The organism is Mycolicibacterium sp. Y3 (genome assembly GCF_051188035.1).
Taxonomy (GTDB): domain Bacteria; phylum Actinomycetota; class Actinomycetes; order Mycobacteriales; family Mycobacteriaceae; genus Mycobacterium; species Mycobacterium fluoranthenivorans.
In genome coordinates this window covers 1-115,077 of record NZ_JAVQLT010000001.1, presented here as the reverse complement: position 1 = coordinate 115,077, position 115,077 = coordinate 1, and the positions used below count along the sequence as shown (strand labels likewise).

The following is a 115,077-nucleotide window of genomic DNA, read 5'->3' as shown; positions in this document are numbered from 1 at the left end:
GCCGTGGCGGCTGGTCGTGTGGCCGAACAAATCTTGGCCGAAGCCGAGCAGGTCGATGCCGCCGAAGACGAGCGCGGCGATAATGACCAGCTCAGGCGGATGCCGGCGGGATGGGCTGGCGGTCGGGATCGACGTTCGCGGATCCGGGCTGCTCTTGAGGAACTCCAATCGCAGAAGGCGCGGGATTTCGAGGCTCGGATGGCTGATCGTTCGCGCAAGGAAGCCGAGCTGGGCCGCTCGCTGACCGGGCCCAAACCCAGCGCTGAAGCGGCGCGGCGATCGCGCCCGCGGCGGGCGAACACGACTGATCCGGATTCGCGGATCATCCCGCACGCCTCCAGAGGCGTGCTGCAGGGCTATAACGCGCAAGCAGCTGCGACGACGGGACACATTGTGGTGGCCGCCGAGATCAGCAACACCACCAACGATCAGCCTCACTTCGTGCCGATGGCCACTGCGGCGATCGATAATCTCATCAAGGCCGGGCACCGCGATGGTGCGGGCACCATCGTGGCCGATGCGGGTTACTGGACCAGTGCCAACGGCACCACCGACGTCGGTGCCGACGTGCTGATCGCGACGCGAAAGCCCTCGTGGCGCAAGGCCGACAAACCCGGCGATGACAAGTTGGCGGTGCTGGCAAGGGTCAATCGCGGTGAGCTGTCTCAACGTCAGGCCGGTGCGATTCTCGGCGTCTCCTACACCTGGTTGCGGGACATGACCAAGCGCTACTTCGGCCGTGATGGACAGCGCATCACGCGCAGCGCCGAACCCGAACCCGCGCAGTGGATTCCGGTCATCGAACGCGTCGCAGCCGGCGAGATCTCGATGCGCGCCGCCCGTGACCAACTCGACGTCTCGGTCACGCGTGTCAAATCGATGCTCGCACATGTCCGAGGCGAAGGCATCGACCCAACGATTGCTCGAAACATGATGAACGACAAGCTATCCCATCCTGAGAACGCCGCGCTTTACCGCAGGCGCGGCGTCAGCATCGAACCCGTCTTCGGCAACATAAAAGCCAACCTCGGATTCCGCAGGTTCTCCCTCCGCGGACACGCCGGAGTGCACAGTGAGTGGCGCCTGATCTGCACGGTCCACAACATGCTCAAACTTCAGCGCGCAATCCCCGCCTGAGTACAAACCGCACAGCGGACCCGCAGCCGCACGCCACCACCGACTCACACCACCAATTCGTGCGACACCCTCTGCTGTGCCCGTTCCACCACCGGCTGCATCACCGCGGCGGCCTCACCCTCACCGGGCCCGCGGACCGGCTGGTCGCCACCGACACCGACGGCCGAAAACTCGACGGCGGAGCCCTGGCCCGCCCACCCACCACAGCACCACCGTCGGTCCCGCCCTACCCCGGACCGACCGGCGAACGCGCCCAATGGTGGTGGTACCAGCCCTTCGAGCCACCGCCGACGGTGAACTGAGCGCGGGTTCGGCCGACCCGGGCGGTTATCTGCCGGTGCTCGAACTCGCTGTCCACCGGATCCGCCGGATGGCGGTTCGCTGGCCGGCTCAGCTACACACTGCGCCGACGGCAGCGGAGCCGACCAGCTTGGTGTACTTGGCCAGCACGCCGGTCTTGTACACCGGGGGCAGCGGCTCGAAACCGACCTTGCGCGAATCGAATTCGGCCTCGTCGACGAGCAGGTCCAGCTTCCCGTTCGCGACGTCCAAGCGGATCTTGTCGCCGTCCTTGATGAACGCGATGGGTCCACCGTCGACGGCCTCGGGCGCGATATGCCCGACACACAGGCCCGTCGTACCGCCGGAGAACCGGCCGTCGGTCATCAGCAGCACATCCTTGCCCAGGCCCGCACCCTTGATGGCGCCGGTGATGGCGAGCATCTCGCGCATACCCGGACCGCCCTTGGGGCCCTCGTAGCGGATGACGACAACGTCGCCGTGGGTGATGGTGCCGTCTTCAAGAGCGTCGAGTGCTGCGCGCTCCCGTTCGAAAACCCTTGCGGTGCCTTCGAACACGTCGGAGTCGAAGCCCGCGGACTTCACCACCGCGCCCTCGGGTGCCAATGAGCCGTGCAGGATCGTGATCCCGCCGGTGGGGTGGATCGGGTTGTTCATCGCGCGCAGCACCTTGCCGTCGGGGTCCGGCGGCTCGATGTGGGCGAGGTTCTCGGCCATGGTCTGGCCGGTGATCGTGAGGCAGTCGCCGTGCAGCAGCCCGGCATCCAGCAGCGCCTTCATCACGACGGGGACACCGCCGATCTCGTCGACGTCCTTCATCACGTGGCGGCCGAAGGGCTTGACGTCGGCCAGGTGCGGCACCTTCTGTCCGACGCGGGTGAAGTCCGCGAGCGTCAACTCGACCTGCGCCTCCCAGGCGATGGCCAGCAGGTGCAGCACGGCGTTGGTGGAACCGCCGAATGCCATCACGACGGCGATGGCATTCTCGAAGGCCTCTTTGGTCAGGATGTCGCGGGCGGTGATCCCGCGGCGCAACAGCTCCACGACGGCCTCACCGGACCGGCGCGCGTACTCGTCGCGGCGCTTGTCGATGGCCACCGGAGAAGCGCTGCCGGGCAAGGACATACCGAGCGCCTCGGCGGCAGAGGCCATGGTGTTGGCGGTGTACATGCCGCCACAGGCACCCTCGCCCGGGCAGATCGCCCGTTCGATGATGTCCACATCCGCACGCGACATCAACCCGCGCGCACACGCCCCGACCGCCTCGAAGGCGTCGATGATGGTGACTTCCTTCTCGGTGCCGTCGGTCAGCTTGGCAACGCCCGGCATGATCGAGCCGTTGTACAAGAACACCGAGGCGAGATCGAGCCGGGCGGCGGCCATCAACATGCCGGGGATCGACTTGTCGCAGCCGGCCAGCAGCACGGTCCCGTCGAGGCGCTCGGCCTGCACGACGGTCTCGACGCTGTCGGCGATCACCTCACGGGACACCAGCGAGAAGTGCATCCCCTCGTGGCCCATCGAGATGCCGTCGGATACCGAGATGGTGCCGAACTCCAGCGGATAGCCACCGCCGGTGTGCACCCCACCCTTGACCGCCTGCGCCAGCCGCTGCAGCGACATGTTGCACGGCGTGATCTCGTTCCACGACGAACCCACGCCGATCTGCGGTTTCGCCCAGTCGTCATCGCCCATGCCCACCGCGCGGAGCATGCCGCGGGCGGCGGTCTTCTCGAGGCCGTCGGTGACGTCGCGGCTCCGGGGCTTGATGTCCGGCGTGGGGGAGTCTGAGGGCATCCCGTAAGTATGCATTCGGGGCGCCCACCGGCCCAAACCGTATTCAGATACCCCGCCGGGGTACCCGGTACAGTGGATGCGGTGCGCGCACTGTTCTCGATGGCCCTGGTGGCGGTGGCCGCGTCGGTCGGAGCCTGCTCCGGTGAAACGCCCGTCCAGACCAGTACGGCACCGGTGATCACCGAGGCGCCCGCGGGCAGCAATGCCGAGGACACCACCTTCGGCACAGATCTGATGCAGTTGCAGCAGCAGGCCATCCAGTTGGCGGGGCTCGCGCCGAGCCGTTCGTCGAACTCCGACCTGGTGGCGCTGGCCAACACCGTGGCGACCGGACAACAGAGCGAGAGCGACACCGTCAAGGTGCTGTTGGTGCAGTGGAACGACGGCGCGAGTCCATCCGCGGCGCCGGGCGCCGCGGCACCCGGCGCGCTCGCCCCCGCCACGGTCGGGCGGCTCGAGTCGCTGCACGGCCAGGAGTTCGACACACTGTGGTTGCAGTCGATGCTCGGCCTGCACCGCGCCGTGATCGATCTGGCCCAGACCGAGATCGCCGGTGGGCGCAACGTCGACGCCCAGACACTGGCGAAATCGATTCTGGCCACACGCCAGGCGCAGGTACAGCAGATGCAGCAGATGGTGGGGTGAGGAAATGACGGACGTGAACTCCGGTGACCACGGCTACTCGTCGCAGAAGGACAACTACGCCAAGCGGTTGCGCCGGATCGAGGGGCAGGTCCGCGGCATCGCCAAGATGATCGAGGACGACAAATACTGCATCGACATCCTCACCCAGATCAGTGCAGTCAACAGCGCACTGCAATCGGTGGCACTGGGCTTGCTGGATGAGCATCTGGGTCACTGCGTGACCCAGGCGGTGGCCGAGGGCGGCACCGAGGCGGATGCCAAGTTGGCCGAGGCGTCGGCGGCCATCGCACGGCTGGTCCGGTCCTGAATCCGCACGGCCACCGACCTGCGCAAACATCACACTTTGTAACGGCCCACGCCGGGCTGGCGATTAAACCCCAGGTCAGTGGCGTCGGCCGGGTGGAGATGAGGGGTCTGCCCGGCCTCGCCAGGGTTAATGGGGTCTTGGCGCTATGCCACACTGGTTTGCAGAAATGTACTGGAGGTAACGCATGTCGCAGCAGACGAGACGCAAGCTCGCCGGCGCGATCCTGGTGACCGGAGTGGTTGCAGGATTCTGTATGAGCAGCCCGTCTGCCTGGGCGGATCCCGAAGTCGCACCCGACCCCGGCGTCGTCGACGCCCCACCCGCGCCGGCACCGCCGGACCCGTTCGCGTTCCCGGCCAATCCTGTCCCGCCGGCCCCGGTCGATCCGCCCGCACCGCCGCCCGTCGATCCGCTGGCCCCGCCGCCGGCCGATCCGCTGGCCGCCCCCGTCGACCCGATGGCGCCCCCCGGGGTGATTCCCGCGGGCACCCCCGCCGGGCAGAACCCGACTCCGTACACCGGCCAGCCGGTGTTCGCGCCGCCGACGTTCAACCCCACCAACGGGGCGATCGCCGGAGCCGCCAAGCCGATCTACATCAACTTCGCGCGGCCGATCGCCGACCGGCAGATGGCCCAGGACGCGGTCCACATCTCATCGGTCCCGCCGGTGCCGGGCCGGTTCTACTGGACCACCGACACCCAGTTGCGCTGGCGGCCGCTGGCCTTCTGGCCGGCGGGCACCGTCGTCAACATCGATGCCGGGGGCACCAAGTCGAGCTTCCGGGTGCCCGAACAGCTCATCGCGACCGTCGACGACGCCACCCACACCATGACCGTCACCCGTAACGGCAAGGTGGAGAAGACGTTCCCGGTCTCGATGGGCCGGCCCGATGGCAAGCACGAGACCAAGAACGGCACCTATTACGTGCTGGAGAAGTTCCCGGACATCATCATGGACTCCTCCACCTACGGTGTGCCGGTGAACTCCGCGGAGGGCTACAAGCTGCACGTGCAGGACGCGGTCCGCATCGACAACAGCGGCATCTTCGTGCACAGCGCCCCGTGGTCGGTCGCCGATCAGGGCAAGCGCAATGTCAGCCACGGCTGCATCAACCTCAGTGCGGCCAACGCCCAGTGGTTCTACGACAACTTCGGCAGCGGTGACGCCGTCGTGGTGAAGAACTCGAAGGGCACCTACAACGCACCTGACGGTGCGTCCGACTGGCAGATGTTCTAACCGCGACCTAGTTCCAGATGCGCACGCGGGCGGCAGGTTCCAGGTACAGCTCGTCGGAGTCGGTCACCTCGAACGCATCGTAGAACGCGTCGATATTGCGGATGACGCCGTTGCAGCGGAACTCCGGCGGCGAGTGCGGATCGGTGGCCAGCCGGCGGATCGCCTCGGCGTCACGGGATTTCGTGCGCCAGACCTGTGCCCAGCCGAACAGCACCCGCTGCACGCCGGTCAAGCCGTCGATCACCGGAGCTTCTTTGCCGCCGAGGGACAGTTCGTAGGCCAGTAGGGCGATGGACAGACCGCCCAGGTCGCCGATGTTCTCCCCGACGGTGAACGCGCCGTTCACATGGTGGTCCGGGGCCAGCGCACGTGGCGTGAACTCCTCGTACTGCTCGATCAAAGCCTTTGTCCGCGCGCCGAATTCAGCGCGATCGCTATCGGTCCACCAGTCCACCAGGTTGCCGTCACCGTCGTACTTGGCGCCTTGGTCGTCGAAACCGTGCCCGATCTCATGCCCGATCACCGCGCCGATCCCGCCGTAGTTGGCGGCATCGTCGGCCTCGGCATCGAAGAACGGCGGCTGCAGAATGGCAGCCGGGAAGACGATCTCGTTCATCCCGGGGTTGTAGTAGGCGTTGACGGTCTGCGGCGTCATGAACCACTCGTCGCGATCCACCGGACCGCCCAGCTTGGCCAGCTCCCGGTCATACTCCACGGCGTAGCCGCGCTGATAGTTGCCGTACAGGTCGCCGCGGTCGATCACCAGCGCCGAATAGTCGCGCCACCGGGCCGGGTAGCCGATCTTCGGGGTGAACTTGTCCAGCTTGGCCAGGGCGCGCTCCCGGGTCTCCGGCGTCATCCAGTCCAGGTTGGAGATGCTGACCCGGTAGGCCTCCCGCAGGTTGGCGACCAGCTCGTCCATCCGCGCCTTCGCGGCGGGCGGGAAATGGCGCTCCACGTAGAGCTTTCCGACCGCATCGCCCATCAGGTTCTCGACCAGGGCCACCCCGCGCTTCCACCGGTCCCGGATGGCCTGGGTGCCCGACAGGGTACGACCGTAGAAGTCGAAGTTCTCCTCGACCAGCGCGTCGGGCAGAAGCGAGGCACGCGAACTGATGAGTCGCCAGCTCAGCCAGGCCTTCCAGTCGGCCAGCGGCTCGCTCGACCACAGCGCGGCGAACGCGGTCAGGAAGTCGGGCTGGCGCACCACCACCTGAGCAGGGTCGGCCCCCAGTGCGCCGACCCAGCCCGCCCAGTCGAATCCCGGTGCCTCGCTGGGCAGTTCGGCGAAGGTACGCAGGTTGTAGGTGAGGTCGGCGTCACGGCGCTTCACCACATCCCAGTGTGCGGCGGCCAGTTTGGTCTCCAACGCCACGATGCGCGCCGCGGTGTCGGCGTGATCCTTCTGATCCACCAGCTCGAGCATGCGGGCGATATGGGCGGGGTAGGCGTCCAGGATCGCGGCATGCTGCGGATCGCGGTAGTAGGACTCGTCGGGCAGGCCCAGCCCGGACTGGGACAGGTGCAGCAGGTAGCGCGTCGAGTCCTTGGAATCGGTGTCGACGTACACCCCGGTGCCACCGCTCACGCCGGTGCGCTGCAGGCCGGCCAGCACCGCGGCCAGTGCGTCGGCATCGGCGGCGGCGTCGATCAGGGCGAGTTCGTCACGCAACGGTGCCAGCCCGCGCCGGTCGACGGTATCGGTGTCCATGAAGCTGGCGTACAGATCGCCGATGCGGGACGCATCAGTTGGGCCTGAGATGCGGGACGCATCAGTTGGGCCTGAGATGCGGGACGCATCAGTTGGGCCTGAGATGCGGGACGCATCAGTTGGGCCTGAGCTCCGTTGCGCGTCCCCGGCCCCGCCGGACTGGGCGGCCTCGGTGATGAGGTCACGCACCTGCTCCTCGGCGCGGTCGGCCAGGGTACGGAAGGCGCCGTCGGTGGCCCGGTCGGCCGGAATCTCGTAGTCGGCCAGCCAGCGGCCGTTGACATGACCGAACAGGTCGTCCTGCGGGCGGACCCCGCGGTCGACGAAGCTGAGGTCGATACCGGATGGAATGGCTTCGGCGCAGGGCAGTGGCGGAGCGACCCGGGAAGTATCTGATGTCACTCTCGCATCCTGCCAGAAGATGACCCCAGCAACGGGGCAGGTAGCCTCACGGCCATGCCTGACCAGCTCACTGAAGAGCCGCCGGAGCCGACGCCGACCATCAGCCGCTACGGCGTCGCCTCCGCCGTGTTCGGTGTGATCGCGGTGGCGGCCGCCGTACTGGCCGCGATGATCTGGTCCGGGCACCACCGCGACGCCGAGGAACTGGCCTATCGCACCCGGGTACTGCAGACCGCGGCGGACTGGACCGGCGGGCTGGTCACCATGAACCCCGACACCGTGGCGGGCAACCTGCAGAAGCTGCGCGACGGCACCGTCGGCCAGCTCAACGTCGAGTTCGACCAGACCGTCGAGCCGTTCAAGGAGATCGTGGCCAAGCTGAAGTCGCAGACCGTCGGCCAGGTCGAGTCGGTGTCTATCGAGACGCTGCACCACCAGCCGGGCGAGGGTGACAAGCCCGCCGCCGACCAGCCGGAGCTCTCCGCGGTGGCGTCGCGCACCGACACCGTGCTGGTGGTGGCGACCTCGGTGAGCCAGAATGCCGGTGGCAAACCCCAGACGGTGCGGTGGAACCTGCGGCTCGGGGTCTCCGATGTGGACGGCCGGCTGCTGATCTCGCGGCTGGAGACCATTCGATGAGCAACCGGTTGCGCGTGCTGTTCTTCGATGTCCTCGCCCCGCTCGCGGCGATCGTCGCGCTGCTCTACGTCGGCGCCGCACTGGCCTGGCCCCTGTGGTGGGTGTCGGTGTGTTCGGTGCTGTGCCTGCTGATCGTCGAGGGCGTGGTGGTCAACGCCGTGCTGTTCCGGCGCGACGGGGTCACCCTCGGCACCGATGACGACGGCCCGGCGCTGCGGTTGGCGGTGGCGGCGGTCGCGGCCGTGACCTTGGCGGCCGCGGTATGCGTCGGATACGCGCGGTGGACGGTGCCCGACCGCAATCTGCACAACGACAGTGCCGAGGTGGTGGGGATCGCCAGCAGCGTGGCCGAGGCCTCGGCCACGTTCACCCCGAGCAGTCCCAACGCGTCGATCGACCGGGCCACCGCCTTGATGACACCCGACCGGGCGGAGTCCTATCGGGGCGAATTCTCGGCGGTCGTGAAAGACCTGACCAGTCGCAACGTCTCGGGCCAGGCGCAGACCGTCTCGGCGGGGGTGGAGGCGATCGGCCCGTCCGATGCGAGCGTGGCGGTGGTGATGCGAGGCACCCAGAACGCACCGGGTAAACCCACCGATATCGCGGTGCTGGCCCTGCGGGTGGTGCTGACCAAGCAGGGCGGCAAGTGGCTGGTCGCCGACGTGACGCCGATCAACGCGCACTGACGACGCAGGCGGTCGCTACTGCGCGTCGCGCTGAGCCCGGAGCTTGGCGAACCGATCCGAGAGCCGGCGCATCCGGACCATCATCGACGCCGCCGGGCTGGTGGTGCCGTCGAGAAATCGGGTGAACTCGTCGGCGGGCACGCCGATGCGGGACGCGAACTCGTGCGGCTTGAGCCCGGAGCGCTCCAACAGCAGCCGGACATGGTGGGTGACCTCGGCGCGCTCGGTGGCCTCCAGGTGGGCCCGCGCCTTGTCCAGGACCTCCGCCAGCGCCGCTGAAACACCATAGGGCTGTGCGGTTTCGAGCACCTCTTCGACCTGGCGCGCGGTCCGGCCGAACGGATCGCGTTTGATCGCGGTGGCGATGCGCTGCCACACCGACAGATCGTCGTTGTCCAGGGCCGCGCGGATCGCCGAGGTCGGCCAGAATTCCACCGGACGGTCCCCGGTGGGCACCGAGGTCTGCGCGGGCTTCGCGGCCACCGTCACCTCGTCTCCTCGAGCATCGCCACGGCGACGGACAGGCAAATCCGCCGGACCGTGGGCCAATCGGTATCGGCCGATGCGAACGCGTCGGCCGGGTCGTCCTCTGGGCGCGGGTCGGCCAGCCGCCTGATCAGCTGAGTGGCCACCCACTGCGACCGCGGGTGCTGTCCACAGTAGTACCGGTCCATCCCGGCCAGCACCGAAGCCGCTGTCTCGGTGTCCATCGATGTGGCCATACCGGCGAAATCCGCGTAGTCCTTGGCGCTGTTGCGGGCCATGATCAGGTAGCCCTTGAGACGCAGCGTCTCGGCGCCGGTCGGTATCAACAGGCGGTCCCCAGTGGGCAGCTGGACGTTGGTGGTCTCCATCGGCGCGAAGTCGTTGCGGGCGAGCCGCTCCGCGGGCGAGCGCTCGGCGCCCGAGGCGATCTCCAGCGCGTCCAGGGCCACCGCGAGCCGGCCGCGCCACATCGTGACCGGGTGCACCGGCTTGGTGACGGTCTGCGTCACACCGGTGGCGCCGCCGGCACGACCGGAACCGACGCCGGCGAACCGGCGTGCGCCCGCGAGCTGGGCCACCCGCGGCCGGCAACCATTGAACACCAACGGATCGGCGACGATGATCGACTGCGGCGCAAGGGTTTTGAGTCTGGCCGAGGATTTCATCACCACGCGTAGATCTCCGCCGGGGGCGACCAGGCCGGAGATGTCATCCGGGATGAGGACCAGATCGCCGATATCGATCTTGGGCAGCGGCTTCTCGAAGTCCACCGACGGCAGGATGCGGTCCAGCCAGGCCGGCAACCACCAGTTCCACTGATCGAACATCGCCATCAACGCGGGCACCAGCACCAACCGCACCACCGTGGCGTCCACCGCGATCGCCGTCGCGCACGCGACACCGAGTTGGGCGACCAGCGGCATGCCGGCGAACGCGAAACCGATGAACACCGCGATCATGATCAGCGCCGCGCTGGTGATGGTGCGCGCACTGGTGCTCACCCCATAGGCGACCGCGTCGCGGGTGTTGTTGGTCTGCAGGAACCGCTCCCGGATGCGGGTCAGCAGGAAGATCTCGTAGTCCATCGACAGGCCGAACGTCATCGCCAGCACCAGCGGCGGGATGGTGCTGTCCAGCGATGCCAGCGGTGCGAACCCGAGGTCCTCCAGCCAGCCCCATTCGAAGACCACCACCAGGCTGCCGTACGCCGCGGCCACCGACAGCACCGTCATCAGCACGCCCTTGAGGGCCAGGAACACCGACCGGATCGAGATGAGCAGCATCACGAACGCGATCACGCAGACGAACACGAAGACCCACGGCTGCATGGCCGAGACCTGATCGTCGAAGTCCTTGATCAACGCGGTGGGGCCGCCGACATCGACCCGCACACCGTCGGTCTGCAGCTTCGGCAGTTCGGCGCGCAGCCAGTCCACCGTCCTGCGTGCCCCGAGGTCCTCCGGGTCCACCGACAGCACCGCCGACATCAGGGCGTTGCGGTTGTCCTTGCCGAACACCGGCGGCGACACCGTCGCGACATCGGGTGCCTGGGTGATCCTGGTGTGGATGGCGTCCAGCACGGGCGCCGACTGGGGCGCGTCGGCATCGCCCGTCGGGAAGGTCACCAGGATCCGGATCGGCCCGAGTGCACCCGGCCCCAGCGCTTCGGCGGCCGCGTTGACGCCGCCGCGGATCTCGTGGCTGGGGTCGAACTGGCGCAGCATGCTGTTGCCCAGCGACATCGCGAAGGCCGGTGCGGCCATGGCGAGCAGCAGGATCGACGCCAGCAGCGCCGACAGCCAGGGCCGGTGCATGACCCAGCCGATCCACCGGGTCCAGAACCGGGACTGGGTGGTGTCGGCCCGGCGCGACCAGTGCAGCAGCGCCGATCGTTTGGCCGCGGCCCGGCCGAACGTGGCCAGCACCGCCGGGGTCAGGGTGGTCGAGGTGAGCACCGCGATGGCGACCGCGAGGATCGCGCCGGTGGCCATCGAGCGCAGCACCGGGGTCCCGATCAGATAGATACCGGTGACCGAGGCGATGACGGTGAGCCCGGACAGCACCACGGCCAGGCCGGAGGTGGCCATCGCGGCATCGGTGGCCTGGGCCGGGTCGCGGCCGGCGCGCAGCTCTTCCCGGAACCGCATCAGGATGAACAGGGAATAGTCGACCGCCAGCGCGATGCCGAACATGGACACCGTCGAGGTGACGAACACCGACATGGTCGACACCATCGACAGCAAGAAGACCACGCCCATCGTCACCACGACGGTGCACACCGCGAGCAACATCGGCATCGCTGCGGCGGCCAGCGAACCGAACACCGCCAGCAGCACGATCAGCACGACGGGCAGGTTCCACTGTTCGGCCTGGGCGATGTCGTGTTTGGTGGCGGTCTGGGCCGCCGCGCCGAGGGCGCCCTGGCCGATGACGTACAGCCGGACCTTGCCATCCTGGGTCTGCCCGGCCTGATCCCCGACGATGCCGACCTTGGTGCGCAGTTGCTTGGCGATGTCGACGGCGCCGCTGTTGTTGAAATCCAGCTGCAGGGTGACGACGTAGGGCCGGTCCGGGGCGGGTGGTGGCTGTTGCCGGCCGCCGGCCGCGGCAGCGGCGACAGGCGGGACGACCTTCACGCCGGGCACCTCGGCGGCGATGCGCTGCAGATCGGCCACGGCCGCGTTCATATCCTCGAACGACGCGTCCGCCCGCGGCACCGCGACCAGTGCCAACGGCGACGCGCCCTGTTCGGGGAACTGCGCTTCGAGCTGGCGCTGGACGTAGAGCGACTGCGATCCGGACACCTCGAAACCGCCGCCGGTGAGATTGTCCGACTGGCTCATCGCGAGATAGACCGAGGGCACGAGCAGCAGCAGCCATGCGACAAACACCGCCCAGCGATATCTGCGCAGGCCGCTACTCAAGCGCAACATGAACTGCTGGATGGCGAGCCTCCGCCTCTCTCCCCGCCGCTGGTAGCCCGGAGCCTACCGCAGCAGGCTGTGTCCTGACCTGCCCTGAACCCGCTCGTGACCCGCTGTGAACAGCGGGTGCGGCTGCGCACGGGCTCTGACGTGGGACTCGGGTGTCCGGTGTCCCCATGGTGTGGAGCGGGTCACGGTGCACCGGCCGGGCCGGTATGCGCCACCCTCAGCTGGAAGTTTGCTGCGCCGATTTCCCGCGGTCGGCGGGGAGTGGCATCATGGCGGAGGAGTTTCTGGGTCGGGGGCCCGAAAGTCTGCGGAAACCGCCGGTCATCACCGCTGCGCGACCGGCATCGCAGTCGTCACCGTGAAGGAGTGACCCATGACGATGACGTCCCGAGCCCCGCGCTCCCTACGTCGTGCCCTGTTCGGAGCGTTCGCTGTGAGTGCGCTCGGTGGTGGGGTGGCGGTGGGTTTGCTCACCCCGGCCGCCACCGCGGCACCCGATCCGTGCGCGGCCAGCCAGATCGCCAAGACCATCGGCTCGGTGGCGAACTCGACGGGGACCTACCTCGACGCTCACCCCGAGACCAATCAGGCGCTGACGACGATCGCACAACAGCCTGCCGGGCCCCAGTCGCTCGCCGCGACCAAGACGTACTTCGATGCCAACCCGCAGGCCGGCAAGGATATGCAGCAGTTGCAGCAGCCGTTGGTGTCGCTGTCCACCCAGTGCCGGCTGCCGATCACGATGCCGCAGCTGCTGGGTCTGATGCAGGCGGCCCAGAACGCCTCCCCGGTCACCCCGGGAGGTTTGCCGGCAACCCTGGCTCCGGCACAGTCGCTCGGTGCCGCAGGGACCCCGGTGGCCACCATGCCGGCCGCCACGGCGCCGTCGGCGGCGGGTGGATCGGGTTCCGGACCGCTGCCCGGGCCTGCCACCATCGCTTCCCGGTAGCCCGGGCGACCCGTGCGCACCCGCTGAGCCGGGGGTGCGACCTGGGAATTCGTGGTTTCTGACGATTCGTTGTCAGCAAGCCGCGAAACTCCCTCGGGATTCTGCTTAGCTTCTTGGTGTCGGTCACCGAACACGGTCACCGACGCAGGTGAACATGCAGAATTCGGTAAGGAGCTTGACCATGTTGCTCTCGGCTCGTGCTGCGCGGCGTGCGGTTGCTGGCGCGGTAGGCACCGGCGCACTCGCCGGTGCGATGTTGTTTGGTGTCATCCCGTCGGCCCTTGCTGACGATCCCGCCAACAATCCGCCCAACTGCACTGCCGGCGACCTGGCTCAGGTGGCCGCCGGAGTCTCCGCGGGGACCTCCGCGTACCTCTTCACCCACCCGGATGTGAACTGGTTCTTCACCAGCCTCGAAGGCCTGCCCCGCGACCAGGTCCGCGCCAAGGTGACCGAGTACCTGGACCAGAACCCGCAGACCAAGGCGGAGCTGACCGGTATCCGTCAGCCGCTGGTGGATCTCAAGAACCGCTGCGGCGCCGGACCGGCGCCTGCCATACCGTAGGTAGCGTGCCTGGCGCCCTCGACTCAGTCTCCTCGGAGAGCACCGGTCGAATGGTGCTCATGGTCGACGACGACCCGGACGTACGAACGTCGGTAGCTCGCGGGCTACGGCATTCGGGGTTCGACGTCCGGGTCGCGGCCAACGGCAAGGAGGCGCTGCGCCTGTTGTCCACCGAAGCGCATGACGCGCTCGTGCTGGACGTGCAGATGCCCGAACTCGACGGGGTCGCCGTGGTCACGGCGTTGCGCGCACTTGGTAACGACATACCGATCTGTGTGCTCTCGGCGCGGGACACCGTCAACGACCGGATCGCCGGCCTGGAGGCCGGCGCGGACGACTACCTGACCAAACCATTCGATCTGGGTGAGCTGGTGGCGCGGCTGCACGCGCTGTTGCGCCGGGCCGGTCATTCCGACCGGCCGTCGGACACCATGTCGGTGGGTCCACTGACCATAGACACCGCCCGGCGGTTGGTCTTCGTCGACGGCGATCGCGCGGACCTGACCAAGCGCGAATTCGATCTGCTCGCGGTTCTCGCCGAGAACGCGGGCGTGGTGCTCTCCCGGCAGCGGCTGCTGGAACTGGTGTGGGGATACGACTTCGACGTGGACACCAACGTCGCCGACGTGTTCGTGTCCTATCTTCGGCGCAAACTCGAGCGCGACGGCCATCCGCGGGTCATCCACACGGTCCGCGGGATCGGGTACGTCCTGCGGGAGGAGGCGTAGCGCGTGCGGCTGTCCCGTTTCGGTCGGTCCGCATCGCTGCGCACCCGGGTGGCGTTGGCCTCGGCGGTCGCCGCGGCCGCCGTCGTCGCCGGATTCACCATCCTCACCTCGGTGGTGCTGGCCAGCAATGACGATGCGCAGTTGGACCGGCGGCTGGATTCGATCGTCGAGGCGAGCATGTTTCCCGAGCAGCTGGCCGACCCCAAGCGTGGCGTGCTCACCACCGGCCGATCGATGTCCACCGGCCAGGTGGTCTTCCAACGCGGCTTCCAGTTACCGTCGTTGCCGCCCGGCACCGACACCGTCGTGGTCAACGGCGTGGACTACCGGGTGCGCACCATCAAGATGACCCAGCAGGCCGGAAATGTGCTGGTGTCCATCGGGATCCGGGCCGACAGCATCCTGCTGAACCGGGCCAGGATCCCGTTCTACACCGCGGTCGGGGTGTTCACCGTGATCGTCGCGGGCGGGCTGGGCTGGCTGCTGGCCGGCCCGGCGGTACGGCCGCTGCGCAAGCTCACCGAGCAGACCACGCGACTGGGTGGTGGCAGCGAACAGATGCCGGCGGTCACCGGCGCGCGGGAGGCCGAGGAACTCTCCGATGCGATGGCCGGGATGCTGCGCCGGCTGGCCGCCGCCCAACAGGCCACCACGAATTCCCTTCAGGCAGCCCAGGATTTCGCGGCCAACGCCGCCCACGAACTGCGCACCCCGCTGACGGCGATGCGCGCTGACCTGGACACGCTGCGCATCCACAACCTGCCCGACGAGGAGCGCGACGAGGTCGTCGCCGACCTGCTGCGGGCGCAGCTGCGCGTCGAGGCCACCATCACCGCGCTGGGACAACTGGCCTCCGGCCAACTCGCACAGGTCGAGGACCGGGAGCCGATCGATGTCACCGACCTGCTCGACCGGGTGGCGCGGGAGAACCGGCGCACCGGCAGCGCGGTCGAGATCACCGTGGAGGCGGATGACGACCTGGGCACCGTGTGGGGCTGGCCCGGCGGTCTGCGCCTGGCGGTGGACAACCTGGTGCGCAACGCGGCGACCCACGGTGGTGCCGAGCATGTCGTGCTGACCGGACATCGCCGGTCCCACACCATCGACATCATCGTCGACGACGACGGCGCAGGCGTGCCGGCCGACGAACGGGATATCGTGCTGGGCCGGTTCGCCCGCGGCAGTACGGCCGCGCCCGGCGGTTCCGGCCTGGGGCTGGCGTTGGTCACCCAGCAGGCCGATCTGCACGGGGGCGAACTCGATCTCGCCGACAGTCCGTTGGGCGGCCTGCGTGCGACGCTGACCATCGCCATCTCGGCTCCGGTGGACCCGGACGCCACCGTGCCGGTCAGGACCGGGACGCCACCTTGGCGGCGGCGCGCCAGCCGAGTAGCAGGATGGCGGTCGTCAGGGATGCAACCACCACAAAGCTGAACGCGGTACCGGCGGCGGTGGCCTTGCGCAACACCATGCCGATCGCCACGGTGCACACCCAGATGATCAGGCCCGTCGGGGTGATCGCGGTGGGGCGCTGCCAGCCCCGCGCCGCCAGCCAGCCGACGACGGTGCCGGTGAGGAACGGCCACGCCGTCTGGGCGACCCCGTCCAGCGTCACCCCCTCGGCGTGGCTGCGCCGGCCTATCGCGCAGAAGACGACGACGGCCACCACATCGGCGGTCACGGCGGCCAGGACGGTGCTGCGTTTACTCACCGGAGTAGTCCATCACATCGGAAACCAATGGGGTGACCTCGGATTCGTCACGGGCGTGCGAGCCGGGCCGCAACGGCGCCGGCTTGCCCGCGATCAGGGTGTCGAAGACGTCGATGCTCGCGGTCTGGGCGTCCAGCCGAAACGAGGTGAACACGAACGGCAGCCCGTCCGAACGCAGCGGATCGGGGGAGTCCATCACGTGGAAGTGCAGGTGTGGTGCATCCGAATTGCCGGTGTTGCCCAGGCTGCCGAGCACCTGTCCGCTTGTGAGCCGTTGTCCCGGTTGGACTTTCACGCTCCCGGTTTTCAGATGGGCATACAGCGCATAGTTGCCGTTGCCGAGATCCTGGACGACGTGGTTGCCGGCGTACTGATCCAGGGGCAGCCCGGTCGGTGTCTGCCCCGGCACTTGCTCGGGTAGGCCGTCGAGGACGGCGACCACGGGTCCGTCGGCAACGGCGTGGATATCGGTGCCGAAGTACGGGTAACTGGTCAGCTTGCCGGCGGGGCCGTTGAGCAGCCGGTAGCCGGGGTCGAGCTGGACGTAGTCGATGGCGAACCGCTCGGCGGCCCACAGCTGCCCGTCGAGCGGGTTGAGGGCCATCCGGTGCGGCGTCATCTCGCAACATCCGTTGGCGTCCAGCCATTTCGGTCCACGCAGCGGAGGCGCGATCTGCACCGGCTTGCGAGTCTGTACCGTCACCGGGGCCACCGTCTCGGTCATGATCGGGGGTAGCAACGGGGGAGCGGGCCGGCTCAGCGCCACGGTGATCGTGTGGTCGAGTCGGGTCGGGACATTTCCCGGGGCGACCGTGGCGTCGATCCACACGGCCGCGGTCTGCGCGGGGCCGATGGTGGTGGTGGGTTTCGCGGCGGCGCCCAGTATCCGGGTCCAATGTGCCAGCGCGTCACCGGAAAGGGACAGCAGTGATGCGCCGCCACCCTGCACCGTCACCGTCGAGACGGTGACGTCCTGATTGAGGACGTTGGTGAGCAGCAACTCGTAGGCCAGATGGGTCCGCCCGTCGGTGCCCGGCACCGGGATGGGGTCGGCGACGGGGCGGGCCAGCAGCGGGGTGGCGACCGGCTCACCGGCCGGGGCGGGGGAGGTGGAGCTGGTGGGCGTGGCCGAACGCGTGGTCTCGCCGGTGCTGCCGGTGCAGCCGGCCGTCACCATGACTGTGCTGAAAAGAACTGCGGCCCAACGTATCAGCGCTGTCATGAGTCGGGGTTGCGGGTGTTGTCGGGATCAGGGGTGAAGGTCATATCCTGGCTTTCGGTGGCGGTTTCGCGAGCGTCGTCCGGCTCGGGTTCCCGGTGCGGGTCGGCGTCTGGGTCCAGGTCCGCCTCGGTGCGGAACATGAAGAAGAAGATCACCCAGCCGATCGTGGAGATGAAGATCCAGCTGGCCAAGCGGTAGATCAGCATCGCCGAAATGGCTTGGGCCAGTGTCATTCCGCTGGACACCAGGCCGGGTACCAGGACTGCCTCGACCACCAGCAGGCCGCCGGGCATCAGCGGGATCGAGCCGACCGCACGGGCCGCGGCGTAGGCCACCGTCAGCCCGGCCAGCGACGGGTGTCCGCCCGCGGCGTACGCGGCGAACGCCAGGCAAGCGACATCGGCGATCCAGTTGAACATCGACCAACTGAACGCATTCGTCAATGCCCGCCGGCTGAGACTGACCGATTCCAGCTGTGTGAGCATCCTGCGCCAGCCGGCCAATCCGGTGTCGAGGGGTTTGCCCCGCACCGCGTTGAACCGGGACAACAGCCGGACGCCGATGCCGTCGATCTGTTGCGGATTGGCCGCGACGGTCTGCGCCAGCACCAGCAGCGCGACGAACCCGCCCAAGGTGAAGATCAGGGACAGCGGGTTCTTGCTGGCGCCGAGCAGGAAGGCCCCGCCCAGGCCGAGCAGTGCCAGGCCGACCACCTGAAGCACCCCGGACATCACCAGCTGCCACGAGGCCACCATCGGTGACGCGCCCCAGATCCGCTGCTGCCGGTAGACGAAGGTGGCCGACAGCACCGGGCCGCCGGGCAGGGTCGTGGACAGCGCGTTACCCGCATAGAACGCGGCCTCGGACCGCCACTGCCTGACCTCCACACCGGCCGAACGCAGCAGGGTGCGCTGGATCTGGGCGAAACTGTGCATCGAGGCCATCGCCGCGGCGACGGCAGCCAGCACCCACCACCCGTTCGCCGACAGCAGGCTCTTCCACGCCTTGGCCAGCTGGTCCCAGACCAGGACCAGTTCCACGGTCAGTACGACGACGGCGACTGCGAGGATGGCCCAGCGCACCCACCAGTACTTGCCGCGGCGACGGCCATCGGGCGGGGAGGCCTGGTGGTGGTCGCTGCTCATCGGCGCGTCGTCATGCGACACGCCTCCAGGGTAACGGCCGATGTCGTGCGGAAACGTGCGCCTGCGTGGCGCGCCGCGCCGTTACGCTACCGGGCATGACCCGCTCCCCTGGTGTATTCACTGCCGATCCGCTCGCCGACGAGTCGGTGAGCCCCGTGATCCGCAAGGCGGCTGCCTGGTCCTGGCGGTTGCTGGTCATCGGTGCGGCGGTGATGGCGGCGCTGTGGGTGATCACCCACCTCGAGCTCATCTTCGTGCCCGTGGCATTGGCGGCCATGATGGCCGCGCTGCTGATGCCTGCGGTCGACCTCCTGCACACGCGCCGGGTACCGCGCGGGGCGGCGGTGGCGGGGGTGATCCTCGGCGCGATCGCCGTCGTCGGCGGCATCCTGACCTTCGTGGTGAGTCAATTCATCAGTGGCGCACCGGATCTCGTCGAGCAGGTGACGCGCAGTATCGACGGTTTGCGGGTCTGGCTGGTGGAGGGGCCCGCGCATCTGAGCAAGAATCAGATCGACCACGCCGGCGACTCGGTCATCACCGCGCTGCGGGAGAACCAGGCCAAGCTGACCAGCGGGGCGCTGTCCACCGCGGGCACCATCACCGAGATCGTGACCGGTGCCCTGCTGGTGCTGTTCACCTTGATCTTCCTGCTCAACGGCGGTCGCGAGATCTTCGCCTTCATCACCAGGATCTTCCCGACGACGGTGCGCGACCGGGTCCGCGACGCCGGGCGGGCCGGGTTTCGTTCGCTGATCGGCTACGTGCGGGCGACCTGCCTGGTGGCCCTTGTCGATGCGATCGGTATCGGTACCGGCCTGGCGATCATGGGGGTGCCGCTGGCGCTACCGCTGGCCTCGCTGGTGTTCCTCGGTGCGTTCATCCCGCTCGTGGGTGCGGTGCTCACCGGCGGGATCGCCGTCGTCGTCGCACTCATCGCCAAGGGCTGGGTGTACGCCTTGATCACGCTGGGCCTCATCATCGCCGTACAGCAGCTGGAAGCCCATGTGCTGCAACCGATCGTGATGGGTCGCGCGGTGTCGTTGCATCCCCTGGCCGTGGTGCTGGCCATCGCCGGCGGCGGTGTGCTGGCCGGCATCGTCGGCGCCCTGCTCGCGGTGCCGGCGCTGGCGGTCACCAACAGCGCGGTGCGGGTGCTCCTGGCACCGGATCCCGACGCCGAGGAAGCCCTGCTGGCCGCCGAATCGGGTGCCGGGCCAGACCCCGACCCTGGGGCCGGGGACGAGTCCGGTTAGAGCCTGCCCTCGCGCCGCAGCAGGTCGGCGGCGCTGAGCCCGCCACTGCGACGGGTCGGTGCATCGTCGCCGGTTTCGGCTTTGTCGCGCACCTTGGAGGTGTCCAGCTTCTCGGTGGCCGGGTCGGCGTCACGCTGGGCGGGGATGGCGGTCGTCGGTGCGTTGCCACCCGGATCGCCCATCGCGACCGTCGGTTGTGCCGACGGGCGCGCCGGTGGCGGTGGCGGGGGTGAAGTATTCCCGCCGAGCTGTCTTCCCGGGTCGCTTCGCTCCTGCCCGCCGCTGCGAAGATCACCCAGCCAGGATTCGATCTCCCGCTTGTCACGCGGCTCACCCCGGCGGGCCCGATCGGCCGGCGCCTGGGTACCGGCGGAGTTGACCGCGTTACGTGCCGCGTCGATCGCCACGGTGGCGGGCGACTCGGGCTGCGCGGCGAACCGCGTCGTCGGCGGCTCGGGCGCGGCGGGGCCGGTGGTCGGAATCCGGGTGGTGCCCGCGGCCGACGGTCCGGCCGGGCGCACCGGAGGTCGTCCGCCCGCCGGTGGTGCGGGCGGTGCGGCCGGATGGGTGGGATCGTGTGCGGGCAGGGCCGGCAGCGGTGCGCCGACCCCGACCAGAGCGGCCGGGTCGGCTGCGGGCTCGCCGGAATCCCGGACCGTCGGGCGCTTGCGCTCGTCGGGCAGTTCGACCTCGCCGAGCCCGATCCGCTGCTGGACCCGCTTCATCCACTGCGGGGCCCACCAGCAGTCGTCGCCCAGCAGCTTCATGATCGCCGGCACCAGGAACATCCGGATGACGGTGGCGTCCAGCAGCAGCGCGATGAGCAGGCCGAAGGCCAGGTACTTCATCACCACCAGATCGGAGAACGCGAACGCGGCGACGACCACGGCCAACACCAGCGCGGCACCGGTGATGAGCCGGCCGGTGGTGGCGGTACCGATCCGAATGGCCTCCGCGGTGGACAGGCCGCGTTCGCGGGCCTCGACCATCCGGGACACCAGGAAGACCTCGTAGTCGGTGGACAGGCCCCAGATGACCGCGATGATCAGGCCGATCATCGGCGCCAGGAGAGGCTGTGGCGTGTAGTTGAACAAGCCCGAACCATGGCCGCCCTCGACGAACATCCAGGTCAGGATGCCCATCGTGGAGCCCAGGGTCAGCGCGCTCATCAATGCCGCCTTGATCGGCAGCACGATCGAACCGAATGCCAGGAACATCAGGATGGTCGTCGTGATCACCAGGATCACCGCGATCAGCGGCAGTTTGTCGAACAGGGTCGTGATGCTGTCCTGCGCCAGCGCGGACGTGCCGCCCACCAACACCGTGGTGCCGCGAGGTGGCGTCAGCGCCCGCAGTTCCTCGATCTTCTTGGGGGCGTCACCGCTGTTCACCAGACCGTTCTGCAGTACCCGCACCGACGGGTCCTTGGACCCGCCCTCCTGCACCGAGCGTTCCTGCCACATCTTCGACGGGTTGTCGGTGCCGGAGAAACCGGACACCGTCTGGGCCTCGGACCGCAGCGTGGCCAGTTGCTGATCGGTCACCGGTTCGCCGTTGTCGCTGCGGATCACCAGGGTCAGCGGTTCGGTACGGAAACCGGAGAACTCCTTGTCGAACTGTTCCTGGGCACTACGCACCGGGTTGTCCGGCGGCAGGTACTTCTCACTGAGGCCACCCAGCGCGAGCTGCCCGATGGGAATGACCAGCAGGATCATCAGGACGAGGATGGGTGCGGCGAACGCGATGGGCCGCTTCATCACCATATTGACCAGCCGGCCCCAGAAGCCCTTCTCGACCTCTTCGCGGGTCTTGGTTTTCTGGGTCTTCTCGATGAACCAGTCGATGATCTTGCGGGAGAACGGCCAGTTCGCCAGGAACGGCACCCGCAGCAGGGTGCGCACGCCGAGGGCGTCGACATTGGTCCCGAGGATGCCGAGTACGGCGGGCAGCACGCTGATCGACAGCAGCGCGGCCAGCAGCACCGACGCGATGACCGCGTACGTGATGGATTTGAGGAAGCCGAGCGGGATGAGCAGCAGCGGCAGGATGGAGGCGACGATGATCACCGCGGAGAACGCGACCGTGCGGCCCGAGGTCATCACCGATCTTCGTACCGCGGCCTCGACGTCATAGCCTTCGGCCAGTTCCTCCCGGAATCGGCTGACGATGAACAGGCCGTAGTCGATGGCGATGCCGAAGCCCATCATCGTCACCACGGGTTGCGCGAAATAGTGCACGGGCCCGAACTCGGCGGTGAACCGCAGGATGCCCAGCGCACCACCGATGGTCAGGCCGCCGATGATGGCGGGCAGGGCCGCGGCGACGGCGCCACCGAACACGAAGAACAGCACCACGGCCACCAGCGGGATGATGACGACCTCGGCTCGTTGCTGGTCGGTGCCGATGGTGCCGGTCAGTTCGCTGGCCAGCGGATTCAGGCCGGCGAGTTTGATATCGCCGCCGTTGATCTTCTCGAGGTCGGGCTGAACGGTCTGGTAGTTCTTCAGGATGGTGTCGTCGTCATCGCCCTTGAGCGGGATGCTGACGAAGGTGTGCCGCAGATCCTGCGTCTTCATCTGGCTGACGGTCGGATCGGTGGTGTCGGGGGCCTTCAGCCAGCCCACCCAACCGACGATCTGATCGGGATGGTCCTTGACCACCTGGTCCAGCTCACCGACGACCTTCTTCTGCCAGTTCTTGTCGGTGACCTTCTTGTCATCGGGCGGCGTCAGGATCGCGACGACGTGGCTGGTGCGGTCCCGGCCGTACACCTCGTCGCTGAGCAGCGACGCTCGCACCGACTCGCTGCCCTCGTTGTAGAAACCGCTCTGGGTGACATGCTGACCGAGGCTCGCCCCGAACACGCCGCCACCAAGGCACAGTGCGACCATGACACCGATCACTATGTATCGGAATCGGTACACCGTTCGACCCCACCAGGCGAACACGTCAGCTCCTTAATATGTTCTGGTCACGCTGCGCGCGCATTATCGCTTCTGTTGTCTATAAGCGCGAGGTCAGAAGCGCCGACAGCGGCCGGAAGGGCTGCAGCCAAGCGCCCTGCTCGGGCAGCGAATCAAGGCCGATTCGCGGTAACGGCTCCCGGAAGACACCTGCGATGTCCTCCAGGTCGACGAACTCCAAGGTATCCGACGCTAACGCCCAACTGGCATGTTCGCGAAATCCCAGCACCTGCACCGGAACGCCGTCGTGCGCGATCTCCTCGAGCGGCGCGCGGAACGCCTGACCGTCGGCCGACGCCACGACCAGACCCGCCAGACCTTCGCCCCGGCGGAGCGCGATGTGGTTGAGCATGTCGCTGTCGACGTCGCTGTCGTCATCGACTTTGGGCTTCGCGAAGACCGCAAAGCCCACGTTACGCAGCGCCTCCACCCACGGGCGAACGACATCGGCGCTACCAGGGGCGATATTGGTGAAGACGGTGGCTTCCGGCTCGAGGTGGGCCTCCAACGAGCCCAGCGGTGCGTCCTCGGCGCTGCCGGTGGCCGCGACCGCCGAGATATCGGCGGTGCGTTGCAGCAGCCACCGCCCCAGCGCGTCGAAGCGCGGCCGGTGCGCGGCCGTCGGGCGGCCACCGAGGATCGAGCCCAGTCCCATGTCCAGGTTGGGCGCGTCCCAGACCAGCAGCACCTTCCTGATCGCCGGCGACTGTGCCTCGTCGGCGGGGGACGCCAGCTCCGGCACCTCGGTGGTGTCGGAGGTCGCGCTCATCGGCTGCTCGTCGGTAGCTGTCATTCGCTCACTCCACCCGCGCCCAGACCAGCTCGGCGATATCGCGCCCGGCCTCCAGGCCCTTTCCTTCGTACTTGGTCTCGGGCCGCCGCACCGAAATCGGCAGCCGGCTGTCTGCGGATACCCGCTGCAGCAGTGGTTCAGCGTCACCCACTTCGACGATCTGCTCGGCGTAGCCGGCGTGGTCGGTGGCGGCGTGCAGGATTCCGCCGGGCACCAGGCGGTCGGCGATGAGCGCCACGGTCTCGGGTTGCAGCAGCCGGCGTTTGTGGTGCCGGGCCTTCGGCCACGGATCGGGGAAGAAGACCCGTACGCCGGTCAGCGAGGCAGTGCCGAAGAAGTGTTCGAGCACGTCCAGGCCGTCACCGCGGATCAACCGGATGTTCGTCACGGGGTGGTCCGTCTCGGCGGTGCGGTCGATCGCCCCGAGCAGCTGCGCCAGCCCGCGCCGGTAGACCTCCACGGCCACCACGTCCAGGTGCGGTTCGTCGATGGCCATGGCCAGTGTCGAGATGCCGGTGCCGCAGCCGATCTCCAGGACCACCGGGGCCTGACGGCCGAACCACTGCGGGAGGTCGCGGGGCAGCGGCCGCCCGGTGGTGTCGCGGGCCTCGGCGCCGAGCTCGGGCCAACGCCGCTCCCACAGCTCCTGCTGACCGCCGGACAGGGTGGAACGCCGGTTCCTGAAGCTGCTGACGCGCCGGGCATGGTGCGTGATCGGCACACCGTCCTGGGCGCCGTTCGCTGCGCTCAGGCCCGCGGTACCCGAATCCGGCAGCTCACGACCGGCTTCCTCGCGCTGGGCATGCATCGGTCCATCGTCGCTCATCACACCCGATCTACCCGCATCGTGGTGCAGATTGATACCCAACAGTTGCCTGGAACACCGTGTGCGAAAAAACACCGTTCACGACCACCTCGCCGCAGTGTCACCATTTGATGTGGGGATTGGTGTCAGTGCGACGCATGAGGTGAGGAGCCGGTCATTTTCGCCGAGGAGTTGGCGGCTTTCGCCGCACGGACCGGCGATGCCCGCCTGGCTCCGATGCTGCGGCGGCTGACCCGGCCCATCACGGTTCGTGTCACCGGCCGACCGGGGACCGGACGCGCCACGGTCGCCGCCGCGCTCGGCGGTGCCGGTTGGACCGTGCTGAACCCACCCGGTCCCGATACCGGCGATGTCACCGTCCTGGTGGTCGCCGAGACCGTCAAACCCGAGGACCCGGCAAGCCGGGCGGCGCTGGTGGTGCTCAACAAGATGGATCTGCTCGGCGCGGCGGCGACTCGGCAGGTCGGCGAGATCCGCCGTCGCACCGGCCGCCCGACGGTGCCGCTGAACGCCATGTTGGCCACCGCCGTGCTGGACGATTCCCTGGTCGGCGCCCTGCAGGTGCGGGCCCTCGACCAACCCGGCCGCGGGTCGACCGTCGATGCCGCCCTCGCGGATCGGCTGCTCGCCACCCTGGACCGGTTCGGCATCGTCGCGCTGACCGACGCGCTGCGGGCGGGCACGGAGCCGTCCGCGCTGCCGGGCCTGATCCGTGAACTCAGCGGCCTCGACGACGTCCTCACCGCCCTCACCGCGGCGACGGCGCCGGTCCGGTACGGGCGCATCGAGACGGCCCTGACCGAACTGCGGGCGTTGGCGGTGTACTCCGGCGACGTCGCGCTGTGGGATCTGCTCGCGTGTGACGCGGTGGTGCTCGCGGTGATGTCGGCCGCGGCCGATGTCCTGCGCGCCGACGGGTTACCCGTCGCTGACGCTGATGCCGGCGCCGATGCGGTGCGGTGGAGTCGGTACGGCCGCGGACCGGTGAACGCCCTGCACCGCCGGTGCGCGCATGCCCTCACCCGGGGAGCTCTGCGGCTGGCGGAGCGGGCATGAGCCCCGAGACCGCACCCGAGACGGTGCCCGCCGGTGTCGACCCGCCGGGCGTGGTGCGCCGCGATGTCGTCGCGGTGGTCGGGCCGTGGCTGGCGGGGGTGTCCGCCCTGGCCGAGGCGCTGCGGGCCAGAGTTCCGGGGCGAGCCTTCGTTGAAGCCGCCGACCTGGCTCCGGACCATGCGCCGGTCGCAGTCGTGTTCGCGGTATCCGCGGTGGCGCCGCTGACCGAGTCGGACGCAGCGCTGCTGGATACGGCCGCGCGCAACACCGACCTGCTGATCGGTGCCGTCACCAAGATCGATGTGCACCGGGCCTGGGACCAGGTGCTGGCCACCGACCGGGAGATGCTCGCCGCCCGATCGCCGCGGTATGCGCAGATGCCGTGGGTCGGCGTGGCCGCCGCACCGCAGGACGGCGAGCCTGCGCTCGACGAGCTGGTCGAGGTGTTGGCCGCGAAGCTGGCAGACGACACCGTGGATCGCCGAAATGAATTGCGTGCGTGGGAAACTCATCTGACCGGGCGGATCGGCGCGCTGAGCGCCGGGCGGCGGCCGGACGGCCGCGCGGCATTGCTCGCCGCCGAACGTGAAGAGTTGACGCGGTCCCGGCGGCTGGCCCGTTCCGAACGCCACATCGCCCTGCGGAGTCAGGTGCAGCAGGCGCGGGTGCAGTTGGCGTATTACGCCAGGAATCGGTGCGCCTCGGTGCGCACCGAGCTCTCCGAGGACGTCGCGGAGTGGAACGGCAGGAGAGCCGACCGGCTGGTGTCCTATGTGCACCGGCGGTCGGCCGAGGTGATGCGGGAGGTCGACGACGGCATCACCGAGCACCTCGCGGATGTCGCCGCCGAACTCGGCCTGTCCGTTCCCCAGGTGCCTGCGCCGGATCCGCTACCGGATCCCGGTGTGCCGGGGCTGCGGTCCAGGACGCTGGAGACGCGGCTGATGATGCTGCTCGGCGCGGGATTCGGACTGGGCGCCGCGTTCGCGGTGAGCCGACTGTTCGCGGGCCTGGCACCCGGTCTGGCCGCATCGGGTGTGGTGATCGGCGCGCTGGCCGGACTGCTGCTCAGTGTGTGGGTGGTCGGCATCCGCAGCGTGCTGCACGACCGTGCGGTGGTGGACCGCTGGGTCACCGAGGTCACCGCGAGGCTGCGGGAAGCGGCCGAGCAGCGGGTCGCCGGCCGGGTTCTGGTTGCAGAAGTCCAGTTCACCGGTGAAAATGCGGCCTGGGACGAGCGGCAGGCGGCCGAACTCTCCCGGCGGCTGGCGGAGATCGACGCCGACCTGCGGGATATCGCGGTGGTCACCGCGCGATCGGCCGCCGAAGGCCAGCGGGAATTGTCTCGGCTGCGCGCCGCGCTGAGGGCGGTGTGTGCCGAGCTGCGCAGCGGGTATTGAACGGTTCTGGCGTTCTGGGGTTTCTGAATCGTTCTTGTGAGTGATCGGACATTGTCCCGATTCACTACGCGTATGTCACGGGAGTTAACCTCTCCATAGGGACGATCGTGACCTACCAGTTATCGCCAATGCTACTGGCGCGTAACCTACGCAGGAGATATTAGATGACTTCAGCGACCATTCCCGGTCTCGACACTGCACCGACCAAACATCAGGGGTTGTTGGCCTGGGTTCAGGAGGTCGCGGAGCTGACGCAGCCCGACCGGGTGGTTTTCGCCGACGGCTCCGAGGAGGAGTACGAGCGTCTCGCCGCGCAGCTGGTCGAGGTAGGTACCTTCCAGAAGCTCAATCCGGAGAAGCAGCCGAACTCCTACCTGGCGCTGTCCGACCCGTCCGACGTCGCCCGCGTCGAATCCCGCACGTTCATCTGTTCCGAGCGCGAGGTCGACGCCGGCCCCACCAACAACTGGATGGCGCCCGCCGAGATGCGGTCACTGATGACCGATCTGTACCGCGGCAGCATGCGCGGCCGGACCATGTGGGTCGTCCCGTTCTGCATGGGCCCCCTGGACGCCGAGGATCCCAAGCTCGGTGTCGAGATCACCGACTCGGAGTACGTGGTGGTCTCGATGCGCACCATGACCCGGATGGGTCAGGCCGCGCTGGACAAGATGGGCGACGACGGGTTCTTCGTCAAGGCACTGCACTCGATCGGCGCCCCGCTGGAGCCGGGTCAGAAGGACGTGCCCTGGCCCTGCAATGACACGAAGTACATCACCCACTTCCCGGAGACCCGGGAGATCTGGAGCTTCGGTTCCGGCTACGGCGGTAACGCGCTGCTGGGCAAGAAGTGCTACTCGCTGCGCATCGCCTCGGCGATGGCCCACGACGAGGGCTGGCTGGCCGAGCACATGCTGATCCTCAAGCTGATCAGCCCGGAGAACAAGGCGTACTTCATCGCCGCGGCGTTCCCGTCGGCGTGCGGCAAGACCAACCTCGCGATGCTGCAGCCCACCATCCCGGGCTGGCGTGCCGAGACCGTCGGTGACGATATCGCGTGGATGCGGTTCGGCAAGGACGGCCGCCTCTACGCCGTCAACCCCGAATTCGGTTTCTTCGGCGTCGCACCCGGCACCAACTGGAGCAGCAACCCGAACGCGATGAAGACCATCGCGGCGGGCAACACCGTCTTCACCAACGTCGCCAAGACCGACGACGGCGATGTGTGGTGGGAGGGGCTGGAGGGCGAGCCCGACCACCTGATCGACTGGAAGGGCCACGACTGGATCCTGCGCGAGACGGAAAGCAAGGCGGCGCATCCGAACTCGCGCTACTGCACCCCGATCTCGCAGTGCCCGACGCTGGCGCCGGAGTGGGACGACCCGCAGGGCGTGCCGATCTCGGCGATCCTGTTCGGTGGCCGCCGCAAGACCACGGTCCCGCTGATCACGCAGGCTCGCGACTGGCAGCACGGCGTGTTCATCGGTGCCACGCTGGGCTCCGAGCAGACCGCCGCCGCCGAGGGCAAGGTCGGCACCGTCCGCCGCGACCCGATGGCGATGCTGCCGTTCCTCGGCTACAACGTCGGCGACTACTTCCAGCATTGGATCAACATCGGTAAGAACGCCGACGAGTCCAAGATGCCCGCGGTGTTCTTCGTGAACTGGTTCCGCCGCGGCGACGACGGCCGCTTCCTGTGGCCCGGTTTCGGCGAGAACAGCCGGGTGCTCAAGTGGGCCATCGAGCGCATCGAGCACACGGCCGAGGGCAAGAGCACGCCGATCGGTATCGTGCCGACCGCCGCTGATCTGGACCTCGAGGGTCTCGATGTGAAGGCCTCCGATGTCGACGAGGCGCTGGCCGTGAACGCCGATGAGTGGCGCGCCGAGCTGCCGCTGATCGAGGAGTGGTTCGAGTTCGTCGGCGAGAAGCTGCCCACCGCGATCTTGGACGAGTTCGACACGCTGAAGACGCGCTTGGCCGAGTCCGACTGACCGTTTCGCAGCCACAGACACCGCCCCCGGCCCAGGCCGGGGGCGGTGTCTTTTTGTTCACCATTTGCTAGGGGTGGCAGGAACGCTGAGTTTGAACGCCCAAACAATCGGATACGTAGGCGCTGATCAGCAAATTCAGGGTATTTGACACGATTAATTTGTAGCAACGCTAAGTTGCTGTGCCGTTGCCGGGCGGGTAGGGTCGGGCACAGCGAAGGGGAGTAGTTCCTGACCGCCGGCTGGCCCGGCGCGATGCGGATGGTCGACACACTGGCGGCGGTAGTCGCCCGGCCCTCCACCGGATCCCATATCCGGCGAGCGAGACCTTCGGCCGACATGACATCTGTCGGTCCGAGGTTTCGTCGCCGTCGATGAAGTCCGGGCCGGACACCGCGCACACAGCAAGGACTGCCCTCATGACCAGAACCCACGGATGGACCCTCATCCGGTCGCTCGCCCTGGCCCTCGTCTTCATCATTCCCGCTCTGGTGGTACGCGTTGCCGGCCTGCATCCGAATGCGATTGTGGCGCTGGTGATCTACGGATCCGCGGTGGTCGCCGCCAGTTTCCTGCTGGCCTGGGCCGCCGAAGCGGCACAGATCGATGTGTCGGGCGGACTGGCCATCGCCGTGCTGGCGCTGATCGCGGTGCTCCCGGAGTACGCGGTCGACCTGTACTACGCGTACACCGCCGGCAGCAATCCCGAGTACGTCCAGTACGCGGCGGCGAACATGACGGGCTCCAACCGGCTGTTGATGGGTATCGGGTGGCCCGTCGTCGTGCTCGTCGCCCTGTGGGTGGCCCGCCGCACCACAGGTCAGAAGACGTCGAAGATGGCACTGGACCCCGGTAACCGCTTGGAGCTCGGGTTCCTGCTCATCGCCGGTGTGATCGCCTTCGTCATCCCGTCGACCGGACGGATCCACCTGGTGCTGGGGGTGGCGCTGCTGGCCTGGTTCGGTTTCTACCTCTACAAACTGACCCGGGGCGAGGTCGAGGAACCCGATCTGATCGGCACTGCCGCCGCCATCGGCGCGCTGCCTACCCGGACCCGCCGCCGCACCGTCGTCGCCCTGTTCGTGATCGCGGGTGCGGTCATCCTCGCGTGTGCCGAACCGTTCGCCGAGAGCCTCATCGGCGCCGGAACCGAACTGGGGATCGACAAGTTCCTCTTGGTGCAGTGGTTGGCGCCGCTGGCGTCGGAGGCACCCGAGTTCATCATCGCGATCATCTTCGCCAGCCGGGGCAAGGGCACCGCCGCGATCGCCACGCTCATCTCGTCGAAGGTGAACCAGTGGACGCTGCTGATGGGCTCGCTGCCCATCGCCTACATGGCCGGCGGCGGCGGAAGCGCCCTCGTGCTGGACGGCCGCCAGATCGAAGAGGTGTTGCTCACCGCGACCCAGACCTTGATGGGCATCGCACTGATCCTGTCGCTGCGCTTTCACCGGCACACCGCCTGGCTGCTGCTGGCCCTGTTCCTGGTGCAGTTCCCCATCACCTCGACCACGGGCCGGCTGGTGCTGTGCGGTGTCTACGGCGTGCTCGCCGTCGCCGGTCTCGTCGTCAACCGGCGCGAGCTGCTCCCGACGCTGCGGGCCCCGTTCGGTGCGCCGACGTCCGCGCACGTCGTTGACGGCTCGGCGATGTCGCCGATACGGAGGGCCGGCGGCTCCGAATCAAGAGAGGAATCTCAGCTCGTCACGGACCGATAGGAGCCACCCCGATGACCAGCTTCCCCGGGAAGTTGTTCGACGTCCTGCTCGACCGCACGATCGCTGCGGGTTACTCCCGAGTGGGCTACGCCATGCGGGAGCGGTTCTGGCCGGCCCTGGATCCGGGCGCGCTGGACGGGGCGACGGTGCTGGTCACCGGCGCGAACTCCGGTATCGGCAAAGCCATTGCGGCCGGTGCCGCCGAGCTGGGCGCCACCGTGCTGATGACGGTGCGGGACCGCGCGCGCGGCGAGGCGGCCCGAGACGACATCCGCGCCGGGCTGCCCGGCGCGAAGCTGGTGGTGCAACGCTGCGATGTGTCGGATCTGGCGGACGTGCGTGCGTTCGCCGCCGAGCTGACGGCGAGCCAGCCTCGGCTGGACGCGGTGATCCACAATGCCGGTGTCATGCCACCGGAGCGCACCTACACGGCCGACGGGCACGAACTGTCCCTGTCCACCCATGTGCTGGGGCCCCTGCTGCTCACCGAGCTGCTGCTGCCCGCATTGGTCGCCTCGCCCGATCCGCGCGTGGTGCTGATGTCCTCGGGCGGCATGTACACCCAGCCGTTGCCCGTGGACGACATCGAATACCGCAAGGGTCGCTACCGCGGCGCGACGGCATACGCGCGCAGCAAGCGGGTCCAGGTCGCGCTGACGCCGCTGCTTGCGAAGCGCTGGCCGGTGATGGTGGCGGCGATGCACCCGGGTTGGGCGGACACTCCCGGAGTCGCCGAGTCCCTGCCGGCGTTCCGCCGACTGACCGGCCCGGTGCTACGCACCGCCGAGCAGGCCGCCGATACCGCGATCTGGCTCACCGCAACAACTCCCACGCCACCGTCGGGTGAGTTCTGGCATGACCGCCGGATCCGTCCGATGCACTATCTGCCGACCACGCATTACAGCGATGCCGACCTGAACTGGGTATGGCAGTACTGCACCAACGCGGTCGGACTGGCGTAGCTCTCAGATTTTCGCGAGTTCGCGGCGCAGCCCCTGGGCTCCCTTGTCCATCAGGTTCCCGACGGCCAGCCGCAGCAGCGGCTCGGCCCAGTGAAGTAACCCCTGGAACGCGAATTCGATCTGGTAGGTCACCTGCGAACCGTCGGAGTCCGGGCGCACGGTGATGGTGTCATGCGCGATGAGCGAGGAGTTCTCGCCGCGCAGGCGGATGGATTTCCCCGGGGTCACCTCGGTCACCTCATAGACCAGTTCGCTGGTCCGGCCGGCGAATTTCGACGTGTTCTCGTATCGGGTGCCGACACCCCCGTCACCGGCGACCCGCACGGTCCGCACCGTGCCCGGATCCCACTGCTCGGTGGTGGTGAAGTCCGCCAGGTAGGCGAACACCGCATCGGGTGCGGCCTGGGTGTACACCGTGCGCTGCATCTTGATCATCTGCGCTCCTTCGTATGGTCGGTCGCGGCGACGCCGCGGAGCAGGCCGGCGAGCCCGGCCCGGTGCATCGGCAGCAGGGCATACCAGAAGATCTGTCCGGCAAGCCCTTTCGGGGTGTAGATGGCCCGCTGGTGGACGCGGGTGCGCTGTGCGTCGAGAGGTTCGAGCTCCCATTCGAGCCGGATGCTGCCCGGCGCGCGGGTGTGCGCCAGCACGCGCAGATACTGCGGTTCGGTCTTCTTCTCGACCCGCCAGTGGCGGCGTCCCGGACCGAACGGGAACGGCCGCCGGCGATTCTCGGTGCGGCCCCCGTCGAGGGCGTGCCACACTCGGTCGACGGGTTCGTCGCAGTCGATACTGCGCACATCGGTGTACACCACCTCGCCGGCCCAGGACGGATCGGACGGCAACGGGTCCGACGGCGCCCCGTTCGCCGAGGCATTCGCCCACGTGGTTTCCACCTCGCCCCTGTCGGCCAGCCGGAGCGCGAGGGTGACGGCGTCCCGGTAACCGGTCAGCCCGCCGGGCGGCGGTGCGATGATGGTATCGATATCATGTTCGGCCGCAACGGCATCCGTGCTCAGCGATTCGATGAGGGCGCGACCGATACTGCGGGGGACCGGTGTCACCAGGCCGATCCACAACCCGGCGAGTTTCGGTGTGAGGACCGGGAGCACCAGGATCCGGCGCGGTGCCAGACCGGCCACCTCGGCGTAGATCTGCATCATCTCGCCGTAGCGCAGCACATCGGGACCACCGATGTCGTAGGTGCGACTTTTCGGCAGCTCGGCCGTCGCCGCCGCGATCAGGTAGTACAGCACATCGCGCACGGCGATCGGCTGGATGTGGTTGTTCACCCAGCGCGGTGTGGTCATCACCGGCAACCGGTCGGAGAGGTGCCTGATCATCTCGAAAGACGCTGAGCCGGAACCGATCACCACGCCGGCCTGGAGCACCACCGTCGGAATGCCGGAGTCCATCAGGATCTGCCCCACCTGGGCGCGTGAGCGCAGGTGCGTCGACAACTGATCGGAGTCCGCGTGCAGGCCGCCGAGGTACACGATGCGGCCCACGCCGGCGTGGGTGGCCGCCTCGGCGAGATTGCGCGCGCTGCGGCTCTCCGCCTCGATGAACTCCCCGACGCTGTTCATCGAATGCACGAGGTAGTAGATGACATCGACGTCCCGACAGGCGGCGTCGAGGGTGTCCCGGTCCATCAGGTCGCCCTGGCAGACCTCGACATCCGCAGCCCACGGCACGGTGCCGATCCTGGCCGGATCGCGGACCAGCACCCGCACCCGATGCCCGGCGGCCAGCAGTCGCGGCGCGAGCCGCCCGCCGATATAGCCCGTCGCTCCGGTGACCAGCACCCGAAGTGAACCGTCGTCCGTCACAAGGCCTCCTGCCGGCCACGGACTACGTCGCAGACGTGGCCACGCGTGGATTCCACCGAACCTCCCAGACCAAACCCTTGTCCTCCGACATTCGGAGCCGGCGGCCGCCCGGATGGGCCGGCGAAGCTCGTCGTGGCACGTGTGGCGGCCACCACTTGACGGGTGTCAAGAGGCGCGTCGTAGAGTCAGCCCATGCAGATCCGTGAAACCGCGCTCGCGACCCCTGACAAGCCCGCGGTCATCCTGTATCCGGCCGGCACCGTCGTCACCTTCGGTGAGATGGAGGCCAGGGCGAACCAGCTCGCCCACTACTTCCGCAGCCGCGGGCTGCGCGAGGGTGACGCCGTGGCGATCCTCATGGAGAACACCGAGCACATGCACACGATCATGTGGGCGGCGCGGCGGTCGGGGCTGTACTACGTCCCGATCAACACCCATCTGACCGCGGCCGAGGCGGCCTACATCATCGACAACAGCGAGGCCAAGGCCATCGTGGGGTCCGCCGCGCTCCGCGACGTGTGCGCCGATCTGGCTGCACACCTGCCCAGCGGACTGCCCGACGTGCTGCTCACCACGGCCGATGACCTGGACGGCTGGGCGCAGTACCCGGCGGCCGTCGTCGATCAGCCCCAGACGCCGATCGACGACGAGTGGGACGGGGACCTGCTGCAGTACTCGTCGGGCACCACCGGCCGACCGAAGGGCATCAAGCGCGCGCTGCCGCATCTGCCGCCCTCGCAGACGCCCGGAATGATGGCGGCGCTGGTGTCCTTCTGGATGAATCCCGACGCGGTGTACCTGAGCCCGGCGCCGCTGTACCACACCGCGCCGTCGGTGTGGTCGATGCAGGCGCAGGCCGGTGGCATCACGACAGTGGTGCTGGAGAAGTTCGACGCCGAGGGCGCGCTGGATGCCATCCAGAAGCACGGCGTGACGCACGGGCAGTTCGTCCCGGTGATGTTCACCCGCTTCCTGAAACTGCCCGAGCAGGTCCGCCGCTCCTACGACGTCTCGAGCCTGCAGCGGGTGATGCACGCTGCGGCACCGTGCCCGGTGGAGATCAAGAAGCAGATGATCGACTGGTGGGGTCCCATCGTTGACGAGTACTACGCCTCCTCCGAGGCGATCGGTGCCACGCTGATCAGCGCCGAGGAGTGGCTGACCCACCCCGGCTCGGTGGGTAAGGCGATGACCGGGATCGTGCACATCCTCGACGAGTCGGGCAACGAGTTGCCGGCCGGTGAGGCGGGCGAGATCTTCTTCGAGGGCGGTCAGGATTTCGAGTACCTCAACGATGCCGAGAAGACCAAGTCCGCGCGTGATTCGCGGGGGTGGAAGACGGTCGGCGATATCGGCTACCTCGATGAGGACGGCTACCTCTACCTCACCGACCGGCGGCATCACATGATCATCTCCGGCGGGGTGAACATCTACCCGCAGGAAGCCGAGAACGTGCTTGTCACGCATCCGAAAGTGATGGACGCCGCGGTGTTCGGCATCCCCGACGCCGAGATGGGCCAGAGCGTGAAGGGCGTGGTGCAGACCGTCGATCCCGATGATGCCACCGAGGAGTTCGCACATGAGCTTCTTGCCTGGCTGCGGGATAACCTGGCGCACTACAAGTGCCCGCGGTCGATCTCGTTCGAGGCGCAGCTGCCGCGCACCGACACCGGCAAGCTCTACAAGCAGGAGCTGATAAACAAGTACTCGTGAGCGAACTGGCGCTGCCGGCAGGCATTCTCGTCGGTACCGGCGCGCCCGCTGATCATCTGACCTTCACGCTCACCGAGGATTCCTCCGAGGACCCACGGCTGATCACCGTCGACTCGGTCGAACAGGCGGTCACCGAGCTGACCGAACGATGCGCGCGCTGGCCGCAGGCCGCCGCCGTATGCGATGACGTGCTGCGTGCCCTGGACCCGGCGGCCCCGGCATTCGGGGGCGTGATCACCGAATCGCTGGCGTATTCGACGCTGCAGGCCGGTCCGGAATTCGGCCGCTGGTTGGCCGGCCGCGGACCCGTGCAGATGCCGGTCCTGCCCGATCCCGTGCAGGCCGAACGCGCCGGGGACACCCTGTTCGTGCGTTTCAACCGTCCGCAACGGCATAACGCGTTCACCACTGATGCGCGTGCCGCGCTGCTGGAAGCGCTCGAGGTGGCCCGGCTCGACGACGGCATCACCGAGGTGGTGCTGACGGGCAACGGCCGGTCGTTCTGTAGTGGCGGTGACCTGGCCGAGTTCGGCACCTTCGACGATCCGGCCAGTGCACATCTGGCGCGCACCAGGTACAGCCCGGCGCTGGTGCTGGATGAACTCGCCGGCCGGCTGGGGCCGCGCTGCCGTGCCGTGGTGCACGGTCAGGTGCTCGGCAGCGGCCTGGAGATGGCCGCGTACTGCGGGCACGTGCGGTGCCACCCCGATGCGGTACTCGGGCTGCCCGAACTCGCCCTCGGGCTCATCCCCGGTGCCGGTGGCACGGTGAGCATCACCCGGCGGATCGGCCGCTGGCGCACCGCCTATCTGGTGTTGTCGGGCCGCACCATCGACGCCCGCACCGCGCGGGCGTGGGGTCTGGTCGACGAGATCGGATCGACCGCCTGAATACCTACATGTGCGCAACTGCGCACATGTAGGTCATACTTGTCGCATGGCTTTGCGGCATCGCGTCTTCCGGCGGCTCTACGTCGCCCAGGTGACCGCACTGGCCGGCACCGGACTGCTGACCGTCGCGCTCGGGTTGCTCGCCTTCGAGCTGGCCGGCGGCGCTGCCGGCACGGTGCTGGGCACCGCGTTGGCCATCAAGATGTTCGCTTATGTCTTTGCGGCGCCGGTGATGTCGGTGGTGACGGCGCGGCTGCCCCGCAAGGGGGTGCTCGTCGGGGCGGATATCGTGCGCGCGCTGGTCGCCTTGTCGCTGCCCTGGGTGCACCAGGTCTGGCAGATCTACCTGCTGGTGTTCGTATTGCAGGTGGCGTCTGCCACCTTCACGCCGGCATTCCAGTCGGTCATCGCCGATGTGCTCACCGACGAGGGCGACTACACCAGAGGTCTGGCCTTGACCCGGCTGGCCTATGACCTGGAATCGCTGCTCAGCCCACTGCTGGCCGCGGCACTGCTCACGGTGATCGCCTATGACGGCCTGTTCGTCGGAACCGGCGCCGGATTCCTGGTGTCGATGGCCCTGGTGCTGACCACCGCGGTACCGCCGCCGGCAGCCGTGGCTGCGCCCGCGCCGCTGCCCGTGCGCGTGCTGGCGGGGATGCGGATCATGATGCGCAGCAACGAATTACGGAGTCTTCTCGCGATGAACGTGGTGGTCGCGTCGGCCACCGCGCTGGTGGTGGTCAACACCGTGGTCTATGTCCGGGACCTGCTCGGGGGTGATAACACCCAGGTGGCGTTGTTGTTGGCCTGCTACGGCGCCGGGTCGATGGCGCTGGCCCTGCTGCTCCCACGATTGCTGGGCGCGTACCCGGACCGGGTGTTGATGCTCACCGGAGCCGGCCTCGCGGCGGCCGGCCTCGGTGTGACCGCCGCTGTGCTCGTGGCCGGCTTTGTCGATTGGCCGGTCCTGGCCCTGCTGTGGGTGGTGCTCGGTGCGGCGACGTCGATGATGAACACACCGGCGGGCCGGCTGCTGCGACGCAACGCCGGTGCGGACCGCGCCGCGGTCTTCACCGCGCAGTTCTCGCTGTCACATGCGGGATTCCTGATCACCTATCCGGTGGCCGGATGGGTGGGCGCGACCGTCGATCAGGGTGCCGCCGCCTCGATTCTCGCTATCCTCGCTACATTCGCGGCGTTGGCCGCGGTGCGAATCGCACGGAAGGACACGGTCGATGGGCAGGCAGCCGGTCTCGGGGGAACGGGGACCGAAGCCAGGTCAGTCGCCCAGTCTCGTTCATGAGGCCGCACCCGATCGGGAACGGCTCGATATCGCCAGTGAGACCTTCGGCATGCTGGCCGACCGCACCCGGCTGCACCTGTTGTGGTTGTTGGCCCAGGGCGAGGCCGATGTCACGGCACTGGCGGACGCGACCGGAGCATCCCGCACATCGATCAGCCAGCATCTCGCCAAACTGCGGTTCGCCCGGCTCGTGGACACCCGCAAAGACGGGCGCCGGGTCTTCTACCGGCTGCGTGACGGGCATCTGAGCCGCCTGGTGCAGGAAGGTCTCAACCACGCCGACCACCGGGTGACCGGGGAGCCCACCCACCCCTGACTAGAGTGCGGGCCGTGACTGCGCATACGCCGGGTGGCCCGTATTTCGACGATCTGCGGGTCGGCCAGGTCTTCGACACCGCGCCGTCGATGACACTCACCTCCGGTGCGGCGGCGACCCATCAGGCCATCCTGGGGGACCGGCTGCGCCTGCCCCTGGACGCCGAACTGAGCCGGGCGGTGACCGGGGCCGTCGGCCCACTGGCCCACCCCGGTCTGGTGTGCGATATCGCGATCGGTCAGTCCACGCTGGTGACTCAGCGGGTCAAGGCCAATCTGTTCTACCGGGGCTTGAATTTTCACCGCTTCCCGGTCATCGGGGACACCCTGACCACCCGGACCGAGGTGGTCGGACTACGCCAGAACTCCGCCAAACCCGGTCGCGCCGCCACCGGGCTCGCGGCGCTGCGGATGACCACCGTCGACCAATCCGGCCGGTCCGTGCTGGACTTCTACCGCTGCGCCATGTTGCCGCTGTCCCCGGACGCGCCCGAGACCGGCCACGCCGACGATCTGACCGCGATCGGCGCCGGTCATCAGGTGCCGCCGGATCCGACGGCCGGCTGGTCGGTGGGCGCAGTCCGGACCTCGGGGCGACCCCCGGTGGGGGCGGTCCTGTCCAGTACGGCGGATGTGGTGTCCAGTGCCCCGGAACTCGCCCGGCTGTCGCTCAATATCGCGGCCACTCATCATGACTGGCGTCCGGGCGGGCAGCGCCTGGTCTATGGCGGGCACACCATCGGTCTGGCCCTGGCACAGGCCGCCCGGTTGCTGCCCGACTTGCTCACGGTGCTTGGCTGGGAATCCTGCGACCACACGGGCCCGGTGCACGAGGGCGACACGCTGTTCAGCGAACTGCATGTCGAGACGGTGGGACCCGATGGCCGACTGGGGCTGAGATCGCTGGTCTACGCGGTGGGCGAGCCCGACCGTCAGGTGCTGGACTGGCGTTTCGCCGCCCTGCACGCCTGAACCGGCGCGCCTCGGCGGCGCGCCGGGGCAAGATGGCGGGATGACCGAGGTGGGTGTTCCGCAGCAGATCTGCGCACGCGCCCAGCAGATCGCCGACCGGTTCGCGCTGCGCACCGGCGTCCCCGTCGATGCCACCCAGGTGCTCACCGGCCGTGCCGTGCAGCTGGGCTGGGCGCCCCGGGGCAGGTTCTCCGCGGGCGGTGCCACCCGACTACTGCGCGGGGCGGACGGCTGGTGCGCACTCACCCTGGCCCGCCCCGACGATCTCGACGCGGTGCCCGCACTGGTCGGCGCCGAGGTCATCACCGATCCGTGGCAGGCGGTGCAGTCCTGGATCGAGCGGCACGGCGCCGTCGAGGCCGTCGGGCGGGCCCGGTTGCTCGGTCTGCCTGCCGCCCTGCTCGGTGAAACCGCAGCGGCCGCACCGCGACTGCGCCGCACCGGGACGCCGCGGATGCGGCCGTGGGCCGATCTGCTGGTCGTCGACCTGTCGTCGATGTGGGCCGGCCCGTTGTGCGGGCACCTGCTCGGGTCCGCCGGCGCCACCGTGGTCAAGGTCGAGAGCCCGCGCCGCCCCGATGGCACCCGTGCCGGACCGGCTGCCTTCTATGACTGGATGAACAGTGGAAAGCTTTCCTATTCCGTCGATTTCGATGACACCGAAGCCTTGCGCCGGCTGCTTGCGGTGGCCGATGTGGTGATCGAGGCCTCGCGGCCGGCCGCGCTCCGGCGGCGCGGGCTGGGCCCCGACACCGTCACACCCCGCGATGGCCGGGTATGGCTGCGGATCACCGGGTACGGCGGCGACGGTGCGGGAGCGGACTGGGTGGCTTTCGGCGACGACGCCGCGGTATCCGGCGCGCTGGTCGGATATGACGGCGGTGGGCCGGTTTTCGTCGGTGACGCCCTCGCCGACCCGCTGACCGGTCTGCACGCGGCCGATGCGGTGGCCGAATCCCTGAGCCGGGGCGGGGGAGAACTCATCGACATCTCGATGGCGGCGACGGCGGCGCGCTACGCGGGCTTCGGGGGCGAGTGCCGCCGCGCGGCAGCACCGGAGCCCGGTTGCCCCGCACCGAAGTTGGGGGCCGATAACGCCCGAGTTCAGACGTTGGTCGAGGAAAGGTGGTCCGTGTCATGCTGATTCGGCGTGCAACCCTGCTGGATGGCGATGTCGTCGATATCCGGGTGGACTCCCGGATCACCGAGGTCGCCCCGGCGCTGGAGCCCGCCGACGGGGAACAGGTGCTCGATGCCGGGTTCGGCCTGGTGATCCCCGGTCTTCATGATCACCATGTGCACGTGCATTCGGCTGCCGCCGCGGCAGATTCGCTGCGCGTCGGCGTCGGCGAGGTGCACGACCGCGATGATCTGGCCCGGGTGCTGGCCGATGCCGAGGTCGGGGATGACGGTTGGATCCGCGCCATCGGCTACCACGAGGCGGTGGCCGGCTCCCTGGACCGGGACGGACTCGACGCGTTGGCGCCCTCGGTGCCGGTCCGGATCCAGCACCGCAGCGGTGTCCTGTGGACCCTCAACTCGGCCGGCCTGGCGGCTGTCGGGCTCGCCGATCACCCGGACGGCCGGCTGCGCAGTGCCGACCGGTCCTGGTCGGATGCGCTCAAGCGGCGGGATACCGCCGTCGATGATCTCAGCCGGCGCCTCAGCAGGTACGGGGTCACCGGAATCACCGATGCCACACCGGATCTCGACATCACCGATATGGTGGTGCTGGCCGAGGTGCACCGTCGTGGCGGCCTGCGTCAGCACGTGCACCATCTCGCCCCCGGCAAACGCATCCTGCACGACGAGGATCTGGATCTCGGTGAACTCACGGCCTGGATCGGGCGCCGTCACGACGAGGACGCACCGGTGGCGCTGCACTGTGTGACCGCCGCCCAACTGGTCGTCAGCCTCGCCGCGCTGGGCGATGCGGGTGTGCATCCCGGTGACCGCATCGAGCACGCGGCGGTGGTGCCCGACGATCAGCTCGAGGTGCTCGCCGGGCTGGGGGTCACCGTGGTGACCCAACCCAACTTCGTCGCCGAACGCGGCGATCAGTACCTCGCCGACGTACCGGCCGAGGAACACCAGTACCTGTGGCGACTGGCCTCGCTGCTGGAAGCCGGTGTGCCGGTGGCACTTTCCACCGATATGCCGTTCGGCGACGGCGACCCGTGGGCGGCGCTACGGGCGGCCGTGCACCGTCTCACCCCGTCGGGCGCCGTGCTGGGGGCGCGGGAGCGCATCGACGCGCGGACCGCGCTGACGCTGTTCCTCGGCGACGCGTCCGAGCCCGCCCGGGCCCGGACGGTGGCGCCCGGTGCGCCCGGCGATCTGTGTGTGTTGGCCGGCCCGCCCGAGGATGTGCTGCGCGATCTGGACGCAAAGTGGGTGGCGGCCACCATCATCGACGGCCAGGTGGTCGGCCGGGATTAGCGGTGTGGACTAGAGCGCAGCCCAGACCGACTTGGTCTTCAAGTAACCGTCGAGGCCCTCTTTTCCGAACTCGTGGCCCCAGCCGGACTGCTTGTAGCCGCCGAACGGCACATCGTGGTCGAACACCAATTGGCAGTTGATCTGCACGCTGCCGGCGTGCAAGCGCTTCACCAGCCGGTGACCGCGGCTGATATCGGTGGTCCACACGGTGCCGGCGAGCCCGTAGGTGGTGTCGTTGGCCATCGCGATGGCCTCGTCCTCCTCGTCGAACGGGATGATCGACACCACCGGCCCGAAGATCTCCTGCTGATAGAGCCGCATACCGGGATCGACATTGGTCAGCACCGTCGGATGGACGAAGTAGCCCTTGCGGTCGAGTCGGTGTCCGCCGGTGACCACCTCGGCACCGTCGCGCTTGCCCTCCTCGATGAAATCCAGGACGCGGCTGAGCTGTTTGGCGCTGATCAACGGGCCGCTCATGACGCCCTCTTCGCTCGGGCCGCCGTACTTCATGAAATTCGCGACGCCGGCGATGCCTTCGACGACCTGTTCGTACACCCCTCGTTGTACGAAGATCCGCGAACCACACACGCAGCCCTGGCCGGAATGCACGAAGATGCCCATCGCCGCGCCGAAGACGGCCTTGTCCAGATCGGCGTCGTCGAAGATCAGCACGGGTGATTTCCCGCCGAGTTCCAGCATCACCTTCTTGAGGTTGCCCGCCGAGGCGGCCACGATCATCTTGCCGACCTCGGTGGATCCGGTGAAGGCCACTTTCTCGACATCGGGATGAGCGCTGATCGCCGCGCCCGCGGTGTGTCCATAGCCGGTGATCAGGTTGACCACACCCTCGGGCACGCCGGCCTCATGGATCAGGCGGTCCAGTAGAAGTGCCGAAAGTGGGGTCTCCTCAGCGGGTTTCACCAGGCTGCTACACCCGGCGGCCAGTGCGGGAGCGATCTTGGCGCAGGCGTTGAAGATCGGCCCGTTCCACGGGAAGATCAGCCCGACGACGCCGTAGGGCTCCTTGAGGGTGTACGCGTGCATGTCGACGTAGCTGTCGGCGGCGATGCCGGTGGTCTTCACGTCATAGGCGGTGCCGTTGATCTTGGAGCACCAGCCGGCGTAGTAGCGGAAGAACTCTGCGCAGGTGGGTACCACCATCTCGGATTGCAGTTTCATCATTCCGGTGTTGGCAGAGTCGATTTCGGCGAACTCGGCCGCGTGCTCGTCGATGAGATCCGCGATGCGCCACATGATCTTGGCGCGTTCGCGACCGGGCAGCCCGGCCCAGACCCCGGCCTCGAAGGACGCCCTGGCGCGGGTGACCGCTTCGTCGACCCCGGCCTCCCCGCAGTCGGTGAACTCGGTGATCTGCTCCTCGGTCACCGGGTCGATGATCGGGATGACCTCGCCGGTCCCGGGGCGCGTCCGAATCTCGTCCAGAACCGCCTGCAGCGTCATCGTCGACCCTCTCGTCGTGCCACGGCGCAGAGGCGCGCCACTATGCTGAGCACCTGCTTAGCACTGTGGCGACCCCAAGGTCAATACCTCGTTGGCCGAATCGGAGAATGGGATTCTCCGAACGGGGAGGTCAGCCGGTCTGACGCTGCAAACTGATGGACGCCGGCTCACCGTCGGCGCCCGCGAGACCACGCCCCTGTGCGGTGACGGCCAGTGCGGTGCGATCCCCGCGGAACAGATCCCGGGAGTACTCGTAGGGAGTGCCGTTCTGATCGTGGGTCACGCGGGTGATGAGCAGCAGCGCCGCCTTGGGCTTGATACCCAGCAGGGTGGCCTCGTCATTGGTCGCACTCACCGCCTCGATGCGTTCCACCGCGCGCCCGGCCGTCAGCCCGTATTCGGATTCCAGGATCTCGTAGAGCGATCCGCGCAGCGGCTGCTCCAGCAGTCCGGGGACGGTGTCGGCCGGAAACTGCGCGTGCTCCAACGAGATCGGGGACCCGTCGGCCAGCCGTACCCGCTGGATCTCGACCACGTAATCGTTCGGTCCGAGCTTGAGCGCGTGCTGGGTGCCGTGGTCGGGCACGCCGATCTTCGTCGACAGCACCCGCGTGCCGGCGACGTAGCCCTGGTGGGCGAGGAACGCGGGGACCCCGACCACGTCGGCGAGATTGCGCTCGACCTGTCCGTGGCTGATGAAGATACCGCCGGCCCGGCCGATCACCCGGTGCACCAGACCCGCCTCCTCCAGCGCCGCGAGCACCTGGCGCAGGCTGGACCTGCTGGTGCCGTAGCGCTCGGCCAGATCCCGTTCGCTGCCGAGTTTGGCTCCGGGCGTGCCGGCGTTCACGTCTGCCACGATCCGGCGCCGCAACTCTTCGCTGTGAGTTGCCACCGCGCCCCCTTGTCAGCCGTGCGATTCCGCCGGTCTTATTGGTATAGCCAATTCTAGCCGCAGGTGTCTCAGAGTTCGGCGATAGCCAGGTGCGATTCGGGCAGAATCTGCCCACCATCGACGACCAGCGATTGTCCCGTGATGTAGGCGGCCTCGTCCGTGGCGAAGAAGAGTGCTGCGTTGCCGATGTCGGCCACCGAACCGAGCCGGCCCGCGGGCACGGCGGATGCCATTTGGTCGAGGTATTCCTGGCCCATTTCGTCGAGCCCGTCGGTGACGATGTTGCCCGGCAACACCGCGTTGACGGTGATCTTCTTCGGGGCGAGTTCCATGGCGGCGGTGCGCAGGAAGCCGAGCTGGGCGGCCTTGCTGGCACCGTAGTGCGACCAGCCCGGGTAACCGGTGATCGGTCCCGTGATCGACGAGGTGATCACCACCCGGCCGTGTCCGCTGGATGTCAGCGCGGCCAACGCGGCCTGCACGATGTACACGGTGCCTTTGAAATTCACCGCGAGCACCGCCTCGATATCGTCGGGGGTGAGGTCCTCCAGCCGTCCCGACGGGAAGATCCCGGCATTGGCGCAGACGATGTCGACGCCTCCGTACCTGCGGACCGCCTCGGTCACCGCCCGGCGGGAATCCTCGGGGTCGGCGACGTCGGCACTGATCCCGCTGACCCGGCCGGGCAAGCCGGCCAGCGCGGCGACGGTGCGATCCAGATCGTCGGCGTTGCGGCCGGTGATCACGACGTCGACGCCGGCACGTGCGAACGTCTCGGCGATCCCGCGGCCGATCCCCTTGCTGCCGCCGGTCACGATCGCGGTGCGGCCCTGCAGTGATGTGAACATGGTGGTGCCCTTCAGAAGTTCAATGTGTGGCCATCGGAGGTCAGGTACCGCTCGGCCAGCGCGCAGCTGCCGGCGGCATAGCTGATCGCCTTGGTGGCGGATTCCCGGGAGTGGCTGTGGCTGCCCATCCAGGCCAGCAGCAGCAGCCGGCGCAGTAGGACGAAAGAGGCCAGCATGTCCTCGTCGGCGGCGGCCAACTCGCGCCGGGTGCGGTAACCGCTCACCCAGGAGTCCTGCCATTCCGGCAGCGCCGGATCGTCCTCGATGAAGGACACCGCGGTGCCGAAATCGTAGAAATACCAGCCGAATCCACAGTCATCGAAGTCGATGACGGTGATCTGGGATCCGTCCGGGTCGACCAGCAGATTCGCCAGCCGCAGATCGGCGTGGATCAGCCCGTAGACCTCGGGCCCGGTGCCGTACTCGGTGAGCCGGTGCCGCAGCAGCGTCTGCGCCCGCTCGAGCACGGTCCGCTCGGCCGGACCGACCCCCTCGGCGTCCTGCCAGCGGCCCCATCGTGGCGCCGCGCCGAGACTGTGCTCCCAGTCCCAGGAGAACCGGCCGAATCCGGCCGGCCGGGCCCAGGCCCTCGCGTGGTCGTGCAGCGCGGCGGTGATCCGGCCCAGGGTGTGGAAGTCCTCACGCGTGAGCGCACTCTCGTCCGGCTCGACTCCGTTGACCATCCCGAAATGCACGACATGACGGGGTGTTCGGCTGGGATCGGAGCCGTCCACGGTGACCAGCCGGCGTCCGTCGCGGGCGGGCAGCACGGTCGGCACCGTGACATCGCCGTCGGCTTTCAGCGCGGCCAGCCAGTCCAGCTCCGACTCGATCTCGTGCGGCCGGTGATAGTCCTGCCGGTGCACCCGCAGGATCGACCGACGGTCGCCGTCGGTGACGAGATAGGTGGCATTCTCCGACAGGTTCAGCAGCCGCAGTGACGCACTGGGGGAGATGTCGTAGTGCGCCCGCGCCTGTTCGGCCACCGCGCGGTCGTCGGCGATCACGAGTGGTCCCGTCCCTCGATCCCGGCAAGTACCGAGGTGATCCGATCGCGCGCCGCCGTCACATCGGCGGTGCTGCCGCCGATGTAGAGCCGCCCGGCTGCGCCGATCATCTGCACATCCACCACGGTAAGCCCGGGCGCCACCCGTTCGGCCTCATTCGCCGCGACCGCGGCGAACAGTGCCGGGGTCATCTCGTACACCAGCAGCGACTGCCCGGGCAGGATCATCGACGCCTGCCGGTTACGGTTCAGGATGACCGCGTGCTGATCGGTGATATCGGTGATGATGTCGTGATAGAGCACCCGCGGCCGGAGCTGGTCGGACGCCTTGTTGCCGGTGCCCGCAAGGATCGCCTCGCCGGCGCGGCGTACCTCGTCCAGATCGGCCGAATGGATCTCCAGCACACCGAATTGCCGCTCCACGTAGAGGATTCCCGGTTGGATGCCGGGTACCTCGCGTAGCGCCAGATCGATCACCCGCTCGATCGCCAACGCGGGCGACACCTCCACGATGAGGGCGTGCTCACCGGCATAGGGTGGATAGCCCCGGGCCCGGGTCGGGGTGCCGAGGTAGGCGGCGAACTGGCGCTGCAGGTCCTCCACCATCAGGTAGACGCGGATCTGGGTGTGAATCCGCGTGTGCTCCTGCGCTTCGGTCGGCATGGGGTTACTTGCCGGCGACCGCGAAGTGCGCGCCGAGTTCGTTGTGCGGGCGCGGGATGACGTGCACGCTGACCAGTTCGCCCACCTGGGAGGCCGTCTCTGCGCCGGCCTCGGTGGCGGCCTTGACCGCGCCCACTTCGCCGGTGACGATGACGGCGACCAGGCCGTCACCGACCTGCTGACGATCGGTGATGGTGACGTTGGCGGCCTTGACCATGGCGTCCGCTGCGGCCAGTGCAGCCACGTAGCCCTTGGTTTCGATGAGACCGATTGCATTGCTGGACATGGTTGTTCTCCTTATTTGTTGGGATGTGTATCGATGGATCCGATGATGAGTGCGTCCACCGGGGGTGGCGTGCCGGTGAACCAGCTCGAGGCCACCGACCCCTGGGCGATCAGGACGCGCTCACCCACGCCGGTACCGAGCACGTCGAAGGCGATCAGGCTGCTGCCGCCGTCGACCTCGACTTCCAGGAAGGCGCCCGCGGGAATCCCCGCCACGCGGCGGGTGGACCAGACGTTGCCGGTCACGGTCGCTGAGATCATGTGCGCTCCTTCGTCGCTGGGGAGATCATGTGCGCTCCTTCGTGATGGTGATACCGAGCATGCGCGCCTTCTCCCGCGCCAGCGGGGTGAGCACGGCCCGGCGGCCGAGGACCAGCGTGCCGCCGGCCAGGTCGGCGATGTGTCGTTCGGTCACCGCGCCGCTGTCCACGCGGTGCATCGCACCCGCGGGGGTGGCGTGGGTGGTGTTGCCCAGCCGAAACCTCAGCCGGCCCGCTTTGAGGTCGGCCCGGTTCTTCGGATTCTCGAACAGCCGCAGCAGTTTTCGCACGAAGCCGTCCAAGTCGGTATCGCTGGTCAGTCGCACCGTCTCGGTACGGTGGCGCTCGTCGGCCGCGCGCGGACCGGTGGGGTCCGGGCCGGCCGGCTGAACGGGACTCGCGGGTGGCGAGGGTGGGGCGGTCCGGATACCGATGCCGACATCCCGGACTGCTTCGCGCACCACCTCCCGCACCAGCATGCGGAGCTCGTCGCGGTCCATGCTCACGCTCGGGCCAGGGCATCGCGGGCGGCGTCCGCGGCCTGGCGGACGTCGGCCTCGGTGCCGGAGAGGTAGACCCGCCCCGTCGCACCGATCATCCGGAAGTCGACGACCTTGATGTCGGCGGCCTTCTCGGCCTCGTTGGTAGCCAGGATGGCGTAGGACGCGGGCTGCACTTCGAGCACGAACAGGGATTCGCCGGCCAGCACCATGGAACCGATCTTGTTGCGGTTGATCAGGAATGCGTGCTGATGGTCGATGCTGGAGATGATCCGGGAGGCCAGGATGGTCGGCCGCACCGCGGCGTGGGAGTCATCGCGTCGAGATTCCCGCAGCGAATCCAGCGCCGCGTCGGCGGCGGCCTGCACCGCGCCCGTCTCGCCGTGGAACTCCAGGTAGCCGAATTGTCGCTCCACCACCAGGATTCCGGCCTTGACCTCGGCATGCTTGAGTGCCACGTCGGTGACGCCCTCGATGTCCAGGCCGGGAGCGACCTCGATGATCTGGGCGGCCTGGTTGGCCCGCGGCAGCGCACCCTTGATCCAGGTACCCAGGTACGACATCGTCTGCGGCTGCAGGCGGTCGATGAAGATGAAGGAACGGAGTTCAGCCACGGATCTACCTCTTGATCAGTTGTGCGAGTTCTTCGACGACCAGGGCGCGCAGTTCGGCGCGCAGGGCATCGAGATTCGGGTCGGTCGAGCGCGCCGGTGCGGGGTATGCCGGCCGCGGCGGCGTCACGGACGCGCCGCGATCGTTGGATGCCTGCGGGTACGCGGGAACCGGCCCCGTCGGTGTCTGCCACGGCACAATGCCGCCGAAATCGCCCATCGGCACCCCGCTTTCGGCGTTGTACGCGATGCGGGCCCAGTTGATCAGGTTCTGCGGTGCCAAGTTCTCGCCGATGGAACTGCGCCCGACGAATCCGGTGCCAATGGTCATCGACGGTGCCAGGTTGGTGTCCAGGCCGGAGCTGCCGGTGCTGTTGCCGACATTCACCGACACCCGCAGCACCGGCACCTGCGCCGCGAAATCGGCGATCACCGAGGGGTTCTCGCTGTGGATGGCCGCCGAATGACCCGCACCGCCGATGCGCACCACGGCCCGGGCCGCGCGGATACCGCGTGCCGCATCCGCAGCGGTGGTCATCCCCAGAACCGGGCAGAGTTTCTCATGGGCCAGCATCTCCTCGGCGATCACATCGCCGAACGGAGCGATGAGCACCTTGGTCTTCTGGGTGACGCGCAGACCGGCCTGTCCGGCGATCCACGCAGCATCCCGGCCCACGACCTCGGTGTTGAGCCGGCCGTCGGCGAACATGTAGGCCCGCAACCGCCGTGCGCCGTCCTCGTCGAGCAGGTGCGCCCCGGCTCTGGTGAGGGCCCCGCGCAGCTTGTCGGCGATGGAATCCTCGGCGATGAGCACGGATTCGTTGGTGCACAGCACCGAGTTGTCGAATGCCTTGCTGTCCACGATGCGCGTGGCGGCTGCGGCGGGATCGGCGCTGGCGTCGACGAACACCGGCACGTTGCCGGGCCCGACGCCCAGCGCCGGGTTGCCCGACGAGTATGCCGCCCGGACCACGCCCGTTCCGCCCGTGGCGACGATGACATCGGTGCGGTCATCGGCCATCAGCGCTTGCACCAGCGGAATCGACGGCTCCTCGACCACCTGCACGACGCCGTCCGGTGCGCCCGCGGCGACCGCCGCCTCCGCGAGTACCCGGGCCGCGCCGGCCGAGCAGCGGGCGGCCCGTGGGTGCGGCGCGATGACGACGGCATTGCGGGTCATCAGGGCGAGGATCGTCTTGAAGTACACGGTGGCCACGGGATTGGTGGTCGGCGTCAGGGCCAGCACCACCCCGGCGGGGCGGGGGAGTTCGACGATCTTGCGGGCCGCGTCGATGCGCGGTGTCACGTAGTCTTCGCCGCGGTAGTAGTCGACGATGCCCCGTGAGCATGCCCGGTTCTTGGTCGCCTTGTCGGCCACCACGCCCATCCCGGTTTCGGCGACCGCCTCGGCGGCGAACCGCTCGGCTTCGGCGTGGGCCGCCTCGGCCACCGCATGCACGATCGCCGTCACGGCTGTCGCGTCGTATTCGGCATAGGCGGCGGCCGCCCAACGGGCCCGTTCGAGCATGTGGCCCGCTTGTGCGGTGCTGGTCATGATTTCCTTCCCCGCGCAGCGGTCTTGGCTCGGGCCACGGCGACGTCGACCCGGTCCAGCACGTCCTCGCACAGCTCGCGCGAGAGCAAAAGACCCGGTTTGAACTGCAGCACACGGAGATCCAGGGTCGAGAAGATCGCCCACACCCCGTTCTCGTAGAGCTCACGCATGACGAACTTGGCCCCTTCGGGGTGGTCGAACTCGAGGCCGATCACCACGCCGTTCTGCCGGATGCCGATGAACCAGTCCGGATGGTCGGCCTGGATGCGGCGTAGCCCGTGGTCGAAGAGGTCGGAGATGTAGTGCACCATCGAGCGCACCTCGGGCCGGCAGCTGATCTCCAGGGTCTTGATCGCGGCGACGCAACCGAGTTCGGCCCCGCCGAACGTCGAGATGTGTCCGAAACCGTCCTGATCGAGCCACTGTGCGGCCCTGTCGCCCAGCAGCGCTGCGGTGATCGGGTACATGCCGCCCGAGAGGCCCTTACCGGTCACCAGGATGTCCGGCTCGATCCCGTGCTTGGTGATGGCCCACAACTCGCCGGTCCGCATCAGCCCGGTCTGCACCTCGTCGGCGATGTAGAGCGTGCCGTGTCTCTCGGTGGCCGCCTTGACCGCCTCCAGGTAACCCGGTGCGGGAAGCGGGAATCCGTAGGTGGCCGGAATGGTCTCCATGATGACCGCGGCGATGTCTCCGGAGGCCAGTACCCGCTCCATCGCGTCGATATCGTTGAACGGCACCTGGAGGAACTCATCGGGGTTGTCGGACAGGAACAGTTTGGCGAACCGGTCGTCGCCGGTGGCGACCGCCAGTCCGGTGTGACCGTGGTAGGCCTTCACGATCGAGACGATCTTGCGGCGTCCGGTGGCGTGGCGGGCACTTTTGAGCGCGATATCGATGGCCTCACCACCGCCGGACCCGAAGGCCACCTTCTTGATGGACGCCGGGGCGGTCTGGACCAGGCGCTGCGCCAGCGCCGTGCGCGCCACCGAGGGGAAGTGGTGGTTGCCGATGTCGAAATGCGTCATACCGTCTGTGATCGCTTGCATCACTTCGGGATTGCGATGACCCAGGTTGTAGGTGCCGCCGTTGAGATGCATGTCGATGAGTCGGCGCCCACCCATATCCCACAGGAAGTACCCCTCGCGGCGATCGATCACCAGATCGACACCCGAGTCGGTCCAGAACTGGGTCTTGTCCGGGTTCCAGAACGTCTTCGCGCGCTCGAGCACCTCGGTCTTCGATTCGAACGAGAACGTGCCGTAGTCGTACATGCGGCTCCTCTGCCGTCACTGGGAAGCGGTGACGGCGCCCACCGTAAAACGGTAGGACCAATTGTGTCAATGGCTCAGATTGGGTCTTGCGCCAATCAATTGGTAGTGCCAATATACGAGAAGTTCCGGCTGTGGCGTGCGCCACATCGAGCCGCCCTCTTCACGCGTGGAAGGTACGTCCATCGATGACTGAGAACGTCGCACCACCTACCAAAAGACCAGCTGACGGCGCTGGTGACGTCCAACGACTGAAGCGCAACGCGGTGGGCACCATCGGCGTCATCTTCATGGCGGTGGCCACCGCGGCGCCGATCACCGCGATGGTCGGCAATGTCCCGATCGCCGTCGGATTCGGAAACGGTTCACATGCCCCGGCCGGCTATATCGTCGCGACCGTCGTCCTCGGGCTGTTCGCCATCGGGTACGCGACCATGGCCAAACACATCACGGCCACCGGTGCCTTCTACGGCTACATCTCGCACGGTCTGGGGCGCATCATCGGTATGGCCAGCGGCCTGCTGATCACCATGGCCTACATCGTGTTCGAGGCGTCGCTCATCGGGATCTTCTCGTTCTTCTTCCAGAACCTGTTCGCCTCGCAGTTGCACCTCCATGTGCACTGGCTGATCCCGGCGCTGCTGATGCTCACGCTCAACTGCATCCTCACCTATTTCGACGTGAACCTGACGGCGAAGGTACTCGGGGTGTTCCTGGTGACCGAGATCGTCATGCTGGCCCTGGGTGCGCTGGCGGTATTGGTCAAAGGTGGTGGCCCCGAAGGGTTTGCCGTGGCCGAGACACTCAATCCGATCGGTGCGTTCACGCCGGCGGCGGTCGCCGGGGCCAGCGCCGGACTGGGCTTGTTCTTCGCCTTCTGGTCGTGGGTCGGGTTCGAGTCGACCGCGATGTACGGCGAGGAGTCCAAGGATCCCAAGCGCATCATCCCGCGCGCCACCATGATCAGCGTCATCGGCGTCGGCCTCTTCTACGTGTTCGTGTCGTGGATGGCCATCGCGGGCACCGGCCCGCAGCAATCGGTCGAGCTGGCTCAGGATCCCGCGACGTCATCGGAGATCTTCTTCGGGCCGGTGCGCGGCACCTATGGTGAATGGGCCATCACGGTGTTCAACATCCTGCTGGTGACCGGATCGTTCGCCTGCGGTATGGCGTTCCACAACTGCGCGTCCCGGTATCTGTATGCACTCGGCCGGGAAGGCCTGTCGCTGCGGCTGCAGAAGACCATCGGCGCCACGCACCCGACACACGGATCGCCGCACGTCGCGTCGTTCGTGCAGACCGGCATCACGCTGGTGCTCATCCTGGCCTTCTTCTTCGCGGGCATGGACCCCTACGTGCACATGTACACGCTGCTGGCGATCCTCGGCACCATGGCCATCATGGTGGTGCAGTCACTCTGCGCCTTCTCGGTCATCGCGTACTTCCACTTCCACAAGAACCACCCGTCCAGCGCCCACTGGTTCAAGACGTTCACCGCGCCGCTGCTCGGCGGTATCGGCATGCTGTACGTGGTGTACCTGCTCTGGGAGCACAAGGACGCCGCTGCGGGTGCGGCGTCGGGCACGTTGCTGTTCAAGCTGACACCGTGGATCGTGGTCGGACTGTTCGTACTCGGGGCCGCGCTGGCCACCTACTTCCGGCTGCGCGACCCGCGCCGCTACGAACTGATCGGCCGGATCGTGTTCGAGGACAACGTCGTCCGCGAGTAGCGCCTAGGGCGAAGCGGTGAACGCCCGCCGCAGTGTCGCAATCTGACTTCCGATGAAGTCTTGTGACACTGCGGTTTTGGGCGCTATCGCATCGAAACCGTGGAAAGCCCCCGCGACCACCTCGACCTCGACCGGGACCCCCGCCTCGCGCAGGCGCTGCGCATAGGCCAGGTCCTCGTCGTGAAACAGGTCGTGGGTGCCGACGCCGATCCAGGCGGGCGGAAGCCCGGACAGGTCCGGGTTGCGCGCGGGGACCGCCACCTCGGGATCCGCCCCGCCCAGATAGGCCCGCCAGCCGAATCCGTTGCTGCCCTGGGTCCACAGCCGGTGCCCCGGATCGTCGAACTCCGGGCCCACGGTCCGGTCGTCGAGCATCGGGTAGACCAGGATCTGTGCGGCGAGCGGCACGTCGCCCCGGTCCCGGGCGAGCAGGGCCAATGCGGCGGTCATCCCGCCGCCGGCGCTGGCACCGCCGATGGCCAACCGCGACGGGTCGACGGTGGGCAGCTGCGCCAGCCACGTCAACGCCGCGTAGCAGTCTTCGAGGCCGGCGGGGTACGGGTTCTGTGGTGCCAGCCGGTACTGCACGGCGGCCACCGTCGCGCCCAGTTCGCCGGCGTAGCGCCGGCACAACTTGTCGTCCTGCGCCGGGCTGCCCAACACATAGCCGCCGCCGTGCATCCACAGCAGAGCGGGGCCGGGTTTCGCCACCCCGCGCGGGCGGTGCAGGCGCAGCGTGACCCCGGAACTCAGGGTCAGGACCTCCACCCCGTCCGGGACGGAGCGCCCCATCCGCCGGGACAGGTACTGCATCACCGGGGCAGTTTGCGGGCCCACCAGGCGGCGCGGGATGAAACGCGCGATGCGGGCCAGATCGGGGTGGTACACGACATCGGGTACGGGGCTGGGCACCCGCACAGTATTACGGCAATTCTGTATTACGACAACGAAGTCTCGAAAGCGATCCGGTCACCGCGATAGAGCGCGCGCACCGTCTCGATGGGTACCCCGTCGGGGTCGAGGGAGCGGCGGTGCAGCAGCAGCATCGGCATGGCCGTCGTGGTGTCCAGCAAGCCCGCCTCACGCGGTGAGGCCAGCGCGGTCTCGATGCGTTCGGTGGCCGACCCGAAGACCACACCGGTGGCCCGGATCGCCGCGTAGAGCGAGGTGGTCGGGTCGAAGGTGGTGCGCAACGCCCTGAACCGCCTGGCCGCCAGGTAGGTGCTCTCCAGCCCGATCCGGCGTCCGTCGGCGAGCAGCACCCGTTCCAGTTGCATGACGGTGCTGCCCGGCGTGATCGCCAGCGCCGCGGCGAGTTCCGGACCGGCTTCGATATCCTCCCAGCTCACCAGCAGGCGATCCTCCCAGCTCACCAGCAGGCGCCCGGGAACGCGGCCGCGCTCGGCGGCGCCTTCGGTGTAGGAGCGCAGCGACAACGGTTGCACCAGTTTCGGGGCGGCCACCACGGTGCCGCGGCCGCGCCGCTCGATACGGCCTTCGACCAGGAGTTCGTGCAGTGCCTGCCGGACGGTTTCGCGGGCCACCCCGAACCGCACCGCCAGTTCGCGTTCCGGCGGCACCGCATCGCCCTCGTGCAGGGCCGCCAGGATCTCGTCCAGCCCGGTGCGCACCACATACGGTTTGGGCACCGGTCGGGAAGACGGGGAGGTCATCGGTGCAGCACCCGCCGCGCCACGGTCAGCACATCCTCGATGGTCGCACCCCGGGCGCCGGGATCCTTGGCGGCATCGTCATAACGGCGCAACCGCAACGCATCCGGCCACCACGGGTGTGTGACGAATGCGGGGTCGACACCGGGCCCGCCCTGGCTCGCCAGCGACAGCACCGACACCTGGGACGGCGCGTAGCCCGCATCGGTGGCCGCCAGGTAGCGCTTGGCGGCCACATGCGCACCGGCCAGCCAGCCGACGCGCTCGCCGAATCGCGGGGTCAGCCACGCGCGGGCCACCGCGTCGTGTTCCGGCCCGGCATCGATGAGCGGACTGTGCGCCAGGTCGTGCAGGGCGGCGGCGAGCACCAACTCGTCATCGGCGGTGTCCTCCATCGCCCTGGCGGCGGACTGCAGGGCATGGTCCAGCTCGTCGACCGACTCCTCGTCCCACACCCCGCGCAACGAGCGCAGCACGGTGTGCACTTCCTCGAGGCGTGTTTCGTCGAGAACTCGCATGGCCCAACACTACCCCAATTTGGTCTATACCAATTGTTCACTCAGTATTCGGCACCCCAACATGATCAGGTCGGGCGCAGGTCGCGGCGGGGGGTCATGGTCAACCACCATGCGCGTGACGATCATCGGTGGCGGCATCCTCGGCACCGCCCACGCCGTGGAGGCCATCCGGCGCGGCCACACCGTGGTGCACCTGGAGCGGGAGACCGAGGCCCGGGGTGCCACGGTGCGCAACTTCGGCCTGGTCTGGGTGTCCGGCCGCTCGACCGCCGAACTGGACGCCGCCCTGCGGTCGCGTGAGCTGTGGGAAGAGTTCGGCGCCGAGATCCCCGGGATCGGATTCCGGGCGGCCGGCTCGATCACCCTGCTGCGCACCGACGCCGAGGTGGCAGTGGCCCGCGAGGCCGTCGACCGCGGCGATGCCGACCACCGCGGGTTCACCCTGCTGAACCCTGAGCGGGTACGTGCCCTCAATCCGGCGTTGCGCGGCACCTTCCTGGGAGGTCTGCACTGCGCGCGGGATGCCGTCGTCGAATCCAGGCAGGCGCTGCCCGCCATCCGCGAATATCTGGTGTGCACAGGGCGATACACCTTCCTGCCCGGCGTGGAGGCCAGATCGGTGGACGGCCTGACGGTGCGCGACGATCGCGGCGAACGCCACGGCGCCGACCTGGTGGTGGTGTGCGCAGGTGCCGCGCACGCAGGCCTGGTCCGGGAACTCGCCGGTGACCTTCCGGTCCGCCGGGTGCGCCTGCAGATGATGCAGACCGAGCCGCTGGGTGAGGCGCTCACCACCGCCGTTGCCGATGCCGACAGCTTCCGCTACTACCCGGGCTTCGCCGGACCGGCACTGGATGCGCTGCGCCGCAACGAACCTCAGGATCCGGTCGCCGCCGACGGGCATATGCAACTGCTCTGCGTGCAACGCCTGCACGGCGGTCTGACGATCGGCGACACCCACGAGTACGACGAACCGTTCGCCTTCGACGTGAGCACGCAGCCCTATGACTACCTCGCCGCGCGGGTCGAGGAGTTCCTCGGCAGGCCGCTACCCGCCATCCGGCAGCGCTGGGCCGGTGTCTACAGCCAGTGCACCGATCCACACCAGCTGGTGTGCCGGACCTCGCCCGAGGACAACGTGTGGGTGGTCACCGGCCCGGGCGGCCGCGGTATGACGCTGGGGCCCGCCATCGCCGAACACACCGCCGATCTCATCGGAATGTAGGGAGAGCATATGCCGGACAAGAATATTCAGGTCGCCGTCCTCGACATGGCCGGCACCACGGTCACCGATGACGGACTGGTCGTCAGCGCCTTCGAGGCCGCCGCCACCGCAGCGGGACTGCCCGCCGAAGGCGACGAACGCGACCAGGCGCGCCAATACGTCCTGGACACCATGGGACAGTCGAAGATCGTGGTGTTCCGCGCCCTGTTCGGTACCGAGGACCGCGCCCGGCGTGCCAATGACGAGTTCGAGCGTGCCTATGCCGAACTGATCGACAACGGTCACGCCGCACCCATCGCCGGTGCGGCCGAGGCCATCACCGAACTTCGCGGGGCCGGGATCAAGGTGGCGCTGACAACCGGGTTCTCCGCGGTCACCCGGGACAAGCTGCTGGCGGCGCTGGGCTGGCGGCAACTGGCTGATCTGGTGCTGGCGCCGGGCGCCGGCGTGCGTAGCCGCCCGTACCCCGACATGGTGCTCACCGCGTTGATGCGGTTGCAGGCCGACAGTGTCGACAACGTCGCCGTGCTCGGCGATACGAGTACCGACGTCGAGAGCGCGCTGCGGGCCGGTGCCGCCATCGCCGCCGGTGCCCTCACCGGCGCCCACAGCGAGGAAGACCTCCGCGCCGCCGGGGCCACCCACGTGGTGGGCTCCGTCGTCGATTTCGCCGATCTGCTCCTGACCACCCGCTGACCCGTGAAGGACATCATGTTTCTGCGCAACGTTTTTCGTGCCACCGCGGTGGTGGTGGCCCTCGCCGCCACCACCCTCGCCGCCGCCTGTGGTGGGACCGGGTCCAGCGGCCCCACCAGCGGCACCACCCTCACGGTGTACAGCGCCGATGGTCTGGCGAGCTGGTACAAGGGCCGGTTCGCCGAGTTCACCAAGGACACCGGTATCGCGGTCAACCTGGTCGAGGCCGGATCCGGCGAGGTGGTCTCCCGGGTGGAGAAGGAGCAGTCCAACCCCCAGGCCGACCTGCTGGTGACCCTGCCGCCGTTCATCCAGAAGGCCGACACGTCAGGGCTGCTGGTGCCCAGCGGGGCTGACACCTCGGGTATCGCCGCGGATCAGGTAGGACCGCAGGGCCGCTACGTACCGATCGTCGACAACGCGTTGAGCTTCATCGTCAATCCGGCCGCCACCCCAGTCCCGGCCACCTGGGATGACCTGCTGGCACCGGAGTTCAAGGGCAAACTGCAATACTCGACGCCGGGACAGGCCGGTGACGGCACCGCCGTGCTGGTCCTTCTGCAACATCTGCTCGGCAAGCAGGGTGCCTTGGACTACCTCGCCAAGCTGCAGACCAACAACGTCGGGCCGTCGTCATCGACCGGCAAGTTGCAGCCCAAGGTCAGCAATGGAGAACTGTTGGTGGCCAACGGCGATGTGCAGATGAACCTCGGCTCCATCAAGGACGACGGGTCAACGTTCGCCATCTTCATCCCCGCGCACAACGGCATCCGCACCACGGTGTCGCTGCCGTACGTGGCCGGCGTCACCAAGGGTGCACCGCACGCCGAGGACGCCAAGAAGCTGCTGGCCTACCTGCTCTCCGATAAGGTGCAGAAGACGGTGGAACCGGATGCGCTCGGTATCCCGGTCCGTGACAGTATCCGTACCGTCGCCGCCGGAACGCCCGCCCCGAACACGCCGGGCGCCGTGCTCAAGGATGTCCAGATCTGGGTGCCGGACTGGAACGCGGTGCTGGCCGACCTCGACGCCGACGTTGCCGCGTACCAGAAGGCGACCGGCAACTGACATGGCCGAGATCAAGGTCGCACGTGCCGGCGTACGACCCAGGGAATCCGGTGATCCCGCCACGGCCGGCCCGGCCATCGTCTTCGACCGGGTGGGGGTCAGTTACGGCCGCGGTGCCAAGGCCACCCACGCGCTGGTCGACTTCAACCTGCGGGTCGGTACGGGGGAGACCGTGGCGCTGCTGGGGCCGAGCGGATCGGGGAAGTCCACCGCGCTGGGCGCGCTGGCCGGCTTCGTCCGGCCGACCTCCGGTGCGGTCCGGCTGAATGGGCGCGATATCACCGATCTGCCGCCGGCCAAGCGCGGTATCGGGGTGGTGCTGCAATCGTATGCGCTGTTCCCGCACATGCGGGTGACCGACAACGTCGCCTTCGGGCTCAAGGCGCAGCGCGTACCCCGGGACCAGATCGGCGGCCGGGTCGCCGAGGCGCTGGATATGGTCGGCATGTCCGCCTACGGAAAGCGGTTGCCACGTGAGCTTTCCGGAGGTCAGCAGCAGCGCATCGCGATTGCCCGGGCGCTGGCGATCCGCCCGAGGGTGTTACTGCTGGACGAACCGCTGGCCGCCCTCGACGCCCAACTGCGCCAGTCGATGCTGGCCGAGCTGCGACAGCTCAAGGAATCGTTGCCCGATACCGCCATGCTCTACGTCACCCATGATCAGGCGGAGGCGCTGGCGCTGGCCGACCGCATCGTGGTGATGAACAACGCCCGGCTGATGGACGTCGACACCGCCGAGAATCTGTGGAAGCGGCCACCGAGCAGCTTCACGGCGGCATTCCTGGGCGGGGCCAACCTGATTCCGTGCACCGTCGGTCGCGTCATCGGCACGTCGGCGTTGGTGACGGTCTCGCACAAGACGGTCAGCGCCGAGGCGCCGCAGCCGGCCGTCGGCAAGGCCGACTGGGCGCCGGGTGCGCAAGCCCTGCTGTGCATCCGTCCGCACGCCCTGCGCATCGTATCGCTGGGCGACCGGGATGCGCTGCGCGCCAGTGTCAATGCGGCAATGTGGCGGGGTGCGGTCACCCGGCTGGTGCTGACGATCACCAGCATGCCCGACCAGCTCATCGAGATCGACGTACCCGGACATGTCCACTTCGAGGCGGGTACCGAAGTGGGCGTGCGGATTCCGGAACCGGCCGGGGTGCTCGTCCGGGCCGGCTCGTGACCGGGAGTACTGCCGTGCTGCTCGACGCGGCTCGGGTCACCCGCGCGCCGCGACGCCACCGTGCGCACTGGTGGGTGCTGCCGCCGTTGGCCGTGGTGCTGTTCACGGCGGTGTATCCCCTGGCGCGGGTGTTCGGCGAGTCGGCCCGGCCGGGAAAATGGGCCGAGGTGCTGAGCTCCGCACAGTTCCGGGATGCGTTGTGGCGCACTGTCGCCATCGCGGCGAGCTCGACCCTGGGCTGCCTCGTGCTGGGCACCTTCCTGGCGGTCATCCTGGCATTCGTGCCGTTTCCCGGCTCCGGCCTGGTCGGCCGGCTCATCGACACCGTCCTGTCGTTGCCGTCGTTCCTGATCACCCTGGCGTTCACCTTCCTCTACGGCACGGCCGGTGCGGTCAACGCGGCGATCAGTGCTCTGAGCGGCGACCCGGCACCGCTGCTGAACGTTCTGTACACCCCGGCCGGCGTGATCGCTGCGGAGATCACCTTCTTCACCCCGTTCGTGGTGCGACCGCTGCTGGCGGCGTTCGCCATGGTGCCGCGCGCCCAGCTCGATGTGGCGGCCAGCCTGGGTGCCGGCCCGCTGCGGGTGCTGCGGTCGGTGGTGCTGCCGGAGGCGTGGCCGGCCTTGATGGCCGGTGGCAGCCTGGTGCTGTTGCTCACCCTCAACGAGTTCGGCATCGTGTTGTTCACCGGAGCCAAGGGCGTCACCACCCTGCCGGTGCTCATCTACACCCGCGGGATCGTCACCTTCGACCTGCCGGGCGCCGCGGTGATCGCCGCCGTGCAGGTGGTGCTCTCGCTGGGGCTCTACCTCGCCTACCGAATGATGTTCGCCCGCATGACCTCTGGAAGGGGCGGCGCCGATGCTGTTGTGGAACCGGCGAAGTAGGGCGGTCGCACTGGCCGCGTTCGGCGTGGTGGTGCTCGTCGTGTTCGTCGCACCGCTGGCCACCGTACTGCTGGCCGGGCTGGCCGGCTCGTGGACGGGTGCACTGCCGTCGGGACTGGGCCTCGGCCGGGTCGGCGAGGCGCTCACCGGGGAGAATCTGGCCAGCCTTTCGGTGAGCCTGCAGACCGCTCTCGTCGCCGGCGCGTTCGCACTGCTCCTCGGGACCTGGGCCGCGCTGGCCGCCCGGGACTGTCCGGTATGGTTGCGCCGCTTCACCGATGCGGTGTTCCACCTGCCCATCGCGGTGCCCTCGGTGGCCATCGGGCTCGGTCTGCTGATCGCCTTCAACTCCCGGCCGCTGCTGTTGGGCGGCACCCGCTGGATCGTCGTCCTGGCCCACGCCGTGCTGGTACTGGCCTTCGCGTTCAGCGCGGTATCGGCGGCGCTGGACCGGTTGGACCCGCGCTACCGGCAGGCCGCCGAATCCCTGGGCGCCGGCCCGGTGCGGGTGCTGCTGCAGGTGACGCTGCCGCTGCTGCTGCCGGCCCTCGGCGCGGCGGCGGGACTGGCGGTGGCACTGTCCATGGGTGAGCTCGGTGCCACCGTGATGGTGTACCCGGCGACCTGGAAAACCCTGCCCGTGACCATCTTCGGGCTCACCGATCGCGGCCAGGCCTTGCAGGCGGCCGCGTCGACCGCGATCCTGCTGCTGGTGACGCTGCTGGCACTGGCGGTGCTCGGCCGGATCCGGGGCCGCGCCGCCGTCCGCTGATTCAGCTCACTTCAACAGTGGATCGCGGGGCAGGCCGAGGATGCGTTCGGCGATGGTGTTCCGGGTGATCTCCGACGTACCACCGGCGATCGTCATGGCCCGGTTGCCCAGATACGCACGCGCCAGCGTCGGCTTCGCTCCCACCACCGCAGCCGGGCCGGCCAGCGCCATCCCCAGCTCGGTCAACCGCTGAGTGTGCTCGGCCAGCAGCAGTTTGGTGACATTGCCCTCCGGGCCGGGATCGGTGCCGGCGATGGCGCGGCTCACCCGCCGCAGGTTCAGCATCGGCAGGGTGTGCGCCTCGGCGATCACCGCGCCCGCTGCCCGCACGTACTCAGTCGCGATCAACGGCGTTGCGGCGTCGAGTAATTCGACCAGCTCATCGAGAGTGAAGCCGGTCGGCGCCGACGAACCCCCACCGATGGAGATGCGTTCGTTGCCCAGCGTGGCCCGCGCCACCAGCCAGCCCTTGTTCACCTCGCCCACCACATCGGCGTCGGGAACGAACACGTCGTCGAAGAACACCTCGTTGAAATGCGCGTCGCCGGTCAGCCCGCGCAGCGGATTGACCGTCACTCCAGGCGCTTTCATATCGACGGCCATCATGGTGACACCCGCGTGTTTGGGCGCGTCGGGATCGGTGCGCACCGTCGCCAGGCCCCACTGGCAATGCTGGGCCAGACTGGTCCACACCTTCTGACCCGTGATCCGCCAGCCACCGTCCACCTTCTTGGCCGAGGTGCGCACGGCGGCGGCATCCGAGCCCGCACCCGGCTCGGAGAACAGCTGGCACCACATCACCTGACCGCGCAGCACCGGCTCCACCCAGCGTGCGCGCTGCTCGTCGGTGCCGGCCTGGGCGATGGTCAGGGTCACCCATCCGGTGATGCCCATATCGGGGATGTCGATCGGTGTCGATCCCCCGGTCGCTGCGCTCTCCGCCGCGAGCGGGAGGTACCCCCTGCCCGCCGAACCGAACTCCTCTTCGATGACCAGCTGTTCGAGTACATCGGCGGCCCGGCCCCACGGCTTGGGCCAGTGCGCCACCAGGTAGCCGGAGTCGACCAGGAAGTCGCGTTGCTGATCGGCCGGCAGCGCACGGGCGGTGGCCGCGGCTTCGGCGGCGGCGGGGCGGTACTGCTCGGCCTCGGCCGGCACACTGAACGACGCGGTGCGGGCGGCCCCGCTGCGCTGTGCGTCCACGACGTCGAGCAGGGGGTCGGCGCCGTCACCGAGCAGGGTGGCCATGGTGCGAGCCCGTCGCAGGTACAGATGCGCATCGTGCTCCCAGGTGAACCCGATCCCGCCGTGGAGCTGAATATTGTTCTGCGCGTTGAACACCTGGGCGCGGATGGCATGCGACGCCGCGATCGCCGCCGGGAACCAGGCCGCGCCCAGGTCATCGTTGCGGGCGGCCGCCCAGGTGGCCGACGTCGTCTGCTCGGCCTCGACGAGCATGTTCGCGGCGTGGTGCTTGACGGCTTGGAAGGTGCCGATGGTCCGGCCGAACTGCTCGCGGACCTTCGCGTATTCGACGGCCATGTCCAGGGTCGCCCAGCTGATCCCGACCGCTTCGGCCGAGGCCAGGATGCGGAAGACGGTGCGGGCGCGCCGCGCCGCGCCGCGCAGCACCCGGTCGGCGGGAATCTGGGCGCCGCGCATGGACACGGCGCCCACCGTGCGGGTGGTGTCCAGCGGTGCGAGCGCGGTGACGGTGACACCCGGTGCGTCGGCCGCCACGATGACGAGGTCCTCACCGGCCGCCAGCACCAGGATGTCGGCATCGGGTGCGCCGAGCACCGCGGGCCATTCGGCGGTCGAGGTGTGGTCCTCACCCAGGGTCACCGTGATGTTGAGCCCGAGTGCGCCGGCCAGGGTGCCGTCGGCGAGTCCGGGAAGTAGCTGCGCCCGAACGGAGTCCGGCGCGCACCGGTCGATCGCCACGGCGGCGGCGACCGTCGGCAGGAAGGGCCCCGGCATGAGCTCGCGGCCCGCCACTTCTGCCACGACGGCCAGCTCGGCCAACCCGAACCCCGATCCGCCGTACTCCTCGGCCAGTGCCAGCCCGTTCCAGCCGAGATTCGCACCGGCCGACCAGATGGCCGACGGGTGACCGCCCGGGTTTTCCAGGGTGGCGCGCGCGGCCGCGAGGCTGTGTGATCGCTGCAGCTGCCCGGCCGCCGCGGCGGCCAGGTCCCGGTGTTCTTCAGTGATGGCCAGCGCCGACTTGCTCATGATCAGCGAAGTTACCCGGCCCGTGGAACGGCAAAGAAGTGATGCAGATCACAATATGGAACCGGGGTAGACAACTTGGCCAAGTTGTCGCGTCGGCGGTGGTTACCGCGGGGTAGTCTCGCGAAATGACGGCACGCCCGGACACCCGATACCCAGGATCCGATATGTGGAGCCGCGCCCGCTGGTTGCTGACCGCCGGCCCGGCCGACCGCATGCTGGCGCTCACGGTGGCCTCGGCTTCCCTTCCGGTGATCGGCAAGCATCTGGAGCCGCTCGGCGCCGTCGCCGCGATGAGTGTGTGGGGATTCCGGCATATGCCGGATTTCTTCTCCTCGTCCGCGAAGTCGTGGATGACGCCGGGTAGCGCCGAGATCCGTAAGGCGGAGCGCGACCAGACCAGCGCGATCGCCGCGGAAGCTCTGCGCGCCGTGGTGCCCGCCGCCGACCTCGCCGTGGAGTGGCCGGCCCCGGAGCAGAAGCCACCGCTATGGAACACCCTCCAGTACCGGCGCAATGTGTACCGCACGTCGGTGCGCTACGGCGACAGCCCGACCCAGCTGATGGATGTGTGGCGGCCCAAACAGTTGCCGGCCGAACCCGCGCCGGTGCTGCTGTTCGTCCCGGGCGGTGCCTGGGTGCACGGCAGCCGGATGTTGCAGGGCTATGCCCTGATGTCGCATCTGGCCGAACAGGGCTGGGTGTGCCTGTCCATCGACTACCGGGTCGCCCCGCATCACCGGTGGCCCCGGCACCTGCACGACGTGAAGGCGGCGATCGCGTGGGCGCGGGCCAACGTCGACAAGTTCGGCGGCGACCGCGACTTCGTCGCCGTCGCCGGGTGCTCGGCCGGCGGGCATCTGGCCGCACTCGCGGGCCTGACCCCGAACGACCCCGAGTGCCAAGGCGATCTGCCCGACGGTTCGGACACCTCGGTCGACGCCGTCATCGGTATCTATGGCCGCTACGACTGGGAGGATCGCTCCACCGAGGAGCGGATGCGCTTCGTCGACTTCCTGGAACGCGTTGTGGTCAAGCGCAAGATCGACCGTCACCCGGAGGTCTTCCGGCAGGCATCGCCGATCGCCCAGATCCACCGGGATGCCCCGCCGTTCCTGGTCATCCACGGCACCGGCGACTCGGTCATTCCGGTCGAGCAGGCCCGCAGCTTCGTCGAACGACTCGGTGCGGTGTCGGACTCCGAGGTCGGCTATATCGAGCTACCCGGTGCCGGCCATGCCTTCGATATGACCGACGGCGCCCGCACCGGTCCCATGGCCACCGCAATCGGCTTGTTCCTCAACCAAATTCACCGAAACTCCCCGGCGAGACAGGCAAAGGCAGTTATATAGACTCCTCGCACGGGGAGGAACGCCGGTGAAGAGGCTCAGCGGGTGGGACGCGTTCCTGCTCTATTCGGAAGCGCCGAATGTGCACATGCACACCTTGAAGATCGCGGTGATCGCGCTCGAGGGTCTCGGTGACCGCACTTTCGGCGTCGAGGATTTTCGCAACGTGCTGCACAGCCGGCTGCACAAGCTGGATCCGTTCCGGTATCAACTCGTCGACATCCCGTTCAAGTTCCACCACCCGATGTGGCGGGAGAACTGCGATGTCGACCTCGAGTACCACGTGCGGCCGTGGCGGGTGGCCGCGCCGGGCGGCCGCCGAGAGCTGGACGAGGCCATCGGGCAGATCGCCAGCACACCACTGGACCGTAGCCGTCCGCTGTGGGAGATGTACTTCGTCGAGGGACTGGCCGACGGTGGCACCGCCGACAATCCGGTCCGGCGTATCGCCGTGGTGGGCAAGATCCACCATGCGCTGGCCGACGGCGTCGCCTCGGCCAATCTGCTCGCCCGGGGGATGGATCTGCAGGACGGGCCCCAGCGGGACCGCGACTCCTACGCCACCGATCCGGCGCCGTCCGGGGCGGAGCTGGTGCGCACGGCGTTCACCGATCATCTTCGGCAGATCGGCAGGCTGCCGGGTCTGGTGAAGTACACCGCCGCCGGGGTGGGCCGGGTCCGTCGCAGCAGCCGCAAGTTCGGGCCCGAGCTGACCCGTCCCTTCACCCCGCCGCCGAGCTTCATGAACCACGTGCTCACCCCGGAACGCCGTTTCGCGACGGCGACGCTGGCACTGGCCGACGTGAAGTCCACCGGAAAACTTCTGGGCGCCACCATCAACGACATGGTGCTGGCCATGTCGTCGGGGGCGCTGCGCGCGCTACAGCTGCGCTACGAGGGCAAGGCCGATCACCCGCTGCTGGCGTCGGTGCCGATGAGCTTCGACTTCTCCCCGGAACGGATCTCGGGCAACCGGTTCACCGGTGTGCTGATGGCACTGCCGGTGGACCTCGCCGATCCGCTGGAACGGGTCAAGCGGGCCAGTGCGGACGCCGCGCTGGCCAAGGAGAGCAATCAGCTCATCGGTCCCGAACTGGTCGCGCGGTGGGCGTCGTACATGCCGCCCGCCGCCGTCGAGAGCCTGTTCCGCCGGCTGTCGGACAAGGACGGCCAGAACAAGGTGCTCAATCTCAACATCTCGAATGTCCCCGGGCCCCGGGAGCGGGGCAAAGTCGGTGGCGCGACGGTCACCGAGATCTATTCGGTGGGCCCGCTCACCGCGGCCAGCGGGCTGAACATCACGGTGTGGAGCTACGTGGACCAGCTCAACATCTCGGTGATCTCGGACACCGCGACGGTGGAAGACCCGCACGAGGTCACCGAGGCGATGGTGCGGGACTTCCGCGAGATCCGCCGTGCCGCAGGGATTTCCGAGGAGCTGACCGTCATCGAGAATGCGATGGTTTGAGGCAGTCGCTCACAGGCGTCGGGTATACGTCAGAATGACACCCATGGAATGGCCAGCGCACCTGGGCGCCGCAACCTCGGTCCTCGCGGCGGCCGTCGTGCTGGCGGGCTGTTCGTACGGGCCCGCAACCCCGCCGATGGCCGAGACGTCGTCTGTGAGCGCCAGTGCCAGCACCGGCCCGGCTGCGGTATCGATTCTTCCGGGTATGGCCCAACTGGGGACGGCGCTGACGGCCAAGGGTGCCACGATCACCCCGAAGTCCGACAACCTCACCGTGGTGCGCCAGCCGACCAGCAGCGAACTGGAAGTCGGGATCGAGGTCTCCCTCACCGGGGTCACCGCACCGATCGACGTCACCGGTCCGAACGGCGGCTTTCAGCTGTACGTCAGCAGCGGCGAACACATCCCCACCGCGACGCCCACCGTGCTCACGTCGCCGCCCCTGGTGTCCCCGGTGAGTGCCGACGCCGACGGGTGGGTGTTCTTCCACATCAGGCCCGACATGCTGCCCACCCAGTTGGCGCTCACGGCCGCACCGGCGGGCTACGGGCTGACGCCGCAGTCGATCGCGATCTGGATCATGCCCGCCAAGCTGCCCGCACCCGGACCGCCTCCCGCGCCGCCGGCACCGCCGCCACCACCGGGGGCGCCGCCGGCTGAGCCTGCGCCCGCACCCGCTCCGGCCGACCCGGGTGGCGGCGGGGGTAATGACGGCAATCGCGGAGGTTTCCACCCCCGGCTTCCGCCGCCGCCCAAGATGCCGCAATTACCGTCGCCCCAGGTGCCGTCGGTCATCTGCCGGCACACCGGATTGTGCTGATCTCGCCTCGGTGATCTCGCTGGCGTGGCATCAGCCCACCGCTGCGGCGGCAGGGCGCTCGAGGTGCTTGGACCACCCCGTCGCGCAGCGCAGGGCGCACACCGCCGCCAGCACACCGAGCGCGGTCAGCATGGCCGGATAGCTGAAGTAGTGCGCCAGCACGGCCAGCACCGCGGGCAGCAGGAAGCCGACGTAGGCCAACGAGTAGTAGACCCCGGAGATCCCGGCCAGCTCGTCGGGTTCGGCGATCCGCTGAATCTCCAAAAGTCCTGAGACGATGGCGATTCCGTAGGCGCTGCCCAGCAGCATCGCGACGAACAGGGCGACGATCGGGGACCGGGTGATCGCGGTGGCCACCGCGGCGAACACGCCGGCGGCCATCAGCACCATGGACACCACGACGGCGCGCGCGCTCGAGCGGTCGTCCAGGCGGCGCGCGATCGGCTGCACCGCCACACCGCAGCCGAGGGTGAGCACCGTCAGCCCCGCGGTGTACAGCAGTGCCCAGGAACCGAGCCGGTCGGCCACCAACGCGGGCACGATCGCATAGGCGATGGCTGCCGAGCCGAAGATCCACGGCGCCATCGGCGCCACGACATGCAGGAATCGGCGGTGGCTCGCGGCGGGCACCCGCAGCCGCCCCAGCAGCGAAGTCCCACTGTCGTGTGCCTCATCGCGGGTCTCCACCGCTCGGTAGGACACCGCCCACAACGCGGGTAGGCACAACAGCGCATGCACGATGTAGGTCAACACCAGCGGCAGCGGCGCGAACGCGGTGAGCACCCCGGCGAACAGCGGTCCGGTCCCGAGCCCGACCGACAGCCAGATGGACGCCCGCCGTGCGCCGGTCCCCGCGGGCGCGGAATCATATGGTGGCCTTGACAATTCGGCAATCCAGGCCGACCCCACGGCCATCGCGATGCCCACGGCCAGACCACTGAGCAGTCGCCCGCCGAACAGGGCTGCGAAACCTGCGTCATCGCCGACCGCCAGGATGATGCTGCCCAGCGCCGAGCTCACCAGACCCGCGGTCATGACGGGCCGGCGCCCGTGCCGGTCGGACAGGGCGGAGGCCACCAGCAGCCCCGGCACCAGGCCCAAGACGTAGGCGCCGAGCAGGATGTCGACGTCGACACGCGTGTAACCGGAGTGCTGCGCGTAGGCGATCAGCAGCGGGGTGAACTGGTTGCCGCCCCAGCCGATGCAGAAGACGGCCAACGCGACCGCGGCCCAGGGCCGGAATGGCGATCTCACAGCACCACCCCGTAGGTCGCCTGCAGGTGAGCCAGCAGCAGCGCCTCGAAATCGGCCAGATCGCGACGCGCGATCGCGTCGGCCAGCAGGGCGTGCTCATCGATCAGCCGCGCCGCGCGGGCGGTGTCGGACCGCACGGCGGCGGCCATCATCCGGCGCTGCCGGTCCCGCAGCGAGCCGTAGAAGCGTTGCCCGATGGCGTTGCCCGCGACGTCGACGATGCGGTGGTGGAACGCGTCGTCGGCGGCGGCGAACCGGTTCTCGTCGCCGGCCGCGGCGCCCTCGCGCTGCAGGGTGATCAAGTCGGTCAGTTCGGTGAACAGCGCGTCGACGGCGTCGGGGTTGCGGCACAGCCTGCGCACCGCCGCCGACTCCAGTGCCAGCCGCATCTCCAGCAGATCGGTGGCCTCCCGCGGCGGCACCGGCACCACGACCGCACCGCGACGGGGGAGCAGTTCGAGCAGGTCCTCGGCGGCCAACCGGAGGAAGGCCTCGTGCACCGGCGTTCTGCTCACCCCGAGGGACGCGGCGACCTCGACCTCGCTGAGCAGCTGTCCGCCGCGTACCGCGCCGGACAGGATCTGGTCCTTGGTGGCCTGGTAGGCGCGCTGTCCGCTGGAGTCTCCCTCGCTCATGGAGGTCGACTCTACGCCCCTTGCATGCAAGGTTGCATGCAAGATTGCTCACACCGTCACTCCGGCCGGGTGGCCCGCGCCCAGTCCAGGAAACGTTCCACTGCCGACGCGGTGTAGTGCCCGCGCGCCGAGCCGAAGATGTCGAAGGCGTGCTGGGCGTCCGGGATCTCCGCATAGATGACCGGGGCAGTGGATACCGCGCGCAGCGCCTCGACGAACTCGCGAGCCTCCTCCACCGGGATCAGCGTGTCGTGGGTGCCGTGCAGGATGAAGAACGGCGGGGCGTCGGGGCCGACATGGGTGATGGGGGACGCATCCAGGTAGAGCTGCCGGTTGTCGGTGAACGGCAGCTTCACGATCATCCGCTCCAGCACCGACCCGAACTCGCGCCGGTCCGGGTAGCTCTCGGTGACCCAGTCGTAGCGGCCGTAGATCGGCACCGCGCCGGCCACCGACGTGTCGGCATCCTCGAACCCCGGCTGATACGCCGGATTGTTGGGGGTCAGCGCGGCCAGTGAGCAGAGGTGACCGCCGGCCGAACCCCCGGTGATGTACACCGAATTCGGGTCACCGCCGTATTCGGCGATATTGGCCTTCACCCAGGCCAGTGCGCGCTTGACGTCGACGATATGCGCCGGCCAGGCATGTTTCGGGCTGATCCGGTAGCCGATGGACACGCAGATCCAGCCGTGGTCGGCCAGCTGCGACATCAACGGATAGGCCTGTGGCCGGTGCATCCCGATCATCCACGCACCGCCGGGAACCTGCAGCAGCACAGGTGCTTTGCCGTCGCGGGGGAGATCCGGCCGCACCCAGACATCGGCGACGTTGGAGCGGTACGGCCCGTAGCTGACGGTCTTCTCGACGTACCGTCGCCGCGTCTGGCCGGTCGCGAACACCCCATCGGGACGCGGGGGCACCGACGGGAACGCCGGTCCCAACACCTCATTGAGCGGGTCTTCGAAATACGGCCGGGACCGCACGCCGCGGCGATGTACGACCGCCAGTACCAGCCAGGAGGTGACCTTGAGCAACAAGGCGATTCGTCCACTGGCGCAACGGTAGTCACCGCGCACCGCATGTCGCAGCGCGCTCAGCGCCGATCCGCCGACCACCAGTGGCACGTTCTCCGCAGTCGGCCAGCCGAATGCGAACACTCCGATCGCCGGGTAGCCACGGCGGGTCAGCGGCCGGAAGGCGTTGGCGGCGTTGACGGTTTCGGCAGTGGCGCTGAGCAGGGTGCGGAGGGCTCTGCGTTTACCCACCGACACGCTCCTGAAGGTCACGACGCACGATCTTGCCGGTGCTGTTGCGCGGCAGCTCGTCGAGCACGGTGATCTCACGCGGCACCTTGTAGTTGGCCAGATTCTCCCGCACGTACTGCTTCAGCTCGTCGGCCGTGACACCGGCCCCGGCGCCGGTCAGCACCACGAACGCGGCCAGCCGCTGCCCGAACTGTTCGTCATCCACCCCGATCACCGCCGCTTCGGCGACCTCGGGATGGGTGACCAGGATCTTCTCCACCTCGATCGGATACACGTTCTCCCCACCGGACACGATCATCTCGTCATCGCGGCCCACCACGAACAGCCGGCCCGCCTGATCCAGGTACCCGATATCGCCGGAGTTCATGTAGCCGTCGTGGAAATTCTTCGTCGAGCCGGAGGTGTACCCGTCGAACTGGGTGGGGTTGCGTACGTAGATGGTGCCCACCTCGCCGGTCGGCATCTGCTGGTGCTCCGTATCCAGGATGCGAATATCGGTGCCCTCGGCCGGTTTTCCCGCGGTATCCGGGGCGGCGCGCAGGTCGGCCGGTGTCGCCGTGGCGATCATTCCGGCCTCGGTGGCGTTGTAGTTGTTGTAGATGACGTCACCGAACTGATCCATGAACTTGATGACGACGTCGGGGCGCATCCGCGAGCCCGATGCGGCGGCGAACCGCAGGGTGCGCCCGCTGTAGCGGTTGCGGATCTCGTCGGGCAGTTCGACGATGCGGTCGAACATCACCGGCACCACACACAATCCGGTGGCCCGGTGGGTGTCGACCAGGGCCAGGGTGGCCTCCGGGTCGAACCTGCGGCGGGTGACGATGGTGCACGACATCGACGCCGCGAACGCCAGTTGGGAGAACCCCCAGGCATGGAACATCGGCGCGACGATGACGACGGTTTCCTCGGTGCGCCAGGGTGTGCGATCCAGGATCGCCTTGAGCACCTCGGGTCCGCCGCCGGAATGCTTGGCGCCCTTCGGGCTACCGGTGGTACCGGAGGTCAGCAGGATGACCTTGCTCTTCTCGGTGGCCCGCACCGGTGTCTTGCCGACGTGGTCGCGGATCAACTTCTCGACCGTGAGATCGGCGGCCGCGGTGTCGGTCCACGCGATGACGCGCGTGATGGCGGGGTTGCCCTCCAGTGCACGGTCCACCGTCGCGGTGAACTCCTCGTCGTAGATGACGGCCGCAGCCTTGTTCTCGGTCTCGCGGTCGATCACCTCGGCCATCGCCGGGCCCGCGAACGAGGTGTTGAGCAACAGCACGTCGGCGCCGATCCGGTTGGCGGCGATCAGCGACTCGATGAACCCGCGGTGGTTGCGAGCCATGATCCCGATCACCTCGGGAGAACCGATGGCCTGCAGCCCCGCGGCCAGAGCATCGGCACGCTGGTCGATTTCCCGCCAGGTGAGCGCTCCGAGCTCGTCGATCAGACCCACCCGGTCCGGACAGCGCTGCGCGGCGGCGGCGAAACCCGAGGTGATGCTCATGTTCTCCCGGGCCATCGCGGCGGCGATGCGCAGGTACTTGTCCGGGCGCAGCGGGGCGATGACGCCGGCGCGCGCCATGGTGCTGAGCAGGCCGACGGTGTTGGTGATGGGGTCGAGGAGGCCCACTACACGTCAGCCGATCACCGGGAAGCGACGTTCCTCGGCGAGTCCGTCCAAGGCGCGCTGCATGACATGGCGGACGTGCGCGTCGACCTCGTCGATGTCCGGGTTCTCGCCGAACTCCGTGTCGATGTGCACCGCGGGCAGCACCTGCATGACGATCTTGGACGGCAGCGGCACGTTCAGCGGGAGCACTGCCGACAGGCCGAACGGCACACCGAATGACAGCGGTACCACCTTGGTGCGGGCCAGCCGGGCGATCGGTCCGAGTGCCTTGGCCAGCCAGGTGCCCCGGGACAGGTACAGCTGGGTCTCCTGCCCGCCGATCCCGACCATCGGCACGATCGGCACTCCCGCGTTGATGGCGGCGCGCACGTAACCCTGGCGCCCGTCGAAGTCGATCTTGTTCGCCTCGGAGGTGGGGCGGTAGACGTCGTAGTCACCGCCGGGGAACACCACGACGACGCCGCCGGAGCGCAGCGCCTCATCGGCGTTCTCGCGGCTGGCGAGGATGAAGCCGGTCTTCTTGAAGAAGTCGGCGGTGGGCCCGACCATCAGCATGGCGTGGCTCAGCGTGTAGACGGGGCGGCCGTAGCCGAACTTCTCGTAGAAGTCGGCGGCGAAAATCGGCACATCCATGGGGAACAGGCCACCGGAGTGGTTGCACACCACGAGCGCACCGCCTGGGGGGAAGTTCTCCAGGCCGCGCACCTCGGAACGGTGGTACGCCTTGAGAAGCGGCCGCAGCCACCCCATCACCTTCTCGGTGAGGCCGGGATCGAATTTGGTGATCTCCGCGGGGTCGATCTCGGTAGCAGTCATCTGCCCCTCCAGAAAAATAGAACGTGTTCTAGTTTTGCACGGACCCGGTCGGGCGGTCAAAGAGATGCGGTGCAGATCACCCGTGGTCGCTCATGCTTCACGATAGAGAAATGACAGTCGATCCCACCGGGTACTTCGCACGAATCGGCCTCGAATACCCCGTGGTTCCCAGTCTGGACACCCTGCGGGACATCGTGGCCGCGCACAATCGCTCCATCCCGTTCGAGAACCTCGATCCGCTGATGGGCATCCCCGTGCATGACCTGAGCGCCGAGGCGCTCTCCGCCAAGCTGGTCGGCCGCCGGCGCGGGGGCTACTGCTACGAGAACAACGGGTTGCTGGCCTATGCGCTGGAGCACCTCGGGTACGGGGTGGACCGTCTGGCGGGGCGGGTGGTGTGGATGCGGCCACCGGACGCGCCCAAGACCGGGATCACCCACAACGTGCTGGCCGTCACCGTGCCGGGTGAAGACGGCCGCTTCCTGGTCGACGTTGGCTTCGGCGGCCAGACGCTGTCCTCGCCGATCAGGTTGCAGGCGGGACCGGTGCAGCACACCCGCCATGAGCCCTACCGGCTGGTGGACCACCTTGAGGGCCTGCAACTGCAGACCCAGATCCACGGCGACTGGCTGCCGCTGTACCAGTTCAGCCTGCGCACCCAGCCCCTGGTCGATCTGAGCATCGGGTCCTGGTATTCGTCGACCTATCCGACGGCGGTCTTCGTGGTCGGGCTGTCGGTCGCCCTGGTCACCGACACCGCGCGGTGGAATCTGCGCGGCCGGAATCTGGCCATCCACACCGATGGCAGCACCGAGAAGATCCGCTTGGCGTCGGCCGCGGAGGTGCTCGAACAGCTCACCGGCCGGTTCGGCATCGACCTGGCCGGGCTCGGTGATGTGGAGGCCCGGGTCAGCCAGGTGTTGGACACGTGATCAGCACATCCCACGGATCGGCGGCGTCCAGCGCCAGCCGGCCCAGCCGTCGAGCGTGGGATGCGGTGCTGCCGAACTCATCGCTCCAGCTGCGGGCCCGCATGGTGGCCGACCACAGCTGGTGCTCGATGGTGACGCCGATGGCGCCGTGCAGTTGGTGGGCGATGGTGGTGACCGGAGTGACGGCCCGCCCGACGGCCACCTTCGCCACGGTCACCGCGTAGTCGGCCTGCGGCGCCGCGAAACCGTATTCGGTGACCGCTGCCGTCGCCAGATCCGTCGCTGCTCGGGCGCGTTCGACCTCGCCGGCCATGGCGGCAAGTGAATGCTGGACCGCCTGGAACTTGCTCAGCGCCCGGCCGAACTGCACCCGCTCCGACGTGTGCGCGACGGTCAGCTCCAACGCGGAATCGAAGGCGCCGACGATCTGGACGCAGCGCGCCCATGCGCCGCGGCGCGCCAGTTCGTCACCGATCGCGGTGTCCAGGCGCTGCAGGCCGACGGTGTCGTAGGCCAGGGTGCCGCGCGGTTCGCCGGCCAGATTGTGGCCGTCGGTGATCTGCGGATCCGCCGCCAGCCCCACCGAGATGCCCTCCGCCGATCGGTCGGCCACGACGACGGTCGCCGCGCGCGGCCAGGGCACGCCGGTCGCGGTACCGTCGGTGCCGATCGCCACCGTCAGCGGCCCCGTCTCGGGCACCGCGATCCCCGCCTGCCGGGCCAGCCAGCCGGCCAGCAGGTCCGTTTCGGCGATCGGGACGGCCGCGGCGTAGCGGGCCAGGCCGCCGAGTACCACGGCCGATTCGGCCGGGCCGGCGCCCTGCTCGGTGGTGAGCCGGCTCAACCCGGTCTCGTCCAGGTTCTGCCACAGCTCGGCATCGAAAACCTCGGGGAGCCTGCGCTTCCCGAAGTTGGCGTCATAGGACCGGCGGCCGATGTCATCGACCAGCGCAGCGAGCTCATCCATGGTCAGCGCACCCCCAGACCGCGGGCGATCACACCGCGCAGCACCTCGTTGGTCCCGCCGCGCAGCGTGAACATCGGCGAATGCAGCCGCGCCGTGTCCAGCACGGCACGCAGCCCGCCGGGATCGTCCACCGACTCCAGCAGATCGGCACACAGCTCCACCGACTCCTGCTCGAAGCGGGTGCCCAGATCCTTCACCAGCGCGGCCCGGGTGGCCGCATCGCGTCCGGCGGCAAGATCGCGCGCCACCGCCACCGACAGCTGGCGGAGCGACATCGCGCGGCCCAACAGGTCACCCACGGCCGTCGCGGTGCGGTCGTCGACATCGGGACCCAGCGCGCGGATCACGCCGAAGATCAGGATCGCGGTCGACAGGATCCGTTCGGGGCCACTGCGCTCGAAGCCCAGCTCGGCGGTGACCTGATGCCAGCCGTCGCCCACCTGGCCCAGCACGTCGTTGTTGCCGACCCTCACCTCCGCGAAGGTCACCTCGTTGAAGTGGTGGTGCCCGTCCAGCGTGACGATCGGGCTGATCGTGACGCCGGGGGAATCCAGCGCGACGATGAACTGACTGAAACCGGCGTGCCGGTGCTCGGGATCCAGCGGACTGGTGCGGGCCAGCACGATCGCGAAATGTGCGCGATGTCCGCCGCTGGTCCACACCTTCGTCCCGTTGAGCACCCAGCCGCCGTCGGTGCGGGTGGCCCGGGTGGCGGTCGCCGCCAGATCCGATCCGGCGCCGTGCTCGCTCATGCCGATCGCCGAATACAGCCGGCCCGCCGCGATCTGCGGCAACAGCCGGCGGCGCTGTTCCTCGGACCCGTAGGACAGCAGCGACGGCGCCACCTGCCGGTCGGCGAACCAGTGCGCGGCCACTGGAGCGCCCTGGCCGAGCAGTTCCTCGGTCACCACGTAGCGGTGCAGGAAGCCCTGCCCGTGGCCGCCGTACTCGGACGGGATGGTCAGCCCGACATAGCCGGCGTCGGCCAGCCGCTCGCTGAAACCGGCGTCCCAACTGGTCAGCCACGAGTCGATCTGGGGTTCCCAGCCGTGCGCGGCCCGGTCGGAGGTGATGAACCGCCGGACCGAAGCCCGCAGCTCGGCCAGGTCACCGTCGTTGGCGCACAGCGCTTCGAATTCGCTCACTGGTGAGGCAGTCTAGATGTCGGTGCCGGGACCCATACTCGCGGTCATGGCCACCATCTACTACACCGCGTCCAGCCTGGATGGATTCATCGTCGACGACCACGACAGCCTGGACTGGCTGCTTACCCGGGACATCGATGCTGCCGGGCCGTTCGGCTACGAGGCGTTCGCCGCCTCGGTGGGGGCGCTGGTGATGGGGGCGCAGACCTACGAGTGGCTGGTGCGCAACCAGGAAGGCGACTGGATGTACGAACAGCCGTCCTGGGTGCTGACGAGCCGCCCGGGCATCGTCGCCGACGGACACCCGGTCCGGGTGTTCCACGGTGATGTCACCGAGTTGCATCCGCAGCTGTCGGCCGCGGCGGGAGACCGCCACGTCTGGGTGGTCGGTGGCGGGGTGGTCGCCGCGCAGTTCGTCGCGGCCGGGCTGGTGGACGAGATGATCGTGAGTTATGCGCCGTGCACCCTCGGCAAGGGCGCCCCGGTACTGCCGGTGCGCTCGGAGTGGACGCTGACCGAGTCGGCGGTCAATGGCGAGTTCATCTGTGCACGTTGGGTTGCCGCTCCGGCGGACTGACCGCACACCCGCCGCGACTTGTGGCAACTCCAGAGGCGCGCCGCGGTGGCTGCGCGCGCGCCGCGGTCCCCGCCGGACCGCAGCGGTGCACGGTCCCGCTCGCGCCGGCGGTGCGTTTTGCTGAACCCGACGTCGCGCGCGGTGACCGTCGTGCGTCCCCGGCGGGGCGCATATTGCGCCGCCGGCTCACGGCGCTATGCCTGCGGCCCGTTCGGGGTGCTGGGGAACGCCGGTGCTCCGCCGGTGCTGTTTGCAATATCATCGCGCTCCTGAAAACCCTTGGCCGAGAAGGCAATCAGAAGCTACACCGGAATTTGCCGAAATCGGATGCGCGGCCGGCGCTCTCGGTATCGCCGGCCTCAGGTCACCGTACCGGCGTTGCTGGCGTACCGATCGCCGGTGTTTTCAGCGTGTTTCCGGTGCCTGAACGACTATTTGCTGGTTCAACGAATCGCGGCGTTGGAGTGTGCCCGGCACACGAGCATCCGTGAGGTGTGGCGCGTCGGGAGGCTCGCGATCAGCGAACTATCGAACCGCATTGCAGGCGAAACACCTTGGCGGGAAATGGCTTTCAGCCGCATCTCGGCGGGCCTGCCGACGCTGGTGTCTCCGGAAAGAAGTTTGCCCGAGTTTTTCAGCTAACTCCGCACGACGACGGGAAGTAATTTACGCTGCTGCCAATGTCGACGCATCGGCGCCGGCGCACAGGGCGAAGGAGACGAGCATGAAGGCTGCCGGGTACGTCGGGCGCGTGGGCGGTCTGGCCGTGGCGCTGGGTATCGGTGCGGCGGTGACTCTGGGATGCGGCACGGCTGCCGCGGATTCCACCGAGTCGTCCCAGGGCGCATCCTCGACATCCGCCGCGTCCGGACCGTCGGCCGCCAAACCGGCGGACGGTACCAAGACCCCCGGCGGGAAACGGCGCAACGGTAGCGGTGCGGTCAAGAACGACAGCGCGGCGTCCAAGGATGACAGCGCCTCGTCGACCACGCGGAAGCCCCGCAAGCGCACCACGACCGTGGCCGGCAGCTCGTCAGTCAAGGACAGCGGATCGGCATCGGAGACGAGCGCAGGATCGTCTCCGGCGCAGGATGTCTCGGACACCTCGAGCGGCGTGCCGAAGGTGGACGCGGTGACGGTGCCGTCGTCGACCGGGACCGAGGTGGCCGCGGCGATCAAGCCGGCGAAGGTGAGCAGGAAAGCCGCCCCGGCCGATCCGGCCACACCGCCACCGGCACCCGCGGAGCTGCTGCTCCTCGGCGCGTCGCGCAAGCTCGGCGGTGGTCACTCCGGCGTCGCCAGCACCGCGAAGGTGGCCTCCACCACGACCTCGAAGGTCGCGGCAGCCAGTGCCACGACAGCGGTGGCCAAGACCGCGACAGCCGCTGCCAGCGTGACCACGGCCACCACCACCACCACTGCCACGACGGCCACGACGGCCACTGACCCGTTGTCGACGCTGAAAAAGGTTGCGCCGTACCTGAAGTACGTCAAGGCGGCGGTGACGGCGGCGCAGACGGTGGTCCAGAACACCTTGACCTATGTGACCACCAACACGTCGGTGAACCTCGGCTCCGCAACCGCGGCGGTCGTCGGTGCGCTGCAGACGCTGGACTCGAAGTTGAGCACTGTCGCCCAGACTGTCGACGTCCTGGTGAAACTTGCCGACCTGCTCGGCTACTAGCGACCTGGAATTCCGTACACTCGCACGAATTCCCTTGACTTGATCAGGAATTCGAGTTGGTGACCGACCTGGTGCAGCGGTTCTGGGGTGCGGGCAGACCGGCACAGCACCACCGCGCCTTCCAGCGCGGCGATGCACATGACGGCCAGTGATTCGGCATCGGCGGACTCGAAACCGTCCCTGCGAAAGGTCTGACTCAGCGCGTCGCGCCACCGCGCGAAGATCTCGCCGGCCGCAGTGGCCAGGACCGAGTCATCGTCGGTGGAGCTGATGGCTGCCGCCATGACCGGGCAGCCCGCGGTGTACGCACTGCCCGCCAGTGCGCGTTCCCAGAAAGCGACGAACTGTCGCACCAGGGCCATGCCGCCGCGGTCGGCGGCGGCATCGATGACCTCGGTGAGGGAATCCCCGGCATAGTTCAGTGCCTCGATGAGCAGCTGGCTGCGGCCCTGGGGGAAGTGGTAGTAGACCGAACCGCGCGGTGCGCCGCTGCGCGCCAGGACCTCGTCGATGGTGACCCCGGCCGCGCCGCGTTCGCGCAGGACGTCGACCGCGGTGACGAGCATCGCGCGCCGCGTCGACCCGCGCTTGCGGGTCAGGCCGCCCGCGACGGACGCCACTGCATGGTGCGCGGGTTGAGCCGGGCCCGGACCCGATCGAAGGTACGGCGGGGCTGGTCCACCCGGTGTGTGCACCGGTGGCCGGCGACGTTGAGCTCGATGAGCAACATCGTGTGCCCCCTTTCTATGGCTTTGAGCATAAACCAGGAACGCGCCGTCGACCATCGGCGATCCCGTCAAAACGCCTGGTGGTGGGTTAACAATCGATGAACACCCACGCGGGTACCGCCGGCGTACTCGAGGAATATGGTGTAGTACATATTTAGCCCGCCAGAACCGACCGTGCGGCACGACGACCCTGGGCGATTCCCAGGGCGTTGACCGCGTCGGCCGATAGGCTCGCCTCATGGGGCACTACCGCAGCAATGTCAGGGACCTCGAGTTCAACCTGTTCGAGGTCTACGCACTCGAAAAGATCTTGGCCACAGGCCAGTTCGGGGATCTCGACGGCGAATCGGTCCGGCAGATGCTCGACGAGGCCGGCCGTCTCGCGGAGGGCCCCCTGGCAGAGGCCTTCGCAGAGACCGACCGTCATCCGCCGACCTTCGACCCCGAGTCCCATGTGGTCAGCATTCCCGAGCCGTTCAAGAAATCGCTGCGGGCGTGGAAGTCCGGCGAATGGTTCCGGATCGGCTTGGAGGAGAGTGTCGGCGGGGTACCTGCACCGGCGATGCTGGCGTGGGCCATCAACGAATTCGCGCTCGGCGCGCAGCCCGCGGCCTTCATGTACCTCGCCGGACCGGTGCTGGCGAGCATCCTCTACGAAATCGGTAACGAGAAGCAGCGGCAGTGGGCCGTCCAGTCGGTCGAGCGGAACTGGGGCGCGACCATGGTGCTGACCGAGCCCGACGCCGGCTCCGATGTCGGTGCGGGCCGCACCAAGGCCACCCAGCAGCCCGACGGCACCTGGCACCTCGACGGGGTCAAGCGGTTCATCACCAACGGTGACACCGACGACCTGTTCGAGAACATCCTGCATATGGTGCTGGCCCGGCCGGAAGGTGCCGGGCCGGGGACCAAGGGGTTGTCCCTGTTCGTGGTGCCCAAGTTCATCCCGGACGACGACGGAGCGCCAGGGGAGCGCAACGGGGTCTTCGTCACCGGGTTGGAACACAAGATGGGCCTCAAGGCATCGGCGACCTGCGAGCTGACCTTCGGCCAGCACGGGGTACCGGCGGTCGGCTGGCTGGTGGGCGATGCCCACAGCGGTATCGCGCAGATGTTCAAGATCATCGAGTACGCGCGAATGATGGTCGGCACCAAGGCGATATCGACCCTGTCCACCGGATATCTGAACGCGCTGGAGTACGCCAAGACCCGGATCCAGGGCGCCGACATGACCGAGATGTCGAACAAGACGGCGCCGCGGGTGACCATCCTGCACCACCCGGACGTGCGACGAGCCCTGCTCGTGCAGAAGTCCTACGCCGAAGGGTTGCGGGCGCTCTACCTGTTCACCGCCGCGCACCAGGATCCGGCGGCGGCCGCCATCGTGTCGGGAGCCGATGAAGCGATGGCCGAGCGGGTCAACGACCTGCTGCTGCCGATCGTCAAGGGGGTGGGATCCGAGCGCGCCTACCAATGCCTGACCGAATCGTTGCAGACCTTCGGCGGCTCGGGCTTCCTGCAGGACTACCCGGTCGAGCAGTACATCCGCGATGCCAAGATCGACTCGCTCTACGAAGGCACCACCGCCATCCAGGCGCAGGACTTCTTCTTCCGCAAGATCGCCCGCGATCAGGGTGGGGCGCTGTCCCATGTGGTCGCGCGCATCCAGGCGTTCCTCGACCGCGACAACGCCAGTCCGGAACTGGCCGACGGGCGCGCGCTGTTGCGGACGGCGCTGGCGGATGTGACGGCGATGGTCACCGCCATGACGGGATATCTGATGGGCTCGCAGGAGAATTCGCGGGAGCTCTACCGGGTCGGGCTGTCCTCGGTGCCCTTCCTGCTCGCCGTCGGCGACCTGTTCATCGGCTGGTTGTTGTTGGAGCACGCCGAGATCGCCCATACCGCGCTGGCCGGCGCCACCGACCGGGACCGCGATTTCTACCTCGGCAAGATCGGCGCGGCGGACTTCTTCGCCGCGCACGTGCTGCCGCGGCTGGCGTCGGACCGGGCGGTCATCGAGGCGATGGGGCTGGCGCCGATGGAGCTGCCCGAAGGGGCGTTCTAGGGGCACGCCGCCGGCAGTGCTCCAGCGAGATCGACCGCAGGGTTGGTTACAGTCACCCCATGGTGATCCCCAAGGCCGCGGCGGGGGTGCTGGCGGCCGCAGCCCTCGTCACGGCCTGCGCGCATGAGAACACCGCGACACCAACAACACCCGCGTCCGCCACGACCACCACGGCGTCATCGCCGGCTGTCCTGCCCGGGGTACCCGCGTTCCTGCCGCAGCCGCCGGCCAACCGTGGTCAGCTCGACCTGATCGGCTACCTGACGGCCCCTGGCCCGGACGGCACCACCGTGGCCACGGTGTACTTCCACGCGCCCGCCGTCACCTCGGTCATCCCGCCCGGGATGGCGGGCCCGCCGCCGTGCGATATCGCCGCGCGCGTCACCGGTGCGGGCACCGACCACGTGACCGTCGACATCGATCTCACCTTCTCGGCGAGCTCGGCGCAGGCCAACCGGATCATGGCCGACTGCTGGACCGGCGATGCGCACAACCCGGTCGTGCGCTCCTATGTGGTGGGCCCGGTTCCGGCCACGGCGAAACTGTTCACCGGGAAGCCGGCACCGGACACCCCGCTGCCCAAACTGACGGAGCCGCCCCGCTAGCCGGCGGCCCAACAGAAAAGGCCCACGCTCGGAGTCACTCCGGCGCAGGCCTTTTCGCGGTCTATCGAGTTTTACTCGGGCGTGTACCCGAACGGCAGCAGCACGCTCTTGGACTCGCAGTAGCCCGAGATGCCCTCCGGCCCACATTCGCGGCCGATACCGGAGTTCTTGTACCCACCGAACGGTGCGCCCGCATCGAAGGCGTACATGTTGATCCCGTAGGTGCCGGTGCGAATCTGCTTGGCGATCTCCACGGCCTTGGCGTAGTCGGTGGTGTACACCGAACCGGCCAGGCCGTACACCGAGTCGTTGGCGATGCGTACCGCGTCGGCCTCGTCGTCGAACGGGATCACCACGAGGACGGGTCCGAAGATCTCCTCCTGCGCGATGGTCATCGAGTTGTCCACATCGGCGAATACCGTCGGCTGCACGAACCAGCCGCTGTCCAGGCCCTCGGGGCGGCCGCCGCCGGTGACGATGCGCGCACCCTCCTCGACGCCCTTCTTGATGTAGCCCTCGACGCGCTCACGCTGCTTCTCGCTGATCAGCGGGCCGATCATGGCGGCCGGGTCATCGGGGGTGCCGACCTGCATCCCGGCCGCCGCGGCGGCGACCTTCTCGACCACCTCGTCATAGCGCGACCGCGGGGCCAGGATGCGGGTCTGGCCCACGCAGGCCTGCCCCGAGTTCATCAGGCCCGAGAAGATCAGCATCGGCAGCGTCGAATCCAGGTCGGCGTCTTCCAGGATGATCGCGGCGGACTTGCCGCCCAGCTCCAGCGTGCACGGCTTGAGCTTCTCGGCCGCGATCTTGCCGATCTCCTTGCCGACCGCGCTGGAGCCGGTGAAGGTGAACTTGTCCAGCGCCGGGTTGTCGGTCAGCGCGCGACCGGTCTCGACACCGCCGGGCACCACCGAGAGCACACCTTCGGGCAGGCCGGCCTCGGCGAACACGTCGGCCATCAGGTTGGTGGTCAGCGGTGTTTCGGCGGCCGGCTTGAGCACGATGGTGCAGCCGGCCAGCAGCGCCGGGCCCAGCTTGTTGGCGGCCAGGAAGAACGGCACATTCCAGGCCACCACGGCGCCGACGACACCGATGGGCTCCTTGAGCACCAGGGTCTGCCCGTAGAGCCCGTCGCGGATGTCCTGCCAGGCGAACTTGTCGGCAGCCGAGGCGTAGAACTGCAGGGTCGAGATCGCCGCGCCGTACTGCATCATGTCGACGATGGTCTGCGGCTGGCCGGTCTCCAGCTTGAGCAGGTGCTTGAACTCCTCGGCGCGGGCCTCGATCAGCTCGACGGCCTTGGCGAGCACCGCCTCGCGCTCCTTCGGGGACATCCGCGGCCACGGGCCTTCGTCGAAAGCCTTGCGAGCTGCGGCGCACGCAGCGTCCACATCCGCCTTCGCGGCCAGCGGAACCTGGCCGACCTTCTGTTCGGTCGCGGGGGAGAAAACCTCGATGACCTCCGAGGTCGACGGTTCAACCCACCGACCACCGATGAACAGCTTGTCCCATGTCGTCTTGAACGCCGTCTGTGTCATGGCCGTCACATTACCCAGTTCTGCGCAAAACGAGAACCTGTTCCATCGGCGGCCTCAGGTGGGCCGCAACACCAGCACCAGATTGCTCACGGCGAATTCCCGGAACCCCGGGACCGAGGTCATCCACCACGCCCATCGTGGGTGGTAGCGGGGGTATGCGGCGACCAGCGCGCCGGTCGAGCGGGCCCACCGCAATCCGTCCGCCGCGGACACCGCGAACAACGACGAACCGTAGTCGTTCTTCGGCCGGTGCCCATGTCTGCGGGTGTACCGCCGCGCCGCGCGAGCCCCACCCAGATAGTGCGTCAACCCCATCTCGTGACCACCGAACGGCCCCAGCCACACCGTGTAGGACAGCACCACCAGCCCGCCGGGCCGGGTCACCCGCAGCATCTCGTTACCCAGCCGCCACGGGTGCCGGACGTGCTCGGCCACATTCGACGACAGGCAGATGTCGACGCTGCCATCGGCGAACGGCAGGGCCAGCCCCGAGGCCCGGACGAACAGACCACTGCCGGGCTCACTCGCAGGTCCGGCGTGCATTTCCGTCGGATCCGGCTCCACCCCGATATAGCTCATTCCGGCCGCCTCGAACGCCGCGGAGAAGTAGCCGGGGCCACCGCCGACGTCGAGCACCGTCCGGCCCGCCACCGGTGACGAGGTGGCACCGGCCCACAGGTCGGCCACCATGGCGGCCGTGTCGGCGGCCAGCGCGCCGTAGAACCGGGCCGGGTCGCTCTGCTCGAAGCGGAATGCCCCCAGCAATCGAGCCGACCGGCGCAGTGTCGCCCGCCGGGCGAACGAATCCAAGGGACGCACCCGCTCAAACTACTCACCGGTACTCTCGACACGATGTCCGAACGCCGCCCAGTCCGCTCAGTACTGCTGTTGTGCTGGCGTGACACCGGACACCCGCAGGGCGGCGGCAGTGAGGCGTACCTGCAGCGCATCGGCACCCGGTTGGCGGCCGACGGGGTCCACGTCACGTTGCGCACCGCGCGTTATCCGGGCGCGCCGCGCCGTGAAGTGCTCGACGGGGTGACCGTCAGCCGGGGCGGCGGCGCGTACTCCGTCTACATCTGGGCCGGTTTGGTCATGGTGCTGGCCCGGCTGGGGCTGGGCCCGCTACGCCGGTCTCGGCCCGATGTCGTCATCGACACCCAGAACGGTATCCCGTTCCTGGCCCGGCTCGCCTACGGTCGGCGCTCCCTGGTGCTGGTACATCACTGCCATCGCGAACAGTGGCCGGTGGCCGGACGCCGCACCGGCAGGTTTGGCTGGTTCGTGGAATCGACGTTGTCGCCGCGCCTGCACCGGCGCAACCAGTACGTCACCGTCTCGCTGCCCTCGGCCCGGGAACTCGTCGAACTCGGGGTGGGCAAGAACCGGATTGCGGTGGTGCGCAACGGACTTGACGCGGCGCCGGGATGCACCCTGGAGCAGCCGCGCTCGGCGACGCCGCGGGTGGCCGTGTTGTCGAGGCTGGTGCCGCACAAGCAGATCGAGGACGCGCTGGATGCCGTCGCGGCATTACGGCCGCAGCTGCCGGATCTGCACCTGGATATCGTCGGCGGCGGCTGGTGGGAGGACCGGCTGGTCGCGCACGCTGCCAGGATCGGGATCGCCGACGCGGTGACCTTTCATGGGCACGTCGGTGACGACATCAAACACCAAGTGATCCAACAAAGTTGGGTACACCTGATGCCCTCCCGCAAGGAAGGCTGGGGGCTGGCCGTGATCGAGGCCGCCCAGCACGGTGTCCCGACCATCGGCTACCGGTCCTCCGGCGGGCTGACCGATTCGATCGTCGACGGAGTCACCGGCCTGCTGGTCGACGGCCCGGGTGAGCTCGCCGACAGCCTGGCGCGGCTGTTGACCGATCCGGTGCTGCGCATCGAACTCGGCGCCAAGGCGCAGGCGCGCAGCACCGAGTTCTCCTGGCAGCAGAGTGCCGATGCGATGCGGGTGGTGCTGGAGGCGGTACACGCCGGCAGGTACGTCAGCGGCGTGGTGTAGCCGGTCCTACTTCGGCGAGTTCCCGGGCAGGTTGCCGGGGGCCGCGGTCTGCGGGCCGGGTGCCTTCACCGTCGGGGTGAACAGGTTGCCGCCGGTCGGGCTGATGCTCTTCTCGGTGGGCTCCACCGGTGCCGCGCTCGTCGTCGGTGCCGGCGTCGTCGTGGTGGTGGTCGTGGTGGTGCTGGTGCTGGGCGCTTCCTTCTCGCTGTTGGAGCAGGCGACCGAACCCACCGCCAGCGCGACCAGGACGAGGCCGCCCGCAGTGCGGCGCAGCAAGGGGGACCGGTGGGTCATGACGTTCATGTCGAGCTCTCCTGTGGTGTGACAAGCGGACCATCAGCCGGTATATCGCCTGAGAACCCTAACCTGATTCCCCGCTGTGTGCCCGCCTGGTCATGGCTGGGTAGGCCCGGCCCAGTGCCAGCAGCCCCGCACCCACCAGCACGCCCAACCACACCAGATGCGCGGCGATCGCGACCGCACGCCCCGACGCTCCCGGGGCCGTACCGCCCACCCGGTACAGCGTGAGATCGCCGTCCCGGTAGGCGACCGGCAGATTCACCGGGGGAGAGCCGGGTTCGGCCACCACCCAGCCCACCCCGGCGTCAGCCAATCGCTCGCGAGGGGCGCCGTCGAGCAACAGCGCCGTGACGTGCCGGCCGCGGGTGCCCTCCCCGGACACCGTCTGTCCGCCGATCACCAGGTCGCCGCTGGACAGCACATCGGCAGATACCCAGCGGGGCAACGGATCCAGCACCGGCGCGGTCCCGGCCCAGGCGAACTGCCGCATGCTGTCGGCGGGCAGTACCGCCACCGGGCGGGGATCGGCGTTGATCATCGCCGCCACCGTCGCCCACGCGGGCGGGTACTGCACCGCGCGCATCTGCCCGCCGACACCCCACGCCAGGTCGGACAGTACGGCGATCAGCGCGGCGCCGCTGACGACGGCCGCCGCGCGGCCGTACCGGGCCACACCGGCCGCCGCCAGCACATATCCGGGCAGCGCGAGCGCCACCCACTTCTGCCCGTCGCGCAGCAGGCCCAGACCCGGCACCGTGCGCACCACCGTCTCCAACAGTGCCAGACCGGGTCCGGTCGCCAGCAGCGCCGGCAGCACCACCGCGGCGACCGCCAGCACCAGTAACGGCCGTGCCGCGCGCACCCGCACCGCCGCGGGCAGGCCCACCACCACCACGGCCACCATCACGACCGTCGCGACCACCGCGAAAAGACTTGTCCGCGAACCGGGTACGGCCTGCGCGTTCCAGATCCCGCCGAGGCCGGCCAGGCTGCCCGCCGTGCCCAGCCCGGGCTCGGCGCGGGCCGCGAAGGCGTGCACACCGGTGCTCGCCACCCCGGACAGCGACCCCGCCAGCACCGACGCGGTCAGCCACGGCAGCGCGGCCGCGGCCGCCGCGGTCACCACCACCGCCGCGGCGCGCCGGCTGCGCACACACACCAGCGCCACGATCGCCGCCAGGATGAGTCCCGTCGGGGTCAATCCCGCCAGCGCAATCCAGAACACCAGGGCAGGCCAGCCCCGTCCGGTCGCCCTGATACCGAACATGGCCGCAGCCACCCAGGGCAGGCAGCCGTAGCCGACCAGCAGGCTCCAATGGCCCTGCAACAACCGCTCGGCGACATAGGGATTCCAGATCGCCAGCGTCACCGCCACGCATTGACCCGCCAACCCGGTACCCGGCAGCACCGCCGACACCAGCCGCGCGGAACCCCAGCCGGCCAGCCACAGCCCGGCCACGAGCAGGACCTTGGCCACCACCCCGCCGTCCACGACCGTCGACGTCACGGCCATGAAGAAGTCCTGTGGCAGCGCTCGGGGCGCGGCCTCGGTGAGGCCCAGGGCTGCGTCGGACAGGTAGGACCGCGGCGTGGACACCGCGTCGCGCAGCAACAGATACCCCGGCCCCAGCAGGGGGCCGGTCACCACAAGCGCCAGCGCCAGCGCGTACGCCGGCGCTATCGCTGAGCTCAGGCGGGCAGGAGCGCAGCGACCCGGGGAGGGGGTCGAGCTCAGACCGGTCGGTCCGGTGGGAGATCGGTCGGACGCCGGGTCGGGATCTTCTCGGTCTGCGCCTCGGCCGCCGGCATCGGACCGGACTCGTCGTCTCGGCGGCTGAAGAACCCGCGATCCGAACCGTCGAGCCCCGGATCGATCAGGGCGGATTCGGCGCGCAGCCCGAACGAACCCAGCAGCACACCACCGACCAGTGTCACCAGGCCCAGGCCGGCGAACGTGATGGGCAGGATGCGGCTCCACAGGGCCAGGTGGTCGGCCTCGTCGCGCGCGGCGGACACCTGCGACTCGACGGTCTCCTCGGTGGAGGTGACCGTGAAGTCGGCGAACGTCACCTCGGGCTTGAGGGCGTCGCGGGCGTAGTAGTGAAAGCCGTGCTGCTTGGCCTTGACGATGGTGCCGCTCACCGGGTCCACCCAGAACGTCCGCTGGGCGGCGTAGTAGCGAGTCATGGTGACGGGGTCGTACGGATCGGCGGCTTCCACGCCCCACTGCGCGGCGCGGGCGGTCACGGTGCTGTCGATGTCGTTGTCGTACAGCGACGCGTACTTGATCGGCTCGGCCAGTTTGCCGTCGGCGTCGTAGCCGACGTTCTGGGTGAACCGGTAGGTGGTCAGCCCGTTGATGTCCTCTTCACCGTCGTAGTTCGCGTCGTAGGGCTTCTGCGCGATCGGATCGAAGAACGGGTAGGTCTTCTTCTCGGTATCGAACGGGAACCGGTAGGCCAGACCCTCGTGCGGCAGCGCGATGTTGGTCGGCGGGTTGTCCTCTTCGATGGTCCGCGGTTTCTGCACGGCGCCGCCGGGGTTGGTGTCACTGGACACCGCCTCCGCGGTCTTGCGGTTCAGCGTCACGGTGTCGACCATGGCCAACAGCAGGCCGTTGTCCTGCTGTTTGTCGGTACGGCGCAACGACGTGCCGACCTGCAGGGTGACGACATCGGCGTTGGCCGGCGCCTCCACGCTCTCCTGCTGCTGGAGCGCCACCGGGACGTTCTTGTTGACGACGAAATGGTCCGGCTGAGACAGCGAGGCGGGGTCCAGCGCGGTGCCGGTGCCTTCGCTGATCAGGTCGGCTTCAAGATCCAGCGGGATCTTGGCGATCTTGCCCTTGGTGTACGTGGACAACAGCAAGGCGGCGATGAGCAGGGCAGCACCGAGCCCCATCAGTCCGCACGCTGCGATTCGCAGGGCCACTGCGCGGTTCAACCCGTGCTCCCTTCGGTCGAAAGCTGACCCTAACAGCACACCGTAAGGGCGATGTTTATGCCAACGGCATCCGACTAGTTCCCGGGTCGCTTCGCTCCTGCCCGCCGGCCCGACTTCCCGGGTCGCTTCGCTCCTGCCCGCCGGCCCCGGCACACTGGTCTGCGTGAGCACTTCCCAGACCGGCGGGACGCGGAGTTTCCTGCCCGCCGTCGAGGGGATGCGGGCGTCTGCGGCGATCGGGGTGGTGCTCACCCACGTCGCGTTCCAGACCGGGCACACCGGCGGTGTCGGCGGGCGCCTGCTCGGCCGGTTCGATCTCGCGGTCGCGGTGTTCTTCGCGCTGTCGGGTTTCCTGCTGTGGCGGGGTCACGCCGCGGCCGCGCGCGGGCTGCGCCGACGGCCCCCGACCGGGCATTATCTGCGCTCCCGGCTGGTGCGCATCATGCCGGGTTACCTGGTGGCGGTCATCGTGGTGCTCACGTTGTTACCCGACGCACAGGCGGACTTCACGGTGTGGCTGGCCAACCTGACCCTCACCCAGATCTATGTGCCGTTGACGCTGACCGCCGGGCTGACCCAGATGTGGAGCCTCTCGGTGGAGGTCAGCTTCTACCTGGCGCTGCCGTTGCTGGCGCTGCTGGCCCGTCGGCTGCCGGTGCGGGCCCGGATCCCGACGATCGCCGTCATGGCGCTTGCCAGCCTGGCCTGGGGGCTGCTGCCACTGCACCCGCCCGCCGGGGTCAATCCGCTGAACTGGCCGCCGGCCTTCTTCTCCTGGTTCGCCGCGGGCATGCTGCTCGCCGAACTGACCGTCAGCCCTGTCGGGCTACCGCACCGGCTGGCCCGCAACCGGCTGCTGATGGCGGCACTGGCGGTGCTGGCCTTCGTGGTGGCCGCCTCGCCCCTGGCCGGCCCCGAAGGGCTGACGCCGGGCTCGGTGGGCCAGTTCGTGGTGAAGGTGACGATGGGCGCGGTGGTGGCTGGGGCGCTGCTGGCGCCGCTGGTGCTGGACCGGCCCGACACCTCCCACCGGCTGCTGGGCAGTCCGGTGATGGTCACCCTGGGCCGCTGGTCCTATGGCCTGTTCGTCTGGCACCTGGCCGCGCTGGCCATGGTGTTCCCCGTCATCGGGCAGTTCCCCTTCAACGGGCACATGCCGGTGGTGCTGGCGCTCACCCTGGTGTTCGGGTTCGCGATCGCGGCGGTCAGTTATGCGCTGGTCGAGTCGCCGTGCCGGAACGCGCTGCGCAGCTGGGAGTACCGGCACAACCCGCCGCCGCTGGACAGCTCGGTCACCGATACCGCCGAGCCCGCCATCGCGCGGTAGCGCCACCGGGCATGAAGCGACCTCATTGTCGGGGCGCTGCGGCGGTGGCAACCCAGGATTTCGAAGACTGAAACGTCGGTACATCTTCCCGAAACCTGAATCTTATTCACTTTTCTTGGACGGCGAAGGTGCGCCGCGACAAGGGAGGGCGTGAGATGACCGAGAAGTATCACTTGCCGAATACCGCGACGATGGAGCAGATCGCGGCGGCGTTGCGTGCGGATGGGTTCGTCATTGTCGACAATCTGGTTCCGCCGGAGTTGATGGATCAGATCGCCGAGGAACTCGACGACTACATCGATGACACCCCGAACGGTCGGGACGACTTCGTGGGGCGGTTGACCCGTCGTACGGGTGCGCTGATTGCGCGGTCGGAGACATCGCGGGAATTGGTGATGCATCCGCTGGTGCTCTCGGTGGCTGCAGAGATGCTGAAGAAGGCGACGGCTTTCCAGTTGCATTTGACCCAGATCATCAGTGTGTATCCGGGTGAGACCGCTCAGCCGCTGCATCGTGATGAGCTCGCGTGGGACTTCTTCCCGTTCCCCGAGGACTATGACGTGCAGTGCAACACGATCTGGGCGATGACGGACTTCACGGTGGAAAACGGTGCCACCCGTGTGGTTCCCGGTTCGCACAAGGTGTTCGACAAGCAGGGTTCGGACTACACCGAGGCCGACGAGGTTCGTGCGGTCATGCCCAAGGGGTCGGTGTTCTTCTACACCGGCAAGGTCTACCACTCGGCGGCGCCCAACACCTCCGATATGGTCCGCCAGGGCATCAACATCACCTACGCCGTGGGCTGGGTTCGCCAGGAGGAAAACCAATACCTCTCCACCCCTTTGGAAATCGCCAAAACTCTCGACGACGATCTCCTCAAGGTCATGGGCTACCAAATGGGCGGTCTCGCGGTCGGCTACGTCAGCGACTTCCTCGATCCGCTCTCCGCGGTTCGGCCCGAACTCGGTGGGCGACAATACGACTTCGAAGGGCTCACCCAAACCAGCGGCCATGTCGACCAGGACTACCAGAACTCGTTCTACAGCGACATGGTGAACGCTGAGACCCCCGAACCCGTCACGGAGTCCGTCTGATGACCATCTCCTACAGCAGTCCAGAGGTCGGTTACCTCGACCAGACTGTCTTCAAGAAGCTGGGCTTCACGCAGAACGTCTGGGCGCACGACACGCTCTACATGTCCGGTATCGCACCGTTCACCGGCGGCGATCCCGAATTCGTCGTGGTGGGCATCGGCTCGATGAGAGAGCAGACCACCTTCATCCTCGACATCCTCAAGAAGTTGCTCGAGGCCGAGGGGCTGACCTACGGCAACCTCGTGGCGATCACGATCTACGCCACCAGCTCCACCGAATTCTTCGAAGTCGCCCCAGTCATCGCCGAAGCCTTCGGTGATGAGGCGCCGACCCAGACCCTCGTCGGCGTCACCGAATTGGCGCACCCCGAGCAGCGCATCGAGATCACCGCCACGGCCGTCAGGTCCTGATTGCAGGTAAACCTTCTGCCCCACAGCAGAAACCAGATGACACGCGGTCGGTGCCGAGACACCGGGCACCATCCCGGTGTGATCGCGATCCCGACGGCCAACCGTGCCCACCCGTGACGGGTCGGCACGGTTGGCCGCTCACGCTGCGCGCGCGGAGGCGATTCGGCTAGTATTTGTTCTCGGCGCGGCAAGCACGCGAGGCGGCATCGCAAGCCAAAGGGGGCGTCGGGAGCACCATGGTCGGAGCTGTCCGTCACCTGGATACCGCGGGCAGCGGACGCGACTCGGCGCTTCCCAATCGTCCGCGCGCATCGGTACGCCTGCGTGACCTGATGATGCCGATCGCGCAGGACGCCGGCGCCTCCCGCAAGCCGCTCCAGGCCCGCAGCCAGGAGAAGATGGATCGCGTGCTCGCGGCCACCCACGATCTACTGGTCGCCTCGGGCCCCAGCACCATCACCACCACCGCCGTTGCAGCTCGCGCCGGAGTCTCCGTCGGGTGGATGTACAACTTCTTCGATGATCGAGAGTCCCTTCTGGAGGAGGTCTTGATCCAGGGACTCGTCGATCTCGATGCCCGATGGGACGAAGCTGGGTTCAGCTTGTCCGGGGCGGACTGGCGGACGACAGCGGCCGCAGGCATCGACGCCCTCATCGACTTTCTTCTCACCGGCACCGGAATAGCGGGATTTCGCGTGCTGTGGTTCTCGTCCGAGTTCTCCGGTCGGATGGTCCAGGTGAACCGGGCCCACGATGATGCGGTCGCGGCGTACCTGTGCAACGGTGTCAGCGCGTTGCGCGCGGATGCCCCGGACATCCCCCTCTACCTGATGGCGCAGACATTCATCGGGGTGCTCGACAAGGGATTCGACATCGCGTTCCGTGCCGACGCCAACGGTGACGAGGCGGCGCTTGCCGAGTTGCGGCGCGCAGCGCTGGCATACCTGGAGACGTTCCTCGAGTAGCCGGCGTTGCGCGCCGCCCGGGCTCAGCCGGCGTCCAGCGCCACGTCCGATTTCACCAACGGGGTACGGGTGTGTGGGTGCGCACGCACCAAGTCCTCCGCGACGATGCCGTCCTCTCCGGTGTGGCCGTGGTCGGAAAGAGCCCTGAGCGCTTCGGGTTTCTTGACCACCAGATACGCCATGATCACGAACGCCAGCACGTAGATCCCCAGCGAGATCGGCGCGGCCAGGCTGATCGGCCAACTCAACGGTGCGATGAAGCTGAAGACGGGGATACCCGCGCCGACAAAGAAGCCAGGGATGAGGAAGAGCACACCCAGTACCGGGATGATCAGGTGGACAACGACTTTGAACTCACTGCGGCGATACCGCAGGTAGTACACCGGGCAGGACAGGGCGGCCAGCATGTGCACCGGCAGCGCGATGACCGCGATGATCGTCCCGAAAAGTCCCAGGGAGGGGATCGGCCCCCAGAGCAGACCGCCGACCACCGCGGCGACGGCTCCGATTCCGAACATGAGATAGATGGCCGACACCGGTGACTTCCACTTGGGATGAGTCTTGGCGAAGACCTTGGGGATGGTGCCGGCATGGGCCATGGCCCAGATGTGGCGGGTTCCGCCCATCGACGCGCCGTTGGCGCAGGCAACCGAGCTGTTGAGCAAGGCCAGCAGCAGGACGATCCACCCTGCACCCCAAAGGTTCTTGGCCATCCCGATCCAGCCGTCGCCTTCGTTGAAGGTCATGAAGTCGAACAGCTTGTCGGCACCGAAGTACGTGGACGCCGCATAGCTGCCGACGATGTAGAAGAGGCCGACGATGACCGCGGACCAGACGATGGCGCGGGGGATGTTGCGCTTGGGGTCCTTGGTTTCGGCGGCCAACGGTGCACCCGCCTCGAAGCCGATGAACGCCAGGAAGGCGTAGACGGAAGCTGCGATCACACCCGAAATGCCGGTGAAGCCTTCGACGTTCGAGTGCTCGGTGGTGAAAACCGACAGGGAGTTGTTGCTGCCCGCGGCGATGATCATGTGGATACTCATGACGAGAAGCACCAAGATCTCCAAAGAGCCGAGAATCACGCCGGCCTTGGTGCTGAACGCGGCGCCGAAGTAGTTGAACGCACCCGAGATCAGTAGACATCCCAGTCCGGCGACGATCCACGTAGCCTTGTAGGCCGCGCCGCCCTGGGGGAAGAGGGCGGCGCCGATCAGGTTGCCGAAGACCAGCGCCAGATAGGGCAATGCGGCCAGGTAGAACATCGGAGCGCAGAACGCGATGACAAAGCCAAGGGCGGGGTGAAAGGCGCGACCGACGAATGAGCCGAGACCGCCGGCGGTGGAGATGTGCTTGGCCATTTGGGCGATGCCCACCGCCACCAGCACGCAGCCGATGGTCGCGCCGACCACAGCCAGCGGCAGTGCGCCGCCCGAGAACAGCGATCCGGTCATGATCGCGTAAGCCAGACCGGCGCCCGGGGCCATCGTCGCGATCGACACGAAGAGGACGCCGGACAGCGTGATGCTGCCCTTGGCGAGCCCCTCCTCGCCCTCTCCGACATCGATTGGGGCGTCGACAGTTTCCGGTGAAATGGTCATTGTGTATCTCCTGGGTGTTCGAGACGCGCTGATGCAGGGCACCTGCAAAGGCTGATCGGAGTGGCACGCCACATTGCGCGCATCGAGTCGGGTCAGTTCCCGTGGGAAGCTGACCAATGAGGGGTGTCCGGGCGAAGACCGGTGCGAGCAACGGCTCGCCACCGAAAGTGAATAAGTTTCATATTGCTCACGAGGTTCTGCTGCGTAAATAGCTGATTTCATCGCGTGTGACACGACCGGAGAGACGTCGTGCCGGCTGCCGCACACGGCCTCCCGGGATCCGGGATCGACTTTATCTAGTACCGCGGGTACCGTTCTGCGGATGGAGCTGTTGGACACCGACACCCCGGACGGTACGGCGATCGCACTGCATGCCCGTCCGGTGCAGTTCGATCTGAGCGCCGTTCCCGCGCACTACGTCTACGGGTATCCCGTGGCCACCCACCTGTACAACGGTCTGAGCCTGCTGCTACCCGCCGGTGAGGAATGGTTCATCACCGTCCTCAAAGAGGCGCTACCTCATATCGAGGACGAGAAGCTGCGCGAGGACGTCATCGGCTTCATGGGCCAGGAGTCCATGCACGCCAACGCCCACGTCGGCCTCAACGACTACCTCACCCGCCACGGTATCGACCCCACCCCGATGATCGAGCGCGCCAACTGGGTGTTCGGCCACCTGCTGGGGCCGCGCCAGACCACCGGCGAGGAGGCGCACAACTACCTCGTCGAACGGCTCGCCGTGATCGCCGCGCTGGAGCACATCTTCGCGTTCCTCGGCGACTGGGTGCTCAACGCCGACCGCCTCAACGAGACCACGGTCGACCCGGTGGTGCTGGACCTGCTGCGCTGGCACGGCGCCGAGGAGGTCGAGCACCGGATGGTGTCCCATGACGTGCTGCACTACTTCGACGGCAGTTATGTGCGGCGGGCCCGCGCTCAGGTCGTGGTCGCACCGATTCTGCTGTACCTGATCTGGCAGGGCATCCGTTACCTGATGCGGGTCGACCCGAACGTGTCGCTATCCCGTCGGCAGCGCAAAGTGGTGTGGCGCAAGCTGTTCCGTTCCGCCCGCCACGGGGTGACGCCGCCCATCCGGCATCTGGTCATCCGTGCCCTGCAGTACTACTCGCCGTGGTATCACCCGGGCGACGTCGGCAACACCGCCCAGGCGGTGGCGTACCTGGCGTCGTCGCCGGCCACCCGGCCCACCGCGCAGTGAAGCACGTTCCGCCGGTCGGAGCGCGTATCGACGACCGGACCATCAACGTGGTCGCCACGGTGCTGGACAAGTTCTGGCTCCGCCCGGTGACCCGCAAGGGCTACACCGACCAGCGGGCGGTGCGCACCCCCGACGATCCGATGACACTGGTGCTCGTCAAACGCGCCGTGGTCGCCAGCGACAACGACGTGGTGGCACTGACTTTCGCGGATCCCGGCGGGGCGGCGCTGCCGGCCTGGCAGCCCGGCTGCCACCTCGATCTGCACCTCCCGTCCGGGCGGCGCCGCCAGTACTCGCTGTGCGGCGATCCGCAGGGCCGCTCGGGTTACCGCATCGCGGTGCGCAAGATCCCCACCGGCGGCGGCGGGTCACTGGAGATGCACGCCCTGGCCGAAGGCGACACCGTCACGGTCCGCGGTCCGCGCAACGGCTTCCCGTTCATCCCTCATTCCCGGGTGCTCTACCTGGCCGGCGGTATCGGCATCACCCCGATCCTGCCGATGGTGCGCGCCGCGCAACGGTTGGGCACCGACTGGCATTTCGTGTACTGCGGGCGCAGCATCGACACCATCCCGTTCCTCGACGAGATCTGGCAGTGGGACCCGGCCCGGGTCACCATCCGTCTCGATGACGAGCACGGCATCCCCACCGCGACCGACCTGCTGCGCCACGCTCCCCGCGGCGGTGCGGTCTACGTGTGCGGGCCACCGCCGATGATCGAGACGGTCCGGCACGGGTTCGCTGAAACCGGTTCCAAGAACCTGTATTTCGAGCGTTTCAGTGCAGCGCCGGTGGTCGACGGAACGGCCTTCGAGATCGAGCTGGCGCGCACCGGTGAGGTGGTACCGGTCGCGGCCGACGAGACGGTGCTGCAGGCCCTGGTCAAGATGCGTCCCGACACCGCCTACTCGTGCAAGCAGGGGTTCTGCGGTACCTGCAAGGTCGGGGTGCTGGCCGGTACGCCCGAACACCGGGACAACCGGCTCACCGATGACGAACGTCAGTCCTCGATGCTGGCCTGCGTATCCCGTTCGGCCACACCACGTCTGGTGCTCGACGTATAGGTGACCGTCGAGGCCGCCAGCATCGCGACGGCGATCAGCGCCACCAGTTGCACACCGGCGGAATGGCCGACGTACCCGTCCACCGAACGCCACGGATAGCGCGACAGCGCCGCGCCGGCCACGATCAGGCCGACGGCGCAGGTGCCGACGGTCACCGTCTCCTGCAGGCGTGCGCGGTGCCGTAACAGATGACGGACGGCCAGCGCCGCGGCGACCACCACGGCGCCGGCGATCCCGCTGATCACGCCGCCGGCCGCCACCACGGCGATCCCGGTCGGTACTGGACCGGGTGCCCAGGTGCGCACCGGTTCGCCGTCACGCGGCCGCCGGATCGGCAGCAGCGCAAGCAGAGCCAGGATCGGCAGCAGGGCCAACCCGCCGAACAGGCCGAGCCGGTAGGCGGCGTTCGACGGGAAAGCCAACGTGATGGGGCCCGACGTGCCCGCGGGGACCACCCAGCCCTGCTGCCAGCCGTTCACGGTGACCGGACGCAGTTCCGCGCCGTCGGCGGCGTGGGCCACCCAGCCCGGACTGCGGCTCTCGGGCACCACCAGGATCCGGTCCTGCTCGGTCGCCTCGAGATCGACCTCGCGGCGGTCGGCGCCCCACTGCCCGCGCTGCACGGGAGTCGTTGCCGCGCTGGGTACTCGACCCGCCGCGGGGGTGGCCAGCTGGATACCGTCGACGAAGAAGGACGGTCCCGGGCTGATCAACAGTTCCTGCTGCCCGGCGGGCAAGGTGATCGGCCGGTCCTGGCAGGGGCGCGCGGCGACGGGCTCACCGTCGAGCAGCGCGCCGACGGTGGTGGTCACCGCGGTCTGCACGAACTGCCCGGCCACACCGATGATCGGTCCCTGGCCGCAGGCCAGGGTGATGGTCCGCTGCCGGTTCGCCGCGCCGTCGGCGGCGGCGATCGGCCGGTGTGCCCGGTCCAGTGCGGTCACCTCGGCCAGACCGGGCGGCTTGAGCTGATCGAATCCCAAGGCGTTGCGGTCGATGACATCTCGCCAGTCCAGGATCGACACGGTGATGGTGTTCGTCACCCTGGGTTTGAGGTCGACGGTCTGGGTCTTGGTGCCCGTCAACGGCCGCACCTGCGGGCCGTCACCCAGATCGATGGCCACCATGGTCGGATGGGCGGGCAGCTCCGAGGAACTCGGCGCCAGCATCAGCGCCCCCACCTCCGCGGGTTCGGGCAGGGTGACGGTGATGGTGGGCGCGGTCTTGAACTGCGCCACGTTCTGCGGGGCGGTCCAGGCGGTCCGCGGATCGCCGTCGGCGGCGGCGTAGGCCGAACCCAGCACATCGATCGGGTCGGCGTCGCCGGTGGCCCGCGCGGCGCCGGGCGCGGCGATCAGATCGGCCAGTCGCGGACCCTGCCGGGCCCGCACCCAGACGGTGGCGGTCACCGAGGTCTGCGCGGGCACAGTCAGCGTGCGGCTCAGGTTCACCGGCTCCTCGGGGGCCAGCGCCATCGCCGCGGCGCACCGCACCCCCTCGGGCGCCGGCGCGCAGCCGGGTTGGCCCTGCAGTTCTGAGCCCAGATCCCACAGCGCGACTGTCGCACCCGCCGGCGGCCCCGGCACCTCGACGGTGTGGCGCAGATTGACCGGGTGCGCGAAACCCGAGGCGTCGTACTGGGTGACGGAGAAGTCGGTGACGCCGAACTGCACGCCGGGGGAACCGTCATCGGTACCCACCGCGGTGATCCGCATCCAGGGTGTCTCGCCGTAGGGCAGCGCCACCGACAGCGGCTTGCCTGGCTGGTCGAAACGCAGCGTGGTGGTGCCGTTCGCGGTGGACACCTCGATCCGGCGCACCTGAGCGCCGACCGCGGTGGCACTCGGGGTGATGGTCAATGACGCATTGGTGATCGGATGATCGAAGTCGACCTGCAGCCACTGGCCGACCGCCGTCTGCAGGGCGTTGGACACCCAGCTGGTCGACGAGTCCCCGTCGATCGCCGCGGCAGGCCCCGTCGACGGCGAGACATTGGGCAGGGCAGTCGAATCCGCCGCCGAACTGGACGCGGTGAGCCGCCCGCCCGACCACTTGCCGTACACCGGTTCGGTGCCCGCCGGGTAGTCCATCACCCGGTTGAAGGTGTGCCGCGGATCGTCGGGGGTGCGCACGGCCGAGGAGTGGTTGTCCACCCGGCCGTAGTCGGTCTCCCTGGCCAGCGGGGTGTCGGTCACGGTGACCAGCGGGGTGGGCAGCCCGGCGCGCTGGGCATCGGCGGTCAGCAACATCGGACCCAGCGGTTGCCGGCCCAACAGCCGGCGCCGTTCATCCAGGCGCCCCAACGCTTCCGGGCCGCCGTCCACCCGTGCCATCGTGTCGGTGTCCACCAGATACGGTCCGGTGACCGGATTGCCCACCCGGTAGATCTCCACCGCCGGGTATCGGGGCCGCAGTCCGCTGTCGGCGACGAACCCCTCCAGCAGGCCGGGCCCGACCGGATCGCCGAAGGTGGCGACCTTCGTCAGTCCCGGCGAGTTGTCCACGGATCGGTGCACCAGCAGCGGCCGCGCCGACCGGGACGTCTCCGGATCCAGGTCGTTGCGCACCACCACATAGGAAATCCCTTGCTGGGCAAGGGTGTCGGCGAGGCCGGCGGATGGGCGCCCGGCGGCGAACAGGCGCTGCACCGAGTCGAGCGCGCGGATGGTCTCCGGTGGGGTCAGCGGGATGGAGTCCCGCACACCCCACGGATTGTGGCCGAGCACCTGCAGCGGTTCGTCGTGGGTGTTACCCCACACCTGGGTGGCGAACGGCGCGCCCGGCGCCACCAGGACCCGCCCCCGCTCGGTGTTGTGCTCGTCCAGCCAGCGGGCGGTGTCATGCCAGTACTGCGGTATCGCGGTGAAACTACCCGGCGGGGTGAGCCGACCGGTCCATGCCAGCGAGGTGCCCGCGGCCAGCGCCGCCAGCACCACGATCGCCACCGCCACCCGTCGGTCCTTCTCCGGGTGCGTCCACACGGGCAGCCAGACCTGCCGGGGCGCGCTGCCGGGCATCGGGACCCGGCCCAGCAGGTGCGCGAGCCCCAGCGTCAGCGGGAGCCGGATCAGGGGTTCGAGCTTGTGCACATTGCGCAGCGGGGTGCCCGAGGCATCCAGGAACAGCTGCACCTGATGCGCGATCGGTGACCCCAGCCCGCCGGAGTAGCCGGCGGCCAGCGCGACGATCCCGAGCAGCAGGATGGTGATCAGCCGCCCGCGTGCCGGCATGCTGCGCATCGCCAGTCCGGCCAGGCCGGCCGCGGCGATGAGGGTGGTGGCCAGCACCGCCACCGTTCCGGTGACCAGAGACGAACCGGCGGTCGCGGTGGTCGCGACATACGGGGTCCAGCTGTCGGTGCCGCGCAGCACCTCGGTCAGCGACAGCCAGCTGGTGGTGACGCCCGAGGACTCGATGTAGTCGAGGAAGGGCGGGCTGATCCGGCCCAGCAGGACCAGGGCCACGGCCCACCACGTGATGGCCAATGCCGTGCACAGGGCCCACCACGCCGTGAAACGCCACCACTGCTTGTTCGGGCGGTGCGCGGCCCACCAGATCACCGCGGCCAGGCAGCCGGTCAGGGTGGCGACGGCGTTCACCGCCCCCATCAGGGCGACGGCCACCGCCGAACGGGCGGCCAGCGTCCGGATCCGCGGGTCGCCGCGCATCACCAGGATGACGGGCAGCAGCACCCAGGGGGTCAGCATCATCGGCAGCGTCTCCGACGAGATCGCGCCGAGGGTGGTCAGCACGCGCGGCGACAGCGCGAACGCCGTCGCCGCGATCACCCGGGAGGTGGGGTTGCCGATGCCGAGGAGTTCGGCGACCCGCAGCAGACCCCAGAAGCCGACGGTCAGCAGCAACGCCCACCACAACCGCTGGGTGACCCAGCCCGGCAGCCCGGCGACATCGCCGAGCAGGAAGAAGGCGCCGTGCGGAAAGAGATAGCCGTAGGCCTGGTTCTGCGCCTGGCCGAACGGCAGGTCGCTGTTCCACAGATTGGCGGCGCGGGCCAGGAAGCGCAGCGGATTGGCGGTGAGATCGAGTTTGGTGTCCGGCGAGATGCGGCCGGGGGACTGCGCGAAACACAGGGCCAGCGAGACGATGCCGACCAGCCACAGCCAGCGGCGGGAAAGGGGCGAAGCGACGGGAAACGAGGGCGGGGCGTGCGAAGCGACGGGAAACGGGCCCTGTGCGGCGGTTGCCCCGGTGCTAGGCCCGGTCGCCGTATTCAACGCGGTTGAGCACGGATGACGCCGGGTCACCCGACTGCACCGGCGGCTTGGTGTCCTGCTGGATCATCAGCGTCACACCGAAGATCGCGGCCGCGCCCAGCAAAAGGCCGACGACGATGCTGGCCGCAGCAGGCACGACGAACCGATCCATGCGGTCAACCTAGCACGGGACAATATGAGGACGGCGGTGGCGCAAGCGCACGGTATCGCCGCCGGACGCGCGCGCTGCGGCGACTAAGGTTTCTGGGCATGCCGATGTCCCGCACCCTGGGTGCCTTGACAGCGCTGTCCGGACTATTGCTGGGGTGTTCGCACTCCGCACCCGAACCGGCGGCGTCGCCGGCGACCAGCAGCGTGACTCCTGCGTCGACGAGTATGCCGCTGGCCCCCGCGCCGTCTCCGGCGCTTCCGCTGTGCGGTGACGTCACCAGCCTCCCGATCCGGGAGAAGCTGGCGCAGCTGCTGATGGTGGGGGTGACCGACGCCGCGGACGCCAAGGCGGTGGTGACGAACTATCACGTCGGGGGCATCTTCATCGGCAGCTGGACCGACAAGTCCATCCTCGGTGCGCCGCTGGCCGACATCGCCGGCGCGGCGTCCGCCCTGCCGCTGGCGGTCAGCGTCGACGAGGAAGGCGGCCGGGTATCGCGGCTCGCCGACCTGATCGGGGCCCAGCCCTCGCCGCGGGTGCTGGCCGCGACCAAGACCGCCGACGAGGTGTACCAGATCGCGCTGCAGCGTGGTCAGGCGTTACGCAACCTCGGCATCACCGTCGATTTCGCTCCCGTCGTCGACGTCACCGAGGAGGCCGACGACGAGGTGATCGGGGACCGGTCCTTCGGCTCGGATCCGGCCAAGGTCACCGAGTACGCCGGCGCGTACGCCCGCGGCCTGCACGACGGTGGTGTCATGCCGGTACTCAAGCACTTCCCCGGCCACGGCCACGGGTCCGGCGACTCGCACACCGGTGGGGTCACCACGCCGCCGCTGGACGCGTTGAAGGCGAACGACCTGGTGCCGTATCAGACCCTGACCACGTTGCCCGGTGTCGCGGTCATGGTCGGACACCTGCAGGTGCCCGGGCTGACCGGCAGCGACCCGGCCAGCCTCAGCGGTCCGGCGTACGCGTTGCTGCGCTCGGGCGGTTACGGCGGTCCGGGTTTCAACGGCGTCGTCTTCACCGACGACCTGTCCAGCATGGCGGCCATCAACGCGCGGTACGGCGTGGCCGAGGCGGTCCTGCGCGCGCTGCAGGCCGGGGCCGATATCGCGCTGTGGGTGACCACCGGCGAGGTGCCGGCCGTCCTCGATCATCTGGAGAAGTCGGTCAACGCGGGCCAGCTCGCGGTGCCGGCGGTGGACGCGTCGTTGCGGCGTCTCGCCGCGATGAAGTGCTGACCTGACAACCTTTCCGTTTCGCTGGCGCGACACGCGACATCGTCGCAGGATTCACCTATGACCACACATCGCGCCGTCCACGTCCCTGCGGCCCAGGGGTCACTCGAGCTCGTCGAGGTGGAGACGTCCTCGCCGCCGTCCGGGCATGTGCGTATCGCCGTGCAGGCGTGCGGAGTGTGCGGGACCGACCGCGAGTTCGTCGCCGGTCATTTCCCGGGTATGTCGTGGCCGTTGACCCCGGGGCACGAGATCGCCGGCACCATTGCCGAAATCGGTTCGGGTGTTGAAGGTTTCGCTGTCGGTGATCGGGTGGCGGTGGGCTGGTTCGGCGGCAACTGCAATCACTGTGGGCAGTGCCGCAAGGGTCAGTTCATCCACTGCGAGAACGGTCAGGTGCCCAGCTGGCAGTACCCGGGCGGATACGCCCAGTCGGTGACGGCGCCGGCGACTGCGCTGGCCCGGATTCCGGAGGCGTTGTCCTTCGTCGACGCGGCGCCGATGAGCTGCGCCGGCGTCACCGTCTACCACGCGCTGCGGTCGACACATGCGGTGGCCGGGGACCGGGTCGCGGTGCTCGGGGTGGGCGGGCTCGGGCACCTCGGCATCCAGTTCGCGCGCGCCATGGGCTTCGAGACCATCGCCGTCGCGCGTGGCCAGGACAAGGCCGACGACGCCCGTCGGTTCGGCGCGCACCACTATGTCGACTCGAAGGCCGGCGATGTCAGCGAGTCGCTGCGCGCGCTGGGCGGTGTCGCGGTGGTGCTGGCCACCGCGGCCAACGCCACCGCCATCGGCCAGACGGTCGGCGGGCTGAATCCGCGCGGCGAACTGATCGTCATCGGGGTGTCCGCGGACCCCCTGCCGATCAGCCCACTGGACCTCATCACCCCGGCGCTGACGGTGGCCGGGCACCCGTCCGGGACCGCGGCCGATGTCGAGGACACTATGAACTTCGCTGTGCTGCACGGTATCCGGGCCCAGATTCAGCAATACCCGCTGGAACAGGCGGCCGACGCCTACGCCGCCATGGAACAGGGCCACGCCCGGTACCGCGGGGTCATCACGATCTGAGCCGGCTCAGCGCACCACTTTGACGTGGTCCAGCGTCGGGTCCGACGCGCTGATCGGGGTGCCCGACGTCCGCAGCGTGCGCAGTAAGGCCACCGCGTCGGCGGTCAATCGCTCACCCGGCATCACCAGGGGGATCCCGGGCGGGTACGGGGTGATCGCCTCGGCCGCCACCCGGCCGGTCGCGTCGGTCAGCGCGACGGTCGCGTCGGCGGCGAAGAACGCCTCGCGGGGAGTGAGCACCGGTTCGGCGCGCAGCGCCAGCAGATCGTCGACCAGTCCGGCGTCGGTGCCGCCGGTGCGGGTGCCGGCGTGTGTGCAGACCTCGGCGAAACCGTCGACCAGCCGGTCCATATCGCGCTCGGTGTTGCCGATGGTGGTGATGCACAGAATATGCCCGGGTCCGCTCAGTTCCGGCTGTACACCGTGCACCCGGTTGAGCCGTGCCATCACCTCACGGGCGTCGGCCGCCAACCCGCTGGTGCCGATGAGCAGTTTGGTCTCGTCGAGGTGGCAGAACCCGGTGCCCGGGCCGGTGGCGTCCGAGCCGCGGAGCACCTGCAGTCCGGGTATCGAGGCCAGCCGCTGCGCCGTCCGCCGCGCCCGCTGGAACGTCTCCGTCAGCAGATCGCGCCCATGACAAGACATTTGGCTGCGGGCCAGATCGATGGAGGCCATGATGGCGAAATGTGGGCTGGTGGTCTGTACCAGCTGAAGTGCCCGGCGTACGGTCGCCGGGTCCAGTCGTTCGGGATCGATGTGCAACACCGCGGCCTGACTCAACCCCGACAGGATCTTGTGCACCGACTGCACCGTGGCCGCGGCGCCGGAGCGTTCGGCGGCCGGTGGGAGATCGTCGTGGAACGCGAAGTGCGGTGAGTGCGCGCCGTCCACCAGCAGGGTGGCCCCGAACCGCCGGCACAACGCGTCCAAGGCGGTGATATCGGCGGTCGTGCCGTAGTAGGTGGGGTGCAACAGCCACAGGGCCTTCGCGCCGCTGTCGGTCAGGCCCCGTTCCACCACCTCGGTGTCCAAGCCGTGCGCCACACCGAATCGGCTGTCCCACTGCGGTTCCAGCCACACCGGCCGGGCGCCGGACTGGACCAGCCCGGCCAGCACCGACTTGTGGGCGTTCCGCTGCACCAGCACGGGTTCGTCGGGACGCAGCGCCGACAGGGCCACCGCGATGTTCCCGCCGGTGGACCCCTGCACCATGATGAAGCTCTGGCCCACACCCCACGCGTCGGCGATCAGGCGTTCGGCGTCGGCGATCGGCCCCTCCGGGCAGTGCAGGGTGTCCAGGTCGGGCAGATTGTTCAGGTCGATCGCCGCGATGTTCGCGCGGAACCACGGGTCCATGGTGCGTCCGCCCTTGTGCCCCGGGCTGTAGAACGGTGCCTGATCGCGTTCGACGAATCGGCGCAGTTCGTCGAAAAGCGGTGCCCCGGAATGATTCAAAGCCCGTAGACCCGACGGGCGTTGTGGACGCCGATCATGTCCACGATCCGGATCGCGTCCTCGACCGTGCAGTCACCGCGCTGGATCCAGCCGCCCAGTTCCAGACCCATCGCGCGGCGCCACAGCACCGATCCGAGCAGGTGCAGCTCGGGTGGTCCGAAGGCATCGGAGGAGTACAGCTGCTTCGCGAACGGTGCGGTCTCCATGGCCTCGGCCACCAGTGCGGTCGAGCGCACCCCGAGGTAGTTGATACCAAGGCCCACATCGAAATTCACGTGGTCGAAGGCCTGGGCCAGGTAGCCGGCCTGGCGGTGGAACGGGTAACAGTGCAGCAGTAGCACCGGGACGGGGATCATGGTGCGCAACAACGGCAGCAACAGCAGCGGATCGGTGCGCTGCAGATCCAGGTCGCGGTCACCGAACCCCACGTGCACCTGGATCGGCAGCTGTCGTTCGGCGGCCTCGTGTACCCCGAAGGCGATCAGCACGGGGCTGTCCACCCGTGTGGACGGCCGGGCGGCCAGCGCGCGGGCATGCTCGATGACCTGTGTATCCGACGGACGTGACCAGTCGATGTCGAATCCGGTGCGGTAGGCGGCGATCGTCTTGGTGCCCACGATCTCCGGATTGGCCGCCGCCTCGGTCAGTGCTGCGCGGAACGCATCCGGGAACGCCTCGGCCGCGGTACCCGCCTCCAGCAGATCCTCGGCGAGGCGTTCCAGACGCAGGATCTCCGAGGACGGGGCGCCGCTCAGTTCGGTGAGGCGTTGCGGGGTCGAGATGAGATCGCCCTTGAATCCGGTGTCCACCACCCAGCGGGCGACCCGCGCCGGCGGCAGGAAGACGTCCGCGAGCTCACCGGGGGTGAGTTCGGCGCGTCGCTTCCAATAGGTGTCGGCATCGGCGAAGGCATCCAGGCCCAGCAGTGGCGCGCACCAGCGCCGCAGGGAAAGACCCAGCGGAGAATCGAATTGGGTCATGAACCCGGGGATGGGGTCGGTCGAGCCCTCGTTGATGGACTCTTCGAATCCGGCCCGGTCGACGGGTTCGTTGAACACCCCGTGCACGTGGTGGTCGACCAGCTCGACGGTGCGCAGATGGTCGGCCAGCTTCTCGGGCACCTGCACGCGATCGAACACGTCGATGACGTCACCAGCCGGCATAACGGGCCACCTCCTCGGCGTCGACGCTACCCGTTGCGGCATCTGCGATGGCCGCTCCGATGATCTCGGCGCCGCGCAGGGCCTCGTCCTCGGTGAGCACCAGCGGCGGCGTCACCTCCAGGACATTGCCGCCGACGTAGTAGACCACCGCACCCAGTTCCCATGCCCGGTACACCACTTGGGCGGCCAGCCGCGGATCGCGGTCCCCGGTCGCCGGGTCTACCAGTTCCACCCCGATGGCCAGCCCGCGCCCGCGGACGTCGCCGATCCGGTCGGTGTCCAGTGCGCGCAGCGCATCCGTCAGCACCGCACCGACTTTCGCGGCGCGCTCGGCGAGCTGCTCCTCGACGATGGTGGCCAGCACGGCGCGCCCGGCGGCCGTGCACACCGGATTGCCCGCGGTGGTCAGCAGTGCCGCGGCGGGCGGGTGGTCCAGCAGATCGGCCGGACCGACCGCGGCCGAGAGCGGGAGACCCCCGCCGAGCACCTTGCCGAACGTGACGATATCGGGCATCACCCCGTCGTGTTCGAAGGCGTGCAGGGTGCCGGGCCTGCCCAGTCCCATCTTCACCTCGTCACAGATCATCGGAACGCCGAACCGCCGGCACAGCTGGTGCAGCCGGGCCAGGAAACCGTCCGGCGGCACCACCAGGCCGCCGTCGGACAGGATCGGTTCGACGATCAGGCAGGCGATCTGCCCCTGGGACATGTGCTGCTCGGCCAGCGCCAGACAGGTTCCCACGTCATCAGGCCCATGCGGCCGGAAAGGGTTGGGGTAGGGCAGAAAGACCGCATCCGGGTCGGGTGTCACGCCGGCGTCGACGTGCACGCCGGAGACACCCATGGCCACCCCCACCCCGCCGTGGTAGCTGTGCTCGAAGGCCAGCACGGTGCGTCTACCGGTGCCGTGCCGGCACGCCCGCAGGGCGACGTCGTTGGCATCGGATCCGGCGTGCCCGAGGTAGACCCGGCGCTCACCGGTGCCGGGCACGAGTGCCAGCAGATCCTCGGCCAGCCCGACCGAATCCGGGTGCACCGCAGACAATCCACCGGAACCGGGTGCGGTGCGCACCGCCCTGCTGACCGCCTCGGCGACCGCCGGATGCCCGTGGCCGAGCCCGGAGGCGGTCCAGGTGGCCGACAGGTCCAGCAGTTCCCGGCCGTCCGGGGTGACCAGCGTGCTGCCGTGCCCGGACACCACCTCCAGTGGGAAGAACCGCAGCTTCTCGATTCCGGCGATGACGGCGTCGTCGCGTTGGTACAGCGTCGTCACTGCGCACCCGGCAATTGCAGTTCGGCGGTCAGCGACTCACCGACCCGTTTGGCGATACCGGAGGCGGCCAGCGCGATGACCAGTCCGACCAGGCACCAGTACAGGCCGAGCAGCGGTGCCGCCGTCCAGGTTTCGGCGTCCTTGACGTTGAACCACAGCACCACCGCGATCACCACCGCACCCAGTAACGGCAGCACCAGGCCGGCCACCTTGCCGTGCCCGCCGTGCACCGAGAGGAACCTGGGGGCACCGACGAACCATGCCGCGGCGATCTCGACCAGCAGGTAGCACACCATCAGGCACACCGAACCCGCCACCGCGAACAGGAAGTACGTGTCGATGGCCGGGTTCCCGGTGCCCATGTCGGGCCAGCCGACCGCCCCGCAGATCACGTCGACCACCAGCGCCAGGCCCACCACCAGCCAGGTGGCCCGGCGCGGGCCGCCGGTGGCCGGATGGATGTGGGCCAGCGCGCGCGGGCCGAATCCGTCGCGGCCGAACGCGTAGAGCATGCGGCCGGAGGTGGCGGCGGTGGCCATGTGGCAGCCGAATGCGGCGACGGTGGCGGTGAAGATGATGAGCAGGCTGAACCACTGGCCGATATAGGTGCTGCCCAGATCGCCGAGGGTGTTGCCGGATCCCTGGAAGGCGGCCAGACCGGCCTGGTCCGTGCCGAATCCGATGACCTGGGCAAACATCACGACGACGAACAGCACACCGGTCAGGATCAGGGTGCCGCCGAGTGCGCGCGGGATGTTGCGGCCGGGGTTGTCGGTCTCCTCACCCATCGATGCGCACGCCTCGAACCCGGCCCAGGACAGGAAGGCCGCCACCACACCGGAGATCACCGCGGACGCGGAGACACCGCTGCCGGAGAACGAGAACACGCTGAAGTCCACCCCGGTGGACGGTGCCCCGCCGCGGGCGAAGATGACGACGACGAGGACCACCATCGCCAGGATGCCGACCCCCTCGATGGCCAGCAGGATCTTGGCCAGCAGGGCGACGTCGCGGCCGGCCAGCAGCACCGAGATCACGGCACCGATCACCACGGGCACCAGCCAGGGCAGCTGGTAGGGGTGCTCGCTGCCGGCCTGGAGCTGGGCGATGAAGGCGTTGGTGAAGGCCGCGGTCAGGGCCAGTGTGCCGATGCAGAAGCCCACGTAGGCGCCCAGCATCGCGAACCCGGAGAAGAAGCCGGCTCGTGGCCCCACGGTGCCGCCGACCAGGGCGTAGGCGGAGCCGGCGTGGTTGAGGTGGCGGGTCAGCCGGACGAAGCTGTAGCCGACCAGTGACACGCCGATCAGGCCGATGACGAAGACCAGCGGCAGGGCCTTGCCGACGGTGGCGATCAGGCCCTGACCGTTACCGGACATGGCCAGCGTCGGCCCGACGGTGGCGACGGACAGGGCCAGTGCCACCCAGAACGGCAGCCGCCGTCGCGGCAGTTGGTCTGTTTCGGTGGGTGTTTCGGTGCTCATATGCGATTCCTCCAGGAATTCGGCGGTATGGGGGTCAGCAGCTCCAGGCCAGTCGCAGCGCTGCGATGGTGTCGGTCAGCGGGCGGCTGCCGAAGGTGCGCTGTTCGTAGCGGCGAACGGCGACCAGGGCGTCGACGACAGCCGGGGTGAGAAGTTCGGCTGCGACCGTTGATCTTTCGAAGATGTCCAGCACGGTGCCCTGATCGGCGGGCAGTGCCTCGACGGTGCCCGCGGGATCCTCGGCGACTTCGTCGGGCAGCGGCAGTTTCCGGTCGATCCCGCGCAGGGCGCTGCCGAGGAAGGCGAGCACGGCGAGATACGGGTTGGCACTGGGATCGATGATCTTCAGTTCGACGTTGGCGCCGTGCGGGTTTCCCGGGGTGGCGGCGACGAAGCGGACGGCCGCTTCGCGGTTCTCCAGACCCCAACAGCGTGCCGCGCCCGCCCAGTTGCCGGGCTGCAGGCGGGTGCCCGACAGGACCGAACCGGCGTACACGCCCAGCAGATCGGGCAGCGTGTCCAGCACACCGGCGATGGCGGATTCACCTGCGGGCCGGATCCCGTGCGGTCCGTTGCCGCCGGAGAACAGCGGACCCTGCTCGTCGGCCAGGGACAGGTGCAGGTGTGCGCCGTTACCGGCCTCCCCGAAGAACGGGACGGGTGAGAGGGAGATCTTCATGCCGTGCCGGGCTGCGGTGCGCCCGATCACGATGCGGGCCAGGATGACCGCGTCGGCGGCGGCCACCGGCGAGGCGGGCGGCAGCGACATCTCCAGCTGATCGTGGCCGTACTCGGTGTGCAGTTGTTCGAAGGCCAGCCCGGCCCGGTCGGCGTCGGCGGCCAGATCGGTCAGGAAGGCGGCGTGGTGCAGCGAGGTGCGGATGCCGTAGGGGGACCAGGGTGCGGCCGTGACATGGCCGCCGTCCTCGGTGAGCATGGTGCATTCCAGTTCGGCGCCGACCAGCGCCGTCAGGCCGTGTCCGGCCAGGGCGGTCTCGGCGGCGCCGAGCAGCGAGCGCGTGCACAGGGGCGCGGCGTCGCCGTTCTGATCGCCGAGGCGGGCCGGTGCCCAGGCGATTCCGTCACCGATCAGGTGCAGGTCGGCGGGGTCGATCCGCAGCCGCTGATCACCGACGACGCCGATATCCGGGGTGAAGGCGATACCGCTGTCGACGCAGAACACGCTCCACGACGGTGACACCCCCATACCGGAACGGACGAAGGCGCCCAGTCGGTGCACGGGCACGTACTTGGCTCGGGTGACGCCCGCCAGGTCGGTCATCGAACCGGCCACCAGGGCGACGTCGTCGGCGCGCAGCCGATCCACGAGTTCCCGCTCGCTGTCTGCTGTCATCGACGACCTCCCTCGGTAGTGGTTCGGCGGGAACGCTATGTCATAAATGTTTCAGAATCTTTAAGATGCGCGTATCGAAGAAATATTCATAAAATATTCTCGGATAGGGGGAAGCCATGTGTCGCTTGCTGGGTGTGGTCTGCGCTGAGCCGATCTCGATCGAGAAGGCGGTGGGTGCGCACGTCCTGAAGGACTTCGTGGCGCTCACCCAGGTGCACGGCGACGGCTGGGGTATCGCCGCCGGCGGCGAAGGAGAGCCGCGCGTGCACGTCAGCGCTCAGAGTGCGGTGCGCGATCAGGCTTTCCCCGCGTACATGCAGGACTGGCGCTCGACCGGCAGTATCGTGCACCTGCGTTGGGCGACAAGCGGTCTGGCGGTGCGGCCGGAGAATTCGCACCCTTTCGTGGCCGACGGTCTGGCGATGGCGCACAACGGTTCGATCAAGCCGGGCGATGCCCTGGACACCCTGCTCGAACCGGAGATCGCCGCATCGCTGCGCGGCACCACCGACAGCGAGAAGTACTTCGGCATCATCCGCGCGCACCGGCGCCGGACCCCCGATCTCGTCGAGGCGGTGCGCGCCGCAGTGGCCGATGTCCGCGCCCACTATCCGGACGCCAGCCTCAACGCCCTGCTGCTCGGCGAGGGACAACTCATCGCCGTGCACGCCAACGCCCGCAGCATCCTCTCGGCTGAGGATGTCGCCGAGATCAGCGTCACCGATCTGCCCGCCGAGCACCTGGAGGACTACTTCGGACTGCGCTGGGCCCGCTCGGCGACCGGCGCCCTGATCGTCGGCTCCACCGGATTCGGCGACCTGGACTGGCAACCACTGCCGCCGGAGAGCGTCAATGCGATCTCCCTGCATGACCAGGTGATCACGACGGTGCCGGTCATGGCAGATTGACAGGCGTGACCGCCGACCCGCAGCCTCCGCAGTCCGTGGCGACACGGACCAGCGCGGCGCTGCCGATGCTCAGCAAGGCCGAGCGCAGGGTCGGCCGCGCCCTGCTGGCCGACTATCCGAGCGCGGGGCTGGCCAGTGCGGCCAGGCTGGCGCAGCGGGCCGAAGTCAGCCCGCCCACGGTGCTGCGGTTCGCGCAGTCACTGGGCTACGACGGGTTCGCCGACCTGCAGGTGGCGTTGCGCGCCGAACTGTCGGCCCAGTCCAGCGGGCCCATCAGCCGGGTGTCCGACGCCCCACCGGCGGGCAGTCTGCTGGACCGGTTGCTGCACCACGGCCGGGCCCAGAGCGATCGGGCCGTCGAGACACTGACGCAGTTGCCCGCCGCGGCAGTGGAGGCGGCCGTCCGGCTGCTCGCCGACACCGACCGCACGGTGTACTTCCACGGCGGCCGGTTCTCGCATTTGCTGGCTGCCCATCTGGCGGCGCATCTGGAGCAGCTGCGGCCGGGTATCCGCGTGCTCGGCGATCCCACCGGCCGTGACCTGGGGGCGCTGCTGGAACTGGACCGCTCCGATGTGCTCGTGCTGTTCGACTTTCACCGCTATCAGCGCAGCGCCGCTGAACTGGCCGGTCGTGTGCACCGGGCCGGTGCCACCGTGCTGCTCATCACCGACGACCTGGCCTGCCCGGTGGCCCCGGACGCCGAGGTGGTGCTGGCTGCCTCGAGCTCGGTCGGCACCACCTACCAGAGCATGGCGGCCGGCTTCCTGCTGACCGAGTTGCTGGTGCCGCTGGTGATGGACGCCGTCGGCGAGCCGGCCAGAACCAGGATGGCGCTCTGGGAGGAGCAGCGGCGAGGCGAATTACTGTCCTGACCGCACCATTGCCTACGCTGGTCCGATGGCAGGTGGAACGAAGCGATTGCCGCGCGCCGTGCGTGAGCAGCAGATGCTCGACGCCGCTGTGCAGATGTTCTCGGTGAACGGCTATCACGAGACGTCGATGGACGCCATCGCCGGCCAGGCCCAGATCTCCAAGCCGATGCTGTACCTCTACTACGGCTCCAAAGAGGAACTGTTCGGCGCCTGCCTGGACCGGGAGCTCAACCGGTTCGTCGAGGTGGTCCGCGGTGACATCGATTTCACGCTGAGCCCAAAAGACATGCTGCGCAACGCGGTCGGGGCCTTCCTCGGCTACATCGACAAGAATCGGTCGTCCTGGATTGTGCTCTACAGTCAGGCCACCAGTTCGCAGGCGTTCGCCCACACGGTGCGTGAGGGTCGCGAGCGGATCATCGATCTGGTCGGCCGGCTGCTGCAGTCGGGCACCCGAAACCCGGAGCCGGACGCGGATTTCAACATGATGGCCGTCGCACTGGTGGGCGCCGGTGAGGCCATCGCCGACCGCGTCAGCACCGGGGACGCCGATGTGCAGGATGCCACCGAGCTGATGATCAACCTGTTCTGGCGCGGTCTGAAGGGGCGGCCGTCCGCGGACAAGGCTGCCGACACCGCGTAACACTGTGCCGTAGATCACCGTTCGGTTCCGGTTCCGATCTCCGACTACACCTTGCATGACCTGCCCTCATCGGAGGGCGGGCTGGTGACATGCGAGGGGATGTCTCATGGCCAACAAGCGTGGGCTGGACGGGTTTCTGTCCCGTCCCGGCGACGCCTTCGAAACCGGCGTCTTCCTGCCTGCCCGGCAGATCATGTCGTTTCCCGAGATACTGGCGGACTACAGGAACAGTGAAGCGCTGCAGCGCTTGCTACCCGAGGTGTCGCCGTCGCACTACCACGCGGACGAGGATCGCCATCTGCTCGACGCGGAGGCCGGCCGGCTGGACGACGAGCGGATGGTGGCGGAGATCGCGCGGTACCACGCCGCGCGTCGGGAGTCGTCGATGCTGGCGATGATCAACACCGCGCTGCCGCTCGGGCGTAGCGCGAACCTCTCCGGTGGGCAGGAGTATCTCCTGCGCGTGGCCCGGGACGAACGGGACAGGCTGGGCCAGCCGGTCATGGCCGACCTCTCCCGTGCCGGGGCGGCGATGCGGAAGCTGATCTGCGAGAAACTCGACGCGCTGAACTCGAACTCGGTGACGGTGGCCGCAGACGGTGACACTTTGATCGATGGCACCGGTGCGCCCGCCGCGGTACTCGGGCAGATGTGTCCCACCTGCTGGTACGCGACGCGCGCCGCACTGGCGCAGCGCGCCATCGACGATGAGCCGAACCCGGTGTTGGGACAGGGACTGCTCGACCCGTCGTCGGTGGCGATTCTCTACGTCCTGGTGTTGGTCACCTTCTGAACGCGTGGCCCGCGAACTAGAGCGGCCGTACCGTCGCCGTCAGGTGCGGGTAGCCCTTCTTCAGGTGGCGCAGCGCAAGGTTCCAGCCGTCCGCGTCATGGTCCACCCACAACCCGGCCTTGGCCGGCAGCAGCACCGGCTTGCCGAACTTCACGGTGTAGCTCACCGCATCGGGCAGCTGACCCTCGATATTGGCCAGCACCGCTGCGGCGCTGTACATCCCGTGTGCGATCACGGTCGGGAAACCGAACAACTTGGCGCCCAACGAGTTCGTGTGAATCGGGTTGTGGTCGCCGCCGATCGAGGCGTAGGAGCGGATCTGCGCCGGCGTGATCGACAGCACCGCATTCGGCGGCGGTAGCTTGGGCTGCTTGGCGGGTTCGGGGCGCGGCTCCCCGGACAGGCTGGTGCGCTGCTGGTGCAGGAATGTGGTCACCTGGTGCCACGCTACGTCGTTGCCGATCTTGATCTCGGTGACGATGTCGACGAGCAGGCCCTTGCGGTGCTCGCGCAGGTTCTCGGCATGCACCGCCACGTCCAGGGCGTCGCTGACCGCGATGGGCCGGTACTGGGTGATGCGGTTCTCGACATGCACCGAACCCATTGCGGGGAACGGGAAATCGAACCCGGTGACCAGTGACATCACGGTCGGGAAGGTCAACGCGAAGGGATAGGTCAGCGGCACGGTGTCGCCGAACTTCAGACCCGTCACCCCCGCGTACGCCGCGACGTTGGCCGCGTCGATCCGCACATCGGGTACGTGCACCGTCCGGTCCGGCAGCCCACCGGTACGCGGCACGAACGGCAGCGCGCCGGCCACCGCGCGCGCCATGTTCAGCAGGCCGTTGGGCTGCTCGCTCATTCAGTGCCTCCTGCTCTTCGCGCAAGCGCTCATCGTCACGCCCCCAGCAGGGCTTGCCCGCAGACCCGGATCGTGTTGCCGGTCACCGCATTCGACGCCGGGCTGGCGAAGTAGGCGATGAGCTCGGCGACGTCGACGGGCTGGCCGCCCTGGAACAGCGAGTTCAGCCGCCGGCCCACCTCGCGGGTGGCCAGCGGGATCGCCTCGGTCATCTTGGTCTCGATGAATCCGGGTGCCACCGCGTTGATGGTGATGCCCTTCTCTGCCAGCGACGGCGCCAGTGCGTCCACGATGCCGATCATGCCGGCCTTGGTGGTGGCGTAGTTGGTCTGGCCGCGGTTACCGGCGATACCGGCCATCGACGACAGGCCGATCACCCGGCCACCCTCGCCGAGCGCACCGGCAGAGACCAGTCCTTCGGTGAGGTTCAGCGGCGCAAGGAGATTCACGGCGATGACGGCGTCCCAGCGACCCTCGTCCATATTGGCCAGCAGCTTGTCGCGGGTGATGCCGGCGTTGTTCACCAGGACGTCCACCTTGCCGGCGTGATGTTCGGTGACATGCGCGATGATGGCGTCGACTGCTCCCGCCGAGGTGACGTCGAGCGCCAGCGCGGTGCCCCCGACCTTCTTGGCGGTCTGTGTGAGCGCCTCCTCGGCCTGCGGCACGTCGACCGCCACCACGGCGGCGCCGTCGCGGGCGAACACCTCGGCGATGGTCGCACCGATACCGCGGGCCGCACCGGTCACCACGGCGACCTTGCCGGCCAGCGGCTTGTCCCAGTCGACGGGCGGCACCGAGTCGTCGGCGCCGACCCGGAACACCTGGCCGTCCACGTAGGCGGACTTGCCGGACAGGATGAAGCGCAGGGTGGACTCCAGGCCCGTCGCCCCGGCCTTGGCGTCGGCGGCCAGGTAGACCAGCGACACCGTCGCGCCGTTGCGCACCTCTTTGCCCAGCGAGCGGGTGAAGCCCTCCAGGGCCCGCTGCACGATGTGCTCGTGCGCGGTTGCCGACTCCGACGGGGTGGTGCCGATGACGACCACGCGGCCGGAGTGCCCCAGGTTGCGCAACACCGGGGTGAAGAACTCGTAGAGCGCCTTCAGCCCGGCGGGCTCGGTGATGCCGGTGGCGTCGAACACCAGCCCGCCGAACGAATCGGCCCAGCGGCCGCCGATGTTGTTGGACACGACGTCGTAGTCACCGGCCAGGGCGGTGCGCAACGGTTCCACGACCCGGCCCTCACCGCCGATCAGCAGCGAGCCGGCGAGCGGCGGTTCGCCGGCTCGGTAACGACGCAGAGTTTCGGGCTGGGGTACGCCCAGTTGCTTGGCCAGGAACGATCCGGGCCCGGAGTTGACCACTTGGGTGAACAAATCGGAAGCCATGGGATCTAACTTACTCCAGAGTAAGAACGCCGGGTAACATTGGGATATGGCTAACACGAATTCTCGCCGCGTCGCGATCCTCGGCGGTAACCGGATCCCCTTCGCCCGCTCAGACGGCGCTTACGCCAACGCCTCGAACCAGGACATGTTCACCGCGGCGCTGGACGGTCTGATCGACCGCTTCAAGCTCCAGGGTGAACGCATCGGCATGGTGGTCGGTGGCGCGGTGCTCAAGCACAGCCGCGACTTCAACCTGGTCCGCGAGAGCGTGCTGGGCAGCGCCCTGTCGCCGTATACCCCGGCCTATGACCTGCAGCAGGCCTGCGGCACCGGCCTGCAGTCGGCCATCTCGGTGGCCAACGGAATCGCCTTGGGCCAGTACGACTCCGCCATCGCTGGTGGCGTCGACACCACCTCGGATGCCCCCATCGCCTTCGGGGACAACCTGCGGCACGTGCTGCTGAGCCTGCGGCGCAGCAAGTCCAACCTGGACCGGCTCAAGCTGGTCGGCAAGCTGCCCGCCGCGGTCGGGGTGGAGATCCCCACCAATGGTGAGCCGCGCACCGGCCTGTCGATGGGCGAGCACGCCGCCATCACCGCCAAGCAGTTCGGGGTCAAGCGCGTCGACCAGGACGAGCTCGCCGCGGCCAGCCACCGCAACATGGCCGCCGCCTATGACCGTGGCTTCTTCGATGACCTGGTCACCGGCTTCCTCGGTCTGTACCGGGACAACAACCTGCGGCCCGAGTCGTCGCCGGAGAAGCTGGCCAAGCTCAAGCCCGTCTTCGGCGTGCGCAACGGTGACGCCACCATGACCGCCGGTAACTCCACCCCGCTCACCGACGGCGCGTCCGTCGCCCTGCTGTCGACCGAGGAGTGGGCCGCCGAGCGCAACCTGCCGGTGCTGGCCTACTTCGTCGACGGCGAGACCGCCGCGGTCGACTACATCAACGGGCCCGACGGGCTGCTGATGGCGCCCACCTACGCGGTGCCACGGCTGCTGGCCCGCAACGGGCTGACCCTGCAGGACTTCGACTTCTACGAGATCCACGAGGCGTTCGCGTCGGTGGTACTGGCGACGCTGGCCGCCTGGGAGTCCGACGAGTACTGCAAGGAGCGACTCGGCTTGGATCAGGCACTGGGCTCCATCGATAGAACCAAGCTCAACGTCAACGGCTCCTCGCTGGCCGCAGGGCATCCGTTCGCCGCGACCGGTGGCCGCATCGTCGCCCAGTTGGCCAAGCAGCTCGCCGAGAAGAAGAAGGAGACGGGCAAGCCGGTACGCGGCCTCATCTCGATCTGCGCGGCCGGCGGCCAGGGCGTGACAGCAATCCTGGAAGCCTGACCAGGCCCGAAAGAATCTCGAAAGAATTTCCGGAAACCTGTAACGCCGCCCGGAAGTGCGTCGATA

The 115,077-nt window shown here is 68.5% G+C and carries 103 protein-coding genes and 1 pseudogene (1 of these 104 only partly in view); 53 read left to right on the top strand and 51 right to left on the bottom strand.

Going from position 1 to position 115,077, the window contains the following annotated elements; translation table 11 throughout:
• Together QN239_RS00520 and QN239_RS00515 are read left to right on the top strand one after the other, a co-directional pair.
• Positions 1-1,137: the 3' portion of a transposase gene (locus QN239_RS00520; RefSeq protein WP_499007613.1), read on the top strand. 519 nt of this gene lie to the left of the window's left edge; only the last 1,137 of its 1,656 coding nucleotides appear in the window; its start codon lies off the left edge, out of view; its stop codon occupies positions 1,135-1,137.
• 71 nt (positions 1,138-1,208) lie between these two features.
• Positions 1,209-1,439, top strand: a pseudogene (locus QN239_RS00515) (hypothetical protein); the annotation flags it as partial.
• 88 nt (positions 1,440-1,527) lie between these two features.
• On the opposite strand, the gene ilvD reads toward QN239_RS00515, so the two are convergent.
• Complete coding sequence (gene ilvD / locus QN239_RS00510) at positions 1,528-3,234, bottom strand: dihydroxy-acid dehydratase (protein ID WP_499007612.1); 1,707 nt, start codon at positions 3,232-3,234, stop codon at positions 1,528-1,530.
• Between the two features lie 81 nt (positions 3,235-3,315).
• Between ilvD and QN239_RS00505 the strand changes: the two genes are divergently transcribed.
• The 3 genes from QN239_RS00505 (at position 3,316) to QN239_RS00495 (ending at position 5,423) form a co-directional block, all read left to right on the top strand.
• Positions 3,316-3,879, top strand: a complete 564-nt coding sequence (locus QN239_RS00505; protein ID WP_499007611.1) for a DUF305 domain-containing protein — start codon at positions 3,316-3,318, stop codon at positions 3,877-3,879.
• Positions 3,880-3,883: 4 nt separating this feature from the next.
• Entirely contained in the window at positions 3,884-4,186 is a 303-nt protein-coding gene (gene ricR / locus QN239_RS00500) for a copper-sensing transcriptional repressor RicR (RefSeq protein ID WP_090363033.1), read from the top strand.
• Between the two features lie 184 nt (positions 4,187-4,370).
• On the top strand, positions 4,371-5,423 hold the full coding sequence (locus tag QN239_RS00495) for a L,D-transpeptidase (RefSeq protein WP_167155441.1): 1,053 nt from the start codon (positions 4,371-4,373) through the stop codon (positions 5,421-5,423).
• Between the two features lie 7 nt (positions 5,424-5,430).
• Here QN239_RS00495 and QN239_RS00490 read toward each other — a convergent pair whose 3' ends face one another.
• Positions 5,431-7,536, bottom strand: coding sequence for a M13 family metallopeptidase (locus QN239_RS00490; protein WP_499007610.1), 2,106 nt, complete (start codon positions 7,534-7,536; stop codon positions 5,431-5,433).
• Between the two features lie 54 nt (positions 7,537-7,590).
• Between QN239_RS00490 and QN239_RS00485 the strand changes: the two genes are divergently transcribed.
• Together QN239_RS00485 and QN239_RS00480 are read left to right on the top strand one after the other, a co-directional pair.
• Entirely contained in the window at positions 7,591-8,175 is a 585-nt protein-coding gene (locus tag QN239_RS00485; RefSeq protein ID WP_499007608.1) for a hypothetical protein, read from the top strand.
• Positions 8,172-8,861: a hypothetical protein gene (locus tag QN239_RS00480; RefSeq protein WP_499007607.1), complete on the top strand. Its 690-nt coding sequence runs from the start codon at positions 8,172-8,174 to the stop codon at positions 8,859-8,861. The genes QN239_RS00485 and QN239_RS00480 overlap by 4 nt, the downstream gene beginning before the upstream one ends.
• 15 nt (positions 8,862-8,876) lie before the next feature.
• Here the strand turns inward: QN239_RS00480 and QN239_RS00475 are convergent, their stop codons facing one another.
• Complete coding sequence (locus QN239_RS00475; RefSeq protein WP_263988190.1) at positions 8,877-9,350, bottom strand: XRE family transcriptional regulator; 474 nt, start codon at positions 9,348-9,350, stop codon at positions 8,877-8,879.
• The gene (locus QN239_RS00470) at positions 9,347-12,280 is read right to left on the bottom strand and encodes an MMPL family transporter (RefSeq protein ID WP_499007606.1); all 2,934 of its coding nucleotides are present in this window, start codon (positions 12,278-12,280) and stop codon (positions 9,347-9,349) included. The genes QN239_RS00475 and QN239_RS00470 overlap by 4 nt, the downstream gene beginning before the upstream one ends.
• A gap of 373 nt (positions 12,281-12,653) precedes the next feature.
• Between QN239_RS00470 and QN239_RS00465 the strand changes: the two genes are divergently transcribed.
• The 4 genes from QN239_RS00465 to QN239_RS00450 all read left to right on the top strand — a co-directional run bounded on the left by QN239_RS00465 (position 12,654) and on the right by QN239_RS00450 (position 15,956).
• Positions 12,654-13,229: a hemophore gene (locus tag QN239_RS00465; protein WP_499007604.1), complete on the top strand. Its 576-nt coding sequence runs from the start codon at positions 12,654-12,656 to the stop codon at positions 13,227-13,229.
• A 181-nt stretch (positions 13,230-13,410) separates the two neighbouring features.
• The gene (locus QN239_RS00460) at positions 13,411-13,794 is read left to right on the top strand and encodes a heme-binding protein (RefSeq protein WP_499007603.1); all 384 of its coding nucleotides are present in this window, start codon (positions 13,411-13,413) and stop codon (positions 13,792-13,794) included.
• A gap of 50 nt (positions 13,795-13,844) precedes the next feature.
• Positions 13,845-14,522: a response regulator transcription factor gene (locus QN239_RS00455; RefSeq protein ID WP_090363021.1), complete on the top strand. Its 678-nt coding sequence runs from the start codon at positions 13,845-13,847 to the stop codon at positions 14,520-14,522.
• A gap of 3 nt (positions 14,523-14,525) precedes the next feature.
• On the top strand, positions 14,526-15,956 hold the full coding sequence (locus QN239_RS00450; RefSeq protein WP_499007602.1) for a sensor histidine kinase: 1,431 nt from the start codon (positions 14,526-14,528) through the stop codon (positions 15,954-15,956).
• Here QN239_RS00450 and QN239_RS00445 read toward each other — a convergent pair.
• From QN239_RS00445 to QN239_RS00435, 3 genes are read right to left on the bottom strand one after another with little or no spacing between them, the layout of a single operon-like run.
• Positions 15,871-16,233, bottom strand: a complete 363-nt coding sequence (locus tag QN239_RS00445; RefSeq protein WP_499007601.1) for a DUF3054 domain-containing protein — start codon at positions 16,231-16,233, stop codon at positions 15,871-15,873. The two genes, QN239_RS00450 and QN239_RS00445, sit on opposite strands and share 86 nt — an antisense overlap.
• The gene (locus QN239_RS00440; RefSeq protein WP_499007599.1) at positions 16,226-17,455 is read right to left on the bottom strand and encodes a M23 family metallopeptidase; all 1,230 of its coding nucleotides are present in this window, start codon (positions 17,453-17,455) and stop codon (positions 16,226-16,228) included. The genes QN239_RS00445 and QN239_RS00440 overlap by 8 nt, the downstream gene beginning before the upstream one ends.
• Positions 17,452-18,621 carry a lysylphosphatidylglycerol synthase transmembrane domain-containing protein gene (locus tag QN239_RS00435; RefSeq protein WP_499007598.1) on the bottom strand — a complete coding sequence of 390 codons (1,170 nt, stop codon included), beginning with the start codon at positions 18,619-18,621 and terminating at the stop codon, positions 17,452-17,454. The genes QN239_RS00440 and QN239_RS00435 overlap by 4 nt, the downstream gene beginning before the upstream one ends.
• A 74-nt stretch (positions 18,622-18,695) precedes the next feature.
• Between QN239_RS00435 and QN239_RS00430 the strand changes: the two genes are divergently transcribed.
• Complete coding sequence (locus tag QN239_RS00430; protein WP_499007597.1) at positions 18,696-19,856, top strand: AI-2E family transporter; 1,161 nt, start codon at positions 18,696-18,698, stop codon at positions 19,854-19,856.
• On the opposite strand, the gene mmpL3 is transcribed toward QN239_RS00430, so the two are convergent.
• Genes mmpL3 through trmB form a run of 3 tightly spaced genes read right to left on the bottom strand, consistent with a single transcriptional unit; the run spans position 19,853 to position 24,438 of the window.
• On the bottom strand, positions 19,853-22,804 hold the full coding sequence (mmpL3, locus tag QN239_RS00425) for a trehalose monomycolate exporter MmpL3 (protein WP_499007596.1): 2,952 nt from the start codon (positions 22,802-22,804) through the stop codon (positions 19,853-19,855). The two genes, QN239_RS00430 and mmpL3, sit on opposite strands and share 4 nt — an antisense overlap.
• 55 nt (positions 22,805-22,859) lie before the next feature.
• Positions 22,860-23,588, bottom strand: a complete 729-nt coding sequence (locus QN239_RS00420; RefSeq protein ID WP_499016462.1) for an NYN domain-containing protein — start codon at positions 23,586-23,588, stop codon at positions 22,860-22,862.
• 28 nt (positions 23,589-23,616) lie between these two features.
• A complete protein-coding gene (trmB, locus tag QN239_RS00415; RefSeq protein WP_499007595.1) occupies positions 23,617-24,438 on the bottom strand; it encodes a tRNA (guanosine(46)-N7)-methyltransferase TrmB in 822 nt (273 codons plus the stop codon).
• A 171-nt stretch (positions 24,439-24,609) separates the two neighbouring features.
• Here trmB and QN239_RS00410 point away from each other — a divergent pair, with 171 nt between their 5' ends.
• From QN239_RS00410 to QN239_RS00390, 5 genes are all read left to right on the top strand, one after another.
• Positions 24,610-25,494 carry a hypothetical protein gene (locus QN239_RS00410; RefSeq protein WP_499007594.1) on the top strand — a complete coding sequence of 295 codons (885 nt, stop codon included), beginning with the start codon at positions 24,610-24,612 and terminating at the stop codon, positions 25,492-25,494.
• Positions 25,491-26,894 (top strand): hypothetical protein, encoded by a 1,404-nt coding sequence (locus tag QN239_RS00405; RefSeq protein WP_499007592.1) that lies wholly within the window; start codon positions 25,491-25,493, stop codon positions 26,892-26,894. The genes QN239_RS00410 and QN239_RS00405 overlap by 4 nt, the downstream gene beginning before the upstream one ends.
• A gap of 164 nt (positions 26,895-27,058) precedes the next feature.
• The gene (locus QN239_RS00400) at positions 27,059-28,888 is read left to right on the top strand and encodes a phosphoenolpyruvate carboxykinase (GTP) (RefSeq protein ID WP_167155476.1); all 1,830 of its coding nucleotides are present in this window, start codon (positions 27,059-27,061) and stop codon (positions 28,886-28,888) included.
• Between the two features lie 416 nt (positions 28,889-29,304).
• On the top strand, positions 29,305-30,603 hold the full coding sequence (locus QN239_RS00395; protein ID WP_499007590.1) for a calcium:cation antiporter family protein: 1,299 nt from the start codon (positions 29,305-29,307) through the stop codon (positions 30,601-30,603).
• 11 nt (positions 30,604-30,614) lie between these two features.
• The gene (locus QN239_RS00390; RefSeq protein ID WP_499007588.1) at positions 30,615-31,565 is read left to right on the top strand and encodes an SDR family NAD(P)-dependent oxidoreductase; all 951 of its coding nucleotides are present in this window, start codon (positions 30,615-30,617) and stop codon (positions 31,563-31,565) included.
• A gap of 3 nt (positions 31,566-31,568) precedes the next feature.
• Here QN239_RS00390 and QN239_RS00385 read toward each other — a convergent pair whose 3' ends face one another.
• Positions 31,569-32,000 carry an SRPBCC family protein gene (locus QN239_RS00385; protein WP_499007587.1) on the bottom strand — a complete coding sequence of 144 codons (432 nt, stop codon included), beginning with the start codon at positions 31,998-32,000 and terminating at the stop codon, positions 31,569-31,571.
• A complete protein-coding gene (locus QN239_RS00380; protein ID WP_499007586.1) occupies positions 31,997-33,394 on the bottom strand; it encodes a DUF2867 domain-containing protein in 1,398 nt (465 codons plus the stop codon). Before QN239_RS00380 ends, QN239_RS00385 begins: the two co-directional genes overlap by 4 nt.
• Positions 33,395-33,586: 192 nt before the next feature.
• Here QN239_RS00380 and fadD4 point away from each other — a divergent pair, with 192 nt between their 5' ends.
• The 7 genes from fadD4 to QN239_RS00345 are packed head-to-tail and all read left to right on the top strand — an operon-like array spanning position 33,587 to position 41,029.
• Positions 33,587-35,107: a fatty-acid--CoA ligase FadD4 gene (fadD4, locus tag QN239_RS00375; RefSeq protein ID WP_499007584.1), complete on the top strand. Its 1,521-nt coding sequence runs from the start codon at positions 33,587-33,589 to the stop codon at positions 35,105-35,107.
• A complete protein-coding gene (locus QN239_RS00370; protein ID WP_499007583.1) occupies positions 35,104-35,997 on the top strand; it encodes an enoyl-CoA hydratase/isomerase family protein in 894 nt (297 codons plus the stop codon). Before fadD4 ends, QN239_RS00370 begins: the two co-directional genes overlap by 4 nt.
• A 46-nt stretch (positions 35,998-36,043) precedes the next feature.
• Complete coding sequence (locus QN239_RS00365; RefSeq protein WP_499007581.1) at positions 36,044-37,303, top strand: MFS transporter; 1,260 nt, start codon at positions 36,044-36,046, stop codon at positions 37,301-37,303.
• The gene (locus QN239_RS00360; RefSeq protein ID WP_090362997.1) at positions 37,236-37,619 is read left to right on the top strand and encodes an ArsR/SmtB family transcription factor; all 384 of its coding nucleotides are present in this window, start codon (positions 37,236-37,238) and stop codon (positions 37,617-37,619) included. Before QN239_RS00365 ends, QN239_RS00360 begins: the two co-directional genes overlap by 68 nt.
• Positions 37,620-37,633: 14 nt before the next feature.
• Complete coding sequence (locus QN239_RS00355) at positions 37,634-38,590, top strand: MaoC family dehydratase (protein ID WP_499007579.1); 957 nt, start codon at positions 37,634-37,636, stop codon at positions 38,588-38,590.
• A gap of 40 nt (positions 38,591-38,630) precedes the next feature.
• Positions 38,631-39,734, top strand: coding sequence for a CoA transferase (locus QN239_RS00350; protein WP_499007576.1), 1,104 nt, complete (start codon positions 38,631-38,633; stop codon positions 39,732-39,734).
• Entirely contained in the window at positions 39,728-41,029 is a 1,302-nt protein-coding gene (locus QN239_RS00345; RefSeq protein WP_499007575.1) for an amidohydrolase family protein, read from the top strand. The genes QN239_RS00350 and QN239_RS00345 overlap by 7 nt, the downstream gene beginning before the upstream one ends.
• A 9-nt stretch (positions 41,030-41,038) precedes the next feature.
• Here QN239_RS00345 and QN239_RS00340 read toward each other — a convergent pair whose 3' ends face one another.
• From QN239_RS00340 to QN239_RS00290, 11 genes are all read right to left on the bottom strand, one after another.
• Positions 41,039-42,493 carry an aldehyde dehydrogenase family protein gene (locus QN239_RS00340; RefSeq protein ID WP_499007574.1) on the bottom strand — a complete coding sequence of 485 codons (1,455 nt, stop codon included), beginning with the start codon at positions 42,491-42,493 and terminating at the stop codon, positions 41,039-41,041.
• A gap of 130 nt (positions 42,494-42,623) precedes the next feature.
• Positions 42,624-43,388: a GntR family transcriptional regulator gene (locus QN239_RS00335; protein ID WP_090362992.1), complete on the bottom strand. Its 765-nt coding sequence runs from the start codon at positions 43,386-43,388 to the stop codon at positions 42,624-42,626.
• Positions 43,389-43,456: 68 nt separating this feature from the next.
• A complete protein-coding gene (gene fabG / locus QN239_RS00330; RefSeq protein WP_499007573.1) occupies positions 43,457-44,236 on the bottom strand; it encodes a 3-oxoacyl-ACP reductase FabG in 780 nt (259 codons plus the stop codon).
• A gap of 11 nt (positions 44,237-44,247) precedes the next feature.
• Complete coding sequence (locus QN239_RS00325; protein ID WP_499007572.1) at positions 44,248-45,243, bottom strand: phosphotransferase enzyme family protein; 996 nt, start codon at positions 45,241-45,243, stop codon at positions 44,248-44,250.
• Positions 45,240-45,905, bottom strand: a complete 666-nt coding sequence (locus QN239_RS00320; RefSeq protein WP_187097760.1) for a microcompartment protein — start codon at positions 45,903-45,905, stop codon at positions 45,240-45,242. Before QN239_RS00320 ends, QN239_RS00325 begins: the two co-directional genes overlap by 4 nt.
• A 4-nt stretch (positions 45,906-45,909) precedes the next feature.
• Positions 45,910-46,191: a BMC domain-containing protein gene (locus QN239_RS00315; protein WP_029106444.1), complete on the bottom strand. Its 282-nt coding sequence runs from the start codon at positions 46,189-46,191 to the stop codon at positions 45,910-45,912.
• An 11-nt stretch (positions 46,192-46,202) separates the two neighbouring features.
• Positions 46,203-46,451 carry a EutN/CcmL family microcompartment protein gene (locus QN239_RS00310; protein ID WP_090362986.1) on the bottom strand — a complete coding sequence of 83 codons (249 nt, stop codon included), beginning with the start codon at positions 46,449-46,451 and terminating at the stop codon, positions 46,203-46,205.
• Positions 46,452-46,476: 25 nt separating this feature from the next.
• Positions 46,477-46,956 (bottom strand): hypothetical protein, encoded by a 480-nt coding sequence (locus QN239_RS00305; RefSeq protein WP_499007571.1) that lies wholly within the window; start codon positions 46,954-46,956, stop codon positions 46,477-46,479.
• Positions 46,953-47,564, bottom strand: a complete 612-nt coding sequence (locus QN239_RS00300; protein ID WP_267291428.1) for a BMC domain-containing protein — start codon at positions 47,562-47,564, stop codon at positions 46,953-46,955. The genes QN239_RS00305 and QN239_RS00300 overlap by 4 nt, the downstream gene beginning before the upstream one ends.
• 4 nt (positions 47,565-47,568) lie before the next feature.
• Positions 47,569-49,116: an aldehyde dehydrogenase family protein gene (locus QN239_RS00295; RefSeq protein WP_499007570.1), complete on the bottom strand. Its 1,548-nt coding sequence runs from the start codon at positions 49,114-49,116 to the stop codon at positions 47,569-47,571.
• Positions 49,113-50,390, bottom strand: coding sequence for a class-III pyridoxal-phosphate-dependent aminotransferase (locus QN239_RS00290; protein WP_499007569.1), 1,278 nt, complete (start codon positions 50,388-50,390; stop codon positions 49,113-49,115). The genes QN239_RS00295 and QN239_RS00290 overlap by 4 nt, the downstream gene beginning before the upstream one ends.
• Positions 50,391-50,575: 185 nt before the next feature.
• Here QN239_RS00290 and QN239_RS00285 point away from each other — a divergent pair, with 185 nt between their 5' ends.
• Positions 50,576-52,117, top strand: a complete 1,542-nt coding sequence (locus tag QN239_RS00285; protein WP_499007567.1) for an APC family permease — start codon at positions 50,576-50,578, stop codon at positions 52,115-52,117.
• Between the two features lie 3 nt (positions 52,118-52,120).
• Here QN239_RS00285 and QN239_RS00280 read toward each other — a convergent pair whose 3' ends face one another.
• From QN239_RS00280 to QN239_RS00270, 3 genes are read right to left on the bottom strand one after another with little or no spacing between them, the layout of a single operon-like run.
• A complete protein-coding gene (locus QN239_RS00280; RefSeq protein WP_499007566.1) occupies positions 52,121-53,029 on the bottom strand; it encodes an alpha/beta hydrolase in 909 nt (302 codons plus the stop codon).
• A gap of 26 nt (positions 53,030-53,055) precedes the next feature.
• On the bottom strand, positions 53,056-53,790 hold the full coding sequence (locus tag QN239_RS00275) for a GntR family transcriptional regulator (RefSeq protein WP_499007565.1): 735 nt from the start codon (positions 53,788-53,790) through the stop codon (positions 53,056-53,058).
• The gene (locus QN239_RS00270; RefSeq protein WP_499007563.1) at positions 53,787-54,305 is read right to left on the bottom strand and encodes an HD family phosphohydrolase; all 519 of its coding nucleotides are present in this window, start codon (positions 54,303-54,305) and stop codon (positions 53,787-53,789) included. Before QN239_RS00270 ends, QN239_RS00275 begins: the two co-directional genes overlap by 4 nt.
• Positions 54,306-54,414: 109 nt before the next feature.
• Between QN239_RS00270 and QN239_RS00265 the strand changes: the two genes are divergently transcribed.
• Genes QN239_RS00265 through QN239_RS00240 form a run of 6 tightly spaced genes read left to right on the top strand, consistent with a single transcriptional unit; the run spans position 54,415 to position 60,124 of the window.
• The gene (locus QN239_RS00265; RefSeq protein WP_499007562.1) at positions 54,415-55,530 is read left to right on the top strand and encodes a TIGR03364 family FAD-dependent oxidoreductase; all 1,116 of its coding nucleotides are present in this window, start codon (positions 54,415-54,417) and stop codon (positions 55,528-55,530) included.
• 9 nt (positions 55,531-55,539) lie between these two features.
• Entirely contained in the window at positions 55,540-56,226 is a 687-nt protein-coding gene (locus tag QN239_RS00260; RefSeq protein ID WP_499007560.1) for a phosphonatase-like hydrolase, read from the top strand.
• Positions 56,227-56,241: 15 nt separating this feature from the next.
• Positions 56,242-57,294 (top strand): 2-aminoethylphosphonate ABC transporter substrate-binding protein, encoded by a 1,053-nt coding sequence (locus QN239_RS00255; RefSeq protein ID WP_499016460.1) that lies wholly within the window; start codon positions 56,242-56,244, stop codon positions 57,292-57,294.
• Between the two features lies 1 nt (position 57,295).
• Positions 57,296-58,462 (top strand): ABC transporter ATP-binding protein, encoded by a 1,167-nt coding sequence (locus QN239_RS00250; RefSeq protein WP_499007558.1) that lies wholly within the window; start codon positions 57,296-57,298, stop codon positions 58,460-58,462.
• Positions 58,459-59,352 (top strand): 2-aminoethylphosphonate ABC transporter permease subunit, encoded by an 894-nt coding sequence (locus QN239_RS00245; RefSeq protein ID WP_499007557.1) that lies wholly within the window; start codon positions 58,459-58,461, stop codon positions 59,350-59,352. Before QN239_RS00250 ends, QN239_RS00245 begins: the two co-directional genes overlap by 4 nt.
• A complete protein-coding gene (locus QN239_RS00240) occupies positions 59,327-60,124 on the top strand; it encodes an ABC transporter permease subunit (protein WP_499007556.1) in 798 nt (265 codons plus the stop codon). Before QN239_RS00245 ends, QN239_RS00240 begins: the two co-directional genes overlap by 26 nt.
• Positions 60,125-60,130: 6 nt before the next feature.
• Here QN239_RS00240 and QN239_RS00235 read toward each other — a convergent pair whose 3' ends face one another.
• Entirely contained in the window at positions 60,131-62,359 is a 2,229-nt protein-coding gene (locus QN239_RS00235) for an acyl-CoA dehydrogenase family protein (RefSeq protein WP_499007555.1), read from the bottom strand.
• A gap of 125 nt (positions 62,360-62,484) precedes the next feature.
• Here QN239_RS00235 and QN239_RS00230 point away from each other — a divergent pair, with 125 nt between their 5' ends.
• Genes QN239_RS00230 through QN239_RS00220 form a run of 3 tightly spaced genes read left to right on the top strand, consistent with a single transcriptional unit; the run spans position 62,485 to position 65,993 of the window.
• A complete protein-coding gene (locus QN239_RS00230; RefSeq protein ID WP_499007554.1) occupies positions 62,485-63,708 on the top strand; it encodes an alpha/beta fold hydrolase in 1,224 nt (407 codons plus the stop codon).
• A gap of 25 nt (positions 63,709-63,733) precedes the next feature.
• Complete coding sequence (locus QN239_RS00225; protein ID WP_499007553.1) at positions 63,734-65,173, top strand: WS/DGAT/MGAT family O-acyltransferase; 1,440 nt, start codon at positions 63,734-63,736, stop codon at positions 65,171-65,173.
• Between the two features lie 43 nt (positions 65,174-65,216).
• Complete coding sequence (locus QN239_RS00220) at positions 65,217-65,993, top strand: hypothetical protein (RefSeq protein WP_499007551.1); 777 nt, start codon at positions 65,217-65,219, stop codon at positions 65,991-65,993.
• A gap of 30 nt (positions 65,994-66,023) precedes the next feature.
• On the opposite strand, the gene QN239_RS00215 is transcribed toward QN239_RS00220, so the two are convergent.
• The 5 genes from QN239_RS00215 to QN239_RS00195 are packed head-to-tail and all read right to left on the bottom strand — an operon-like array spanning position 66,024 to position 71,584.
• Positions 66,024-67,247 (bottom strand): MFS transporter, encoded by a 1,224-nt coding sequence (locus QN239_RS00215; protein ID WP_499007550.1) that lies wholly within the window; start codon positions 67,245-67,247, stop codon positions 66,024-66,026.
• Complete coding sequence (locus tag QN239_RS00210; RefSeq protein WP_499007548.1) at positions 67,244-67,882, bottom strand: GntR family transcriptional regulator; 639 nt, start codon at positions 67,880-67,882, stop codon at positions 67,244-67,246. Before QN239_RS00210 ends, QN239_RS00215 begins: the two co-directional genes overlap by 4 nt.
• Before the next feature lie 56 nt (positions 67,883-67,938).
• The gene (locus QN239_RS00205) at positions 67,939-69,147 is read right to left on the bottom strand and encodes an alpha/beta hydrolase fold domain-containing protein (protein WP_499007547.1); all 1,209 of its coding nucleotides are present in this window, start codon (positions 69,145-69,147) and stop codon (positions 67,939-67,941) included.
• Entirely contained in the window at positions 69,140-70,768 is a 1,629-nt protein-coding gene (fadD12, locus tag QN239_RS00200; protein ID WP_499007546.1) for an acyl-CoA ligase FadD12, read from the bottom strand. The genes QN239_RS00205 and fadD12 overlap by 8 nt, the downstream gene beginning before the upstream one ends.
• Before the next feature lie 6 nt (positions 70,769-70,774).
• Positions 70,775-71,584: a 1-acyl-sn-glycerol-3-phosphate acyltransferase gene (locus tag QN239_RS00195; RefSeq protein WP_499007544.1), complete on the bottom strand. Its 810-nt coding sequence runs from the start codon at positions 71,582-71,584 to the stop codon at positions 70,775-70,777.
• Between the two features lie 110 nt (positions 71,585-71,694).
• Here QN239_RS00195 and QN239_RS00190 point away from each other — a divergent pair, with 110 nt between their 5' ends.
• Positions 71,695-72,516 carry an arylamine N-acetyltransferase family protein gene (locus tag QN239_RS00190; RefSeq protein WP_499007542.1) on the top strand — a complete coding sequence of 274 codons (822 nt, stop codon included), beginning with the start codon at positions 71,695-71,697 and terminating at the stop codon, positions 72,514-72,516.
• Here QN239_RS00190 and QN239_RS00185 read toward each other — a convergent pair.
• Both QN239_RS00185 and QN239_RS00180 read right to left on the bottom strand, forming a co-directional pair.
• Entirely contained in the window at positions 72,494-73,483 is a 990-nt protein-coding gene (locus QN239_RS00185) for an acyl-CoA dehydrogenase family protein (protein ID WP_499007540.1), read from the bottom strand. The genes QN239_RS00190 and QN239_RS00185 overlap by 23 nt on opposite strands.
• 2 nt (positions 73,484-73,485) lie before the next feature.
• Positions 73,486-74,628 (bottom strand): acyl-CoA dehydrogenase family protein, encoded by a 1,143-nt coding sequence (locus tag QN239_RS00180; protein ID WP_499007538.1) that lies wholly within the window; start codon positions 74,626-74,628, stop codon positions 73,486-73,488.
• Positions 74,629-74,674: 46 nt separating this feature from the next.
• On the opposite strand from QN239_RS00180, the gene QN239_RS00175 reads away from it, so the two are divergent.
• Both QN239_RS00175 and QN239_RS00170 read left to right on the top strand, forming a co-directional pair.
• Positions 74,675-75,205 (top strand): dihydrofolate reductase family protein, encoded by a 531-nt coding sequence (locus QN239_RS00175; RefSeq protein WP_499007537.1) that lies wholly within the window; start codon positions 74,675-74,677, stop codon positions 75,203-75,205.
• Positions 75,206-75,929: 724 nt separating this feature from the next.
• On the top strand, positions 75,930-76,889 hold the full coding sequence (locus QN239_RS00170) for a hypothetical protein (protein ID WP_499007535.1): 960 nt from the start codon (positions 75,930-75,932) through the stop codon (positions 76,887-76,889).
• Here the strand turns inward: QN239_RS00170 and QN239_RS00165 are convergent.
• Positions 76,886-77,455 (bottom strand): TetR/AcrR family transcriptional regulator, encoded by a 570-nt coding sequence (locus QN239_RS00165; RefSeq protein ID WP_499016458.1) that lies wholly within the window; start codon positions 77,453-77,455, stop codon positions 76,886-76,888. The genes QN239_RS00170 and QN239_RS00165 overlap by 4 nt on opposite strands.
• A 29-nt stretch (positions 77,456-77,484) precedes the next feature.
• Complete coding sequence (locus tag QN239_RS00160) at positions 77,485-77,619, bottom strand: hypothetical protein (protein WP_267291393.1); 135 nt, start codon at positions 77,617-77,619, stop codon at positions 77,485-77,487.
• A gap of 236 nt (positions 77,620-77,855) precedes the next feature.
• Here QN239_RS00160 and QN239_RS00155 point away from each other — a divergent pair, with 236 nt between their 5' ends.
• Both QN239_RS00155 and QN239_RS00150 read left to right on the top strand, forming a co-directional pair.
• On the top strand, positions 77,856-79,685 hold the full coding sequence (locus tag QN239_RS00155; RefSeq protein ID WP_499007533.1) for an acyl-CoA dehydrogenase: 1,830 nt from the start codon (positions 77,856-77,858) through the stop codon (positions 79,683-79,685).
• A gap of 59 nt (positions 79,686-79,744) precedes the next feature.
• Positions 79,745-80,290 carry a hypothetical protein gene (locus QN239_RS00150; protein ID WP_499007532.1) on the top strand — a complete coding sequence of 182 codons (546 nt, stop codon included), beginning with the start codon at positions 79,745-79,747 and terminating at the stop codon, positions 80,288-80,290.
• A 71-nt stretch (positions 80,291-80,361) separates the two neighbouring features.
• On the opposite strand, the gene QN239_RS00145 is transcribed toward QN239_RS00150, so the two are convergent.
• Together QN239_RS00145 and QN239_RS00140 are read right to left on the bottom strand one after the other, a co-directional pair.
• Positions 80,362-81,831 (bottom strand): aldehyde dehydrogenase, encoded by a 1,470-nt coding sequence (locus QN239_RS00145; RefSeq protein ID WP_499007530.1) that lies wholly within the window; start codon positions 81,829-81,831, stop codon positions 80,362-80,364.
• 54 nt (positions 81,832-81,885) lie between these two features.
• Positions 81,886-82,650, bottom strand: coding sequence for a class I SAM-dependent methyltransferase (locus tag QN239_RS00140; protein ID WP_499007529.1), 765 nt, complete (start codon positions 82,648-82,650; stop codon positions 81,886-81,888).
• Between the two features lie 33 nt (positions 82,651-82,683).
• Here QN239_RS00140 and QN239_RS00135 point away from each other — a divergent pair, with 33 nt between their 5' ends.
• A complete protein-coding gene (locus QN239_RS00135) occupies positions 82,684-83,847 on the top strand; it encodes a glycosyltransferase family 4 protein (RefSeq protein ID WP_499007527.1) in 1,164 nt (387 codons plus the stop codon).
• Positions 83,848-83,853: 6 nt separating this feature from the next.
• On the opposite strand, the gene QN239_RS00130 is transcribed toward QN239_RS00135, so the two are convergent.
• Genes QN239_RS00130 through pgfA form a run of 3 tightly spaced genes read right to left on the bottom strand, consistent with a single transcriptional unit; the run spans position 83,854 to position 87,090 of the window.
• Complete coding sequence (locus tag QN239_RS00130) at positions 83,854-84,150, bottom strand: hypothetical protein (RefSeq protein WP_187097787.1); 297 nt, start codon at positions 84,148-84,150, stop codon at positions 83,854-83,856.
• Positions 84,151-84,208: 58 nt separating this feature from the next.
• Entirely contained in the window at positions 84,209-85,828 is a 1,620-nt protein-coding gene (locus QN239_RS00125; RefSeq protein WP_499016457.1) for an MmpA family trehalose lipid delivery protein, read from the bottom strand.
• 50 nt (positions 85,829-85,878) lie between these two features.
• A complete protein-coding gene (gene pgfA, locus QN239_RS00120) occupies positions 85,879-87,090 on the bottom strand; it encodes a cell envelope lipid trafficking protein PgfA (protein ID WP_499007525.1) in 1,212 nt (403 codons plus the stop codon).
• 217 nt (positions 87,091-87,307) lie between these two features.
• On the opposite strand from pgfA, the gene QN239_RS00115 reads away from it, so the two are divergent.
• From QN239_RS00115 to QN239_RS00100, 4 genes are all read left to right on the top strand, one after another.
• Positions 87,308-88,417 (top strand): acyltransferase family protein, encoded by a 1,110-nt coding sequence (locus QN239_RS00115; protein ID WP_499016455.1) that lies wholly within the window; start codon positions 87,308-87,310, stop codon positions 88,415-88,417.
• Between the two features lie 155 nt (positions 88,418-88,572).
• Positions 88,573-89,511 (top strand): phytanoyl-CoA dioxygenase family protein, encoded by a 939-nt coding sequence (locus QN239_RS00110; RefSeq protein ID WP_499007524.1) that lies wholly within the window; start codon positions 88,573-88,575, stop codon positions 89,509-89,511.
• Positions 89,511-89,921 (top strand): RidA family protein, encoded by a 411-nt coding sequence (locus QN239_RS00105; RefSeq protein ID WP_499007523.1) that lies wholly within the window; start codon positions 89,511-89,513, stop codon positions 89,919-89,921. Before QN239_RS00110 ends, QN239_RS00105 begins: the two co-directional genes overlap by 1 nt.
• 236 nt (positions 89,922-90,157) lie before the next feature.
• Entirely contained in the window at positions 90,158-90,886 is a 729-nt protein-coding gene (locus QN239_RS00100) for a TetR/AcrR family transcriptional regulator (protein ID WP_499007521.1), read from the top strand.
• 23 nt (positions 90,887-90,909) lie between these two features.
• On the opposite strand, the gene QN239_RS00095 is transcribed toward QN239_RS00100, so the two are convergent.
• Positions 90,910-92,484: an APC family permease gene (locus QN239_RS00095; RefSeq protein WP_499007520.1), complete on the bottom strand. Its 1,575-nt coding sequence runs from the start codon at positions 92,482-92,484 to the stop codon at positions 90,910-90,912.
• Positions 92,485-92,806: 322 nt separating this feature from the next.
• Here QN239_RS00095 and QN239_RS00090 point away from each other — a divergent pair, with 322 nt between their 5' ends.
• Positions 92,807-93,703: a metal-dependent hydrolase gene (locus QN239_RS00090; RefSeq protein ID WP_090362938.1), complete on the top strand. Its 897-nt coding sequence runs from the start codon at positions 92,807-92,809 to the stop codon at positions 93,701-93,703.
• Positions 93,700-94,767 (top strand): PDR/VanB family oxidoreductase, encoded by a 1,068-nt coding sequence (locus QN239_RS00085; protein WP_499007518.1) that lies wholly within the window; start codon positions 93,700-93,702, stop codon positions 94,765-94,767. Before QN239_RS00090 ends, QN239_RS00085 begins: the two co-directional genes overlap by 4 nt.
• Here QN239_RS00085 and QN239_RS00080 read toward each other — a convergent pair.
• Positions 94,704-98,888: an alpha-(1->3)-arabinofuranosyltransferase domain-containing protein gene (locus QN239_RS00080; RefSeq protein WP_499016452.1), complete on the bottom strand. Its 4,185-nt coding sequence runs from the start codon at positions 98,886-98,888 to the stop codon at positions 94,704-94,706. The genes QN239_RS00085 and QN239_RS00080 overlap by 64 nt on opposite strands.
• Before the next feature lie 91 nt (positions 98,889-98,979).
• Positions 98,980-99,153: a DUF2613 domain-containing protein gene (locus QN239_RS00075; protein ID WP_064961435.1), complete on the bottom strand. Its 174-nt coding sequence runs from the start codon at positions 99,151-99,153 to the stop codon at positions 98,980-98,982.
• A gap of 98 nt (positions 99,154-99,251) precedes the next feature.
• Here QN239_RS00075 and QN239_RS00070 point away from each other — a divergent pair, with 98 nt between their 5' ends.
• Positions 99,252-100,400 (top strand): glycoside hydrolase family 3 N-terminal domain-containing protein, encoded by a 1,149-nt coding sequence (locus QN239_RS00070; RefSeq protein ID WP_187097790.1) that lies wholly within the window; start codon positions 99,252-99,254, stop codon positions 100,398-100,400.
• 57 nt (positions 100,401-100,457) lie between these two features.
• Positions 100,458-101,471: an alcohol dehydrogenase catalytic domain-containing protein gene (locus QN239_RS00065; RefSeq protein ID WP_499007517.1), complete on the top strand. Its 1,014-nt coding sequence runs from the start codon at positions 100,458-100,460 to the stop codon at positions 101,469-101,471.
• Between the two features lie 6 nt (positions 101,472-101,477).
• On the opposite strand, the gene QN239_RS00060 is transcribed toward QN239_RS00065, so the two are convergent.
• Genes QN239_RS00060 through QN239_RS00040 form a run of 5 tightly spaced genes read right to left on the bottom strand, consistent with a single transcriptional unit; the run spans position 101,478 to position 108,197 of the window.
• The gene (locus QN239_RS00060; RefSeq protein ID WP_499007515.1) at positions 101,478-102,926 is read right to left on the bottom strand and encodes an aminotransferase class I/II-fold pyridoxal phosphate-dependent enzyme; all 1,449 of its coding nucleotides are present in this window, start codon (positions 102,924-102,926) and stop codon (positions 101,478-101,480) included.
• A complete protein-coding gene (locus QN239_RS00055; protein ID WP_499007513.1) occupies positions 102,923-104,089 on the bottom strand; it encodes an amidohydrolase family protein in 1,167 nt (388 codons plus the stop codon). The genes QN239_RS00060 and QN239_RS00055 overlap by 4 nt, the downstream gene beginning before the upstream one ends.
• Positions 104,076-105,362 carry an aspartate aminotransferase family protein gene (locus tag QN239_RS00050; protein WP_499007512.1) on the bottom strand — a complete coding sequence of 429 codons (1,287 nt, stop codon included), beginning with the start codon at positions 105,360-105,362 and terminating at the stop codon, positions 104,076-104,078. The genes QN239_RS00055 and QN239_RS00050 overlap by 14 nt, the downstream gene beginning before the upstream one ends.
• Entirely contained in the window at positions 105,359-106,843 is a 1,485-nt protein-coding gene (locus QN239_RS00045; protein ID WP_499007511.1) for an APC family permease, read from the bottom strand. The genes QN239_RS00050 and QN239_RS00045 overlap by 4 nt, the downstream gene beginning before the upstream one ends.
• Positions 106,844-106,877: 34 nt before the next feature.
• Positions 106,878-108,197 (bottom strand): type I glutamate--ammonia ligase, encoded by a 1,320-nt coding sequence (locus QN239_RS00040; protein ID WP_499007510.1) that lies wholly within the window; start codon positions 108,195-108,197, stop codon positions 106,878-106,880.
• Between the two features lie 116 nt (positions 108,198-108,313).
• Here QN239_RS00040 and QN239_RS00035 point away from each other — a divergent pair, with 116 nt between their 5' ends.
• From QN239_RS00035 to QN239_RS00020, 4 genes are all read left to right on the top strand, one after another.
• Positions 108,314-109,105: a class II glutamine amidotransferase gene (locus QN239_RS00035; RefSeq protein ID WP_499007508.1), complete on the top strand. Its 792-nt coding sequence runs from the start codon at positions 108,314-108,316 to the stop codon at positions 109,103-109,105.
• 5 nt (positions 109,106-109,110) lie between these two features.
• Positions 109,111-109,980: a MurR/RpiR family transcriptional regulator gene (locus QN239_RS00030; RefSeq protein WP_235633039.1), complete on the top strand. Its 870-nt coding sequence runs from the start codon at positions 109,111-109,113 to the stop codon at positions 109,978-109,980.
• A gap of 25 nt (positions 109,981-110,005) precedes the next feature.
• Positions 110,006-110,623 carry a TetR/AcrR family transcriptional regulator gene (locus tag QN239_RS00025; RefSeq protein ID WP_499007507.1) on the top strand — a complete coding sequence of 206 codons (618 nt, stop codon included), beginning with the start codon at positions 110,006-110,008 and terminating at the stop codon, positions 110,621-110,623.
• Positions 110,624-110,729: 106 nt separating this feature from the next.
• Positions 110,730-111,416 carry a hypothetical protein gene (locus QN239_RS00020; RefSeq protein ID WP_499007506.1) on the top strand — a complete coding sequence of 229 codons (687 nt, stop codon included), beginning with the start codon at positions 110,730-110,732 and terminating at the stop codon, positions 111,414-111,416.
• Between the two features lie 16 nt (positions 111,417-111,432).
• Here the strand turns inward: QN239_RS00020 and QN239_RS00015 are convergent, their stop codons facing one another.
• Together QN239_RS00015 and QN239_RS00010 are read right to left on the bottom strand one after the other, a co-directional pair.
• Positions 111,433-112,278 carry a MaoC/PaaZ C-terminal domain-containing protein gene (locus tag QN239_RS00015; RefSeq protein ID WP_499007504.1) on the bottom strand — a complete coding sequence of 282 codons (846 nt, stop codon included), beginning with the start codon at positions 112,276-112,278 and terminating at the stop codon, positions 111,433-111,435.
• Between the two features lie 35 nt (positions 112,279-112,313).
• Positions 112,314-113,666 (bottom strand): 3-oxoacyl-ACP reductase, encoded by a 1,353-nt coding sequence (locus tag QN239_RS00010; RefSeq protein WP_499007503.1) that lies wholly within the window; start codon positions 113,664-113,666, stop codon positions 112,314-112,316.
• Between the two features lie 46 nt (positions 113,667-113,712).
• Between QN239_RS00010 and QN239_RS00005 the strand changes: the two genes are divergently transcribed.
• Positions 113,713-115,011, top strand: coding sequence for an acetyl-CoA C-acetyltransferase (locus QN239_RS00005; protein WP_499007502.1), 1,299 nt, complete (start codon positions 113,713-113,715; stop codon positions 115,009-115,011).
• Positions 115,012-115,077: the final 66 nt, after the last annotated feature.

What these genes read in the sequence shown, in the direction of transcription:
- QN239_RS00145 (WP_499007530.1), bottom strand. Translation starts at nt 81,831, where the DNA reads ATGACACAGACGGCGTTCAAGACGACATGGGACAAGCTGTTCATCGGT.
- QN239_RS00290 (WP_499007569.1), bottom strand. Translation starts at nt 50,390, where the DNA reads ATGTACGACTACGGCACGTTCTCGTTCGAATCGAAGACCGAGGTGCTC.
- QN239_RS00065 (WP_499007517.1), top strand. Translation starts at nt 100,458, where the DNA reads ATGACCACACATCGCGCCGTCCACGTCCCTGCGGCCCAGGGGTCACTC.
- fabG (WP_499007573.1), bottom strand. Translation starts at nt 44,236, where the DNA reads ATGTTCACATCACTGCAGGGCCGCACCGCGATCGTGACCGGCGGCAGC.
- QN239_RS00100 (WP_499007521.1), top strand. Translation starts at nt 90,158, where the DNA reads ATGGTCGGAGCTGTCCGTCACCTGGATACCGCGGGCAGCGGACGCGAC.
- QN239_RS00170 (WP_499007535.1), top strand. Translation starts at nt 75,930, where the DNA reads ATGAAGGCTGCCGGGTACGTCGGGCGCGTGGGCGGTCTGGCCGTGGCG.
- QN239_RS00105 (WP_499007523.1), top strand. Translation starts at nt 89,511, where the DNA reads ATGACCATCTCCTACAGCAGTCCAGAGGTCGGTTACCTCGACCAGACT.
- QN239_RS00480 (WP_499007607.1), top strand. Translation starts at nt 8,172, where the DNA reads ATGAGCAACCGGTTGCGCGTGCTGTTCTTCGATGTCCTCGCCCCGCTC.
- QN239_RS00040 (WP_499007510.1), bottom strand. Translation starts at nt 108,197, where the DNA reads ATGACAGCAGACAGCGAGCGGGAACTCGTGGATCGGCTGCGCGCCGAC.
- QN239_RS00150 (WP_499007532.1), top strand. Translation starts at nt 79,745, where the DNA reads ATGGTGATCCCCAAGGCCGCGGCGGGGGTGCTGGCGGCCGCAGCCCTC.
- fadD4 (WP_499007584.1), top strand. Translation starts at nt 33,587, where the DNA reads ATGCAGATCCGTGAAACCGCGCTCGCGACCCCTGACAAGCCCGCGGTC.
- QN239_RS00495 (WP_167155441.1), top strand. Translation starts at nt 4,371, where the DNA reads ATGTCGCAGCAGACGAGACGCAAGCTCGCCGGCGCGATCCTGGTGACC.
- ilvD (WP_499007612.1), bottom strand. Translation starts at nt 3,234, where the DNA reads ATGCCCTCAGACTCCCCCACGCCGGACATCAAGCCCCGGAGCCGCGAC.
- QN239_RS00350 (WP_499007576.1), top strand. Translation starts at nt 38,631, where the DNA reads ATGACCGAGGTGGGTGTTCCGCAGCAGATCTGCGCACGCGCCCAGCAG.
- QN239_RS00195 (WP_499007544.1), bottom strand. Translation starts at nt 71,584, where the DNA reads ATGACTGCTACCGAGATCGACCCCGCGGAGATCACCAAATTCGATCCC.
- QN239_RS00055 (WP_499007513.1), bottom strand. Translation starts at nt 104,089, where the DNA reads ATGCCGGCTGGTGACGTCATCGACGTGTTCGATCGCGTGCAGGTGCCC.
- QN239_RS00275 (WP_499007565.1), bottom strand. Translation starts at nt 53,790, where the DNA reads ATGACCTCCCCGTCTTCCCGACCGGTGCCCAAACCGTATGTGGTGCGC.
- QN239_RS00020 (WP_499007506.1), top strand. Translation starts at nt 110,730, where the DNA reads ATGGCCAACAAGCGTGGGCTGGACGGGTTTCTGTCCCGTCCCGGCGAC.
- QN239_RS00220 (WP_499007551.1), top strand. Translation starts at nt 65,217, where the DNA reads ATGGAATGGCCAGCGCACCTGGGCGCCGCAACCTCGGTCCTCGCGGCG.
- QN239_RS00430 (WP_499007597.1), top strand. Translation starts at nt 18,696, where the DNA reads ATGACCCGCTCCCCTGGTGTATTCACTGCCGATCCGCTCGCCGACGAG.
- QN239_RS00260 (WP_499007560.1), top strand. Translation starts at nt 55,540, where the DNA reads ATGCCGGACAAGAATATTCAGGTCGCCGTCCTCGACATGGCCGGCACC.
- QN239_RS00010 (WP_499007503.1), bottom strand. Translation starts at nt 113,666, where the DNA reads ATGGCTTCCGATTTGTTCACCCAAGTGGTCAACTCCGGGCCCGGATCG.
- QN239_RS00110 (WP_499007524.1), top strand. Translation starts at nt 88,573, where the DNA reads ATGACCGAGAAGTATCACTTGCCGAATACCGCGACGATGGAGCAGATC.
- QN239_RS00310 (WP_090362986.1), bottom strand. Translation starts at nt 46,451, where the DNA reads ATGATCTCAGCGACCGTGACCGGCAACGTCTGGTCCACCCGCCGCGTG.
- QN239_RS00185 (WP_499007540.1), bottom strand. Translation starts at nt 73,483, where the DNA reads ATGGATGAGCTCGCTGCGCTGGTCGATGACATCGGCCGCCGGTCCTAT.
- QN239_RS00420 (WP_499016462.1), bottom strand. Translation starts at nt 23,588, where the DNA reads ATGAGCGCGACCTCCGACACCACCGAGGTGCCGGAGCTGGCGTCCCCC.
- QN239_RS00485 (WP_499007608.1), top strand. Translation starts at nt 7,591, where the DNA reads ATGCCTGACCAGCTCACTGAAGAGCCGCCGGAGCCGACGCCGACCATC.
- QN239_RS00390 (WP_499007588.1), top strand. Translation starts at nt 30,615, where the DNA reads ATGACCAGCTTCCCCGGGAAGTTGTTCGACGTCCTGCTCGACCGCACG.
- QN239_RS00405 (WP_499007592.1), top strand. Translation starts at nt 25,491, where the DNA reads ATGAGCCCCGAGACCGCACCCGAGACGGTGCCCGCCGGTGTCGACCCG.
- trmB (WP_499007595.1), bottom strand. Translation starts at nt 24,438, where the DNA reads ATGAGCGACGATGGACCGATGCATGCCCAGCGCGAGGAAGCCGGTCGT.
- QN239_RS00315 (WP_029106444.1), bottom strand. Translation starts at nt 46,191, where the DNA reads ATGTCCAGCAATGCAATCGGTCTCATCGAAACCAAGGGCTACGTGGCT.
- QN239_RS00365 (WP_499007581.1), top strand. Translation starts at nt 36,044, where the DNA reads ATGGCTTTGCGGCATCGCGTCTTCCGGCGGCTCTACGTCGCCCAGGTG.
- QN239_RS00270 (WP_499007563.1), bottom strand. Translation starts at nt 54,305, where the DNA reads ATGCGAGTTCTCGACGAAACACGCCTCGAGGAAGTGCACACCGTGCTG.
- QN239_RS00440 (WP_499007599.1), bottom strand. Translation starts at nt 17,455, where the DNA reads ATGACAGCGCTGATACGTTGGGCCGCAGTTCTTTTCAGCACAGTCATG.
- QN239_RS00090 (WP_090362938.1), top strand. Translation starts at nt 92,807, where the DNA reads ATGGAGCTGTTGGACACCGACACCCCGGACGGTACGGCGATCGCACTG.
- QN239_RS00255 (WP_499016460.1), top strand. Translation starts at nt 56,242, where the DNA reads ATGTTTCTGCGCAACGTTTTTCGTGCCACCGCGGTGGTGGTGGCCCTC.
- QN239_RS00265 (WP_499007562.1), top strand. Translation starts at nt 54,415, where the DNA reads ATGCGCGTGACGATCATCGGTGGCGGCATCCTCGGCACCGCCCACGCC.
- QN239_RS00385 (WP_499007587.1), bottom strand. Translation starts at nt 32,000, where the DNA reads ATGATCAAGATGCAGCGCACGGTGTACACCCAGGCCGCACCCGATGCG.
- QN239_RS00160 (WP_267291393.1), bottom strand. Translation starts at nt 77,619, where the DNA reads ATGTTGCTCATCGAGCTCAACGTCGCCGGCCACCGGTGCACACACCGG.
- QN239_RS00340 (WP_499007574.1), bottom strand. Translation starts at nt 42,493, where the DNA reads ATGACGCTGCAGGCGGTTCTGGACGAGATTCGGACGCGCCCCGGGACC.
- QN239_RS00045 (WP_499007511.1), bottom strand. Translation starts at nt 106,843, where the DNA reads ATGAGCACCGAAACACCCACCGAAACAGACCAACTGCCGCGACGGCGG.
- QN239_RS00035 (WP_499007508.1), top strand. Translation starts at nt 108,314, where the DNA reads ATGTGTCGCTTGCTGGGTGTGGTCTGCGCTGAGCCGATCTCGATCGAG.
- QN239_RS00130 (WP_187097787.1), bottom strand. Translation starts at nt 84,150, where the DNA reads ATGAACGTCATGACCCACCGGTCCCCCTTGCTGCGCCGCACTGCGGGC.
- QN239_RS00285 (WP_499007567.1), top strand. Translation starts at nt 50,576, where the DNA reads ATGACTGAGAACGTCGCACCACCTACCAAAAGACCAGCTGACGGCGCT.
- QN239_RS00190 (WP_499007542.1), top strand. Translation starts at nt 71,695, where the DNA reads ATGACAGTCGATCCCACCGGGTACTTCGCACGAATCGGCCTCGAATAC.
- QN239_RS00460 (WP_499007603.1), top strand. Translation starts at nt 13,411, where the DNA reads ATGTTGCTCTCGGCTCGTGCTGCGCGGCGTGCGGTTGCTGGCGCGGTA.
- QN239_RS00210 (WP_499007548.1), bottom strand. Translation starts at nt 67,882, where the DNA reads ATGAGCGAGGGAGACTCCAGCGGACAGCGCGCCTACCAGGCCACCAAG.
- QN239_RS00135 (WP_499007527.1), top strand. Translation starts at nt 82,684, where the DNA reads ATGTCCGAACGCCGCCCAGTCCGCTCAGTACTGCTGTTGTGCTGGCGT.
- QN239_RS00115 (WP_499016455.1), top strand. Translation starts at nt 87,308, where the DNA reads ATGCGGGCGTCTGCGGCGATCGGGGTGGTGCTCACCCACGTCGCGTTC.
- QN239_RS00230 (WP_499007554.1), top strand. Translation starts at nt 62,485, where the DNA reads ATGACGGCACGCCCGGACACCCGATACCCAGGATCCGATATGTGGAGC.
- QN239_RS00320 (WP_187097760.1), bottom strand. Translation starts at nt 45,905, where the DNA reads ATGCCGACCGAAGCGCAGGAGCACACGCGGATTCACACCCAGATCCGC.
- QN239_RS00070 (WP_187097790.1), top strand. Translation starts at nt 99,252, where the DNA reads ATGCCGATGTCCCGCACCCTGGGTGCCTTGACAGCGCTGTCCGGACTA.
- QN239_RS00235 (WP_499007555.1), bottom strand. Translation starts at nt 62,359, where the DNA reads ATGAGCAAGTCGGCGCTGGCCATCACTGAAGAACACCGGGACCTGGCC.
- QN239_RS00015 (WP_499007504.1), bottom strand. Translation starts at nt 112,278, where the DNA reads ATGAGCGAGCAGCCCAACGGCCTGCTGAACATGGCGCGCGCGGTGGCC.
- QN239_RS00345 (WP_499007575.1), top strand. Translation starts at nt 39,728, where the DNA reads ATGCTGATTCGGCGTGCAACCCTGCTGGATGGCGATGTCGTCGATATC.
- QN239_RS00175 (WP_499007537.1), top strand. Translation starts at nt 74,675, where the DNA reads ATGGCCACCATCTACTACACCGCGTCCAGCCTGGATGGATTCATCGTC.
- QN239_RS00295 (WP_499007570.1), bottom strand. Translation starts at nt 49,116, where the DNA reads ATGACCAGCACCGCACAAGCGGGCCACATGCTCGAACGGGCCCGTTGG.
- QN239_RS00455 (WP_090363021.1), top strand. Translation starts at nt 13,845, where the DNA reads ATGGTGCTCATGGTCGACGACGACCCGGACGTACGAACGTCGGTAGCT.
- QN239_RS00360 (WP_090362997.1), top strand. Translation starts at nt 37,236, where the DNA reads ATGGGCAGGCAGCCGGTCTCGGGGGAACGGGGACCGAAGCCAGGTCAG.
- QN239_RS00165 (WP_499016458.1), bottom strand. Translation starts at nt 77,455, where the DNA reads ATGCTCGTCACCGCGGTCGACGTCCTGCGCGAACGCGGCGCGGCCGGG.
- QN239_RS00025 (WP_499007507.1), top strand. Translation starts at nt 110,006, where the DNA reads ATGGCAGGTGGAACGAAGCGATTGCCGCGCGCCGTGCGTGAGCAGCAG.
- QN239_RS00250 (WP_499007558.1), top strand. Translation starts at nt 57,296, where the DNA reads ATGGCCGAGATCAAGGTCGCACGTGCCGGCGTACGACCCAGGGAATCC.
- ricR (WP_090363033.1), top strand. Translation starts at nt 3,884, where the DNA reads ATGACGGACGTGAACTCCGGTGACCACGGCTACTCGTCGCAGAAGGAC.
- QN239_RS00470 (WP_499007606.1), bottom strand. Translation starts at nt 12,280, where the DNA reads ATGTTGCGCTTGAGTAGCGGCCTGCGCAGATATCGCTGGGCGGTGTTT.
- QN239_RS00095 (WP_499007520.1), bottom strand. Translation starts at nt 92,484, where the DNA reads ATGACCATTTCACCGGAAACTGTCGACGCCCCAATCGATGTCGGAGAG.
- QN239_RS00465 (WP_499007604.1), top strand. Translation starts at nt 12,654, where the DNA reads ATGACGATGACGTCCCGAGCCCCGCGCTCCCTACGTCGTGCCCTGTTC.
- QN239_RS00005 (WP_499007502.1), top strand. Translation starts at nt 113,713, where the DNA reads ATGGCTAACACGAATTCTCGCCGCGTCGCGATCCTCGGCGGTAACCGG.
- QN239_RS00400 (WP_167155476.1), top strand. Translation starts at nt 27,059, where the DNA reads ATGACTTCAGCGACCATTCCCGGTCTCGACACTGCACCGACCAAACAT.
- QN239_RS00240 (WP_499007556.1), top strand. Translation starts at nt 59,327, where the DNA reads ATGCTGTTGTGGAACCGGCGAAGTAGGGCGGTCGCACTGGCCGCGTTC.
- QN239_RS00155 (WP_499007533.1), top strand. Translation starts at nt 77,856, where the DNA reads ATGGGGCACTACCGCAGCAATGTCAGGGACCTCGAGTTCAACCTGTTC.
- QN239_RS00395 (WP_499007590.1), top strand. Translation starts at nt 29,305, where the DNA reads ATGACCAGAACCCACGGATGGACCCTCATCCGGTCGCTCGCCCTGGCC.
- QN239_RS00075 (WP_064961435.1), bottom strand. Translation starts at nt 99,153, where the DNA reads ATGGATCGGTTCGTCGTGCCTGCTGCGGCCAGCATCGTCGTCGGCCTT.